Source organism: Vibrio sp. RE88 (assembly GCF_013113835.1).
Taxonomy (GTDB): Bacteria; Pseudomonadota; Gammaproteobacteria; order Enterobacterales; family Vibrionaceae; genus Vibrio.
Genome location: NZ_VTYQ01000014.1, coordinates 1 through 87433 on the forward strand (window position 1 = coordinate 1; position 87433 = coordinate 87433).

At 46.6% G+C, this 87433-nt stretch carries 73 protein-coding genes and 8 tRNA genes; 31 read left to right on the top strand and 50 right to left on the bottom strand.

All coding sequences use genetic code 11. From position 1 onward, the window contains the following. Positions 1 to 257: 257 nt before the first annotated feature. From F0265_RS22330 to F0265_RS22340, 3 genes are all read right to left on the bottom strand, one after another. Positions 258 to 1514, bottom strand: coding sequence for a DUF3391 domain-containing protein (locus F0265_RS22330; RefSeq protein ID WP_171750401.1), 1257 nt, complete (start codon positions 1512 to 1514; stop codon positions 258 to 260). Positions 1515 to 1632: 118 nt separating this feature from the next. Further along, the gene (locus tag F0265_RS22335; RefSeq protein WP_171750402.1) at positions 1633 to 2040 is read right to left on the bottom strand and encodes a VOC family protein; all 408 of its coding nucleotides are present in this window, start codon (positions 2038 to 2040) and stop codon (positions 1633 to 1635) included. 260 nt (positions 2041 to 2300) lie between these two features. Beyond that, positions 2301 to 2385: transfer RNA gene (locus F0265_RS22340), tRNA-Leu, on the bottom strand. 192 nt (positions 2386 to 2577) lie between these two features. Here F0265_RS22340 and F0265_RS22345 point away from each other — a divergent pair. Then, a complete protein-coding gene (locus F0265_RS22345; protein WP_021458471.1) occupies positions 2578 to 3054 on the top strand; it encodes an RDD family protein in 477 nt (158 codons plus the stop codon). A 45-nt stretch (positions 3055 to 3099) separates the two neighbouring features. Here F0265_RS22345 and luxS read toward each other — a convergent pair whose 3' ends face one another. From luxS to F0265_RS22475, 26 genes are all read right to left on the bottom strand, one after another. Next, a complete protein-coding gene (gene luxS / locus F0265_RS22350; RefSeq protein WP_006957088.1) occupies positions 3100 to 3618 on the bottom strand; it encodes an S-ribosylhomocysteine lyase in 519 nt (172 codons plus the stop codon). A 24-nt stretch (positions 3619 to 3642) separates the two neighbouring features. After that, on the bottom strand, positions 3643 to 4239 hold the full coding sequence (locus F0265_RS22355; protein ID WP_301338248.1) for a hypothetical protein: 597 nt from the start codon (positions 4237 to 4239) through the stop codon (positions 3643 to 3645). 9 nt (positions 4240 to 4248) lie between these two features. Then, positions 4249 to 5817, bottom strand: coding sequence for a glutamate--cysteine ligase (gene gshA, locus F0265_RS22360; protein WP_171750403.1), 1569 nt, complete (start codon positions 5815 to 5817; stop codon positions 4249 to 4251). A gap of 107 nt (positions 5818 to 5924) precedes the next feature. Then, positions 5925 to 8783, bottom strand: a complete 2859-nt coding sequence (locus tag F0265_RS22365; protein ID WP_171750404.1) for a pitrilysin family protein — start codon at positions 8781 to 8783, stop codon at positions 5925 to 5927. Positions 8784 to 8791: 8 nt separating this feature from the next. Then, the gene (locus F0265_RS22370) at positions 8792 to 9253 is read right to left on the bottom strand and encodes a YqaA family protein (protein WP_019278134.1); all 462 of its coding nucleotides are present in this window, start codon (positions 9251 to 9253) and stop codon (positions 8792 to 8794) included. Then, complete coding sequence (locus F0265_RS22375; protein WP_171750405.1) at positions 9247 to 10197, bottom strand: NADP-dependent oxidoreductase; 951 nt, start codon at positions 10195 to 10197, stop codon at positions 9247 to 9249. Before F0265_RS22375 ends, F0265_RS22370 begins: the two co-directional genes overlap by 7 nt. A gap of 112 nt (positions 10198 to 10309) precedes the next feature. Then, positions 10310 to 11440, bottom strand: a complete 1131-nt coding sequence (locus F0265_RS22380) for a sodium ion-translocating decarboxylase subunit beta (protein WP_006957074.1) — start codon at positions 11438 to 11440, stop codon at positions 10310 to 10312. Positions 11441 to 11449: 9 nt separating this feature from the next. Continuing rightward, on the bottom strand, positions 11450 to 13234 hold the full coding sequence (oadA, locus tag F0265_RS22385) for a sodium-extruding oxaloacetate decarboxylase subunit alpha (protein WP_171750406.1): 1785 nt from the start codon (positions 13232 to 13234) through the stop codon (positions 11450 to 11452). Between the two features lie 31 nt (positions 13235 to 13265). Beyond that, a complete protein-coding gene (locus F0265_RS22390) occupies positions 13266 to 13523 on the bottom strand; it encodes an oxaloacetate decarboxylase subunit gamma (RefSeq protein WP_019278131.1) in 258 nt (85 codons plus the stop codon). Positions 13524 to 13966: 443 nt separating this feature from the next. Next, positions 13967 to 14043, bottom strand: a tRNA-Arg gene (locus F0265_RS22395). Positions 14044 to 14092: 49 nt separating this feature from the next. After that, positions 14093 to 14169: transfer RNA gene (locus tag F0265_RS22400), tRNA-Arg, on the bottom strand. A gap of 41 nt (positions 14170 to 14210) precedes the next feature. Then, positions 14211 to 14287 (bottom strand) — tRNA-Arg (locus F0265_RS22405). Between the two features lie 83 nt (positions 14288 to 14370). Beyond that, positions 14371 to 14463 (bottom strand) — tRNA-Ser (locus tag F0265_RS22410). A gap of 24 nt (positions 14464 to 14487) precedes the next feature. After that, a tRNA-Arg gene (locus F0265_RS22415) sits at positions 14488 to 14564 on the bottom strand. Between the two features lie 42 nt (positions 14565 to 14606). Beyond that, a tRNA-Ser gene (locus F0265_RS22420) sits at positions 14607 to 14699 on the bottom strand. Between the two features lie 183 nt (positions 14700 to 14882). Continuing rightward, a complete protein-coding gene (gene csrA, locus F0265_RS22425) occupies positions 14883 to 15080 on the bottom strand; it encodes a carbon storage regulator CsrA (RefSeq protein ID WP_006963114.1) in 198 nt (65 codons plus the stop codon). A 92-nt stretch (positions 15081 to 15172) separates the two neighbouring features. Beyond that, positions 15173 to 16360: an aspartate kinase gene (locus F0265_RS22430; RefSeq protein WP_171750407.1), complete on the bottom strand. Its 1188-nt coding sequence runs from the start codon at positions 16358 to 16360 to the stop codon at positions 15173 to 15175. A 194-nt stretch (positions 16361 to 16554) separates the two neighbouring features. After that, a complete protein-coding gene (alaS, locus tag F0265_RS22435) occupies positions 16555 to 19137 on the bottom strand; it encodes an alanine--tRNA ligase (RefSeq protein ID WP_171750408.1) in 2583 nt (860 codons plus the stop codon). Positions 19138 to 19278: 141 nt separating this feature from the next. Then, on the bottom strand, positions 19279 to 19743 hold the full coding sequence (recX, locus tag F0265_RS22440) for a recombination regulator RecX (protein ID WP_171750409.1): 465 nt from the start codon (positions 19741 to 19743) through the stop codon (positions 19279 to 19281). A gap of 81 nt (positions 19744 to 19824) precedes the next feature. Then, positions 19825 to 20871 carry a recombinase RecA gene (gene recA, locus F0265_RS22445; protein WP_031343405.1) on the bottom strand — a complete coding sequence of 349 codons (1047 nt, stop codon included), beginning with the start codon at positions 20869 to 20871 and terminating at the stop codon, positions 19825 to 19827. Positions 20872 to 21051: 180 nt separating this feature from the next. After that, positions 21052 to 21543, bottom strand: coding sequence for a CinA family protein (locus F0265_RS22450; protein WP_171750410.1), 492 nt, complete (start codon positions 21541 to 21543; stop codon positions 21052 to 21054). 77 nt (positions 21544 to 21620) lie between these two features. After that, the gene (locus F0265_RS22455; protein ID WP_171750411.1) at positions 21621 to 22685 is read right to left on the bottom strand and encodes a toxic anion resistance protein; all 1065 of its coding nucleotides are present in this window, start codon (positions 22683 to 22685) and stop codon (positions 21621 to 21623) included. A gap of 9 nt (positions 22686 to 22694) precedes the next feature. After that, a complete protein-coding gene (locus tag F0265_RS22460) occupies positions 22695 to 23405 on the bottom strand; it encodes a phospholipase D-like domain-containing protein (RefSeq protein ID WP_021458704.1) in 711 nt (236 codons plus the stop codon). Beyond that, positions 23395 to 28260, bottom strand: coding sequence for a DNA repair ATPase (locus tag F0265_RS22465; RefSeq protein ID WP_171750412.1), 4866 nt, complete (start codon positions 28258 to 28260; stop codon positions 23395 to 23397). The genes F0265_RS22460 and F0265_RS22465 overlap by 11 nt, the downstream gene beginning before the upstream one ends. A 59-nt stretch (positions 28261 to 28319) precedes the next feature. Next, the gene (locus tag F0265_RS22470; RefSeq protein WP_171750413.1) at positions 28320 to 30407 is read right to left on the bottom strand and encodes a peptidase; all 2088 of its coding nucleotides are present in this window, start codon (positions 30405 to 30407) and stop codon (positions 28320 to 28322) included. A 28-nt stretch (positions 30408 to 30435) separates the two neighbouring features. Continuing rightward, a complete protein-coding gene (locus F0265_RS22475) occupies positions 30436 to 31050 on the bottom strand; it encodes a DUF1449 domain-containing protein (RefSeq protein WP_171750414.1) in 615 nt (204 codons plus the stop codon). Positions 31051 to 31371: 321 nt separating this feature from the next. On the opposite strand from F0265_RS22475, the gene mutS reads away from it, so the two are divergent. Further along, positions 31372 to 33936, top strand: a complete 2565-nt coding sequence (gene mutS, locus F0265_RS22480) for a DNA mismatch repair protein MutS (RefSeq protein ID WP_171750415.1) — start codon at positions 31372 to 31374, stop codon at positions 33934 to 33936. 52 nt (positions 33937 to 33988) lie between these two features. Here mutS and lptG read toward each other — a convergent pair whose 3' ends face one another. Continuing rightward, positions 33989 to 35059, bottom strand: coding sequence for an LPS export ABC transporter permease LptG (gene lptG / locus F0265_RS22485; protein WP_006963120.1), 1071 nt, complete (start codon positions 35057 to 35059; stop codon positions 33989 to 33991). Between the two features lie 3 nt (positions 35060 to 35062). After that, positions 35063 to 36166: an LPS export ABC transporter permease LptF gene (gene lptF / locus F0265_RS22490; RefSeq protein ID WP_043006736.1), complete on the bottom strand. Its 1104-nt coding sequence runs from the start codon at positions 36164 to 36166 to the stop codon at positions 35063 to 35065. Positions 36167 to 36357: 191 nt separating this feature from the next. On the opposite strand from lptF, the gene pepA reads away from it, so the two are divergent. The 3 genes from pepA to F0265_RS22505 all read left to right on the top strand — a co-directional run bounded on the left by pepA (position 36358) and on the right by F0265_RS22505 (position 41338). Then, positions 36358 to 37866 carry a leucyl aminopeptidase gene (pepA, locus tag F0265_RS22495; RefSeq protein WP_171750416.1) on the top strand — a complete coding sequence of 503 codons (1509 nt, stop codon included), beginning with the start codon at positions 36358 to 36360 and terminating at the stop codon, positions 37864 to 37866. A 52-nt stretch (positions 37867 to 37918) separates the two neighbouring features. Next, entirely contained in the window at positions 37919 to 38368 is a 450-nt protein-coding gene (locus tag F0265_RS22500) for a DNA polymerase III subunit chi (protein WP_171750417.1), read from the top strand. 96 nt (positions 38369 to 38464) lie between these two features. Then, positions 38465 to 41338: a valine--tRNA ligase gene (locus F0265_RS22505; protein ID WP_171750418.1), complete on the top strand. Its 2874-nt coding sequence runs from the start codon at positions 38465 to 38467 to the stop codon at positions 41336 to 41338. 61 nt (positions 41339 to 41399) lie between these two features. On the opposite strand, the gene F0265_RS22510 is transcribed toward F0265_RS22505, so the two are convergent. Together F0265_RS22510 and F0265_RS22515 are read right to left on the bottom strand one after the other, a co-directional pair. Next, positions 41400 to 42392 (bottom strand): M48 family metallopeptidase, encoded by a 993-nt coding sequence (locus F0265_RS22510; protein ID WP_171750419.1) that lies wholly within the window; start codon positions 42390 to 42392, stop codon positions 41400 to 41402. Continuing rightward, positions 42392 to 43567: a YjgN family protein gene (locus F0265_RS22515; protein ID WP_171750420.1), complete on the bottom strand. Its 1176-nt coding sequence runs from the start codon at positions 43565 to 43567 to the stop codon at positions 42392 to 42394. Before F0265_RS22515 ends, F0265_RS22510 begins: the two co-directional genes overlap by 1 nt. Positions 43568 to 43865: 298 nt before the next feature. On the opposite strand from F0265_RS22515, the gene F0265_RS22520 reads away from it, so the two are divergent. Then, positions 43866 to 44603 carry a transporter substrate-binding domain-containing protein gene (locus tag F0265_RS22520; protein WP_171750421.1) on the top strand — a complete coding sequence of 246 codons (738 nt, stop codon included), beginning with the start codon at positions 43866 to 43868 and terminating at the stop codon, positions 44601 to 44603. On the opposite strand, the gene F0265_RS22525 is transcribed toward F0265_RS22520, so the two are convergent. Together F0265_RS22525 and F0265_RS22530 are read right to left on the bottom strand one after the other, a co-directional pair. Further along, on the bottom strand, positions 44600 to 45562 hold the full coding sequence (locus F0265_RS22525) for a D-2-hydroxyacid dehydrogenase (protein ID WP_171750422.1): 963 nt from the start codon (positions 45560 to 45562) through the stop codon (positions 44600 to 44602). The two genes, F0265_RS22520 and F0265_RS22525, sit on opposite strands and share 4 nt — an antisense overlap. 29 nt (positions 45563 to 45591) lie before the next feature. Then, the gene (locus tag F0265_RS22530; RefSeq protein WP_019277973.1) at positions 45592 to 46329 is read right to left on the bottom strand and encodes a pseudouridine synthase; all 738 of its coding nucleotides are present in this window, start codon (positions 46327 to 46329) and stop codon (positions 45592 to 45594) included. A 187-nt stretch (positions 46330 to 46516) separates the two neighbouring features. On the opposite strand from F0265_RS22530, the gene F0265_RS22535 reads away from it, so the two are divergent. Then, complete coding sequence (locus F0265_RS22535) at positions 46517 to 47788, top strand: divalent metal cation transporter (protein ID WP_064488730.1); 1272 nt, start codon at positions 46517 to 46519, stop codon at positions 47786 to 47788. A gap of 62 nt (positions 47789 to 47850) precedes the next feature. Here the strand turns inward: F0265_RS22535 and rapA are convergent, their stop codons facing one another. Then, complete coding sequence (rapA, locus tag F0265_RS22540; protein ID WP_171750423.1) at positions 47851 to 50760, bottom strand: RNA polymerase-associated protein RapA; 2910 nt, start codon at positions 50758 to 50760, stop codon at positions 47851 to 47853. A 473-nt stretch (positions 50761 to 51233) separates the two neighbouring features. On the opposite strand from rapA, the gene F0265_RS22545 reads away from it, so the two are divergent. The 5 genes from F0265_RS22545 (at position 51234) to F0265_RS22565 (ending at position 55903) form a co-directional block, all read left to right on the top strand. Then, complete coding sequence (locus F0265_RS22545) at positions 51234 to 52610, top strand: PhoH family protein (protein WP_171750424.1); 1377 nt, start codon at positions 51234 to 51236, stop codon at positions 52608 to 52610. Between the two features lie 118 nt (positions 52611 to 52728). Further along, positions 52729 to 53733 (top strand): ornithine carbamoyltransferase, encoded by a 1005-nt coding sequence (locus F0265_RS22550; protein WP_171750425.1) that lies wholly within the window; start codon positions 52729 to 52731, stop codon positions 53731 to 53733. Between the two features lie 247 nt (positions 53734 to 53980). Further along, positions 53981 to 54910, top strand: coding sequence for an aspartate carbamoyltransferase (gene pyrB / locus F0265_RS22555; protein WP_029236336.1), 930 nt, complete (start codon positions 53981 to 53983; stop codon positions 54908 to 54910). A gap of 14 nt (positions 54911 to 54924) precedes the next feature. After that, positions 54925 to 55386: an aspartate carbamoyltransferase regulatory subunit gene (pyrI, locus tag F0265_RS22560; RefSeq protein ID WP_006963135.1), complete on the top strand. Its 462-nt coding sequence runs from the start codon at positions 54925 to 54927 to the stop codon at positions 55384 to 55386. 127 nt (positions 55387 to 55513) lie between these two features. Then, positions 55514 to 55903, top strand: coding sequence for a RidA family protein (locus F0265_RS22565; protein ID WP_004747250.1), 390 nt, complete (start codon positions 55514 to 55516; stop codon positions 55901 to 55903). A 56-nt stretch (positions 55904 to 55959) separates the two neighbouring features. Here the strand turns inward: F0265_RS22565 and F0265_RS22570 are convergent, their stop codons facing one another. Continuing rightward, on the bottom strand, positions 55960 to 56151 hold the full coding sequence (locus F0265_RS22570; protein ID WP_171750426.1) for a hypothetical protein: 192 nt from the start codon (positions 56149 to 56151) through the stop codon (positions 55960 to 55962). Between the two features lie 100 nt (positions 56152 to 56251). Continuing rightward, positions 56252 to 57184: a malate dehydrogenase gene (gene mdh, locus F0265_RS22575; protein WP_019274196.1), complete on the bottom strand. Its 933-nt coding sequence runs from the start codon at positions 57182 to 57184 to the stop codon at positions 56252 to 56254. 330 nt (positions 57185 to 57514) lie between these two features. On the opposite strand from mdh, the gene argR reads away from it, so the two are divergent. The 5 genes from argR to F0265_RS22600 all read left to right on the top strand — a co-directional run bounded on the left by argR (position 57515) and on the right by F0265_RS22600 (position 63206). After that, positions 57515 to 57985 carry a transcriptional regulator ArgR gene (gene argR / locus F0265_RS22580; protein ID WP_006963138.1) on the top strand — a complete coding sequence of 157 codons (471 nt, stop codon included), beginning with the start codon at positions 57515 to 57517 and terminating at the stop codon, positions 57983 to 57985. Positions 57986 to 58320: 335 nt separating this feature from the next. Continuing rightward, positions 58321 to 59289, top strand: coding sequence for a TAXI family TRAP transporter solute-binding subunit (locus tag F0265_RS22585; RefSeq protein ID WP_006963140.1), 969 nt, complete (start codon positions 58321 to 58323; stop codon positions 59287 to 59289). Positions 59290 to 59517: 228 nt separating this feature from the next. Continuing rightward, the gene (locus F0265_RS22590; protein ID WP_171750427.1) at positions 59518 to 62097 is read left to right on the top strand and encodes a TRAP transporter permease; all 2580 of its coding nucleotides are present in this window, start codon (positions 59518 to 59520) and stop codon (positions 62095 to 62097) included. 134 nt (positions 62098 to 62231) lie between these two features. Beyond that, positions 62232 to 62669: a universal stress protein gene (locus tag F0265_RS22595; protein WP_006963142.1), complete on the top strand. Its 438-nt coding sequence runs from the start codon at positions 62232 to 62234 to the stop codon at positions 62667 to 62669. 144 nt (positions 62670 to 62813) lie between these two features. Then, the gene (locus F0265_RS22600) at positions 62814 to 63206 is read left to right on the top strand and encodes a DUF2061 domain-containing protein (protein WP_171750428.1); all 393 of its coding nucleotides are present in this window, start codon (positions 62814 to 62816) and stop codon (positions 63204 to 63206) included. A 6-nt stretch (positions 63207 to 63212) separates the two neighbouring features. Here F0265_RS22600 and F0265_RS22605 read toward each other — a convergent pair whose 3' ends face one another. Both F0265_RS22605 and rraB read right to left on the bottom strand, forming a co-directional pair. Further along, positions 63213 to 64013 carry a hypothetical protein gene (locus tag F0265_RS22605; RefSeq protein ID WP_171750429.1) on the bottom strand — a complete coding sequence of 267 codons (801 nt, stop codon included), beginning with the start codon at positions 64011 to 64013 and terminating at the stop codon, positions 63213 to 63215. A 134-nt stretch (positions 64014 to 64147) separates the two neighbouring features. Beyond that, positions 64148 to 64561, bottom strand: coding sequence for a ribonuclease E inhibitor RraB (gene rraB / locus F0265_RS22610; protein ID WP_006963145.1), 414 nt, complete (start codon positions 64559 to 64561; stop codon positions 64148 to 64150). 565 nt (positions 64562 to 65126) lie between these two features. Here rraB and arcA point away from each other — a divergent pair. Continuing rightward, positions 65127 to 66356, top strand: a complete 1230-nt coding sequence (gene arcA / locus F0265_RS22615; protein ID WP_171750430.1) for an arginine deiminase — start codon at positions 65127 to 65129, stop codon at positions 66354 to 66356. A 131-nt stretch (positions 66357 to 66487) separates the two neighbouring features. Here arcA and F0265_RS22620 read toward each other — a convergent pair whose 3' ends face one another. The 8 genes from F0265_RS22620 to mlaF form a co-directional block, all read right to left on the bottom strand. After that, positions 66488 to 67228 (bottom strand): 1-acylglycerol-3-phosphate O-acyltransferase, encoded by a 741-nt coding sequence (locus tag F0265_RS22620; protein WP_171750431.1) that lies wholly within the window; start codon positions 67226 to 67228, stop codon positions 66488 to 66490. 112 nt (positions 67229 to 67340) lie between these two features. Beyond that, the gene (gene murA / locus F0265_RS22625; protein WP_095562139.1) at positions 67341 to 68606 is read right to left on the bottom strand and encodes a UDP-N-acetylglucosamine 1-carboxyvinyltransferase; all 1266 of its coding nucleotides are present in this window, start codon (positions 68604 to 68606) and stop codon (positions 67341 to 67343) included. Positions 68607 to 68615: 9 nt separating this feature from the next. Further along, on the bottom strand, positions 68616 to 68870 hold the full coding sequence (gene ibaG, locus F0265_RS22630) for a BolA family iron metabolism protein IbaG (protein ID WP_006963149.1): 255 nt from the start codon (positions 68868 to 68870) through the stop codon (positions 68616 to 68618). A 13-nt stretch (positions 68871 to 68883) separates the two neighbouring features. Beyond that, a complete protein-coding gene (locus F0265_RS22635) occupies positions 68884 to 69192 on the bottom strand; it encodes an STAS domain-containing protein (RefSeq protein ID WP_171750432.1) in 309 nt (102 codons plus the stop codon). Continuing rightward, positions 69189 to 69830, bottom strand: coding sequence for a phospholipid-binding protein MlaC (locus tag F0265_RS22640; protein WP_171750433.1), 642 nt, complete (start codon positions 69828 to 69830; stop codon positions 69189 to 69191). The genes F0265_RS22635 and F0265_RS22640 overlap by 4 nt, the downstream gene beginning before the upstream one ends. Positions 69831 to 69832: 2 nt before the next feature. Continuing rightward, positions 69833 to 70324, bottom strand: coding sequence for an outer membrane lipid asymmetry maintenance protein MlaD (gene mlaD, locus F0265_RS22645; protein WP_171750434.1), 492 nt, complete (start codon positions 70322 to 70324; stop codon positions 69833 to 69835). A 2-nt stretch (positions 70325 to 70326) separates the two neighbouring features. After that, entirely contained in the window at positions 70327 to 71118 is a 792-nt protein-coding gene (gene mlaE, locus F0265_RS22650) for a lipid asymmetry maintenance ABC transporter permease subunit MlaE (RefSeq protein ID WP_006963153.1), read from the bottom strand. Then, a complete protein-coding gene (gene mlaF, locus F0265_RS22655; protein ID WP_171750435.1) occupies positions 71118 to 71912 on the bottom strand; it encodes a phospholipid ABC transporter ATP-binding protein MlaF in 795 nt (264 codons plus the stop codon). The genes mlaE and mlaF overlap by 1 nt, the downstream gene beginning before the upstream one ends. Before the next feature lie 235 nt (positions 71913 to 72147). Between mlaF and F0265_RS22660 the strand changes: the two genes are divergently transcribed. The 12 genes from F0265_RS22660 (at position 72148) to mgtE (ending at position 81324) form a co-directional block, all read left to right on the top strand. Continuing rightward, complete coding sequence (locus tag F0265_RS22660) at positions 72148 to 73119, top strand: calcium/sodium antiporter (protein ID WP_065740784.1); 972 nt, start codon at positions 72148 to 72150, stop codon at positions 73117 to 73119. 27 nt (positions 73120 to 73146) lie between these two features. Further along, entirely contained in the window at positions 73147 to 74112 is a 966-nt protein-coding gene (locus tag F0265_RS22665; protein ID WP_171750436.1) for a KpsF/GutQ family sugar-phosphate isomerase, read from the top strand. Then, the gene (gene kdsC / locus F0265_RS22670; protein WP_021456662.1) at positions 74112 to 74669 is read left to right on the top strand and encodes a 3-deoxy-manno-octulosonate-8-phosphatase KdsC; all 558 of its coding nucleotides are present in this window, start codon (positions 74112 to 74114) and stop codon (positions 74667 to 74669) included. Before F0265_RS22665 ends, kdsC begins: the two co-directional genes overlap by 1 nt. Beyond that, positions 74666 to 75229 carry an LPS export ABC transporter periplasmic protein LptC gene (gene lptC, locus F0265_RS22675; protein WP_019274207.1) on the top strand — a complete coding sequence of 188 codons (564 nt, stop codon included), beginning with the start codon at positions 74666 to 74668 and terminating at the stop codon, positions 75227 to 75229. Before kdsC ends, lptC begins: the two co-directional genes overlap by 4 nt. Further along, on the top strand, positions 75210 to 75707 hold the full coding sequence (gene lptA, locus F0265_RS22680) for a lipopolysaccharide transport periplasmic protein LptA (RefSeq protein ID WP_065740786.1): 498 nt from the start codon (positions 75210 to 75212) through the stop codon (positions 75705 to 75707). The genes lptC and lptA overlap by 20 nt, the downstream gene beginning before the upstream one ends. 2 nt (positions 75708 to 75709) lie before the next feature. After that, a complete protein-coding gene (gene lptB, locus F0265_RS22685; RefSeq protein WP_006963168.1) occupies positions 75710 to 76435 on the top strand; it encodes an LPS export ABC transporter ATP-binding protein in 726 nt (241 codons plus the stop codon). Positions 76436 to 76486: 51 nt separating this feature from the next. Beyond that, positions 76487 to 77947 carry an RNA polymerase factor sigma-54 gene (locus F0265_RS22690; protein ID WP_171750437.1) on the top strand — a complete coding sequence of 487 codons (1461 nt, stop codon included), beginning with the start codon at positions 76487 to 76489 and terminating at the stop codon, positions 77945 to 77947. Between the two features lie 25 nt (positions 77948 to 77972). After that, the gene (gene hpf / locus F0265_RS22695; protein WP_006963171.1) at positions 77973 to 78260 is read left to right on the top strand and encodes a ribosome hibernation promoting factor; all 288 of its coding nucleotides are present in this window, start codon (positions 77973 to 77975) and stop codon (positions 78258 to 78260) included. A 5-nt stretch (positions 78261 to 78265) separates the two neighbouring features. Then, on the top strand, positions 78266 to 78712 hold the full coding sequence (ptsN, locus tag F0265_RS22700; protein ID WP_006963172.1) for a PTS IIA-like nitrogen regulatory protein PtsN: 447 nt from the start codon (positions 78266 to 78268) through the stop codon (positions 78710 to 78712). After that, positions 78712 to 79575, top strand: coding sequence for an RNase adapter RapZ (gene rapZ, locus F0265_RS22705; RefSeq protein ID WP_171750438.1), 864 nt, complete (start codon positions 78712 to 78714; stop codon positions 79573 to 79575). Before ptsN ends, rapZ begins: the two co-directional genes overlap by 1 nt. A gap of 3 nt (positions 79576 to 79578) precedes the next feature. Next, a complete protein-coding gene (locus F0265_RS22710) occupies positions 79579 to 79857 on the top strand; it encodes an HPr family phosphocarrier protein (RefSeq protein WP_065740790.1) in 279 nt (92 codons plus the stop codon). A gap of 111 nt (positions 79858 to 79968) precedes the next feature. Continuing rightward, positions 79969 to 81324: a magnesium transporter gene (gene mgtE / locus F0265_RS22715; RefSeq protein WP_171750439.1), complete on the top strand. Its 1356-nt coding sequence runs from the start codon at positions 79969 to 79971 to the stop codon at positions 81322 to 81324. A 63-nt stretch (positions 81325 to 81387) separates the two neighbouring features. Here mgtE and metH read toward each other — a convergent pair whose 3' ends face one another. Then, positions 81388 to 85065, bottom strand: coding sequence for a methionine synthase (gene metH, locus F0265_RS22720; protein WP_171750440.1), 3678 nt, complete (start codon positions 85063 to 85065; stop codon positions 81388 to 81390). 169 nt (positions 85066 to 85234) lie between these two features. Here metH and F0265_RS22725 point away from each other — a divergent pair, with 169 nt between their 5' ends. Beyond that, complete coding sequence (locus F0265_RS22725) at positions 85235 to 86551, top strand: sodium:proton antiporter (protein WP_216607962.1); 1317 nt, start codon at positions 85235 to 85237, stop codon at positions 86549 to 86551. Between the two features lie 788 nt (positions 86552 to 87339). Here the strand turns inward: F0265_RS22725 and F0265_RS22730 are convergent. Then, positions 87340 to 87416 (bottom strand) — tRNA-Asp (locus F0265_RS22730). Between the last annotated feature and the right edge of the window lie 17 nt (positions 87417 to 87433).

Sequence of the window (87433 nt, forward strand, 5' to 3'; positions counted from 1 at the left end):
CGAGATAATTTGAAGAGTCAAACACTTTTTCAAACTTATTTTCTCAGAAGCTTTTCACCTCTCCAACACTGCTGAAGCCTTGTGGCGTCTGCCGTGTCAGTGGATGCGCATTATAGATAGGAGAGCAAAGAAGGCAAGCACAAAAATCGTTTTTTAGATAAAAAAGCGCTTGAATGACTATTAATCATTCAAGCACTTATTTAGTACCACTTTATCATCATCTTATTAGCAATCTACTCACAGAAGACTGTGGATAACTAGTCGTCACTATCGAAGAAATAAGAAATTCTTGAGCGAGGATTTAAATACTCGCGAACTTTATCTGGCAGTTTATTTGGCAAAATGGCATTTACTATCTTTATTTCTTTCTCTGCCAAATCGATGATAGGGGCTTGTGTTCTCGGAACCGAGGGATCATAGATAAGGACGTTGGGGAAAAGAATGTTACGTGCATTCACCGATATCACTAACCCCACCATATCATTGGACAACTGTACGACCGTTCCCGGAGGGTAAATGCCCATGAACTTAATTAGGATATTTAGGTTTTCATTGTTGTATAGGTGCTTACAGTTCTTATATAGATGAGAAAGCGCCACATAAGGTATCTTTTGCTCTGAAGGAACGTTGCTGTGGCACAGATTATCGTAAGCATTAGCTACCGAGATAATTTGTGTTAGCTCATCAATTTGCTCCCCTTTCAAACCTTCTGGGTAACCAGAGCCATCATTCAATTCATGGTGCTGGGCGATAACCGTTCTCGCGCTTTCTGGAAAACTCTCCATATTACTCGCGATATCCAAACCGTATTTAGTATGCAGTTTAAGATAGTTCTTTTCCGGCTCACTTAAAGGGGTCTGCTTACGTACAATTGCAGAAGGCACTTTGACTTTTCCCATATCGTGAAAGAGAGCGGCAAAAGCGACTTCTTTGATCTGCTGCGCTTCAAGCTTCTTAGCTTGGGCTATCATCATCGCGACGACAGACACATTGAGGCAGTGAAAATAAATATCTTCAAATTCACTTTTACCGTTCATCAAGTGCAAAGTGACATGGTCATCACTAAGCAGCTTATCAACGATATCATCAACCAACTGCGCAGCTTCATCCACGGCCTGTTCTGGTCGATTGCGAATTTTATTCATGACCGCCCGCATTCTCGATAGTGAGCGTTCAAACTCTTTTTCGCAATTGATCACCCGACGACGATACGCACTGAGCTTTTCAATCCGATCTTGTTTCTCTTTCCATAGTTTCTGAGCTTCAAGGTCGATCTCCTCTGCGGAGGTATCATCCTTTTTCTCAGTCTCTGTCGAAGGGGGAAGAGGTTGAGTATCACTTTGATTCGGATTCATAAAGACATGCTTAATGCCTAAGTGACGAATCAGACGGATCTGTTCCTCGTCTTTAATCTTAAAGCTATTAAACAAAAACGGGTGCTCATTCCATTTGACCGGGAGTCGGATATGCAACCCTGGCTGAAGTCTGTCTACTGTAATTTTGATGCTAGCCACGATTTATATACAACTTAATCTTTATTAACCAATTTATAATTTTAGATGATTCAAAACCTGAATTCATCACTCATAAGCGTTAGCGAGGTACACGTGTGATCCGCTTAAACTTTGCATATTATTTAACCAGATCGCAATGCAGCATCCAACGAATACCAAACTGGTCTTCAATTTTGCCAAAACGCCCTCCCCAAAAGGTATCAGCTAAAGGCATCATGATATGACCACCGTGTGACAACTTGTCGAATACTCTGGCTTGCTCATTAAGATCGTCCAATACCAAAGACAATGCCATATGATTACCAGAACGCTCTTTTGCCACTAAACCATCTGAGAGCATCAACTTCATACCAAACGCTTCACATTCTGCATGCATAATCCAATCAGGATCGGCGCCCTCTATTTGTTGCGGTGCATCCTTAAAATACTGCTTGGTGACAACAACCCCGCCAAAAGCTTTGCAATAAAACTCTAGGGCTTCATCACAACGTCCAGCGAAAAATAAATAGGGGGTGAGTTGATACATTGATTCGGCTCCTTTCAGATAATGTTCCTCTCTAAAAGATAGACAACAATTGCTTAACTAACAGAAAAAATTAAAGATTTTTGAAATTTATGAGTACAACTGGAAGCACTAACAAAATAAATGAGACGGTAGAAATGCACGAACACAAGAAGAGGACGCTATGAGACAACTTGGCCCCACTGCTTTGTTACTGGAATAGAAATCCTATACACCAGAAACAACAAAGCCCCGACTTTCGTCGAGGCTTTGTTGTTTAAATATGGTACCGGTGGGCGGACTTGAACCGCCACGCCCGAAGGCAACGGATTTTGAATCCGTCGTGTATACCAATTTCACCACACCGGCATCTTTGGGCTCTTGCCCTTTGATGACTGGCATTATACGTAAGCAAAGTATTCGTGCAAGTGCAAAAGACTGAATTGATTGCCGTTTGCTGATAAAATCGCCACAAATTATTAAGCTGTGCGCAAAGTCTCTTTTCAGACTCACAGTGAAGCTATATTCTGACGCCTTCTAAAGTTTGGGTAAGTAATAATTATGTCGACAACGGATACCCTGCCACCAGCAGGATTGATGCGCCGCCTTGGTGCGTTGTTTTATGATGGCCTGATCGTGATTGCGATTGAAATGATGGCTGCTGGCATCGTGATTGCAGTTTTGCATGCGCTGGTTGCGATGGGTGGATTTAATGTTGCTCCGTATGCAGACGTCAGCGACTTTCTCACCAATCACCCAATATGGGGACCAGTTTATACTTTGTATCTCGCCGTTGTTTGGATCTACTTCTTTGTATTCTTCTGGACTCGTGCAGGGCAAACTCTTGGTATGAGAGCATGGAAAATACAGGTTCGCAATTCTGATGGTAGCGCGATTTCTGTGACTCAAGCATTAATCCGCATCGCCACATCAGGTTTTGGGTTAGCCAATCTCACTGTTCCTATTGATCCGAAAAAACGCGGCTTCCATGATATTTGGGCTAAGACACAAGTCGTTGTCTTACCTAAAGTTCAATAAGAAAGAGGAAGGCATTGCCTTCCTCTTTTTCTATCTACCCTTGATTTAATCGACTTTCAGCTCTTTAAGCATCGACTCAGGTAAAGCTAACTCGTCATTGAGGTTAACTTTGATGCCTGCATCAATGATGGCTTGGGCAATCTGCTTAGCTTCCTCAAGAGAGTGCATCGCAGCGGTGCCACATTGATACTCGTTTAATTCAGGGATCTTGTTTTGGCTTTCAACTTTTAGCACATCTTGCATCGATGACAACCAAGACTGAGCGACCTGCTCTTCTGTTGGTGTACCAATCAGGCTCATGTAAAAACCTGTACGGCAGCCCATTGGCGAAATATCGATAATTTCTACGCTATCACCGTTTAAGTGACTGCGCATGAAACCTGCGTACAAATGCTCCAGTGTGTGAATGCCTTTCTCAGAAAGAATGTCTTTGTTTGGTGCAGTAAAACGCAGGTCAAACACAGTAATGGTATCACCTTTCGGCGTAGTCATTGTCTTAGCCACTCTCACCGCTGGCGCATTCATACGTGTGTGATCCACAGTAAAGCTATCTAATAATGGCATTGTCCTTTTCTCCTTCATTCCGGGCTAGAACAGCCAGCTCCGGTTGCTTTCCAGTTCTTGCTGGCACTGCTTGAGTTGCCAACCATAATCCTTTGCCTGCTGCTCAACTTTACGAGCAACTTTTATCAATGAAGGTTTGGATTGATAAGATTTACGCTTATAACCGCCACGTCCTTCATGATAGGCCAAATACTGATTGTAAGGATCCCATTTAGAGATCCCTAATTGCTTCTGGGTTTCACTGGTGTACCAGCCAATAAACATCAGTGAATCATCAAAGTTGGTTCTCGAACCACCATGACTTGTCGCTTTTTGAAAATCTTCCCATGCTGGATCTTGTGCCTGAGCGTATCCGTAAGCGCTACTGACTCTTCCCCAAGGAATGACTCCCAACAGGTAATCTTTCGGTGGGCGAGCGTCATGACGAAAGCTACTTTCCTGCTTTACAAACGCCATCGCAACCTGAATAGGTGTTCCCCACTCTTCCTGCATATCTGCCGCATCATCATACCAATCTTGATGCTCACGGAAGATCTCACACAAATTACTTTGATTCTTAGGTGGCGCCGTCGTACAGCCACCTAAAACCATCATACTAATTAGCAGTAAAGTCCTTTTCAATGCTTTTTCCTATGACTTTAAATAAGCAAAATAGTCATCTAGGAATTCATCAAAACTGAGCGTATCAGCTTGCTCGGTGTTCACTTGTGCAGCACGGGAACGTTCAACTTCTTGCTCCATCACTTGAGCACTGTACACTTGGAACGCATGATTCAAATGCTTTTCGCGGTACTGTAGGCCGAATTCACAGCCAACTTTGCCCAGTCCACCCAAGCGCTTAGTATCTTCCAGAAGCTGGCCAGAAATTGTCAGCTCAGGGTTATTTATCCAAGTCATCAACTTATGGCAAACCGACTGATAGGCTTCACCGCCAACAGCGGCATCCATCTTCTCTGCAATCAGAGTAATCTCATCGAATACACGTTGTGCCCAATCTTGTAGAGACAAGATTTCGCCTTTACAACCAATCTGCAGTTCTAGCCCTGGCTTGCGCCCAGACTCAATCACTTTATTCCAATTTTCACGCCAGCAAGCTTGCTCACAGAAATCCATCGGCTCTGATTCAGTGATCGCCGCCCAAGTCAGGAATAGGTCTAAGAAGCGAATCTGGTCTTCGTCGATTCCAATCGGGCTATATGGGTTAACATCTAATGCTCGCACTTCGATGTATTCAACACCACCACGCGATAAAGCTTCGGATGGTTTCTCACCACCTTTCGCTACGCGTTTAGGGCGAATTGGTGCGTACAGTTCATTTTCAATCTGCAGTACATTACTGTTTAGCTGGCGATATTCACCGTCAACCTTAACCCCAATTTCAGCAAACTCAGCAGACGGGGTACGAATTGCTGCATTAAGGCCATCCAAGTACTCTTCCAAACTGTTGAAGCCAATTTTCAACACACTCTGAGCACTATTGGTGTAGCCCAAGTCACTCATACGTAATGAGGTCGCATGAGGAAGGTATAAGGTCTCACCGATATTTTCGAAAGGCAGCTTAGTATCTCTTCCTTGGATAAAGGAAGAACACAGCGCTGGCGAAGCACCAAAGAAATAAGGGATCAGCCAACCAAAACGGTAGTAGTTACGGATAAGGCCGAAGTATGCTTCAGACTTAGTCGTCTGGCGCTCTTGCTCAGATTGCTGACCGTGCAGCGCATCCCAGAACGACTCTGGAAAAGAGAAATTGAAGTGCACACCAGAGATGATTTGCATCAGGCTACCGTAACGGCGCTTCAAACCTTCTCGATAGAGGGTTTTCATTTTGCCTGAGTTGGAGCTTCCGTATTGTGCAAGATTGATGTCATCTTCTTGGCCGACATAACATGGCATGGAAAGCGGCCACATTTTCTCTTCACCCAATTTAGTTTGAGTAAAGTGATGAATGTCCTCTAACTGCGCAGTGAGAGTTTTGATGTCATTGGATACAGGCGTGATGAACTCCAGCAGCGACTCCGAAAAGTCTGTCGTAATCCAGTCATTCGCGTAAGCAGAGCCTAGCTCTTGTGGGTGAGGAGTCGTAGCCAGCCTGCCATCCTTTTTATAGCGCAGAGTTTCTCGCTCCACACCACGACCAAAGGATTGAAATACGTCAGGGGTTTGTGCAACTCGCTCCAGTCGCGCAGCAAAATCAGTCAAAATGAAGGTTCGCTTATAGTCCTGGCCCAATTACTTCTGGACCGTTTGAATTATCAGAGGGCAGGAACTTATCCAAACCCTCTCTCATGCTCTAATTTATGTGTACTCTAGCGGACGATTTCAAGCTCTTCTACTGGGATTTGCAAACTTTCTAGCTGAGGTTTCAGCGATTTTGCATCTCCAACCACAATGATCTGATATGCATCAGGGGTAAACCACTTGGCTGCCATCTGATTCAAGGTATCTTTACTCACGGTATCGACAATCTCATTGCGCTGCTTGAGGTAGTCTTCGTCCAGACTGTAAGCCAGAATACTACTTAACAGCTGTGCTTTCTGTGAAGGTGTTTCATACTTCAGAGCATCTTGTTGACCGACTGCTAAGCGTAAAAATTTCATTTCCTCATCCGTCATGCCATTTTCACTATACTTGCTCAGCTCTTTTTCTATCTCTTTGATAGAAGCAACCGTTGAGTCAGCTCGAACTTGAGCAGAGAATACAATCGCGCCAACTTCTCGGTTCGCCGCGAAGTAGCCACTTGCTCCGTAGGTGTAACCTTTATCTTCGCGCAAATTCTGATTTATTCGGCTATTGAAGTTACCTGCTAAGTTAAAATTCGCTAATTGCGTTAAATAAACTTCGCCCGTCGCATCAAAAGGCAGCCCCTGACGTACAAAACGAACAATGCTTTGTGGTGAGCTTGGCTTGTCAATCAAGTAAATTTTCTGCAGGCCTTTTTCATTTACGAGTTGAGGTCGCAATAGAGGCGCCTCCTGACCTTGCCAGTTTTCCAAAAAGGCCAATTCATTCTTCACTTGGCGTTTGGTTATATCGCCGACCACGACAATCTGAGCGCCATGGGGGGTGTAATGTTGACGATAAAATGCTTTAACGTCATCCAAAGTTAATGTTTCAACAGACTCTTTCGTTCCATCGCTAGGGCGTTGGTAGATAGAGCCAGAGAACAGTACTTGTCTAGTGGCTTGAGACGCTAACCAACTTGGTTTCTGATGCTGGTAAACAATACCTTCTAGCATCTGTTGCTTATTACGTTCAAAGTCGGATTCATTAAACGCAGGTTTAAATAACACCTCTTCAACAATAGCCAAGGTTTGAGGTAAGTTTTTCTCAAGACTAGAAACGGAAATGCTGGTCGTGTAGTTCGCGGCACTGATAGATACAGTACTACCCAGTTTATCGAGCCTAGCCTGCAGCTGTTCAACCGTTGAATCTAACGTCCCTTCTTCCATCATAGCTGCTGTTAGGTTCGCTAGCCCTTCTTTACCTTGTTGAACATAACGCTCACCAGCTGGGAAGCGGATTTCCAGTTGAACTGTAGGTGTTTCGCTACTTTGGGTACCCAATAGCTCAGCGCCATTATCGAAGTATAGTTTGTACAGCTTAGGCATTTGCGCCTTCACGGCTTCAGCCACTTCAGGCATCACTGAACGATCAAAGTTATCAACTGGACGACGATAAGCGAGATCTTGATCTTTGATCTTCTTATGCTCAGGTAGCGTTCTTTCTGGTGTAATGAAAGTCGCGGGTTTAACAACGTAATCAAGCTTGCCTTTAGGTACCACACTCAACGTCACTTTGTGATGGCCGTTAACGAAGTCTTCATAAGCTTTCATAACAGACTCTGGCGAAACCGCACGTATTTGCTCTAGCTGAGTTTGCAGTCGATCAGGCTGTCCAAAGAAAGTCTGATTAGCAGCGAGCTGAGACACTTTACCTCTCACGCTTTGCAGCGCAAATACGGCACTAGCTTCCGCCATGCCAGTGATTTGATCTAGGCGAGCCTGATCTACCCCTTGGTCTTCAAACTTCTGCAACGTCTGCATCAGCTCTTCATAAAGCGGTTTCAGTTTGCCTTTCTCTCCTGATGGGGCCATCGCATACACATAGAAGTTACATGACAGCTCAGAACATTCCTGGAAAGCACCTGCATCGACGGCTTTTTGAGTTTTGACCAACTCTTGATAAAGCAGGCTATTGGCACCTTTTCCTAGCACGTTGGCTAATGCGTTCAGAGACGCTTCTGTCTTCTCACCGCGGTAAGTTGTTGGCCACCCCAGCAAAACCATAGGTTGCTGAATACGGTCTTCCAAGGTGATGTATTTATCTTCCTTCAGCACCGCTGGCTGTTTTGGTGCCTGCTTAACCTCTGGGCCTTTCGGAATGGAACCAAAGTATTTGTTCACCCACTGCAGCGTTTGTTCGACATCGATATCACCACCAATCGTCAGTACGGCATTGTTTGGCCCGTACCAGCGTAAGAAGAACGCTTTGAGGTCGTTGACATCAACACGGTCTAAATCTTCCACATAACCAATTGTCTGCCAAGAATACGGGTGACCTTCTGGGTAGAGCGCTTCGCCCATCCTTTCCCACATCAGGCCATATGGTCGGTTATCAAAGTTTTGTGCACGTTCGTTTTTCACCGTATCACGCTGGATCTCAAACTTGCGCTGTGAAACGGCGTCAAGCAGGAAGCCCATTCGATCCGATTCCAGCCACAGCATTTTTTCCAGCTGATTTGAAGGCACGGTTTCAAAATAGTTGGTTCTGTCGCGGTTCGTGGTCCCGTTAAGGGTTCCTCCCGCTTCGGTAATGATCTTGAAATGCTCCTGATCACCGACATGCTCGCTGCCTTGGAACATCATATGCTCAAAGAAATGGGCAAAGCCTGATTTACCAATTTCTTCACGTGCTGAACCCACATGGTAGGTCACATCCACGTGAACCAAAGGATCAGAATCATCGGGAGAAAGAATAACCGTCAGGCCATTATCAAGCTGATACTTAGAGTAAGGGATCATCGCCTTACCCGGTTCAGATTTCACTTCCTCAATCAAAGAGACACCTTGAGGAAGCGAAGATAAATGAGAATCAGAAGAGAGTGGATTGTTTGCACAACCATAAAGAGCAACGAGAGAAAATGCACCTAGCCAGATTTTTCTCATGACATCTCCTAGAAAAAACCATAATAAAGGGCTGCTAACAGGCTGTATCGCAATGCTTTACCAATCATGATCAGCCACAAACAGGGCCAGAAGCGCATGCGTAACCAACCTGCAGCCAAACAAAGCGGGTCACCAATCACGGGCAACCAACTAAATAAAAGGGACCAATAGCCGTATTTGCTCAACCACTGTAGTGCTTTATGACCATGTTTTTCATTTTGAGTTCGATTTGGCAGCCATAAACCCAGCCAGTAGTTAGTTAAACCACCAAGGGTATTACCCACAGTAGCCACAGCGATGATAGAAAGGGTAGAAAATTGATTGAGGCTCAGAGTAGCGATCAGTCCAGCTTCTGAGCCCCCGGGTAGTAGCGTTGCACTCAGGAAACCAGAAAGAAATAAAACCCAGAGTGCAGAATCAGAAAACCACAGAGCGATACTTTCAAACGCGGCGTTAAACGCCTCTAGCATTGCATATCAAGCAAGATCTTGCCTCGCGTATGCCCTGTTTCAATTTGTTTATGCGCGTCCATCACCTGATCCATAGGGTAGATATGCTGGATCTCAGTTTTCAGCAGCCCAACGCTGACCATATAAATCAACGCATCTAGCTGCTCAGGGTTCGGATCAACCAGCATGCCGGTCGCCTCAAAACCAAGCAATTTGGCTTTTTCACAGATCAGCTCTGCTGTAATCGTCGGCACTGTAACCACTTTAGCACCATCTTTCAGACACTTGAGCGCATCCAGTGCAGCATCACCACCCACTAAATCAATCAGTACGTCTGCTTCCTCAACACGTTCGGAAACAGGAGAGAATTGGTAGTTTACGGCGTGAGCACCTAACGTCGCCATGTAATCAAGGTTTGCTTCACTACAAGTCGTGAACACTTCGGCTTTAGCAGCCACAGCAACCTGAATAGCAATATGACCAACGCCGCCGGCACCAGCGAGAATCAGCACTCTTTGACCTTCCTGAACACTGGCTTTATCCAAAGCCTGAACCGCAGTTTGCCCAGCCAAAGGTAGCACCGCCGCGGCTTCTAGAGTAATGGATTCAGGTACTAAGCTAAGTTCGGCTTCCGGTACACATACGTACTGACTGTAACCACCGCCTTGGAGTGGGAAGCCAATAAAGCCAGCCACTTTGTCACCCGCAACAAATCGCTTTGCTTGCTCTCCACATGCCACCACTTCACCAGAAATATCGTACCCCGGCACCCAAGGTAGATTATCTTTGTTCTGTGAAGCCGCCCAGCCGAGACCCGCGCGCGTTTTAACATCGATAGGGTTAACGCCTGCAAAGGCCACTTTCACTAACACCTCACCTTGTTGAGGTTCTGGTACCGCATTAGTTTGAACGGCTAAAACGTCAGGATCACCAAATTGAGTTATCGCGATTTGTTTATTTTCCATTTCATCATTTCCCTATCGATACGAAAAAGGGATGCGAAAGCATCCCTTTGAATATATACCATTTATTGCCAGCAAGTTAACTGCCTATTCTCAAATTGACTAATAACTTACGTTAATTCACCAATGCTAAGAGAATGCCCGCAGCGACGGCAGAGCCCAAAACGCCAGCAACGTTAGGCCCCATTGCATGCATTAAGAGGAAGTTTTGCGGATTCGCATCCAAGCCAACCTTGTTCACCACACGCGCCGCCATGGGTACCGCAGATACACCGGCTGCACCGATCAGTGGGTTGATATCTTCTTTAGAGAACTTATTGAGTAGCTTAGCCATTAAGACACCGCCCGCCGTACCAATACTGAAAGCAACGGCACCTAAGGCAAGAATGCCCAAGGTCTCAACATTGAGGAACTCTTCTGCCTGAAGCTTGGAGCCAACGCCTAAACCAAGGAAGATGGTGACAATATTGATCAGCTCGTTCTGCGCTGTTTTCGACAACCTATCCACCACACCAGCTTCGCGCATCAAGTTACCGAGACAGAACATACCAACCAGCGGGGTTGCGGAAGGTAGGAACAAGATCGTCATCAACAACACGGCAAGTGGGAAGAGAATTTTTTCAGCTTTGCCGACATGGCGCAGCTGAGCCATCTTCACCTTACGTTCCTCAGGTGTTGTCAGCGCTTTCATGATTGGTGGCTGAATGATAGGCACCAGTGCCATATAGCTGTACGCCGCTACTGCAATCGCACCAAGAAGATCCGGTGACAACTTACTTGCTAAGAAAATAGCGGTTGGGCCATCAGCACCACCAATGATGGCAATCGAAGCCGCATCAGGCATGCTGAATTCCATACCCGGCACGTAGTTGAGCAGAATCGCGCCAAACAGCGTCGCGAAGATACCGAATTGCGCAGCCGCCCCTAACCACAAGGTTTTCGGGTTAGCAATCAAAGCGCCAAAGTCGGTCATAGCCCCTACGCCCATAAAGATCAGTAACGGGAAGATCCCCGACTCAATCCCCACATAGTAGACGTAGTAAAGCAAACCACCTTCATCGGTAAAACCCGCATTAGGTATATTGGCCAAGATGGCACCAAAGCCAATTGGCAATAAAAGTAAGGGCTCAAAGCCTTTACGAATGGCCAAAAACAACAGGATACAACCAACCAGAATCATACATATCTGGCCAAACTCGAAGTTAGCAATCCCTGTTTCTGACCATAAGGTCATTAATCCGTCCATGATACTCCCTTACGCCAGACTCAATAGCGGTGCGCCGACCGTCACTGAATCACCTTCCTTAACGTGAAGGTCTTGAACGATACCGCCACGGGCTGCACGAACTTCAGTTTCCATCTTCATCGCTTCGAGGATCAGAAGTACTTCACCTTCTTCCACTTGAGCTCCACTTTGAACATTCACTTTGAAAATGTTCCCTGCCAATGGCGCAGGTACCATCTCTGAATTACCTGACTGAGCAGCAGGAGCTGGCGAAGCCTGTTGAGGCGTTGAGTTAGCCGGAGCAACCGATGTCAATTGACCTTGCGGGCCCACTTCTACGTCGTAAACCTGCCCATCGACTTTCACACTGTAAGTCTCAATCCCACCCTGAGCAGCTTGAGGAGCAGGTGCTGCCACTGGCTCTTCTTTACCAGGAGCAGGCTCGAAAGCATCAGGATTATGGCGATTCTTAAGGAACTTCAGACCAACTTGAGGGAATAGTGCGTAGGTTAAGACATCATCAACCGTATCTTCAGCCAATGAAATACCATCTTGTTTCGCTTTAGCAAGCAAATCTTCAGTAAGGGTATCCAACTCAGCTTCCAGCAGATCCGCTGGGCGACAAGTAATGGCTTCAGCACCAGACAGTACTTTTGCTTGTAGTTCCGCACTTACTTCTGCCGGAGCTGCGCCGTATTCGCCTTTTAGGACACCCGCCGTCTCTTTGGTGATGCTCTTGTAACGCTCACCCGTTAGCACGTTAATCACGGCTTGCGTGCCGACAATCTGCGAAGTAGGTGTAACCAGAGGAATGAAGCCCAAATCTTCGCGCACGCGCGGGATCTCGTCCAATACCTCATCAATACGATCTGCAGCACCTTGTTCTTTAAGCTGGCTTTCCATATTAGTCAGCATGCCGCCTGGCACCTGGGCGATAAGAATGCGCGAATCGACCCCTTTCAGCTGACCTTCAAATTTCGCATATTTTTTACGAACTTCGCGGAAGTAAGCGGCTATTGGTTCAATCTGGTCCAACTTAAGGTTGGTATCACGCTCAGTGCCTTGGAGCATCGCAACCACAGTTTCCGTCGGAGTGTGACCGTATGTACAGCTCATTGAGGAGATCGCAGTATCAAGAATATCGACCCCCGCTTCGACTGCTTTGACTGCTGTCGCAGTAGATAAGCCAGTCGTTGCGTGACAATGAAGAGCTAAAGGAATATCGGTCGATGACTTGATACGAGTGATCAGCTCTTCCGCTTCATACGGCTTAAGCAAACCTGACATATCTTTAATGCATAAAGAGTGGCAACCAAGATCTTCAAGGCGCTTCGCCAGATCAACCCAAGTATCGGTATTGTGAACCGGGCTGGTAGTATAAGAAAGCGTACCTTGAGCGTGAGCGCCTACATCAACTGCTGCCTTGACCGCTTTCTGGAAATTGCGCACATCGTTCATTGCATCAAAGATGCGGAACACATCCATGCCATTGGCATGCGCACGTTCGACAAATTTTTCAACCACATCATCTGCGTAGTGGCGGTAACCTAGCAGGTTTTGGCCACGAAGTAGCATTTGCATGGGTGTATTGGGCATCGCTTTTTTAAGCGCGCGTAGACGTTCCCAAGGGTCTTCTCCTAGAAAACGGATACACGCATCAAAGGTGGCACCGCCCCAGGTTTCTAAAGACCAGTACCCCACTTTATCGAGCTCCGCTGCGATAGGTAACATATCTTCAAGACGCATACGAGTAGCAAACAGCGACTGATGGGCGTCACGAAGCACCACGTCGGTTAAAGCTAGTGGTTTAGACATGCTCATTAACTCCTTTTAATCCATTTAAATGCTACTTAGCAGTAGAAGTGCGATGTTGATGCACCGCAGCAGAAATCGCTGCAACTACCTTGGGGCTAATAGCAGAAGAGGTTGGTTGAATTTTATTATTTTGTTTCGGTGTAGCGATCGGCTCTGGCACTTCTTCTGGCACCAGCTTAGACATTAGCCGAACGAGATAGACGAGAATAGTTAGGAATATAAATACTACGGCCATCCCTGTAAGCATCAGGGTTGCAGCATCTACTAGCAGGCTTCCAATATTTTCCATTTTAAGCATCCTTTCTTTGTCATCCTGACAAGATATTGGCCATTTAATAATTGGGACTTCGTGTCCTAAATGACCTTTTTGACGTCAGTTCTGTGCTGACGTTTTCTTTCAGGAAAAGTAGTCAAATATCCTGATAAGAGGTCTAGGATTATCTCGATTGGTTAAACTTTGTCAATTTTGTTTAAAGCAGTCTTGATGATATTGCACATTTCTAGGGATGATTGCGTCATACAAATCACATAAATCTGCAATATGAGACGATATAAGGATAAATAACTGCCGATTTTATGACGTTATTAGATAAATCGGATGATTACTGCGATAGGGATAATGTTTCTCAAAAAAGTTCTTATAAAACATTAACTTGTAAAAATAAAGTTAATAAAATGATAATGAAATGTTAATAAAAAAGCCCTGCTATTTCTAGCAGGGCTTCTATATGATGGCGCGCTCGGAAGGATTCGAACCTTCGACCGCCTGGTTCGTAGCCAGGTACTCTATCCAGCTGAGCTACGAGCGCGCAATGTTTGATATTGAATAATCAACATCAGGTCAGTGACCTTAATAAGTGGCGCGTCCTGGAGGATTCGAACCTCCGACCGCCTGGTTCGTAGCCAGGTACTCTATCCAGCTGAGCTAAGGACGCACGGGGTGTTCAACAAGTTTTAAACTTACTAAACGAAATAGTGGCGCGCTCGGAAGGATTCGAACCTTCGACCGCCTGGTTCGTAGCCAGGTACTCTATCCAGCTGAGCTACGAGCGCGCAATGTTCTCTCAAAAGAGAGTTGTGAAGTATATCACACTAATTTTTCTTTAAAACAAAAAAATTGACCATAGGCCAATTAATGGCGGTGAGGGAGGGATTCGAACCCTCGATGCGGCTACAAACCGCATACTCCCTTAGCAGGGGAGCGCCTTCAGCCTCTCGGCCACCTCACCGTTTTATTCCCTGGTAAGGAAATATGGCGCGCTCGGAAGGATTCGAACCTTCGACCGCCTGGTTCGTAGCCAGGTACTCTATCCAGCTGAGCTACGAGCGCGCAATGCTTGTTTTAAAGCAGCTCCGAAGAGCAATGCAAGAATGGCGGTGAGGGAGGGATTCGAACCCTCGATGCGGCTACAAACCGCATACTCCCTTAGCAGGGGAGCGCCTTCAGCCTCTCGGCCACCTCACCGTCTTGCGGAGGCACATATTACGATTTACCGAAAATATGTCAAACATTTTCTTGGCAAAATCAGCAAAAAGTTGGCCAACCGTTGGCTATTTAATCAAAGCGATGCTAATTCGCTCTTTTTGCTATAAATATGCCTATCAACAATACAAAAAAGGCTGACATAATGTCAGCCTTCTCGTGTAATTAGTAGTTGCCTGATGCAGTGTTACCATTACCTTTTTCTGCCTGAATGCGCATGTAGATTTCTTCACGGTGAACAGACACTTCTTTCGGCGCATTAACACCGATACGTACTTGGTTACCTTTCACGCCCAGCACTGTGACTGTGACTTCATCACCGATCATTAGAGTTTCGCCAACGCGGCGAGTTAAAATTAGCATTCTGTGCTCCTTGAGTAATCTCTGATTTTTCTTGCTACGAGGCTATTATCCAACAAAAGTTATATTTTCGTAAACTCTATTCTCGAGCCTAATTAACCTAAAAAGGCATGTTTTTGCTGGCAGTCGAGCGCCTCTGCAGAAGTAATGTAAGCATCATGCAGTATGTTTGCCGCTTTGTCGACGTATTCTGGAGACAACACCAACATCAACGACTGTGAATTCACTGCATAATGCATCACATCTATCCCCTGTTCAGACAACAAGGCATAAGACTGTTCAACCAATCCTGCGACCTGAAGACCTACTGCTGTGAGCAGGCTAACCTCTTCACTATTACGGATTTTGTCACCGAACACCAGTTCCAGCTTGGCATAAGCATCGTGTTTTATCACCGCACCTACCCATTCTGTATGGTCGATCACATTCCAAATCGTGACACCCAGCATCTGACACTGTTTCTCTAAGCCGCAGAATGCATCACGGTCAACCTTCAGCATTGTCAGTTCACGCTGGATTGCGACCCCACAGATCGCCTTTTGGCATTCACTGCCCTTGACCAAACTGCCTGTATTGCTATCAAACGTGGAGAGAACACGCAGTGGCACATTATGTCGCCAAGCGTACTGAACCGAAGGAAGGTGGAGCACTTTCGCTCCTTTACGTGCCATTTCCTCCATGGAAGGAAAATCAATCACATCCAGCTTCTTGGCACTAGGAACTGTACGAGGATCGCAAGTATAGATACCATCGACGTCAGTAAAAATTTGGCACTCTTCTGCTTGCAGAGAGCCAGCCAAAGTGACCGCACTGGTATCTGACCCCCCTCGGCCTAACGTGGTGATGTCCCCATTCTCACTCATACCCTGAAAACCCGCGACAATGACAATGTTATCTTGCGCCAGCCATGATTCAATAGTTGAGGTATCAATGTGTTTAATCGTCGCGTCATTGTGTTGATTGTCCGTCACAATTTTCGCTTGTGCTCCGGTAAGTGAGCGTGCGGCATAACCTAGTTTATTCAGAGTCATTGCCAGCAGTGCCATCGACACCTGCTCACCAGCAGAGAGCAAAACATCAAGTTCTCGGGCAGTTGGCACGCTGTCTACCTGCTTTGCCAAATCCAGTAGTCGGTTTGTCTCTCCAGACATAGCAGACACAACGACTACAACTTGATTACCATCATTTTTCGCCTTAATGATGTGCTCAGCGACTTTGTGGATCCTTTCAATTGAACCCACAGAGGTTCCGCCAAACTTTTGCACGATAAGGGGCTTTTTCACCAGTCTTCACCTTCCCAAGACCAAAGTCTCATTAGGCCACATTCAATCAATTGAATATTGTTTGCAGCATTAATAACAAAAACCAAGCTGCTTAATCAGCACAGAGTAACTGAGCTATTAAACCACTTGGTTAGTAGAAAAAAATTACGCCCAATCAAACAATTGATTGAGCGTATTTATATACAAATCAGATTTTACAGGCGCTCTTCAAGCCATGGCTGAACAGACTTAATTGCGTCAGGAAGCGCTTCAACGTCTGTGCCACCAGCCTGAGCCATGTCAGGTCGACCACCACCTTTACCGCCGACTTGCTCAGCAACCATTTTCACTAAGTCGCCCGCTTTAACTTTGCCGATAAGATCTTTTGTGACACCCGCAATCAAACCAATCTTCTCACCATTGACGTTCGCCAACATGACGACACCACTGCCCATTTGGTTCTTGATGTCATCAACCATAGTACGCAGGTTCTTAGGATCAGCATCTTGCATCGCAGCGATAAGGACTTTAATGCCGTTGATTTCTTGAGCTTTACCCATGATGTTTGCACTTTCCGCAGCCGCCATCTTGTCTTTCAGCTTTTGGATCTCTTTCTCAAGAGCTTTCGCTTTAGATGCAGACTCTGCAAGCTTCTCTTCGTACTTAGCTTGTTGCTGCTCGATTGCGTCTAGCGCAGCTTCGCCAGTGACGGCTTCAATACGGCGAATACCTGCGGCGATACCACCTTCAGATGTGATCTTGAATAGACCGATGTCGCCGGTGTTCTCTGCATGGATGCCACCACAAAGCTCGGTTGAGAACTCACCCATAGACAGTACGCGAACTTCATCGTCGTACTTCTCACCGAACAGTGCCATTGCACCTTTCTGCTTGGCAGATTCGATGTCCATGATGTTGGTTTCAATGTTGTGGTTGCGACGCACTTGTGCGTTAACCAGACGCTCAACTTCTTTCAATTCAGCTGGTGTTACCGCTTCTAGATGAGAGAAGTCAAAACGTAAGTTTTCAGGCTTAACAAGCGAGCCTTTCTGCGTTACGTGCTCACCTAGCACCTTACGCAATGCAGCGTGCAATAGGTGCGTAGCAGAGTGGTTTAGTGAAATAGCCGCGCGACGCTCAGCATCCACGACAGCTTCTACATCATCACCTTTCGCTAAAACGCCTTCGGCAAGAACACCATGATGTGCGATGGCGTTACCAAGCTTCTGGGTATCTTGTACGTTGAACACTCCAGATTCAGTCTTCAGTACACCGGCATCCCCACATTGACCACCTGACTCGGCATAGAATGGCGTTTCACCTAGGATAAGAATGGCTTGATCGCCTGCTGATAAAGACTCCGCTGCTTCACCTTCAACGAAGATTTCTACAACTTTACTCTTACCTTCAGTAGCTGTGTAGCCACAGAACTCAGAATCTACATCAGACTTGATGGTCGCGTTGTAGTCAGTGCCGAACTGGCCTGCTTCACGAGCGCGTTGACGCTGCGCTTCCATCGCCTTCTCGAAACCCGCCTCATCGATAGTGAACTCACGCTCACGAGCCACATCGTTAGTAAGGTCTGCTGGGAAACCGTAAGTATCGTACAGCTTGAAGACGGTTTCGCCATCTAGCACTTTACCGTCTAGATTATCGAGAGCTTCAGACAGAATTGTCATACCACGTTCAAGCGTACGTCCGAAGTTCTCTTCTTCGATACGTAGTACTTTTTCAACAACCGCTTGTTGCTTTTTAAGCTCTTCGCCTGCAGTGCCCATCACTTCAGCAAGCACACCAACCAGTTTATGGAAGAATACGCCTTTCGCACCTAGTTTGTTACCGTGACGAACTGCACGACGAATAATACGACGTAGTACGTAGCCACGACCTTCGTTCGAAGGCATAACGCCGTCAACGATAAGGAATGAACAGGAACGGATGTGGTCAGCGATAACGCGTAGCGATTGATTTGATAGGTCTTCGTAACCGATGGTTTCTGCCGCAGCTTTGATTAGCTTTTGGAATACATCGATTTCGTAGTTTGAGTGAACACCTTGCATGATTGCAGAGATACGCTCAATACCCATACCTGTATCAACAGCAGGCTTAGGAAGCGGTTCCATTGTGCCGTCAGCATGGCGGTTGAACTGCATGAATACGTTGTTCCAGATCTCAATGAAGCGGTCACCGTCTTCTTCAGGTGTGCCCGGACGGCCGCCCCAAATGTGTTCACCGTGATCATAGAAAATCTCAGTACATGGACCACAAGGACCTGTGTCACCCATTGTCCAGAAGTTGTCAGACTCGAACTTCTTGCCGCCTTCTTTATCACCGATGCGGACAATTTTGTCTGCTGGAATGCCGACTTTTTTGTTCCAGATATCGAATGCTTCGTCATCTGTCTCGTAAACCGTGACCAGTAGGCGATCTTTTGGCAGTTTCAGTGTTTCTGTTAGAAATTCCCAAGCGAATGCGATTGCATCTTCTTTGAAATAATCACCAAAACTGAAGTTACCCAACATTTCGAAGAACGTATGATGGCGAGCAGTAAAACCAACATTTTCAAGGTCGTTGTGTTTACCACCTGCACGTACACAACGCTGAGCCGTAGTTGCTCGCGTGTAGGCTCGCTTTTCGGCGCCTAAGAAGCAATCTTTGAATTGGTTCATACCTGCGTTAGTAAATAGCAGGGTTGGATCGTTATGTGGAACCAACGATGAACTGTCTACGATTTGGTGTCCTTTGCTTTCAAAGAACTTGAGGAACGAATTACGAACCTCATCAGTGCTCATGTACATGCAGCTCTTCCTGAAAATAGTCGAGTTAGAATTTTGCCGTATTGTAGATCAAGCAATCAGCCACGACTAGCTTTCTTGTAGAAAAGAGCCTTTTCAACGCGATTTTCGCAACAAATCAAAAAATGAGCGCATAAGCACTGTTTATGATCCGTCGTCATTACTCAGGGCATAGCTGATTTGTTCAAAGCTGTAGCCGCGATATTGAAGAAATCTCACCTGTTTTGCATACTCTTTCTGATCTTTCGCTATGACGCCTTTAAACTTTTTTTCGGCAGCCTGTTTCGCCAACTCAAACCAGTCTTGTGGCTCCTCTTCAAATGCCTTTTCGATGACGGATTCACTGACACGTTTCTGATTGAGTTCCTGACGAATACGTCGTTCACCATGCCCTTTGTATACATGCTGTCGGATCTGGCTTTTGGCATAACGAAGGTCGTCTAAGTAGTTGTGATCAAGACAGAAGTTAACCGCTTCTTGAATCGCCTCTTCTTCATAACCTTTCATCGCAAGCTTCTGATAAAGCTCATACTCACCATGATCACGCCGACTAAGCAGTTGAATGGCGGCTTCTTTACTGGATAAGGTGGGAGGTTTGCGTTGAAACATAAACACTCAACATTATTCGGTTACGCTAAATACAACAAAGCCCCGCTATTGCAGGGCTTCAAAACTCTGAGCTATGAGTACTTACAGCTCTTCTTGCTCTGGCATTTCACCTAGCTCAGCGTCGTCTGGCTGGATTTCTGCTGGTGTTAGCAACAACTCACGCAATTTCGTATCGATTTGCTGAGCCGCCGCTGGGTTTTCACGTAGGTACTTGCATGCATTTGCTTTACCTTGGCCAATCTTATCGCCATTGTAGCTATACCAAGCGCCCGCTTTTTCAACCAGCTTATTCTTCACACCTAGGTCAATCAGCTCACCTTCACGGTTAAAGCCAGCGCCATACATGATTTGAGTTTCAGCTTGTTTGAACGGTGCCGCGATCTTGTTCTTAACCACTTTAATGCGAGTTTCGTTACCCACCACTTCATCGCCTTCCTTGATAGAGCCTGTGCGGCGGATATCAAGACGAACTGAAGCGTAGAATTTTAGTGCATTACCACCTGTGGTCGTTTCAGGGTTACCAAACATCACACCGATCTTCATGCGGATCTGGTTGATGAAGATACACATACAGTTTGACTGCTTCAGGTTACCTGTCAGCTTACGCATTGCTTGAGAAAGCATACGCGCCTGAAGACCCATGTGGCTATCGCCCATTTCGCCTTCGATTTCCGCTTTCGGTGTCAATGCAGCCACAGAGTCGACAACCATAACGTCAATCGCGCCAGAGCGCGCCAGAGCGTCACAGATTTCTAACGCTTGCTCACCCGTGTCTGGCTGAGAAACCAACAGTGCATCAATATCTACGCCTAGCTTCTTAGCGTAGACAGGATCAAGAGCGTGTTCTGCATCAATAAAGGCACATGTTTTACCTTCACGTTGTGCTGCAGCAATCAGCTCAAGAGTTAACGTCGTCTTACCTGATGACTCAGGGCCATAAACTTCAACGATACGACCCATTGGCAGACCACCAGCACCCAATGCGATATCAAGAGAAAGTGAACCTGTCGAGATGGTTTCAACATCCATAGCGCGGTTATCACCAAGGCGCATAATAGAGCCTTTACCGAATTGCTTTTCAATCTGACCGAGCGCAGCGGCGAGCGCTTTCTGTTTGTTATCGTCCATCACTTTCTCCGATTTGTTCATCAACGCATTGATGATCTTTGAATTCTTCTCTTCTTCCCCAGAATCCTCTGAGGCAATCAATGAAAATCATTATACTGTTGATTCATACAGTGTCTATAGCTGTGTGAATTTTTTTTAGATTTAGATCATATCTCTTTAATTTTATTCACTTTTAAATTATCAGCCAGAATATGTGCTGCGTTGTTCCAACTCTTCGTACAGTACTTTCATCGCCACTTCAACGGCCTGCTGGCGAACCTCAGCTCGATCACCATCAAAGTGATAAGTGGCGACTTTCAGCCAACTGTTTTCATCGGCCCAAGCAAAACAAACCGTTCCTACTGGCTTTTCAGTGCTGCCACCTCCTGGCCCCGCAATACCACTGATTGAAACACCAATATTGGCACTGGAATGTTCAATCGCACCTCGCACCATTTCAATCACCGTCTCTTCGCTGACAGCGCCATGAGAAACAAGCGTCGGCTCTGCTACTCCTAGCATCTCCATTTTCGCTTCATTACTGTATGTAATAAAAGCGCGGTCAAACCAGGCCGAACTGCCTGCAATATCGGTAATTGCGGCTGATACACCACCACCTGTGCAAGACTCTGCTGTGGTAAGGATTAGTTGTTGAGATTGCAACAAAGCTCCCAGTTGTGCGCTTAATTCCATATCTACTTTCCTGCTCAGTCATTGTGTCGATAGCATATAGAAAAACGACGGCTAAGTTAGCCGTCGTTGTCTGAAAGTTAGTTTTCCAAATATTGTTGCAATGCAGATTTCAGTTCTTGCTCTGCCTGCTCAATCACTCGCTGCGCTTTTTCACGTTGTTCTCGACCTTCTTTCACTCTTGAAAGGGTATTACTCAGAGTTTCAATGGTGAGTTGATTGACGGTTTGTAGCGAATCTAAATCCAGAATTCCGCGCTGATAATTCTCTGCGATTTGTTCTTCCAGCACTTTGAGCTTCTGTGCATTTTGCACGTACTGTTTGTTGGTGTAGTCTTTGACCGCGCGTGTGACTTGCAGGGCCTTTTCCTTTTCATAGTTGGAAATAGCGATCAAGAATTGGCGCTTCCACAACGGAAAGGTGTTATGGACGATATCCTGAATATCCTCCATCAACATTTTGTTGCCCTCTTGAGACAAGCGAATCTGCGGCGCGGTTTGGATTGCAGCTAACCGAGTGAGTTCGAGATTGTGTACGCGTTTCTCTAACCTCGCCACAGCCTGCGTCGCATCTCGGTATTGCTGAGCATCCAACGCGTCTTCACTTCGCTCGGACTTGGCAAGTAATTGCGGTAACACTTCATCATTCAGCTGACTTAGTTTATACCGGCCTGCTGCAATATACTGCTCTAATCCATCCAGTAGCTCTAGATTATGTTGATACAGAGTATCGAGCTGGTTAATGTCATGAGCTAATTTCACTTCCTGCCCTTGCAAGCGCTCAGCCAATTTATCCAGCTGATTTTTCACCGAATCAAAGCTAGTTGAGAATTTCTTGAACGAATCAAACATTTCACCAAACAAAGGTAATCGAGACAGCAAGCTACGCTGACCAAGTTGGTCAAAGGCGCTACTGTCCATTGAAGACACCATGGCTTGAAGAATATCGCCAGCTTCGCCGCTATCTCTGACTCTAACCTGATCTAAAACAGAATCAGAAAACGTGGTAATTTTCTCCAGTGCTTCACTACCAAAAGTAATCGTCGCAACACTATCAAATGGGTCAAAACGCTCGGCAATAGCCACCACTTCTGGGGTCGCTTCTACTTTCATCACCTCTGGTTGGGTTGTAACAAGTTCCGTCATAGGAGCTCCTTAATGTTGTGAAGGCTGATGGCAGGGAAATCGCTGCCACAGTTTTTCAAACTGTCTTGAGAAGGATTGCAGGAAGCGTTTGTCATCAGACAAAGTAATGTCTTCCTGATTGTATTTCGAAGCACTGCGTGTCCAATTGAAGCTACCGTTAATCAGACGCTTCTGATCGAAAATCGCAAACTTATGGTGCATATGATAAGGCGTTGTATCGATTTTAACCGCAATTCCTTGCTTGGCTAAGTACTCAACATCACTTCCTTTGTCATACATTTTGTCATTGTCTGTGATGATTCGAACTTCAACCCCGCGCTGATGAGCTTCAAGGATGTGCTTGGTAAGTTCATCATCGGCAATCGTAAACACGCAAATATCGATGGAATCGCGAGCCAGCTTTAGCTGCTCAATGATGCCAGTCGCGCAGGTTCTTCCCGGCGAAAACCAACTGGTTGCTACTTCACTCGACTGGTTCGCTCTGACGTTATCCAGAACTTTGATGATACGTTCAAGCCAACGTAATACGGCTACTGGGTCAGAACCTTCCTCCAGTACTTGCTTAGTGAGCTTAAAGCTCTGATTACGTAAAAACGCTCGGTCCTCTTCTGACATCACGGCCTCTGCCAGCTCAGCCTGAAGATGGCGTCGCTCATGGTCATCGAGACGATAATCTGTCAAAGATTCTTCCAGCCATTTGGCCCATTGATTACGATTCATTTGTACTCTCCTGCCCAAAACGAGCGACATGCTGATTCAGCATGGCTAATTGTTGGACGACTTGACCAGCTCTGTCTTCAGAGTCTCCCATGAGTTGCTGACGTTGATAGCTCTGTTTGATCTCTTGCCATCTGTCCATCTGCTCTGGAGTCATATTGCCTCTCAGTTCAGCCAGTTTCAGTAAGTTCTCTTCAGTGCCATTAGCAAGGGTCTGAGCTTCCCCCTGATAATGGTCTTGCAGTAAGGTATTTAACTCATCATCAGTCATCACCGACGAGATTTTCTCAACCAGTTTATTCATGTTTCGGTATGATCCCTGCAACTTAAACGCAGGTTCCACACGATACTGATCCGCTGTTGCAGCTGACTGGATATACTGTTGATTCACTTTCAGAACCGTTTGCTGAACCTGCGTTAGCTTTTGAATCGTCGAAACAATTTCATTGGCTTCAGTTGCTGAATAAGAATGGCTCATTTCACTCAAAGCGATGCTCTCGCCCTGTGCCATACGGACAAAGCGATACAAGTCATTCAGATCACGCGTCGCCAGCGGTGCTAGCACAGAATTAGATGTCAGCGAGTTTTCAATAAAGCTCAGCTCAAACGCCTGCTTTTGATCGGATAACATGTCACCGAGGTTGTAGATGTCTGCTCGGTTGGCCAACATATCTGGGATACGGAACGCTTCACCGGTTTCGGTATATGGGTTGCCCGCCATCACCACAGCAAACTTCTTCCCTCTCATATCGTATGTTTTGGTTTTACCTTGCCAGGTACCCTCAATTCGACGAGTGCCGTCACACAAAGAAATGAATTTTTGCAGCAACTCGGGATGGGTATGTTGGATATCATCTAGGTACAGAAGGACGTTGTTACCCATCTCAAACGCCAGATTAATTTTCTCTATCTCCCGAGCCGCGTTCTGATCCGGTGCATCTGCAGGGTCCAAAGAAGTCGCCTGATGACCAATCGAAGGACCATTGATCTTCATAAACACTAAGCCCAACTTATGCGCAACGTATTCAATTAGCGTTGTTTTACCGTAGCCGGGAGGTGAAATCAGCAACAACATCCCCATTAAGTCAGTGCGCTTGCTATCCCCAACCGTCCCCATCTGCTTAGCAAAGTTATCACCGATCAATGGCAAATAACTCTCACTGATCAGTTTATTGCGGACAAATGAAGTAAGTGGGCGAGGTTTAAACTCTTCTAAGCGGAACTGCTCTTTAGCCTCAGAGAGTAGCTCTGTTCTGTGCTCCAAATAGGATTCATATTGAGGCACCAGCTGACTTCGGTGTGATTCGCCGCGCTGGATAAAATCATCCAGTACCACAACCAACTCACCGTTACTGAGACGATCATGTTCCCCGAGCAATCCATTGATGGTGCACTGCAAAGAAAAATCGATACTCTCTAGCGCAAGCGCTGATTGGGTGTTGCACAACGCAATCGCAGCGCTTTCGACCACAAATGCCTGGCCGTACTCTTTCTGAGTAGTGTATGCCTTCAACCACTGCTGGTGATCGTTAAGTTGCTCACTGAATGACTGCGCGGAAGGTGACCAACCTAAGCTTCGGCGGAACTGAAGATAATCTTCGCTTAAGGCAAGCGCATCTTGGCTGACCTGAATCGCGCCCTCTTTTTGTGCCAACAGGTGGATCAAGTAACGGGCACTGTCATCGGCCTCTTGGCCTGAAAAGTCTGACGCTAACTGCTGCTGTAAGTTGTTAAAGGCATCAGAAGCATTCAGGTGTTCACGCAATAATTGAGCGTTAACCGCTTTGAGTCTCATCTCATGCACAGAGCTTTCATCGTGCTCCAGCAACCAGAGTAAAGCATTTGCTCTCGCAGTCTGGCTAAAACGTAGCAAGCCTGCTTTTTGATACATAGGTAACAGCTGCGATAAGATTTTTACCGCGTCGCTGTCGTGAATCCCTTTGACATACCCTTCACGATATCGAGGCGCCGCAAAACGCTGGACTAATTCGGCCAAACGATTCTCAGCCAATGCCTGATACAAGGTATTTAAACTTAAATCCGCTTCATTTTGCTCAGCCGAATAAACCATCAGATAAGCCAAATACTCTGCGCGGTAAACAATGTCACTTTCTGATGCAACTTCCAGTCGTGCCACACCTTGCAACTGCAAGAACTCTTCATTCTCAATCGGTTGATAAAAATCCGTACCCGAAATGTGTGTGCAAAGCTCACCTTGTTGTTCGATCAGACTTAAGTCCAACGTCTGTTGATTCACACTAAAGCGGTGTTTACCTAAGCGCAGAACTTTACCACCTTGCTCAAAAATATCCTGATTGTCGCGCAGTGATCGCAGTGACTGATCTTGCAGGGATTTAAGTTTGGCATCCAAGCTGTCCGCTTTAACACTATCTCCCAGCTGGCGAATCGATTCAGACAATTGGTGCAATTTGAGCACCATAGCGTCGGTGGCAAAATAGCTGTTTAACCCTGCCACATCTTCAAACTTAGCCACGCGTTTATCGATGCTGTTCATCGTCACCGTCGCAGCCTGTAACAAGTTCTGTACTCTGCGTTGCTGCGCCGCGATCAACTGCTGCTTGTGGTTATCCAACGTCGATTGAATTTCATCTCTTTTGGCATAAATCTCAGCGAGAAATTGGTCAAAATCGGCAAAACGAGACTCCAGCTTATCAAGTTGGCTAATCAATTTAGCGAGCTGAGCGTCACAATCATCCGGTGATGTTGCTTGTTCCATCGCGCTACTCACAGACTGGCCAAGCAATTTAAACTGGGCACTGAACTCCGCTTGCGCTTCCTCGCTCTGTAGGCCTTTACTTCGGCTACGCAGCTTAGCGGAAACACTGTTGAGCAGCGAAGAGATCTCCGTGGTGAGATCTAGGATCCGTGTCGCCTGAGTTGGATCATCGGTTTCAATGTCCGTGACTTCTTCGGTGACCAATTGCAGATCACTTCTTAACCCATCTAATTGCTGCTGAAGCTTGGCCATGTGAGACGTCTTTTCTGTCTGCTCTAACTCTGCTTCAATTTGTTTAATGTGCTTTTTGAATGGCTGGTAGGCTTTTTCATCCTGCAGCAATGTCAGTAGCTGCTGGTTCAGTGATTCACGTTGCTGCTGAAGTGTCGTCAACATGCCATCAACACTCACCACATCAACGTAATGCTGCTGACGCAGAGCCATTGTCGCGCCCACCTGGCTTTTTACTTCAGCCAACAAACCTAGCAGCACATTCGCTTGTTCTTTAGGCGCAAGCTTTATCTTGCCAACCAGGTCGGTAATCACCACTTTCTGCTGCTCTAGGCTTTGAGAGGCGTGACTTTGCAATTGCTGAACTTTGGCAAACTCATCAATGATTTTATCTGCGGTCGCCATCAGTTCGTTAATGGCGGTTCCGATACCCAGCGCATAGTCGTGACTCAACCAATGGTAATGATCGAGCGTGCCTTGGCACTGCTTGAGCAACATCTCATAGGCCGCTTGTGTCACATCTTCTGTTTGCGCTAACTGGCACACCGAGAGAACGGATGACAGAGCGCGCACCAGTTCCGCATTACCCAGATTAAACAGTGGACTACTGCCATCGGTTTGGGCGTGAATATTGGCGTAATGCTCCGTAGTTGAGAATGGGGTATCCCACACTCGCAAAGGGTGAATAGTGGAAGCTTCCGCATTTTCAGACAGTTGGAATACCAGCAGCCGCCCATCAGGATATAGGCTAAAACCGTGGCTTTCCAATGGCGCGGCAAACTGTTTCTCTATCATGTTGTAGGTGAAGGCAACATAGTAGCCTTGCAACATATTAAAGAAGAAATACAGGATATCTTCGCCATTTGGCGACACGACTTTCTGGAAAAACTGCAAATGCTGCCAAGGCATATCGAATTGTTTATGCTCACCATTCGCTAGCACGTAGCCGTTTGAATATAAAATACCATGCTCTTCCGGCAAGGCTTTCGCGCTGGCGCTCAGCGCATCCGTTCGGACCACGGATTGAGTGAGAGGGTTATAAACAAAATAGCGATCATTGCGCTCACGATTAGGGCGAATCTTCAATGCGATCAACTCACCGATAAACGCATAATGAATGTGTGCATCCGCCACACTTTGGTGATGATCTTCCACTTCCTCGCGGTAAATGCCTTTGCCATCATCGGTATTGTCTTCGATCTTAATCGTTAGATCGCCGCCAATACATTCAACAAACAACTTGTCAGCAATAGAAACATGAGGGTGGTTGCCCATAACGTGATCATCACGTGTTGTGGCGATCCAATCGAAATCGTGTTGAACAGTCTCAGTGAGAGATGCATGCCCCGCAGAGTCCAAATACTCAATGGAGTTGGCATTGATCTGAAAGCGAAACACTTTGCGATCTTCTACCCGCATACCAATTTGAAACGCTATATAAAGAGTGCTTTCCTGGCGTGAAATCTGAGACAAACGGGCATCACGGTAATAAGTAAATAGCTCAGTGAATTCGTGTTGGAAGCGAGCGTCTTGGAGAAAACTGTTGTCTAGCGAGGTGGGCTCAACACGAAAAGTCCCCTCATTTTCATGCAATTGATAGAGGCCAAACACGTCCTGCAACGCAGGAACGGCCTTCATTCCAACGTGCACTTGATAACCAAACAGCAGTTGCTGATTGACCTGGGCCATGTCGATGGGGATACAACGTGCGTCCGTTTGAACATTCGTCTTACCGACCAGTTTGAGTTCCTGACCGCCGAAGACTTGTTGACGCTGCTGATTAAAAGAGTGTGTGAGCGATTTTAATTGTTGGCCTTGTTGAGACAAACGAGATTTTAGTACCTCGTATGCGCCACCTTCACTCACAGCTTTCTGAGTCGAATCTGACATAGTAATACCTGTTTATCCCGCTTCTTCTGAAGCGGGATTCTGTGAGAGAGTCTGTAACGCTACGCTTTGTTTTCTGGTGAGACGTCCAGCGAATTTTGAATTTTCTTCATTAACTCAGCGGCGCCACCATGCGAATTCAACAAGCTAGCCAAAGCAACGTTACTTAGGTCACTGCTCTTTAGATTGGTATTTTCAAGGACGTCTTTGATGTCCTGAGGCAGGCTGCGATTGCCTTCCATGTAGTCAGAAACCAGCGGGTTAAGCACTTTTGACTCTTCAAATTTGCTGTCCATAGCGGCAGCATCCATGATGGTACGGCGAATCTGCTCCACCCCTTCACCACCAAAGAGTTTGATGTCTGCGTCTGACAGTGCCTGAGCGATGGCCTTGGCATTTTCACCAACCACAGATTTCTGCGCGTCAATGCGTGCCATCTCAAGATCTTTCTCTTGTTGCAACTGCATAACCCACTTGTCGTGCTCACGTGTATGCTCATCGTACTGCTGAGCCGCTTCAAAGCGTGCAGATTGTGCTTCCGCCTCAGCAAGACCTTTGGCACGCATTGCCTGAGCTTCCGCTTCACCGGCACTTTGTAGAGTAAACGCCTCCGCTTCACCCGTTTCACGAATGGCCTGCGCTCGTTCGCGATCGACTTCAACCTGAGCCAACCCAGTCGCGCTAATAAGTTCTTTCTCAGCTTGAGCCATTCGCTCTTTCGCAGCGGCTTCTTTGTCTTTAGCAATGAAACCAGCTTCCGCACGTTTCACAGCAACGATCTGATCCGCTTCCGCTTCACGCGACTTCACAGCCAGCTCATTTTCCGCTTCGCGGGTTTTCACTTTCAGCTCAGCTTCGTTTTCAATCAACAGGCGTTCAGCGCGCTCTTTAGCGGCATCTTTTTCTGCACGAGCGGCAACGAGGAGCTCTAATTGCGCCGCTTCTGCTGCTGCTTCAGCTTCCACCATGGTCACGCGCTTCTTACGGTTAACCTGTTCATTCACTCGTAAGTTCTCTGTTTCTTCTTCTTCACGAGCAATCTTACGTTCGATTTCTACGCGCTGAGAACGAGTTTCCGCGACCGATTTCAGAGACTCCTCAACGGTGGTTTCTTTCTGCATTTCTTTTTCAACAACTTCAGTTGCAGTCCGAACTTTTTCAGTTTCCACTGAGCGAGTGAGTTCTTCTTCTTGAATCGCGACCTGACGCTGGTTAGCTATTCGCGTCATTTCCACTTCCATCTGCACACTTTCGCGTTTTTTCGCGACTTCTTCTTCGGTTTCCAACTTCGCGAGTTCAGTAATGCGTTGGTATTCCTCTTTCTTCTCTGCAGACAGGGCTTCTTCTTGTGCTTTGATGATGTCAACTTCACGCTGAGTGCGTGCTACACTTTCCTGCTCTTGCTTATCAAGCTGAAGGCGATTGGCTTCCGCCTCAACATTTTTCTTTTTGATCGTCGTACGCTCATCCTGACGAATAGCGTTGGTTTCTGTGTTTTTTTGTGCCGTAATCGCCGAGATTTTGCGAATACCTTCTACATCAAGAATGTTGTTCGGGTTATGGGCATCGAGCGCAGTTTGGTCAATCTTGTCGATAACAACGTCGTAGATCTTAAAACCGTCCATCTCACTGCCAATTACTTGAACAACAGCATCACGGAATGCGCGGCGGTTGGTCAGCAATTCTTCAAATTCAAACTGCTTCACTGCCGTTTTGAGAGCTTCAGAGAATTTCGGCTGGAAGTGCTCTTTCAGACGCTCTAAGTTTGACGCCTCATGAGCGGTAAATAGCTTTGCAACACGAACTATGTCTTCTTCTTCGTGGTTTACACCGATGTAGAAATCGACTTTGAGATCCGCTCGAATGTTGTCGCGACAGTGCAACCCTTCGTACTCTTCCCCTTCCTGATCTTTGCGACCGCTACGAGTAACCGAGATCTTCTTACGAGTGATGTCCATGTATTCAAACTGGTTGATCACAGGCCAGACAAATGTCCCCGTCAATGACGCGCGAGTACGTTCTAAGCCATTGACAATCAAGGCATCCCCTTCTCCTCTAACCTTCTTGTATCGTGAAGTAAGAAAGATCAAAATCAGCAGTGCAACACCAACACCCACTGCTATAAAAATCACACTTGGGGAAATTTCCATTAACCAACTCCTGTTGTAAAATTTTTGATTATTTTTTTGCTATTACGTAGCGACGAGATTCGGCCTCTCTGGCCACAATGATCACCTCATCACCGTATTCAATATCAATATCTTGCTCGGTCACTGCATCGAGTAAGTATTCGTTGCCATTCTGTACAACCATGACTTCGCCAATCTCAGAAGTGACTTTGCTGCTATGCACCCTTGCAGCCAAGCCCACATACTCAACCTGAGCAAAGGCTTTTTTCTTATCAAACAGCGGACTTAAGGGGTTCAAGAGCCAAGCTGCAATCATTAAAGCGAAATACGCAGTGAAAGGGACAGAGATGAGATTTGCTGCAATGAGAAGCCCGTCGTTCCACCAGCTTTGGGTCCATTGTGAGGTGTAAAAAGACAAAACCGTCGCAACAAAAAAACTACTACACAGCGCCACCATAAGCGGCACTTTGGACAGCACTGGTGGTAACAAAAGCCCTGAGCCAGGAAGGTTATCGAAATCAAACAGATCAAGCTCTGCCGTGGCACTTTCAACAACGTTGAACACCAGATCAATCAACATCACCACTAAAAACAGCAAAAAGGGCACAAAAAAGATACTGGTGGGAAAAGCCATCAGCTCAGATAGGAAGTCATTCAAAGTCATAGACGTTACTTAGTTTTCAAAGCATCAGGTCGATGCAGAATTTATTTATATAAATACTTATAAATAATTTAGAGACACATTCAGAATACTTAACCAACAGAGTGAATAAAAACTATTTGCATCATTATATGACTAACTTCATAAAAACCATTTAAATCATAAACTTTTCATACAATCACTTTTCACTGTTCGCTTCAGCTAAGCCAATTTGAAGAAGCGACTCACTGCTAACACTTACTCTATAAAATGAGCGAATCTCTTTCCGCTGGCAGAGGATTCACGTATCCTAAGCCGCAATAAAATCAGACGAAGAAGTTACCCGTGAAAGCTGAACAAAAACACACTCCCATGATGCAGCAGTACCTCAAATTGAAGGCTGAAAATCCGGATATATTGCTGTTCTATCGAATGGGAGATTTCTATGAGCTTTTTTATGACGATGCCAAGCGTGCATCTCAGTTACTTGATATCTCGCTGACCAAACGTGGAGCCTCCGCTGGAGAACCCATTCCTATGGCTGGTGTTCCGTTTCATGCGGTAGAAGGGTATCTGGCTAAGCTCGTTCAGCTCGGTGAATCAGTGGCTATCTGTGAGCAGATTGGCGACCCAGCCACCAGTAAAGGACCGGTGGAACGCCAAGTCGTTCGTATTGTGACGCCGGGTACAGTCACTGACGAAGCACTGCTCTCGGAACGGATTGATAACCTCATCGCGGCGATTTATCACCACGATGGTAAATTTGGTTACGCCACACTGGATGTGACCTCTGGCCGCTTCCAACTGATGGAACCGGAAACCGAAGAAGCGATGGCGGCAGAACTGCAACGTACCGCCCCTCGTGAACTGCTCTTTCCAGAAGACTTCGAACCAGTAGAATTGATGGCTGCACGTAACGGTAATCGTCGTCGCCCGGTGTGGGAGTTCGAACTGGATACCGCTAAACAGCAGTTAAACCAGCAGTTTGGTACTCGTGATTTGGTTGGTTTCGGCGTGGAACAGGAACATCTAGGGCTATGCGCCGCTGGCTGTCTGATCCAGTACGTGAAAGACACACAGCGTACCGCTCTGCCTCATATCCGCTCCCTAACTTATGATCGTCAGGATCATTCCGTCATTCTCGACGCGGCCACTCGTCGCAATCTGGAGATCACTCAGAACTTAGCGGGCGGGACTGACAATACACTCGCCGAGGTCATTGATCATACTGCGACGCCTATGGGTAGCCGAATGTTGAAACGTTGGCTTCATCAGCCAATGCGTGACATCAGTACGCTCAACCATCGCCTAGACGCGATCAGTGAACTGAAAGAACTGACTCTGTTTACTGACTTACACCCAACTCTCAAACAAATTGGCGACATCGAGCGTATCTTGGCGCGTCTTGCTTTGCGCAGCGCCCGCCCTCGTGACATGGCGCGCTTACGCCATGCTATGCAGCAATTGCCTGAATTGGCAGAGACAATGGGCACACTTGCTCACCCTTACCTCACCAAGCTAGGGCAATATGCGGCGCCACAAGAAGCCGTTTGTGAGCTGCTTGAACGTGCCATTAAAGAGAACCCACCGGTGGTGATCCGAGACGGTGGCGTGATTGCTGAAGGGTACAATGCCGAGCTCGACGAATGGCGAAAACTCGCCGATGGTGCGACTGAGTATCTGGAAAAAATGGAACAGGATGAACGTGAACGCCATGGCATCGATACGCTCAAAGTCGGCTACAACAATGTTCACGGATTCTTCATCCAAGTCAGCCGCGGACAAAGCCACCTAGTACCTCCGCACTATGTGCGCCGTCAAACGTTGAAAAATGCAGAGCGCTACATCATTCCTGAGCTGAAAGAGCACGAAGATAAGGTTCTTAATTCCAAATCTAAGGCACTGGCGCTTGAGAAACAGTTATGGGAAGAACTATTTGATCTTTTAATGCCTCACTTAGAAAAGCTGCAGAATTTGGCCTCCGCTATTTCCCAAATAGATGTGCTGCAAAACCTTGCAGAGCGGGCGGACAGCTTAGATTACTGCAGACCTGTGATGAGTCAAGAGCCTGGTATTCACATCCAGTCAGGGCGCCACCCTGTCGTTGAGCAAGTGATGGATGAACCTTTTATTGCCAATCCGATAGAGCTCAATCCACAGCGTAAGATGCTGATCATCACCGGCCCGAACATGGGCGGTAAATCAACCTACATGCGCCAGACTGCCCTGATTGCGCTAATGGCCCATATCGGTTCTTACGTACCGGCTGAATCGGCTCAAATTGGTTCGATCGATCGCATCTTTACCCGTATTGGGGCATCCGATGATCTTGCCTCTGGCCGTTCTACTTTCATGGTAGAGATGACTGAAACGGCTAACATCCTCCACAATGCGACGACCAATAGTCTAGTACTGATGGATGAAATCGGTCGAGGCACCAGTACTTACGATGGTCTTTCTCTCGCTTGGGCGAGTGCCGAATGGTTGGCAAAAGAGCTTGGTTCAATGACCTTGTTTGCCACCCACTACTTTGAGCTGACCGAGCTGCCAAACCAGATTCCTCATTTAGCGAACGTCCACCTAGATGCGGTGGAACATGGCGATACCATAGCCTTCATGCACGCCGTTCAAGAAGGTGCAGCGAGCAAATCGTACGGCCTTGCTGTGGCAGGGCTGGCTGGTGTGCCAAAGAGTGTCATTAAAAATGCCCGAGCAAAACTGACTCAGCTTGAGCAACTCAGTCAAGGAGAAAGCAGCTGCGTCACCAGCAGTGCGGTCGATATTGCTAATCAACTGAGCCTGATTCCAGAGCCAAGCGAAGTGGAAGAAGCTCTTTCTGGCATCGACCCTGATGATTTAACGCCACGTCAGGCACTGGAAGAGTTGTACCGATTGAAAAAGTTGCTGTGATAAACAGTAAAACGGCTGCCGATGGCAGCCGTTTTTATTTCAGAAGTCGTGTTTAGAGCTTTCTTCGCAAGAGAGCTAGCGCCACTGTCAGGAAGACAATACTTGGCATCACAGCACCAAAAACTGGTGGGATACTGTAAACCAGACTGAGTGGACCAAAGAACTCACTAGAGATATAGAAGGTAAAACCCGCCACTACACCAGATAGGATACGTGCCCCCATGGTAACACTACGTAGCGGTCCAAAGATAAACGACAGCGCCATCAACATCATAACGGCAATGGAAAACGGTTGAGTCACTTTGCGCCACAGAGCCAGCTCATAACGCGAAGCATCCTGCTCTGAAGCTTTCAAATACGTCACGTAATCATAAAGACCACTGAGTGATAACTCTTCGGGTTTCACTGTCACGACAGCGAGCTTGTCAGGCGCTAAAGAGGTCGTCCAACGATACTCAGGCAAACTGGTTTTGGTGATTTCCACTTCATCCGCCATTTCAGTCAACTGCACATCTTTCATCACCCAAGTGTTGTCAGATAAGTAATCCACTTCGGCTGCATGCACCACACTTTCCAACTGTTTGTCGTCGTTGTAGCGCCACATGCTCAAACCGTATAGCTTATCGTCTTCAACTTTACCGATAAAGATAAAATCGTTGGCATCCCGGGCCCACACTCCAGTCCGCACTGACATAATGGCACCACCAGATGTGGTAAACGCACGCAGATCGCGCGCCATTTTCTGTGCCTGAGGTGCGCCCCATTGACCAAGCAAAGTCACAAGAACCATCAGAGGCACTGCCGTTTTCAAGACCGACAGGCCGATATCCAGCTTGGAATAGCCAGCAGCCTGCATCACCACCAACTCGGAACTTGACGCCAGCATACCTAGTCCAATCAAAGCACCTAGCAAAGCCGCCATTGGGAAGAACATTTCGATATCACGCGGAATACTTAGTAACACGTAAAACAAGGCTTGCAGCAAGTCATAACTGCCCTGCCCCACTTTACGTAGCTGTTCAACGTATTTGATGATGGCAGACAGGCCAACAAAGGTCGCCAATACGAGCGACGTCGTGGCGATAATGGTTCTGCCAATATAAAGATCGAGAATTTTAAACACGGCTTATGCTGCCTTCTTTCTTTGTCTTAGTTTGTCTTTAAAGCGTCGCATTGGAATACTGTCCATCGAATTGATCCCTATTGCGGTCAGCAGCAAGGCCGCGTTAATCGGCCACATACCGATAAACGATGGGATAGAACCATCTTCTAGCGCCGACTTAGTGGCACTGATCGAAAGGAAGTACGCCAAATAGATGAGAATCGCTGGGCCCATTTTAGCGAAGCGTCCCTGACGCGGGTTAACCGCTGACAACGGGACGACCAGCATAGTCAGAAGCGGAATACAGACAACCAGAGAGATGCGCCATTGCAATTCGGCCTGAGCGCGCGGATCTGGGTTAGACACCAACTGCATCGTCGGGATAGCTTCCCAGTCACGCCCTTTCGGCTTCACATCTCGCTGGCCAATCAAGCCTTCATACTGGTCAAAGTCGGTCACCATGTAATCAACGCGCGTTGGTACACCTTCATAACGTGTACCGTCGTACATGCGAATAACCTGACGTCCATCACTCAGTTCTTTCACCTCACCAGATTGCGAGAAGGACACACTTGGCAGAATTGAATCACGTGGGCGCATCTGAGCCACAAACACATGTTTGAGCTGCTTGCCTTCAATATCATCGATAAAGACCACAGAAGATCCGTCCGGCGTGCCTTGGAACTGACCTTTCTGCAATAGGTCAACACTGTTCTCCGCTTCGACTTCTTCCTGAAGTTGAATCAGCTTTTCCTGACTCATCGGAGAAAATACAAACGCATTGGCTGCAGCAATCACACCAGTAATCACCGCAAGATAGAGTGCGGCGCGAATAAGAAACTTATTTCCTATTCCAGTCGCATTCATAACGGTTATTTCACTTTCTGCATACAGTCGGCCAAAAGTGAGCAAAATACCGAGAAAAAGACTCAATGGCAGCATTAACAGCCCCATTGACGGCATACTCAAACTCACATAGTGCATAACCAGACCGGCGGGAATATCCCCGTCCGAAGCATCCGCTAAAACTTTGATCAATTTTTGGCTTAAAAACACTAAAAACAGGATAAAAAATATCGCTAACTGGCTCTTGAGTGTCTCGCGGATCAAATATCTAACAATAATCACGCTGAAATTACCTATACAAAACTTGTTTTTTTAATTGAATCACTATAATTTCCCGTTGAACCTTTTATTTTTAAATTTTTTGGCTAACTGTTAACGCGCTTATTTAAAAGTAGTTCCGATTAAGGAATCAACAAGTAAGACGCCATTATCTAACATTTAGTTCTATTTGTCTTCAGGATGTAGGAGTACGCATGGAGTTCAGTGTAAAGAGTGGTAGCCCGGAAAAGCAACGTAGTGCATGTATCGTTGTGGGTGTATTCGAACCACGTCGCCTTTCTCCAGTTGCTGAACAGCTCGATAAAATCAGCGACGGCTATATCAGTTCACTACTTCGCCGTGGTGATCTGGAAGGTAAACCAGGGCAGATGCTACTGCTGCATCAAGTACCAGGTGTTTTGTCTGAGCGCGTTTTGCTTGTCGGTTGTGGCAAGGAACGTGAGCTAGGCGAACGTCAGTACAAAGAAATTATTCAGAAAACCATCAATACCTTGAACGAGACAGGTTCAATGGAAGCGGTATGCTTCCTAACAGAGCTGCACGTGAAAGGTCGTGACACATACTGGAAAGTGCGTCAGGCAGTCGAAGCAACCAAAGATGGCTTGTACACTTTCGATCAGTTTAAGAGCGTTAAGCCGGAAACGCGTCGCCCGCTACGTAAGCTGGTATTTAACGTACCAACACGTCGTGAGCTAAACCTAGGTGAAAAAGCAATCACACACGGTCTGGCGATCTCTTCTGGTGTTAAAGCATCGAAAGATCTTGGCAACATGCCGCCAAACATCGCCAACCCTGCTTACCTTGCTTCTCAGGCGCGTCGTCTGGCTGATGACTACGACACCATCACAACCAAGATTATTGGTGAGCAAGAGATGGAAAAACTAGGGATGACTTCATACCTAGCGGTAGGCCGCGGCTCTAAGAATGAATCTATGATGTCTATCATGGAGTACAAGGGCAACCCAGATCTAGAAGCGAAGCCAATCGTGCTGGTTGGTAAAGGTCTGACTTTTGATTCAGGCGGCATCTCACTTAAGCCGGGTGAAGGCATGGATGAGATGAAGTACGACATGTGTGGTGCGGCATCTGTTTTCGGTACCATGAAGTCTCTGGCGAAACTGAACCTACCAATCAACGTCATTGGTGTTCTTGCTGGCTGTGAAAACATGCCGGGCAGTAATGCTTACCGTCCAGGTGACATTCTGACAACAATGTCAGGTCAAACTGTTGAGGTACTGAATACCGACGCTGAAGGCCGTTTGGTTCTTTGTGATGCGCTGACTTACGTTGAGCGCTTCGAACCAGATTGTGTGGTAGACGTAGCAACGCTAACAGGTGCTTGTGTGATTGCACTGGGTCACCACATTAGCGGTGTTATCTCTAACCACAACCCACTGTCTCATGAACTGGTTAATGCTTCTGAGCAAGCCAGTGACCGCGCATGGCGTCTACCAATGGCAGACGAATACTATGAGCAACTGAAGAGCCCGTTTGCTGACATGGCAAACATCGGTGGTCGCCCTGGCGGTACGATTACAGCGGGTTGCTTCCTGTCTAAGTTTGCTAAGAAATACAACTGGGCACACGTCGACATCGCAGGTACTGCGTGGAAGTCTGGCGCAGCAAAAGGCTCAACAGGCCGTCCGGTCTCAATGCTTGTCCAGTTCTTACTGAACCGCAGTGGCCAAGAGACAGAAGAGTAATTTCTGAACAAATTCTAAAGGGCCGAAAGGCCCTTTTTTATTCGGAATGATTATGCCAAACGCGACGTTTTACATCATTAAGCCCGATTCACCGCAAGCCAACCGACAAGGCTTTGAACAATATGTTTTGTTTCTGGCTGGTCACTTTGCCAAACAAGGCGCTAAGGTGTATCTCCATTGCCATGATAAGCAGCATGCTGAGCAGTTAGCGGAATGTTTCTGGCAAGTGGATGCTGAGCAATATCTGGCTCATAACCTCACTGGTGAAGGGCCTAAATATGGCACAGGCATTGAAATCGGATACCAAGGCATTAAGCCCTCATGGAACCGTCAACTGGTAATAAATTTGGCGGAAAATGAGACAACCTTTGCGAACAAGTTTGCAGAGGTGGTAGACTTCGTCCCTTGCGAAGAAAAAGCCAAGCAACTGGCGCGAGAACGATATAAAATCTATCGCCAAGCGGGTTATCAGCTACAAACGATCGACATCGCACACAACTAATGGTCAATCCTTATAGCTAAGCTCTCCTTCTAGAGAGTTCACTTATAAAGATTGACTTAGAATTAAACCAGACCTATCTGCAGAATATCTATAGCTATGGAAAAGACATACAACCCAACTTCAATTGAACAAGCTTTATACCAAGCTTGGGAAGAGAAAGGCTACTTTAAGCCACACGGTGACACGACGAAAGAATCATACAGCATCATGATCCCGCCACCGAACGTCACTGGTAGCCTACACATGGGCCACGCGTTCCAAGATACAATCATGGATACTCTGATCCGTGCTGAACGTATGAAGGGCAAAAACACCCTTTGGCAGGTAGGTACTGACCACGCTGGTATCGCTACTCAGATGGTTGTTGAGCGTAAAATCGCAGCAGAAGAAGGCAAAACCAAACATGACTACGGTCGTGATGCCTTCATCGACAAGATCTGGGATTGGAAGAACGAATCGGGTGGCACAATCACTAAGCAGCTTCGTCGCCTAGGTGCATCGGTAGATTGGGACCGCGAGCGTTTCACAATGGATGATGGACTATCTAACGCGGTTCAAGAAGTCTTCGTTCGCCTGTATGAAGAAGACCTGATCTACCGTGGTAAGCGTCTAGTAAACTGGGATCCGAAACTGCACACTGCAATTTCTGATCTTGAAGTTGAAAACAAAGATAAAAAAGGCCACATGTGGCACTTCCGCTACCCGCTAGCGGATGGCGTGAAGACAGCAGAAGGTAAAGACTACATTGTTGTTGCGACGACTCGTCCTGAAACCATGCTTGGTGATACGGGTGTTGCTGTAAACCCTGAAGATCCACGTTACAAAGATCTGATCGGCAAAGAAATTCTTCTTCCTGTCGTTGAGCGTCGTATCCCTATTGTGGGTGACGAGCACGCTAATATGGAGAAAGGTACTGGTTGTGTGAAGATCACTCCTGCGCACGATTTCAATGACTACGAAGTGGGTAAGCGCCACCAGCTACCAATGATCAACATCCTAACTTTCAACGCAGACATCCGTGACGCGGCTGAAGTCTTCACCACTAACGGTGAAGCAAGTGATGTGTACTCAACTGAGCTACCAGCGAAATACCACGGCATGGAGCGCTTTGCTGCGCGTAAAGCGATCGTTGCAGAATTTGAAGAGCTAGGCCTTCTAGACGAAATCAAAGATCACGACCTGACTGTTCCTTACGGCGACCGTGGCGGTGTGGTTATCGAACCAATGCTAACTGACCAATGGTACGTACGTGCAGCACCTCTTGCAGAGCCTGCTGTTAAAGCGGTTGAAGATGGCGAAATCCAGTTCGTTCCTAAACAGTACGAAAACATGTACTTCTCTTGGATGCGTGACATTCAAGACTGGTGTATCTCTCGTCAGCTTTGGTGGGGTCACCGTATCCCGGCTTGGTACGACAACGACGGCAACGTTTATGTAGGTCGTACTGAAGAAGAAGTACGTGCAAACAACAACCTTGCACCTGTCGTAGTTCTTCGCCAAGACGACGACGTACTCGATACCTGGTTCTCTTCTGCGCTATGGACTTTCGGTACTCAAGGCTGGCCTGAGCAAACTGAAGACCTGAAGACATTCCACCCTTCAGACGTACTAGTAACGGGCTTCGACATCATCTTCTTCTGGGTTGCGCGTATGATCATGATGACCATGCACTTCAACAAAGATGAAAACGGTAAGTCACAAGTACCATTTAAGACAGTTTACGTAACGGGCCTAATCCGTGACGAAAACGGCGACAAGATGTCTAAGTCTAAGGGTAACGTACTTGACCCTATCGACATGATCGATGGTATCGACCTTGAATCCCTAGTAGAGAAACGTTGTGGCAACATGATGCAGCCTCAGCTAGCGAAGAAGATCGAGAAGAACACGCGTAAGACATTCGAGAATGGTATCGAACCATACGGTACTGACGCACTGCGTTTCACACTGGCTGCTATGGCTTCTACTGGCCGTGACATCAACTGGGATATGAAGCGTCTTGAAGGTTACCGTAACTTCTGTAACAAGCTATGGAACGCAAGCCGTTACGTACTGATGAATACAGAAGAGCACGATTGTGGTATGTCACTGTCTGCTGAAGAACGCGCGAACCTAGAGTTCTCTCTAGCGGACAAATGGATTGAATCTCAGTTTGAGCTGGCTGCGAAAGAGTTTAACGCTCACCTAGACAACTTCCGTCTAGACATGGCAGCAAACACGCTTTACGAATTCATCTGGAACCAATTCTGTGACTGGTACCTAGAGCTGACTAAGCCAGTTCTTTGGAAAGGCACTGAAGCTCAGCAAGTTGCGACTCGCCACATGCTGATCACGGTACTTGAGAAAACGCTTCGTCTAGCTCATCCAGTGCTTCCTTACATCACTGAATCTATCTGGCAGAGCGTGAAGCCTCTAGTAGACGGTGTTGAGGGCGACACTATCATGACTCAAGCGCTGCCTCAGTTTAACCAAGAGAACTTCAATGCAGAAATCGTAGAAGATATCGAATGGGTTAAGACCTTCATCACCGCGATCCGTAACCTACGTGCCGAGTACGATATTGCACCAAGCAAAGGTCTATCGGTAATGGTTAAGGTTGCTGATGAGAAAGATGCTGCGCGTATCGAAGCAAACAAGACAGTACTCAGCTCACTGGCTAAACTAGATGAAATCAAAGTACTGGCTGAAGGTGAAGAGACCCCAGCTTGTGCAACTAAACTGGTTGAGAAATCTGAGCTGATGATCCCAATGGCGGGTCTGATCGACAAAGATGCAGAGCTTGCTCGTCTTGATGGCGAAATCAAGAAAACGCACGGCGAAATCAAACGTATCGAAGGTAAACTAGGTAACGAAGGTTTCGTTGCTAAAGCGCCTGAAGCGGTTGTTGCGAAAGAACGTGAAAAGCTAGAAGGTTACCAAGAAACCTTAATCAAGCTTGAAGAGCAGAAGACAACCATCGCGGCACTGTAAACCAGTACCATAGATAGAGAAAAGGCAGCGAATTCGCTGCCTTTTTTATCTCTGTGATTCGTTATTCGCGCGCGGCCTGAATGCGCAGCTCAAAATCAGGGTGACTGCTCATCCATTCTGGCATTTCCAACATTTCTTGTTGTCTGAACAACTCAAACATCTCTGCCATCGCTTCACTACTGCCGTATATATCCACCATTGCTTGTCGAGCGTAAGCGTCAGCTTCCAGTTCAGCGTCACGAGAGTGACCATTGGAAAGGAAGAAAACCCCTAGCCCAGCCAAGTTATCCACCACTCCCGAGCTTTCACCGGTTAACACTGCAACCCCAACTGAAAGTAAACTCGAATGGACTAACCTTTTGATCATATGGCGATGATGAACATGACCTAGCTCGTGAAGGATAATGCTATCGAGTTGTTGTTCATTCTCAGCCAGAGTAACCAAGTCGTCGAGTAATACGATTTTCCCACCCGGCAATGCAAATGCATTGGCGCCAAGCTCTGAGGAGCGAAACACCACCTCAATGGGATAAGGTAACGCTTCCAACTGTGTGACATGCAGAGCCACACGTTGGCTGATCGCTTGCTGCTCTTGCGGGCTCAACTCGCTCTCTTGCCAGCTGTTATCAAAGCTTTCGAGCACTTTATCGCCCAGCGCCACAGCAACGTAATCAGGGATAGCATTAGCGACCTTCTCACTGGTCCATGGCAAGACATAAAAGTAACTGCCTAATACCACTCCGATACACACTACCGCTGACAACAACCAGGCTAACCAGTTGGCTTCCATCTTATCAATGGTACTGCTTCTGCGATTTTGCTCCAGCCAGTGGCTTACTTCTGCCGTTCTTTCAACCACAAATACCCAGCCATCGGGGAACTTAAAACGCACGGGCAGATTACCAACAGGGACACTGATATCGGCGTATTGCTGATCACAACTGATGATTTTCCCGTCAACACGTAAACTTAATGCATTGGCTTGAGTGACATCCAACTTGGCAGGATGACGCTCCGAGCTGCGTGGCGGAAACGCCACCCCGTCAAATAGCATTAGCTAATTCCGATACCTAGATCAAAGGCCTGCGCCACTTCATCCGATACTGCAGATTTGACATTTGAATCTTGGTCTGTCGCCTTCAGCACACTCATATCGCCAAACACCACGGTGTTATCAGCAACATAGCGGGACGTTCTTACCATAACCCAAGGTCTAGCAATACTTAGCGTCACCACCTGTAGTAAGAAGTTAGAGACAACCAACCAAGTGTACCCTCTCGCAGTCAGTGATGACTTAAAGGTGTATCGCTCGTCTGACTCTTGCTCCAACTTCGCTTGTAGCTGATCAAAGATGTAATTACGTAATCGTGTTGTGGTGTACGCTGTCAGGCCGATAGTCAGAGTGATGATCGCTAGGTAGGCTACAATAAACACCGTAACCTGAGATACACCCATCAACGAGCTGAAGTCTCCATTCTGAAGCGCGGTAAAATCGAAACCGCTGAATACTGTCAGAGACATTGCAATCATGAGAACAATCGACGCAACAATACCCAAGCCTATCGCTTTTAGATAGGTTTTGAGGAAGAAGCCCGTTTCCAGTTCAGCACTGAACTTCCAATCTCCGTATCGATAGCCATTAGAAAAATACTTATGCGCGCCAGCCACAACCCATGCATACAACACAGCCATGAACACAAAAGACGCAATACCTAATACCGTTGCGGCTACTCCAGACACACTGGCGACAGCCACGACCACACCAATATAAATAGCCATCGCTAGCAAAGCGCCTAAACCTCGGCCCATAAGTGCCATATAGGCGTCTTTCAATGAAGAGTCAAAAGAGAAATGAACATTGCGGTAACTCGTCATTGCAGCATCAAAGCGGGCATTGCTCCATAACAACCAAGGTAAAGCAATGTAGAAAACCAGTAATAGAGCGGCACTCACTGCTGGGAAAAAGCCGTTCGCCACGGCCCAAACCAATAGCACCGCTACAGCGACTAAACGTCCTTTGAGGATTTGCATCGGCTCAGCATGGTACTCAAAGTTATCATTATCGATATAGGTATTACCGTAGAAATAACGTTTGGTTCTGACCTTTGCCCAAGCTGAATAGATACCAAAAGTGATGATGGTCAGCAGAACATTGACTATCCAAATGCCAAAGAATTCGCCTCCCTTTCCCTTAAACTCAACGGGATTTGTTATATGTTTTTGTTCCATTTATTACATTTCCTGACGTAGTTGACTAAAACACAAGGCAAATAATTTCTTACATTTCATTCCCAGCGTCTATGTCTTAATAACAAGAAAATGCAACCAGTTGATGTACATCACAAATAATATGGAGTATTAACACAATAATTTTACATATAGTGGACGTTAAAAACATTTGCCCGTGAAATATCAAACGCTTATTGCTTGATTTTGACCTTGTTTCCGTACGTTTTTGACCGTTAGTGATCCAATCGAGCGTGTCTCTTCTAGAATTACTTAAGAGGACACCAAATAAGGAACCCTGATGTTGAAGAAATCCTTGTTAGTTATTCCCTTGCTTCATTGCTTGTTTACCTTGTCAGCCTACGCTGAGAACACACACCAAACTGTCAAGATCACAGCCGGAGGTTGGCCACCGTTTATCGGTCAGAACCTTGAGGGCTATGGTGTCGTCGCACAAACCATCAAACAGGTTTTTGCATTGCAAGGTTATGAGGTGGCTTTCACTTTCTATCCTTGGGCCAGAGCTTATGAGAAAGCTCAAAGTGGCGAATATGATGCCACTGCGGTGTGGATGTTTGATGAAGAGCGGACGCAGCATTTCTATTACAGTGAGCCAGTGTCACAAGAGCAATTTGTCTTCTTTCACCACAAAGACTTAGCGTTTGATTGGTCTGATATAGATGACCTCAAAGGCTATAAGATGGGTGGAGGGCTAGGTTACAGCTATGGGGAAGATTTGGATGCCTTAATCGATGCCAAAGAGGTCAGCATAAGCCGGGTCAACAGCCCCAGTCAGAACCTGCTGCGCCTTAACCACAAACGCATCCAAGTCTATCCGGAAGAACGCCAAATCGGCATGTATCATCTCAGCCAGCAACCAGAAGAGATTCAGAATAATATTACCTATCACCCGAAACCCTTTCTCAATAACGACGGTTTCGTGATGTTCTCGAAACAAAGCCCAAGAGGAAAAGAACTGTTAGAGATCTTTAACCAAGGGCTTATTAAGTGGCACCAACAGCAATCTAAAGGCCACTAAACGACACGGTTTTGTTCCCGCCCTTGATGAAAGGCAGTAATGTTATCCATCAGGATGTTCGCTAAATTCTGAATCGATGAGTCACTGCCCCACGCAACGTGTGGAGTCAGGAGCAAATTAGGCAAACTCATGTTAGCGAGCAGCGGATTGCTGTCGTCCGCTGGCTCTTGGCTAAATACATCGACACCAGCACCAGCAATCGTGCCTCGTTTTAAGGCCTCAACCAGAGCCGATTCATCAACCAACCCACCTCGACCAGTATTGATCAGCACACTACCCGGCTTCATTTGAGCCAACTCATGACGCCCAATCAAATGATGAGTCCGTTCATTCAACGGACAATGTAGCGTCAAGACATCAGCCATCATCAACGCCTGCTCAAATGGCAGGTAACCTTTTCGGCAATGATTCGCGCCTTTGTGTTCGGCATAAATGACCTGCATACCAATCGCCTTCGCCAGCGCGGCAGTAGCCTGACCTAAAGCTCCTGAACCAACAACGCCCAACGTCGAGCCTGCTACGTCACCAATTGGATGAGTAAAGAAGCAAAACTGTTTATTGCGCTGCCATTCCCCTTTGGCAATATCATTGTGGTAACCCATCAAATTGCGCTTAAGCGCGAATATCATCCCAATCACGTGTTCAGGCACCGATTGAGTGGCATAGCCCTGCACGTTCGTGACAGCGATGCTGTGCTCGCGGCAGTAATCAATGTCGATATTGTTGAAGCCAGTAGCCGAGACAGCGATCAGTTTGAGATCCGGTAGTTGGCGCAACACCGCCGCATCTAATACGACTTTATTCGTGATCACGATTTGAGCGTTTTTCAGCCGTTCTACCACCAACTCAGGGCTGGTGAAATCATATTCAATCCATTGGTGATCAAAAGGAAGGTGAGGTAATTCGATATGAGTTGGGATCGTCGCACGATCCAAGAACACAACATTAGGCAGCGACATGGTTTCTCCTTTCGCTGCCTAGAGTGAAATCATGGACGCGGCAGCGTTTTATAGTCCGGCAATTCTCGCACAGGATCGAAATAGTTAAAGATCAACGCCTCCGCTTCAGGATAGAAATCACAAGGAACAAAAATACTGCGTAGACGTTCATCTTGAGGATGGTAAAAACTCAATTCAGCCGCATGCAGTTCAAGACGGTTGGAGAATTCAAAGGCTTCTCCCTGTGAATAGAACTCATCTCCGACAATCGGATGTCCTAAAGCCTGCATATGCACACGCAGCTGATGTGAACGCCCAGTTATAGGCAGTAACCTGACGATGGTGGTCTGCTCTTCCCGCTTCGCCACCTCAAATAAGGTTTTTGATGGCTTACCCTGTTCAAAACAGACTTTCTGCTTCGGCCGATTTGGCCAATCACAAATCAGTGGAAGATCCACTTCTCCCTCTTGTTGTTCAACGTGTCCCCATACACGAGCATAGTAGACCTTATGCGTGAGGCGAAACTGAAACTGCTTTTTTAACGCCGATTCTGTGGGTTTGTTCTTGGCAAACAGCATCAAACCTGAAGTTGACATGTCAAGACGATGAACCGGTTGGATGTCAGGATAGATGTCTTTCAAGCGGCTCCACATGCTGTCGTAATGCTCTTCAGCCCTGCCCGGCACAGACAAAAGACCCGATGGCTTATTCACCACAAGGATGCCTTCGTCTTCAAATACTCGTTCAATCCATGGCTCGGTGGGTGGGTGGTATTGCTGCATAGCCATAAAACATCTCAATCAGATTTATAACTCAGCCAGTATATCAGAGTCATGCCTGTGACGGCGTTTCCACATCCTAGTATGTTTTAGCTTTTTTCATGTAAATTATATTTAACGCCTTGATTGCATATGATATTCATACCCGCCATTGACAAAGCACAATCACTAACGACAAAAACATCAAGGAACACAAATGGAAACGATCTCCGCTTCAGAGAGCCAACCCAAATACTCTCTGTCACAACTCGTCCGTTCGCTAGGCCCAGGGATCATGATGGCCGCCGCCGCGGTAGGAGGATCACATCTGGTCGCTTCAACAAAAGCCGGGGCGATTTACGGTTGGCAGCTAGCCGCACTCATTTTGTTAGTTAACTTTTTTAAGTACCCATTTTTCCGTGCCAGTATTCAATACACCATGGGCACCGGAGAAAGCTTGGTCGAAGGTTATGCCAAGCTTGGCCGACCTTACCTATGGCTGTTTGTCGCACTGAGCGTTATTTCCGGCATCGTCAATACAGCCGCCTTACTGCTCTTCAGTGCTAGCTTGCTGGGTTACTTCATTCCCTTCGACCTCTCGACCACAAGCTTGTGCTTAATCATCTTAGCCACCTGTTTAACGATTCTGTTTGCTGGTCACTACAAAGCCCTCGACTCCTTATCGAAAATCATTATGGCGGTACTGACCATTGCAACCCTGACTGCGGTCGCTATCGCGGTGGGTAACCCTGTCGATGCGGCTCCTGCTTTTGAAGCGCCCTCTCCTTGGTCAATTGCCGCCATCGGCTTTATTGTCGTAACCATGGGCTGGATGCCAGCACCGATTGAAATTTCCAGCCTGACATCAATGTGGCTTAAAAGTCAGCAACGCCACCAAAAGGTAACGGCTCGTTCCGCTTTGTTTGATTTCAATGTGGGCTACATCGGTACGGCGATTCTGGCGATTGTCTTCCTTGCACTGGGTACTTTGGTCTTACACGGCAGCAATATTGAATTATCTCAATCGGGTGTAGGCTTTTCGCATCAGCTGGTTGGGCTCTACGCGTCAACCATTGGCGAATGGTCACGTTACCTAATTGCAGCCGTTGCGTTCTTCTGTATTTTTGGCAGTACGATTACGGTGATTGATGGCTACGCTCGAGTGATTTCAGAATCTCAACGCCTACTGCGTAAGCAAAAAGAGATGAAGCCTAAAGTGACTCAGGGTTGGATGTTACTTATCTCCGCTGCGGCACTATCGATCATCGTATTCTGGGCAGCGGCACTACTGCCGATGCTTGATTTTGCGATGATTTTGGCCTTTATGACCACTCCATTTTTTGCGCTGCTTAACTATATTCTGGTTTCAAAATCTCAGTTGCCAGAACCTTTGGCGCTCAGCAATAAACTGAAATGGCTTTCTATCACTGGCCTTGTCTACCTGTTTGGTTTCTTGGCGGTATTTGTGTGGTGGAAGTGGCTGATGTAGTCAAATAGCGACCAACAAAAAAGGCCTTCAGATGAAGGCCTTTTACCGCAAGTTGCGTAAAATCAGTTGTGAGATACAACAATCATACGCAGCGAGTCCAGTTGATACTGAGCTTGAGCAATGTAGCCATTCAGATCTTTAATTTGCGCTTCAATCGCTGCTAGTTCTTCATCACGGATGTTTGGGTTAACCGCTTTCAATGCTTGCAGTCGTTCCAGCTCCGCATTCAAGCTCGCCTGCATTTCCTGTTGCGCCTCTGCACGTACGGCTTCGACTTTTTCGACAATCAACGCTTCACCAGCGGTAATCATCTGATGAACCTGAGCCTGAACTGACGACACTAGTTTGGTCGCCATATGACGACCTACTGGGCTAAGTTGGCGGTTAAAACTTTCAAACTCAACCTGCTGAGATAAGTCACTGCCTTTGCCATCCAACATCAAACGGATTGGTGTTGTCGGCAGGAAGCGGCTGATACCACTGCGCTTTGGCGCCTGAGCATCAACTTTATATACCAATTCAAGCAGCATAGTGCCTACTGGTAACGCTTTGTTCTTTAGTAAAGATACTGCCGTTGCACCGACGCCTTCACTCATCAATAAGTCGATACCACCCTGAATCATCGGGTGCTCCCAACTGATGAAGTTCATGTCTTCACGAGACAACGCCGTTTCACGATCAAAAGTGATCGTCGCACCTTCATAAGGCAGGCCAGGGTAACTTGGCACCATCATGTGTTCAGATGGCGTCACAACCAAGGCATTTTCCCCTTTGTCGTCCTGATTAAGACCAATGGTATCAAACAGACTCAACGCAAAGGTCACCAGATTGGTATCACCATCGGTGGCTGCAATCTTATCGACGATCTGCTGCGCTTTTTCGCCACCATTGGAATGCATTTCCAGTAAGCGGTCACGCCCTTGCTCAAGTTGAGACTTAAGCTCTTTATTCATCGCAGCTGATTCGCTGATCACATCATCGAGTTCGGTAACGTCACCTGAAGCCAGCATTTCAATCAAACGATCAGAGAACTTGTCATACACCGCGCGACCTGTCGGGCAAGTTTCAGCAAATACATTCAGGCCTTCATCGAACCAACGCGCCAGAATCGCCTGTGAAGTTTGCTCCAGATAAGGAACGTGAATATCAATATCACGACTCTGACCAATACGGTCCAGACGACCAATACGCTGCTCAAGTAAGTCGGGATTAAATGGCAGATCGAACATCACCAGTTGGTTTGCGAACTGGAAGTTACGGCCTTCTGAGCCAATTTCACTACAGATAAGGACCTGAGCGCCGCCCTCTTCCTGCGCAAAGTAAGCAGCCGCTTTATCACGCTCCAGAATCGACATACCTTCGTGGAACACGGTGGCACGGATACCTTCACGTTCACGCAGCGCCTGCTCCAGCTGCAACGCTGTGCTCGCACGAGAAGCAATAACCAAAATCTTGTCACTGCGCTTTTGTTTGATCTTCTCAATCAGCCAATTGACACGTGAGTCAAACTGCCACCAGCTAGCATCATCGCCTTCAAACTCTTGGAAGATTTCTTCTGGGTAAAGATTTTTCAGCGCACGTGCTTCAGGGCTGATTTTGCCACCGATCATGCCCGAGACACGCATAGACGTTGTGTACTGTTGAGGAATCGGCATTGGCAGTAGGTTCACGTTACGCACCGGGAAGCCTTTGATCGCTGCTCGGGTGTTACGGAACAGCACGCGTCCGGTACCATGGCGGTCCATCAGGTTGTCGATCAGCTCCTGGCGAGCTGCGGCTTTGGCTTCTTCTTCGCTGTCACTTTCAATAATGCGGAACAGAGGCTCAACATCCTGCTCGGACAATAATTCGGTAATCTGATTTTTAGCATCATTCTCAAGCTGTTGACCAGAGAACAACGCGCTCACTGAATCCGCTACTGGCGCGTATTGCTCTTCTTCTTCAACAAATGCTTGGTAGTCGTAAAAGCGATCTGAATCTAGCAAACGCAGGCGGGCAAAGTGACTCTCACGTCCCAATTGCTCTGGGGTTGCGGTCAGAAGAAGTACGCCCGGCGTGCGCTCTGCCAGCCCTTCAATCACCTGGTACTCACGGCTTGGCTGCTCTGGGCTCCATTCTAGGTGGTGCGCCTCATCGACAACCAACAAATCCCACTCACCTTCGAGCGCTTGCTCAAAACGCTTACGGCTCTTGCGTAAGAAATCCAGTGAACACAGTACGTATTGCTGGGTATCAAACGGGTTATCTGAATCGGCAAACGCCTCAATACAGCGCTCTTCATCAAAAATCGAGAAGTGCAGATTGAAGCGGCGCATCATTTCCACCAACCATTGATGCTGCAACGTTTCCGGTACCACAATCAGAATACGTTCCGCTCGGCCTGCCAGCACCTGCTGGTGGATGATCATCCCAGCTTCAATGGTTTTACCTAGGCCGACTTCATCGGCTAATAAAACGCGAGGCGCATGACGACGACCAACTTCATGAGCAATGTAGAGCTGGTGAGGAATCAGACCAGCACGCATGCCACACAGACCACGCATCGGGCTTTTATGCTGCTCATATTGGTTCATCAATGCACGATAACGGAGCACAAAATTATCCATGCGATCAATCTGACCAGCGAACAATTTATCTTGCGGCTTGTTAAAACGGATTTGGTTGCTGAGCATGATTTCGCGCAGCATCACCTCTCGCTCTCCGCTGTCTTCGCGGGTACCGATATAGGCAAACAGACCTTGGTCCTCGACCACTTGCTCAATCTTAAGTGACCAGCCTTGCTGACTGTCAACGACATCACCAGCGTTAAAGGTTACTCGGGTAACTGGCGCATCATTACGAGCGTATACTCGGTTCTCTTCTGAAGCTGCAAACATAAGTGTCACAGTACGAGCATCCAATGCTACTACAGTCCCTAAACCTAAATCGCTTTCCGTATCGCTGATCCAGCGCTGGCCCAAAGCAAATGTCATGAATCGACTACCTCATCTGTTTAATTCAAAAATGGGTCTATTTATCTTAGTTGTTCTTGCGTGACTTGAAAGGCAACTGACGGGGAAGTGAATGGTCAGCAGTCACGCCAAAAAGGTCGCTCATATTACTCGAAGCTGTGATATTGGTCACGCACAAACACCTCAAAAAACAACAAATTTTTCTCTATCTTTTGCATGACATCAAAGTGTAAGAAAAGAGTGGCAAATCTAAAAAAGAGAGTTGGAAATCTGACTTATACTCACAAATGAGAATGCAGGCGATGGTGTCAATTTTTCGACTGGCACGAGAGATGCATTATTTCGGATGACGATCAACACGGGTTTGTAGCATATCAGCTAACCGACAGCGATCTCTGAGCGACTTAGCGACATGCTGCAAGCAACCGCAGGTAGGCCATCATCACAAGCGATTGTGAATGGCAAACAAGCCGCATCACGGCAAGGAGACGCTTATGGGTGACACGGATCGGAAACTTTTTGTCCTAGACACCAACATCCTTCTTCATGAACCTTTAGCCATCTATTCCTTTCAAGAACACGACGTGGTCATTCCAATGACCGTCCTCGAAGAGCTCGACCGAATCAAAGACAGTAAACGCGACGTTGCCCGCGATGCCCGAGTGGCCATCCGTGCAATGGAAGCTATGTTCAAAGACGCCACACCAGATGAAATCTCTGAAGGCATTCCCATCAACCGCGATAAAGAAGACACCGGCCATATCTCTATTCTCGCCGATTTTGAGCTGCAAGAAACCGTTAAGGCATTTGCAGACAAAGCTGGCGATAATCGCATTCTTAATGCGGTGCTTTATCTGCAAAATAAACGTGCACCACGTGAAGTGGTTCTGATCACCAAAGACATTAATATGCGCTTGCGCGCCAAAGGCGCTGGCGTTCGCTTCGTTGAAGACTACCGTACTGACCAATTGATTGATGACGTTCAGTACCTGACTAAAGGCTTCCAACAAATCGAAGGCGACTTCTGGAGTAATATCGAAGAAGTCGAGAGTAAGAACCTTGGCGGTCACACCTTCCACACCCTAGACCGAGAGCCTTTTGAACCAACGTACATCAATCAGTATGTCATTGATGAAGAAAGTGACTTTGCAGGACGGGTGGAAGAAATAAACCCTGAAAAGGTGACACTCAAAGATCTCAGCCGCGAGCGCATGATGCATCGCCGAGCGTGGGACATCACACCAAAGAACATTTATCAGGGCATGGCGTTAGATGCCTTACTCGACCCTGATATCGATTTGGTGATTCTCACCGGGGCAGCGGGCAGTGGTAAAACGCTACTTGCGATGGCGTCCGCTTTGGAGCAAACCATTGAACACGGTATGTTTGACAAGATCATCGTTACACGTAACACGCCAGATATCGGCGAATCGATTGGCTTCTTGCCCGGCAGTGAGGAGGAAAAAATGCTGCCTTGGTTAGCGGCGGTAACGGACACACTGGAAGCGCTGCATAAGCACGACCACTGTACGGAAGGCTCACTGAAGTACATCTGCGACAAAGCCAATATACAGTTTAAGTCGATCAACTTTATGCGTGGCCGCTCAATCCAAAACGCGTTTGTCTTACTGGATGAGTGTCAGAACCTGACTGCTTCGCAAATCAAAACCATCATCACACGCTGTGGTGAAGGTACTAAGATAGTCTGCTCGGGTAACCTGGCGCAGATTGACTCCCACTACCTCACCCCTGTTACCTCAGGATTGACCTACATGGTTGAACGCTTCAAAAACTTCGAAGGCAGCGCTAATGTCCACCTAAATGGTGTCGTTCGCAGTCGTCTGGCTGAGTTTGCAGAAGAGAATTTATAGTCACAAAAAGCGGGATATTATTTATATCCCGCTATAATTTTAAAATAATTATTCACAAACATCACATAACTATGTTTAACTAGTCCTATTAAAATAATGAGCAATGAAGGACTGAAGCATGGCTTTCAATCTACGTAACCGAAATTTCCTTAAGCTTCTCGATTTCACCCCAAAAGAGATCCAGTTTTTACTCGATCTATCTGCAGATCTTAAGAAGGCAAAATACGCGGGCACAGAACAGAAAAAGCTCGTTGGTAAAAACATCGCCCTGATCTTTGAAAAAGCCTCTACTCGCACCCGATGCGCGTTTGAAGTAGCAGCCTTCGACCAAGGCGCACAGGTGTCTTACATCGGTCCATCCGGTTCACAGATCGGTCATAAAGAGTCGATGAAGGACACTGCGCGTGTATTGGGCAGAATGTATGACGGCATTGAATATCGAGGGTTCGGCCAAGATATCGTCGAAGAGCTGGGGCAATACGCTGGTGTACCCGTGTGGAACGGTTTGACCGACGAGTTTCACCCCACTCAAATACTGGCCGATTTTCTCACCATGCTTGAACATGGCCGCGGTAAGCAGCTCCATGAAATCAAGTTTGCTTACTTAGGCGATGCACGCAACAACATGGGTAACTCTCTATTAGTGGGGGCTGCCAAAATGGGCATGGATATACGTCTCGTCGCCCCTAAAGCTTTCTGGCCAGAAGAAGAACTGGTGGCAAACTGCCAACTGATTGCTCTGCAAACCGGGGCAAAAATCACGTTGACTGAAAACGTTGATGAAGGCGTTAAAGATTGCGACTTCCTTTATACTGACGTGTGGGTTTCAATGGGCGAAGCTCCAGAGGCTTGGGATGAGCGAGTTGCTCAAATGAAGCCTTATCAAGTCAATATGGACACCCTAGATAAAACCGGTAACCCGCAAGTCAAGTTCATGCATTGCTTACCGGCATTTCATAATGATGAAACCACCATAGGCAAGGAAATCGCCGCCAAATACGGTATGAATGGGCTGGAAGTTACTGAAGAAGTGTTCGAGTCTGACCACTCAATTGTGTTTGATGAAGCAGAGAACCGCATGCACACGATTAAAGCTGTGATGGTCGCAACACTCGGTTCATAACACCAACAAAAATTGCACCATAAAGCTTCGATGTAATCGCTTGCGTTAACAAATCTTCAGCGTATAATGCTCGGCAATTTGTCTGGAGGTAGTGACCAAATGCCACGTAAAACGTGTTCTACAAAACGATTTACATTAGGTAAGCCAAAACGCTTACTGGCTGGTCTTTTTACTATTTCCACCGATTTTTAAAGCCTCCCTATTGGGAGGCTTTTTTATTGCCTAAATTGCAGATGGGACGATGATTATGACGAACACGCTTTATAACAAGCACATTATCTCAATTCCTGAGCTTTCTCGTGAAGAGCTGGAACTGATTGTCAAAACCGCAGGTCAACTCAAAGCAGAGCCTAATCCTGAGCTGATCAAGAATAAGGTGATTGCCAGCTGCTTCTTTGAACCTTCTACCCGTACTCGTCTGTCTTTTGAAACCGCTATCCAGCGTGTCGGTGGCAGCGTAATTGGTTTTGATAATGGCGGTAACACTTCGCTCGCCAAGAAAGGAGAAACCTTATCGGATTCGGTTCAGGTCATCTCTTCTTATGTCGATGCCTTTGTCATGCGTCATCCACAGGAAGGCGCTGCACGATTAGCTTCTGAATTCTCCAATGGTGTACCTGTCATCAACGCGGGTGACGGAGCGAACCAACACCCAACTCAAACTCTGCTCGATCTGTTCTCAATTGCCGAAACGCAAGGCCGCCTCGATAACCTCAACGTTGCCTTTGTCGGCGACCTGAAATACGGCCGTACTGTTCACTCCCTAACGCAGGCCCTAGCGAAGTTTAACAATGTTCGTTTCTACTTCATCGCTCCAGAGGCACTGGCGATGCCAGATTACATTTGCGAAGAGCTGGATGAAGCTGGTATTGAATACAGCATGCACACGGACATGGAAACCGTCATCCCTGAGCTGGACGTGCTGTATATGACTCGAGTTCAGAAAGAGCGCTTTGATGAGTCGGAATACGCGCACATCAAATCCGCCTACATCCTTACTGCAGCGCTGCTGGAAGGTGCACGCGACAACCTAAAAGTACTACACCCGCTGCCTCGCGTGGATGAAATCACTGTTGACGTCGATAAAACGCCACACGCCTATTACTTTGAGCAGGCTGAAAATGGCGTCTATGCGCGTGAAGCCCTACTTGCTCTCGTTTTAAACCAATCACTGTAATCTGGAGAATCATCATGGCTAAAGAAACTCAATTGCAGGTTGAAGCAATCAAAAACGGCACCGTTATTGACCACATCCCAGCTCAGATTGGTATTAAAGTTCTCAAGCTCTTTTCAATGGATAAGTCAGAGCAGCGCGTGACTGTCGGCCTCAATTTGCCGTCTTCGGCACTCGGCCACAAAGACCTGCTTAAGATTGAAAATGTCTTTATCAGTGAAGAGCAAGCAAGCAAGCTCGCCTTGTACGCACCGCATGCCACGGTTAACCAAATTGAAAACTACGAGGTTGTGAAGAAGCTGGCACTCGATTTACCGGAACAGATCAATAACGTCTTTGAATGCCCTAACAGTAACTGCATTACCCACGATGAACCGGTAGAAACCAGCTTTAAAGTGTTCGAGAAGAAAGATAACGTGCGCTTAAAATGTAAGTATTGTGAGAAGGTCTTCTCACGAGAAATCGTCACTGAACGTTAATCGTCGCTTAATCACCAATTATCCATCCCTGCTCTCTGATAGCAGGGATTTTTCTTTACGCCGCCCAGCTTTCGCGGCACACTGACTTCCCTTAATTACGTTAACCCTCAACAGATGGAACATAATAATGACTAAAGTACTTCATACAGAATCCGCTCCTGCTGCTATTGGCCCATATGTACAAGGTGTAGACCTAGGTAACATGGTACTGACTTCAGGTCAGATCCCAGTAAACCCTGCAACAGGTGAAGTATCAGCAGACATCGCTGAGCAAGCTCGCCAGTCTCTGGATAACGTAAAAGCGGTGGTTGAAGCATCAGGCTTGTCTGTTACTGACATCGTTAAAATGACGGTTTTCGTCAAAGACCTCAATGACTTCGGCACAGTTAACGAAGTGTACGGTAAATTCTTCGATGAGCACAACGTAGCAAACTACCCTGCACGTTCATGTGTGGAAGTGGCTCGTCTACCTAAAGATGTGGGTATCGAAATTGAAGCCATTGCTGTTCGTAAGTAATGAGCAAATACCATAAAAAAAGCGAGCATTGAGCTCGCTTTTTTTATGGTCAAGAATCAATAGTACTTGTCACAACCTATATGCAGTTGTGGGTCATCCATTAATTCGCTGATGTCTGCGGCAAACTGCTGGTGGGACTCTCGCTCCTCTATAAGAATCGCATGGCTCTTCTCATCAACGGCCAAGACTCTTCCAACGCCTTGTTTGCATTCCACCAGCATGCCTTTTTCGATCTGCGTGATATCCATATTCTACCCTCCTTACCACATTATAAGTTTACATCCTGAAGGGTAAAAAGGATCAAAAAAGCCGACTCGAGAGTCGGCTTCAATAAAACGTGTATCTGGCTTACTTAACGAAATCCACACCCGTTTGGATGTCGCCGTTTAGTGTTTCTAACATGCCATCAAGTGCTGATTTTTCGAATGCACTCAGTTCACCGTAGCTTAGGATCTCTTCAACGCCGTCTTTACCCAGCTTCACTGGTTGTGCAAAGAACGGTGCGTGCTCGCCATCACCTTCTACGTAAGCGTACTCAACCACATCTTCACCTTGAAGTGCTTTCACTAGAGCAAGACCGAATCGGCACGCCGCCTGACCCATAGACAGAGTTGCGCTACCGCCACCCGCTTTGGCTTCTACGACTTCAGTACCCGCATTCTGGATACGCTTAGTCAGCGCTTCTACTTCTTCTGCTGTGAACTCAACACCTTCAACCTGAGAAAGCAGAGGAAGAATCGTTACACCTGAGTGACCACCGATAACTGGTACACGTACTTCACCTGGATCTTTATCTTTTAGATCCGCAACGAAAGTTTCAGAACGGATAACATCCAGAGTTGTCACACCGAACAGACGACGCTTATCGTAAACGCCCGCTTTCTTAAGAACTTCTGCCGCGATTGGCACGGTAGTGTTGACTGGGTTGGTGATGATACCGATCATCGCTTTAGGACAAACGTGAGCGATTTTCTCAGCAAGAGACTTAACGATACCTGCGTTGACGTTAAATAGGTCCGCACGATCCATACCTGGCTTACGTGCAACACCCGCAGAAATCAGAACAACATCTGCACCTTCAAGTGCTGGCGTTGGGTCTTCGCCGGCGTAACCTTTGATTGATACAGGCGTTGGGATGTGGCTTAGATCAGCAGCAACACCCGGAGTAACCGGAGCGATGTCGTAAAGTGCTAAATCTGAACCAGCAGGAAGGCGGTTTTTTAGTAAAAGGGCTAGGGCTTGACCGATGCCTCCAGCGGCACCAATAACGGCTACTTTCATCGTAGTTCTCCTTGAGATGAATCTCTTTATAAGTCTTGGGGTGATTTGAAATCAACGCTGTCCAAAGCTATAGCAATCACATACTGATTACAATCAATTAACGTCAGCTTTGCGACCTTGCGCAACTCAGTAACAACGTGCTACACACAAGTGTTTATTATCCTTACATTTACCTTTATTGACAAAGGGTTAAGTAATTAAAAATTGCAATCTTACATCCCTGTTTACAGTGACACGTTAGACAGATTTTAGGGATAGCATTGGCACAATGTGCATAGCTATGCGAGAATATTCACTTGATTTTTATAAAACTACGGTTGAGAGAGAACCATGCGTCATTCAGAAAAACAAGATAACCTCGTCCGTGCCTTCAAAGCGCTATTGAAAGAGGAACGTTTTGGCTCCCAGGGGGATATTGTTGAGGCTCTGAAAAATGAAGGCTTCGAAAACATCAACCAGTCTAAAGTTTCCCGTATGTTGACCAAATTCGGCGCAGTGCGTACTCGCAACGCCAAAATGGAGATGGTTTACTGCTTACCTGCGGAATTGGGTGTGCCAACAGTGTCCAGTTCTTTGCGCGAACTGGTACTGGATATTGACCGCAACAATGCTTTAGTGGTAATCCATACGGGTCCAGGCGCCGCTCAGCTTATCGCTCGCCTGCTGGACTCGTTAGGTAAAGCAGAAGGTATTTTAGGCGTGGTGGCTGGTGACGATACCATTTTCATCACTCCGACACTGAATATGACCACGGAACAATTGTTCAATTCAGTCTGCGAACTATTTGAATATACTGGATAAGTTTCAGATATAAGTCATTATTATTGAGTCACTTGAGAACATTATTCTTGTGACTCAAATCACATCTTAGATAAATCTCTTCTTCTAAATACACACTAAGCTAAGCCCTTGATTCACCAATGGTTTAACCTGCTAAGTCAGGTTAAATTTTCGCGCAAAAACCAGCCAATTTCGCTACATTTTTTAACAATCGTGTAATTATGTGCCAATTTTTTGGTATTATTCAGCCACTTTTTCAACATACGGATTGAAAAAGATGCCGTTTCCATAATAGGAAACTCCCGTAGCGACTACACTTGCTATGGGGTTAATAATGAATAAAGGAAGGGAAATTCATGGCATTGAACAAACTTATTAAAGTTGGTGCTATTGCAGCTGCTGTAATGGGTGCTGGCGCGGTTAACGCTCAAGAGTTCATCACTATTGGTACTGGTTCTGTAACTGGTGTTTACTACCCAACTGGTGGTGCAATTTGTAAGCTGGTTAACAAAGGCCGTAAAGATCACAACATTCGTTGTTCTGTAGAATCGACAGGTGGTTCGATCTACAACGTCAACACTATCCGTGCGGGCGAACTGGACTTCGGTATCGTTCAGTCTGACTGGCAGTACCATGGTTACAACGGTACAAGTAAGTTTGCGGAACAAGGCCCGTACAAAGAGCTACGTGCAATGTTCTCTCTACACACAGAACCATTCAACATCATCGCTCGTTCTGACTCGGGTATCGAAAACGTTGCTGACCTGAAAGGCAAGCGCGTAAACATCGGTAACCCAGGTTCTGGTGACCGTGCGACTATGGGTGTAGTAATGGAAGCAATGGGCTGGACTAACGACAGCTTCAAACTTGCTTCTGAGCTAAAAGGTTCTGAGCGTTCACAAGCCTTGTGTGACAACAAAATCGACGCGTTCGTTTATGTTGTTGGCCATCCAAACGGATCAATCAAAGAAGCAACCACTTCATGTGATGCGAAGCTAGTTTCAGCGACTGGCGCGAAAATCGATGAAATCGTTGCAGACAACCCATACTACGCATTCAGTACAGTTCCAGCGGGCATGTACCGTGGTACAGATAAAGACGTAAACAGCTTTGGTGTTGCCGCTACTATGGTAACGACTACTAACGTTTCTGACGAAGTGGCTTACAACGTTGCAAAATCTGTATTCGAGAACTTCGATACCTTTAAGCGTCTGCACCCTGCGTTTGCAAACCTTAAGAAAGAAGACATGGTGAAAGCTGGTCTTTCTATCCCTCTACACCCAGGTGCTGAGAAATACTACAAAGAAGTAGGTCTACTTAAGTAACCTCTCTTTGTTCACCAAGGAGGTTACAGCCTCTTTGGTGCACCAAGCTCTAAGGTATTGAGCAATATCATATTATTTGGAGTTTCACATTTTTGAAACTCCTCTTTATTTCTATCTACCAAAAACTTACAACTGAGCAATATTTCATCTTTTCACTAAACTGAAAGATGCAAAATCAGGTTCTGACAATCATAAAAAGACAGGCCATTTATAATAAGGATTAAGTTCATGTCGAAGACAACATCTCCGTCTCAAGACGTGCAAGAAATGGTAGCTCAAGCCGATACAGGTGCCCGTGCCCCACTGGGGATTCCTGGCCGCATCCTATGGTTTGTGCCGCTATGTTGGTCATTATTCCAACTTTGGTACGCATCCCCTCTGCCGTTCATATTTAATTTTGGCGTACTCAACGACACTGAAGCACGTTCGATACATTTGATGTTTGCCGTGTTCCTAGCGTTTACCGCTTACCCCGCTCTGAAAACCTCTCCTCGTGACCGAATTCCTGCTCTGGATTGGCTACTTGCGTTAGCTGGCAGTTTCTCCGCAGCGTATATCTATATTTTCTACACCGAGCTGGCTGGCCGCTCAGGGGCTCCAACAACATTTGATATTGTTGTTGCAGTCATGGGTATGGTGCTGCTACTTGAAGCAACACGCCGTGCACTGGGTCCACCACTGATGGTTGTTGCAGCCGTCTTCTTATTGTACACCTTTGGCGGCCCGTACATGCCAGATGTTATCGCTCACAAAGGGGCAAGCCTTAACAAGGCTATGTCTCACCTGTGGCTAACAACAGAAGGTGTATTTGGTGTTGCTTTGGGCGTATCAACGTCATTCGTATTCCTATTCGTACTGTTCGGCGCCATGCTAGAACGTGCGGGTGCGGGTGCGTACTTCATTAAAGTCGCTTTCTCTCTACTTGGCCATATGAAAGGCGGCCCAGCAAAAGCGGCCGTTGTGGCATCAGGTTTGTCTGGTCTGGTTTCTGGTTCTTCCATTGCCAACGTAGTAACGACTGGTACCTTCACTATCCCGTTAATGAAACGTGTTGGTTTCCCGGGAACGAAAGCAGGTGCAGTAGAAGTTGCCGCTTCAACCAACGGTCAGCTAACGCCACCTATCATGGGCGCAGCTGCATTCTTGATGGTTGAATATGTCGGTATCTCATATGTAGAGGTGATTAAGGCCGCGATTCTTCCAGCTCTAATCTCATACATCGCTCTGATCTACATTGTTCATCTAGAAGCGTGTAAAGCGGGCATGACTGGCCTTCCGCGTCGTCACAATCCGACGCTAATCGCGAGCTTGCTGTCATTTACTGGCACCATCCTCGGCTTGTGTGTCATCAGTGCAGTGGTGTACTACGGTATCGGGTGGACAAAAGACGTCTTCGGTGACGCAGCAACACCAATCGTCACCGTTGCGCTCCTCCTTTCTTACGTCGGCTTGGTCAATGTCTCAGCCAAATATGCCAAAGAAGGGGCGATTGAAATTGATGCTGAATTGACTGAAGTGCCGGATCCAGGTCCAACAATTAAATCGGGCTTGCACTACCTGCTACCAATTGTGGTACTGGTATGGTGTTTAACGGTAGAGCGTTTCTCGCCAGGTTTGTCTGCGTTTTGGGCAACGGTATTCATGATCTTTATCCTGATTACTCAACGTCCTCTAATGGCCGTAATGTCAAAGCAAGGTTCTATTGCTGAGCAAACCAAAGAAGGCTTTATTGATTTGCTAGAGAGCCTAGTCTCGGGTGCACGTAACATGATCGGTATCGGTGTGGCCACTGCAGCAGCTGGTACGGTTGTTGGTGTTGTCACACTTACGGGTATCGGTCTCGTGATGACGGATTTCGTCGAGTTTATCTCGGGCGGTAACATTATCCTGATGCTACTGTTCACCGCAGTGATCAGTCTAATCTTGGGTATGGGTCTACCGACGACTGCAAACTACATCGTAGTTTCTACGTTGATGGCACCTGTTATCGTGACTCTGGGTGCACAAAGCGGCTTGATCATCCCTCTAATCGCCGTTCACTTGTTTGTGTTCTACTTCGGTATTCTGGCGGATGATACACCTCCGGTTGGTTTGGCGGCCTTCGCAGCAGCGGCTATCGCTAAATCGGATCCGATTCGAACAGGTATCCAGGGCTTTACCTACGATATTCGTACCGCCATCTTGCCATTTATGTTCATCTTCAACACCCAGCTTCTTTTGATGGGTATTGATAGTTGGTGGCATTTGTTGCTCACGATCATATCTTCCGTCATCGCAATGCTGATATTCTCTGCAGCAACACAAGGCTGGTGGTTTACGAAGAACAAGTGGTGGGAAACCGTTCTGCTCTTGGCTCTGACGTTTACTTTCTTCCGCCCTGGTTTCTGGTGGGATCAAATTTACCCAGCCAAAGTACTTCACCCAGGTACAGAGATCGCGCAAATCACTGAACAGCTACCAGTTGGTCAAGAGATTGAGCTTCTTGTTGCCGGTGAGAACCTTGAAGGTGATTTCATTTCGAAGACCGTACGACTGCCATTCGAGGACAGTGCGAAGTCCGGTGAAGATCGTATCTCATCTATGGGTCTGATGCTGAATAACAGCAATGGTCGCATGTTGGTGGACATGGTCGAGTTCGGTAGCCCAGCAGAAGCAGCTGGCGTTGATTTCGACTGGGAAATTCGCTCTGTCGTGGTAGATGCAGATCGACCAATGAAAGAGTGGGTCTTCGTTCCTGCACTGCTACTGCTCATCGGTCTAGGCATGAACCAGAGAAGACGAGCTCGTAAGGATGAACTGAGCGCGTAACTTAGTTAGCCTCGCTCCACAGAAGGAAGTGAGGCTACACTTATACTAAACCACTTAATTTCAGTGGATTTGGTATCAACTAAGGATACATATCTCAGCCATTTCCATGGTTGAGACTGAATAGAGAGCTATCGATGTATAAGCAAATTCTTGTTCCTGTCGATCTGAACGACAAAGGCTTTTCTGATAAAGCACTTGAACTGGCTGTCTGGCACGCCAAGCACTCCAATGCTCAAGTTCATCTTCTGAACGTATTACCAGGTATTCACATGTCAATGGTTGCGACCTACTTTCCAAAGGATGCCGCAGCGAAAATGAAAAATGACGTTGAGAATCAGCTGAAACAGTTCGCTGTCCAGCACATTCCTGAAGAAGTCGTCTATAAAGCGCACGTAGCTGAAGGCAAGGCGTACGCTACTATTCTCGACTACGCAGAAAAGCTCGGTGCTGACCTGATTGTGATGCCAAGCCATAAGCGTTCTAAACTGGATAAAGTGGTATTAGGCTCCGTCGCCAGTAAAGTGGTTCAGAACTCACCAATCAATGTCTTAGTGGTAAAACCGCAAGGCTAAGTGGACCGAATAAAGACAAAAGGCGCTCAACTGAGCGCCTTTTTTAATAGTTATTAACGATTGATATTATAGTTTTAATCGAATTTAACTAATGATAATGATTATCAATAATGATCCTATCAACACTAAAGACTGGATCACATCATGAAAAAGACACTCACCTTTGCTGCTATTCACTTCACAATCGCGTTCACTGTCGCGTATCTATTAACGGGTGATATCTTGATCGGCAGTCTGATTGCCATGATCGAACCTATGGTAAACACCGTTGCGTTTTATTTTCATGAACGAGTGTGGCAAGCCTCACCCCAGCTGAAAAAACGTGAGAACGCTACCGCGTTGAAAACCACCAGCTTTGCCGTTGTACACTTTAGTGTGGCGTTCAGTGTGGCTTATCTTTTGACTGGTAGCTGGCTAGTCGGTGGAATTATGGCTGCGATTGAACCAAGTATTAATACTCTCGCCTATTACTTCCATGAACGAGTGTGGCAGCGCAAACAACGCCCGCTATTTTCACAGCAAGCCGCTCATGTTTGAAAACAGCTACACCGGGAAATGGGTCACACAGAGATCTTCACTCAATCCGATGTTAAATTTCTGCGTTTGACCATCCAACATCACTTCTAGCTGATACAGATCGTTAGGATCAGGCTGGCTGGCATCGAAATAGATTGGCGCTTCGACCTGAAACAGAGCGCTCGCATGATCATTTCGAACATCGATAGGCAGGTGATACGTCATTCCATTGAACTTAACCGACGCAGATATCAGCCCCGGTGAATAGGTTTTGTAATGCAGATCGACCATAAACTCACAGCCACCGCCGTGGTGCCAGATCTGCTCAGTGACAACATGATCTAAACGCACATGACGGATAAACTGCAGGTAAGGCTCTTTCCAGATACCCACTCGTGAATCAAACCTTTGGTGAGGTTGTTCACCTAAAGGACAAATATCCAGTCTGTCCTCTTCAAATAAAAGCTCTTCTTCCTCTTCAAGAAATAGGATCTCAAAACGATTTCGACCTAATTGCATGTATGGGCGAATGTCCTTTTTGTATTCCGCCTGTGAGCCATCACAATCAAACAACGCGATACCATTAAGTCGCACTTCAGCATGGTAATCTACACCACCGAGCACCAAGTCAACGGCTGGAAATGCCAGCATCGCCTCGTCCACTTCAATATCGTGCATCAAGTGCCACTCTTGCTCCGCAATCTCTTGTTCGGACAATGCATCAGGTAGCCGCGCACTCAACGCTGCAGGAAAAGTAATATCATCCTGAGGAACAGAAAGGTCAGTAAGCGGAGAGATCTGCCATAAGCCTGCGAGTGATAGCTGCATGTTTCCCTTAATAAAATTGCGCTAGATCAAGTTTGGGTGATTATAAAGAATCGTCTGAATGAAAGATACTTATCCCTCGACGAATTACAGCGACAAAAAAAACCAGCCATTAGGCTGGTTTCTTCAACAACTCGTTACTCTTCGTCGTCATCTTCTTCTGGGTACAGCGCATCTTCGCCTTCGTAGTAGGTACCCCATCCGTCGTAGATGATGTCGTATTTCTCTGCAAGGTGAATCAGCTTCTCTACTTGAGCATCAATCGCTTCTGCATCAAGGGCAGATTCCATTGTAGCGTCACAACACAGCAGTTTGTTGCCATCTTCATCTTCTGTTTCTTCAGCTTCCAATACTTCAAAGCCCATTTTAAACGCTTCAACAACGGCTTTTTCCAGCGTATCGAAATCTTCTGCAAACAAGTGATGTTCAATTTCATACAAGGCATCTGGATCACTGCCATCTTCACGTAAGGCTTGGATGATCTCGCGAGTCTCTTCCTTTTGAATCTCAATTAATTCTTCAACTGATAGATATTCGTCTTCATGAGACATAAGTCGGCTCCAGATAGTGACAACATTGATCGATTTTTACCGCAACGGAATATCGCATGGATCCAGTGAAATTACTACCCGCAATCCATTCGGATCGTCATCTTTATTGAGGTCATGATTAATGATCTCATCGGATCCAGCTCACAACATCGGAAACTTAACATTTTTTTATCATCATTGTGATTCAGAATTATCTGTGGTCGTCGATCACAGTTTCCCGCCCTTAGTTATGCGTTTTTATTTTTCATTGCTGCATATCTTAGGAAAAATGAGATCTGCATAGAAATATACCTTTCTGTCACCAGTTGGCAAAGTTGTGAATAGCTATGCTGAATTCAATTTTAATTTGTCAAAATTTCTCCAATGGCGTGACGAATAGAGTCGCAAAGTCAGCGCACATATTTCACGGCTACATTTTCAGATAAAAAAGTTACCTTTGGTAAATTTTACAAAACTTAAAACCATTAAAATAACAAAAACCAGTTTTTGAAGCCAACATTACCGCTTGCATCTTGATAACAACCTTGTCATAAATACGCACTGGATATTATTGTAAGGATGCAAAATGAGTAAGTTGTACGTAGGCTCAGAAGTAGGCCAGTTAAGACGTGTATTGTTAGCCCGACCAGAGCGAGCGTTAACCCACCTCACCCCTTCAAACTGCCATGAGCTACTGTTTGACGATGTTCTTGCTGTGGAAGCCGCAGGTGAAGAACATGATCAGTTTGCACAAACTCTGACGAAGCAAGGGGTTGAAGTATTACTGCTTCACGATCTCCTAGTAGAAACTTTGGCAGTAAAAGAAGCCAAAGAGTGGTTACTGGATACTCAGATCTCTGACTTCCGCTACGGTCCGACGTTTGCTCGCGATCTACGCCATTACTTGTCGGATATGGATAATGAGCACTTAGCAACGATCTTGCTCGGTGGCTTGGCTTATTCAGAGCTGCCAATTCAGTCTTCGTCAATGCTACCTAAGATGCATCGTCCGCTGGACTTTGTTATCGAGCCACTACCAAACCATCTCTTCACTCGTGACACTTCATGTTGGGTTTATGGCGGTGTATCTCTTAACCCGATGATGAAACCAGCCCGTCAACGTGAGACGAACCATCTAAGAGCGATTTATCGCTGGCACCCAGTCTTCGCCGGGCAAGATTTCATCAAATACTTTGGTGATGAAGATCTGCATTACGACAACGCCAATATTGAAGGCGGTGACGTACTGGTTATCGGTAAAGGTGCGGTGTTGGTCGGTATGTCTGAACGTACGACGGCACAAGGTGTTGAGAACTTAGCGGCAAACCTATTTAAGAACGGTCAAGCCAAAGAAGTGATTGCCATCGATTTGCCAAAACACCGTTCTTGCATGCATTTAGATACGGTCATGACCCATATGGATATTGACACTTTCTCCGTTTACCCAGAGATCATGCGTAAAGACCTTGATACTTGGCGTCTGACTCCTAAAGGAGACAGCGAAGACGGTGAAATGAAAGTCGAGCAAGTTCCAAGCTACACTCACGCGATTGAAGAAGCGCTTGGTGTCGATTACCTCAAGATCATCACAACAGGTGGTGACAACTATGAAGCGGAACGTGAGCAGTGGAATGACGCGAACAACGTTCTCACTGTGAAGCCAGGCGTAGTAATTGGCTATGAACGCAACGTCTACACTAACGAGAAGTACGACAAAGCTGGTATCGAGGTTCTGACCATTCCAGGTAATGAACTGGGTCGCGGCCGCGGTGGCGCTCGTTGTATGAGCTGCCCAATTGAGCGTGACGATATCTAGCGATAAGCAACAAATACAGAGAGGGTTGGCGTGAAAGCGCCAACCCTTTTTTTTAGATAATGATTATCACCAGAGACAAAAAAGCCCCAGTCTATACTGAGGCCATATTTCGTTATTTCATTTACTAGAAGTTAAGCTTTTACGCCCGCTTGCTGATTGAGCATTGCTACTTCTTTATCCAGAGATTCGAGCTTATCTTTCATCTGTTCACGACATAAATTTGCCAGCTCGCGGATATTTTCCTTACCGTATTGTTCGGTACTGATAGGTGGCAGCATTTCGACAATCACATGGCCGTTATTCCAGCGGTTGATCTTAAGCCCACTGGTAGAGCTGCAGACAATAGGAACGATAGGCAATTTAGCGCCAATCGCAGCGTGGAACGCGCCCGTCTTAAACGGCAATAAGCCACGGCCACGTGAACGGGTTCCTTCTGGGAACATCCACACAGAAACGTCACTTTGATTCATGCTGTCAACCACCTGATCAATCGTCCCTTTCGCTTTAGAACGGTTAGCACGATCAATCAGAATGTTGCCCGTCAGCCAGTAAAGCTGACCAAACAGCGGCATCCACGCCAAGCTCTTTTTGCCTACCGTGACAACTTTTGGCGTCACAGCAGATGAAACGGTAAACAAATCCCAGTTGTTCTGGTGGTTAGCAATATAAATGTGCTGGCCACGTATGTATGCGTCCTCTGGTAAACGCAGTTCTAATGTGATGCCAAATACGCGTGACATCTTGCCAAACAGGCGACCAAAGGTAAAAACGTGTTTTGGGTTACGCGGACTCAGTAAACAATAGCCGCACCCAAACACAAACATCACAATTGCAAAAATCGCGACAGCTAATACACGTAGTAGTGCAATCATTGGTTGTTCTCCAAGAACAAAACAGTCAATAACATATGCCCCAGACTCTAACTGATCTAGCGCTCATAAAAAAGCCGAAACTCTCGTTTCGGCTTACAAATGTTAGCTGAGGTTAGTGAGAGTCCCGAAAGCGCTCTATATTGGCCCCGAGAGCCGACAATTTGTCTTCAATTTTATCGTAGCCACGATCGATGTGGTAAATACGATCAACAATTGTCTCACCATTCGCAATACAGCCGGCGATAACTAAACTCGCTGAAGCGCGTAAATCCGTCGCCATTACCTGAGCTCCGCTGAGTTCTTCTACGTCACCACAAATCACTGTGTTGCCTTCGATTTCAGCTTTAGCGCCCATACGCATTAATTCAGGCACGTGCATAAAACGGTTTTCAAAAATGGTTTCGGTGATCACACCACCCCCTTTCGCCATCAGATTAAGCAGAGTGAACTGAGCCTGCATATCTGTCGGGAAACCTGGGTGTGGCGCGGTACGCACTGTCACCGCTTTCAGCTCGCGATCTGTCATGTCGACAGAAATCCAGTCTTCGCCCGTCTCAACTTTCGCACCGGCTTCTTCCAGCTTAGCCAACACAGCTTCAAGGAGTTGAGCCTTGGTATTGCGACACACAACTTTACCGCCAGAAACGGCAGCAGCAACAAGGAAAGTCCCTGTCTCAATACGGTCAGCAACGACAGCATGTTGACCACCGCCAAGACGCTCTACACCTTCAATAATGATGGTGTCAGTACCTGCACCTGAGATTTTAGCACCAAGCGTGTTCAGGAATTCAGCCGTATCAACAATTTCCGGTTCACGCGCGGCGTTATCCAGTACTGTCTTACCTTCAGCCAGAGTCGCAGCACACATAATCGTAATCGTTGCGCCTACACTGACCTTATCCATCACAATGTGCGCACCTTTCAGACGGCCATCGACGTTAGCTTTAACGTAGCCATCTTCCAGTGTAATTGTTGCACCTAACTGTTCTAGGCCGTGGATGTGCAGATCCACAGGACGTGCACCGATGGCACAACCGCCAGGTAAAGAGACTTGACCTTGACCAAAACGCGCCACCAATGGACCTAATGCCCAGATAGATGCACGCATGGTTTTAACTAAATCATAAGGAGCGCAATATTCATTAATACTGCTCGGGTCAACGTGTACAGAACCATTACGTTCTACTTTGGCACCTAGACGCTTGAGCAATTCCATCGTCGTGTCGATATCACGCAGATGCGGCACGTTGGCTACTTCAACGGGCTCTTCCGCTAAAATAGATGCGAAAAGAATTGGCAATGCTGCGTTTTTCGCACCAGAGATTGTGACTTCACCAACCAGAGGTTGCTTTGACCCTTTTACTCGAAACTTATCCATCATTAACCCTTACAGTGACATCAACTTCTTATCACGCGCCCACTCTTCTGGAGAGTAAGCTTTAATGGACACAGCATGGATGTCATTTCTTTGGATATATTCCATCAATGGAGCGTAAATCAGTTGTTGCTTCTTAACGCGGCTCATTCCTTCGAAACTAGCATCAACAGCGACCACTTCATAATGGCTGCCTTCACCTTTAACGTGTAGCTCTTCCAGGTTAAGTGCTTCTTCTAAAATCTGTTGTACTTTTGCGCTATCCACAATTCACCCCTGTTTAATTCTTTAAATGCCCGTCGATAAACTCTTCGACATTACTCAACTGAAATAAAGTTAGCAGTTGTTTTGGCACGAAGCTGAGCATTATATGACAGTTTTGCTTTTTTGCATGCTCTAATAGATGAATTAGCATAACCATACCCGCTGAATCGACTCTTTCGACCTGTTCTAGGCTGATTTCTATCGTCGAGCGGGTCACCTTCCAGTTACATAATGAGCGCCATAAGGCGGGTACCGACTCTCTATCCAGCGCGCCAGTAATTTGGTAGTGGCCATCAGACACACTTAGCCATTGTTTGGCACTCATTTCTCTTTACCTTCAAAACGAATTGGCTGTGCAGCGAGGTCTTCCAAATCTTTCGCTACCGCAAGAATACCTTCCTGACGTAACTTGCCACTCCATTCAGACTGTTTGCTTGATAACAGGCTGATGCCCTCTGCAATCATATCAAACGCCTTCCACTCACCACTCTTTTTGTCCTTACGAAGTTTGAACTCAAGTTTGATGTTTGGACGTGGGGTATCAATGATTTCAACTTTAACGCCGGTGATGCTCTTTTTAGGACTGATGTTCGGTTCTGGACCAAATTCAATTTCCTGATTGGTGTATTGAGTCAACACTTGAGCATACGAACTAACAAGGTACGCACGAAACGCTTGAATGAAGGTACCAACATCCTCTCGCTTTGCCCCTTTCAGGTTAGGGCCTAATAGCTTAAGTGCCGCATACTTTTCATTGACGTATGGCATCAGCTCTTCTTCGACAATCACTTTGAGATAGTCTGGGTCCTGATGCACTTTATCTTGCTCAGCTTTCAGTCTGGCAAATGCCTGCTCAGACACCTGCTTCATCATCTGGTATGGCTGGGTTTTATCTATTTGAGCCGCAGAAGCGGTAAACGACAGAGCAAATGTCACCAAAGTGAGTACTAACTTTTTCAACATGATTATTCCTCTTCTTTAGCCGAATCAGAACCGCCAACGCTGTACAGCACCTGGCCGATCAAATCTTCCAATACGAGAGCGGATTTAGTGTCTTCAATATAATCACCCTCCACCAGCATTTGCTCGTCATCAAAAACAAAGCCCGGAGTTAAACCAATGTACTGCTCGCCAATAAGGCCAGAAGTTAAGATCTTAACGCTGGAGGTTTCTGGAAATTGGTTGTACTGACTGCCAATCGCCATTGTCACGACAGGTAGCAAGTTTTCAGTGTCTAAACCAATATCCGTCACTCGCCCAACAACGACACCGCCTACTTTCACTGGCGAGCGGACTTTAAGACTGCCGATGTTGTCGAACTCTGCTTTCAGTGAGTAAGTATCATTTGAGCCAATGCCCTTTACGTCAGCGACTTGAAAAATCATCACCAGAATTGCGCAAATTCCAGTAAGGACAAAACTGCCGACCCATAATTCAATTTTTCTTGTTTGTTGCATACTTAGTTCCCAAACATCAATGCAGTCAGTACAAAGTCTAAACCAAGTACCGCCAATGAAGAGTGTACGACCGTGCGTGTCGTTGCTCGGCTGATGCCTTCCGAGGTCGGAATCGCATCATAGCCGTTAAACAGCGCTATCCAAGTTACGGTAATGGCAAACACCAAACTCTTAATCATGCTGTTACCAATATCTTGGCCCAATTCAACCGAAGCTTGCATCGCGGACCAGAAGCTACCATGGTCAATGCCTTTCCAATCCACACCGACCAACTGGCCACCCCAAATACCAACCGCCATAAAAATCATGGCCAGCATTGGCATGGAAATCACGCCAGCCCAGAAACGTGGCGCGATGACTCGTTTTAGTGGGTCAACTGCCATCATTTCCATACTGGATAGCTGCTCTGTCGCTTTCATCAGACCAATTTCCGCCGTCAACGCAGAGCCCGCGCGACCAGCAAACAACAATGCTGTCACCACAGGCCCCAATTCACGTAAGAGTGATAGGGCGACCATCTGGCCTAATGCGCCTTCCGCCCCGAAGTCGACCAGAATGACATAACCTTGCAGGCTCAATACCATGCCGATAAATAAGCCGGACAGCACAATAATGATCAGAGACTGGACACCAACGCTGTAGAGTTGCTTCACCAGCAAAGGTAAGTTTTGGATTGGACGAGGACGAGAAGCCAGCGCACCAAATAGCATTAAGCTGGCACGGCCAAACGACTCGCAGACACCCATCGCTCGGCGCCCTGTCGATGCGACAAAATTCGCGAAGTCAGACAACATCAGAATAGCTCCTTCGCAATAGGTTGAGCAGGATAACGAAATGGTACTGGGCCATCCGCATCTCCTTTAAGAAATTGTTGGACCTGAGGGTCAGGATTATCACGCAGCTCTTGTGGCGATCCTTTGGCTATGATTTTACCGTTAGCCAGAATATAGACCCAATCGGCAATACTCATCACTTCAGGCACATCATGAGAGACCACAATTGAGGTGACATCGAGAGCTTGGTTCAGATTGCGTATCAGCTCCACCAACACCCCCATGGTAATCGGATCCTGCCCCACAAAAGGTTCGTCGTACATAATGAGTTCAGGGTCAAGCGCGATGGCACGTGCCAGTGCAGCTCGGCGAGCCATGCCACCCGACAATTCACTTGGCATCAACTGCGATGCCCCACGAAGCCCCACCGCCTCTAATTTAAGTAACACTAAGGTTCGGATAAGCTCTTCGTTTAAGTCGGTATGTTCACGAAGTGGGAAAGCGACGTTGTCAAAAACGTTAAGATCGGTAAAAAGCGCTCCAGACTGGAACAACATACTCATCTTTTTACGCTCTTTATAGAGCTGCCTGCGGCTGAGTGACGGAATATTCTTACCGTCAAACAACACTTCTCCCTGCTCAGGGTAAAGCTGACCACCAATCAGGCGCAATAAAGTCGTCTTACCTATGCCCGAAGGTCCCATAATGGCGGTGATCTTACCTTTCGGCACATGCAAGCTAACATCGTCGAAGATCTTTCTTTCTCCACGAGAAAACGTCAGATTGTTAACGGTTACGAGATCGGATGAGGACATGGTAAACCCTGCCATAGCTTATTGAATGGGCAATCATAAGCACATTGTGTAAAAATTAAAAGCACTGTTCAATTAATTATGATTGACATTTTTATAAATGAAGTCGGTTTCATTCTAAAAATCTATTACGTCCGTCAATTTAAATGGTTAACAATTAATTGCTTCCCTTTTAGCACCTAAACCGTCAAAATTAACGGTTAAATTTATCACGTTGTACACTGAATTAAGGATCATCATGTTTGAAGCCATAGCGTTTCTCGTCGTTGGATTAATCTTTCTGGTTTGGAGCGCAGACAAGCTCGTGTTTGGTGCTGCTGCCCTAGCCCGAAATGTCGGTATTTCTCCATTGGTGATCGGTATGACCATCCTAGCGATGGGTTCTTCGGCACCAGAAATGATGGTGTCAGCGACTGCGGCACTGGACGGTAAAACGGATACCGCTGTCGGTAACGTTCTAGGTTCTAATATCGCTAACATTGCCTTGATCCTAGGTATTACCGCGATGATAAAGCCACTTTCTATTAGTTCTGCGGTTTTACGCCGTGAACTGCCGTTGATGATCGGTGTCACTATCCTTGCCGGTGTTTTGCTTTGGGATAGCCACTTAGGCTTTTATGAAGGCGTTCTGCTGTTCGTCCTGTTTGCAGCCTTTATCCTTGCTATGCTGAGAATCAGCAAAAAAGAGAAAAACAGCGGCAGCCCTGATCCGTTATTAGAAGAACAAGAGTCAGAAGTACCGGAAGGCGTCAGTAATGGTAAAGCGGCGATGTGGGTTGTGATTGGCTTGATTATCCTACCTATCGCGGCAGATACACTGGTTAATAACGCTGTTTACATCGCCCAGTACTTCGGTATGAGCGATCTGGTTATCGGCTTAACCATTATTGCAGTTGGCACCAGCCTACCTGAACTTGCCGCTTCGCTCGCTGGCGTAATGAAAGGCGAAGACGACATGGCAGTCGGAAACATCATTGGTTCTAACGTTTTCAACATTCTTGCCGTGATGGGGATTCCTGGCATCCTTAACCCTTCCATTCTCAGCGAATATGCCATGGGGCGTGATTTCTGGATCATGTTAGGTGTGTCGTTGCTGTTGGTTGCAATGGCATTAGGTAAATCTCGCAGTATCAACCGAATAGAAGGTGCTGTATTATTCTGCTGCTTTATTGCTTATCAGGGATACCTAATCCTGAACATGACAGCTTAAATTTAGTTTTGCCTGCCGGAGAGTGACATGTTTGATTTTCGCTCGGCTGCTCTTGATGTATTAAAAACAGAAATCGAAGCCCTTGAGCAGCTTGATCAGTATATTAACGACGATTTTGTCCAAGCCTGTGAATTGATCCTTGCCAATAAAGAAGGCAAGGTTGCCGTCATGGGGATGGGCAAGTCAGGACATATCGGAAACAAGATTGCGGCAAGTCTAGCCAGCACGGGCACCTCAGCGTTTTTCGTTCATCCCGGTGAAGCCGCTCACGGTGACCTAGGGATGATCGAACCTGGCGACATCGTCCTTGCGATTTCCAACTCTGGCGAGTCTTCAGAGATTTTGGGGCTATTCCCTGTCCTTAAACGACTCAATATCAAGATCATCAGTATGACAGGTAAGCCTGAATCTAATATGGCGAAGCTGTCCGACTTTCACTTACAAATCACAGTGCCAAAAGAAGCTTGCCCACTGGGTTTAGCGCCAACGGCCAGTACCACCGCGACGTTAGCCATGGGTGACGCATTGGCGGTCGCCTTACTGCAAGCTCGTGGCTTCACAGCTGAAGATTTTGCGCTCTCTCACCCCGGTGGCGCATTGGGCAGAAAATTGCTGCTTAAGCTATCAGACATCATGCACACGGGTGAACAGCTTCCTCTGGTAACACCGGATACTGTGGTACGAGAAGCATTGCTGGAAATTAGCCAGAAAGGCTTAGGCATGACTGCCGTCGTTGATGGCCACCAGCACCTAGTCGGTATTTTCACTGACGGCGACCTGCGCCGTATCCTAGACAAACGAATTGACATTCACAGTGCTTTAATTGGCGAAGTCATGACAACCAATCCAACGACCGCCAGCCCTAATATTCTTGCAGCTGAAGGTCTCAACCTTATGCAGCAGAAAAGCATTAATGGCCTCATTCTATGCCTAGGCGGCAAGGTTGTCGGTGCGTTAAATATGCACGATTTGTTAAAAGCGGGAGTGATGTGATGTCAAAATTGATTGAAACCCTGTATAAACCCGTGGAACAAAACACGCTTAACATTGCCAAAGAGATTAAACTGTTAATATGTGACGTCGATGGCGTCTTCTCTGACGGCCTGATTTATATGGGCAATGATGGCGAAGAGCTGAAAACATTCCATACACGAGATGGATACGGCGTAAAATCTTTGATGAATGCGGGCATTGAAATCGCTATCATCACGGGTCGACAATCACGCATTGTTGAGAATCGCATGAAAGCTCTGGGAATCTCGCTGATTTACCAAGGGCAAGACGATAAAGTAAAAGCTTATCAGGACATTTGCAGCAAATTGAATATTGCGCCAGAACAAACCGGTTATATCGGTGATGATCTTATCGACTGGCCTGTCATGGAAAAAGTAGCTTTAAAAGTCTGCGTCGCTGACGGGCATCCACTACTGGCTCAACGCGCAAATTACGTCACTTCAATACGTGGCGGGCACGGTGCAGTCAGGGAAGTGTGTGACCTCATTTTACAAGCGCGCAATGAACTTGATGTCCACAAAGGTCTAAGTATATGAGTTTATCCCGTATCGGTTACCTGATACTGGCATTTGTTATTTGTTGGTCTGCTTATTACCTGTTTGATAAAGGCAAGACATTCGACATTCAGGTAGAACCGGATACCGAATTACCTATGTTTAGCGGTGAAGATTTAGTGAATACCTCTTACAACGAAGAAGGGATTCGCAGCTATGTCATTACATCCGTTAAACTCGATCACTACGCAAAAAGCGGTGATACTTTTTTTGATCAACCGGTCTTAAAAGTTTACAAAGAAGGCACAACCCAAGAATGGGAGGTCACTGCTGACCGAGGTATTCTCGGGCAGGACCATGTGCTGACATTATACGACAACGTCTTGGCGAAAAACTTATTGCCAGATTCTGGCTTTGATACCATGTCTACGGATGTGCTTGGCATCCAGTTGGACAATCGTGATTTTTGGGCAGACAACCAAGTCACCTTGGTTGGCCCTCAGTTTGAAACAGTAGGTCAGGCGATGAAAGGCAACTTTGCTGAAAACAACGCCATCCTATACAAACATGTACAAGGTAGATATGAAACTCTCACACCTTAGTCTAATTTCTTGTTTGCTGATTTCTGGACAAGCACTGGCGCTGTCTACCGATCAGGATCAACCTGTTTACATTGATTCAGACAGCCAGCAGCTTGATATGCAGAGCAACAAAGTGACCTTCTTAGGTGACGTAAAGCTCAAGCAAGGCAGTATCAATATTAACGCCGATAAAGTCATTGTAACCCGTGATCCAAAAGACGGCTCCATTCAGGAGATCGAAGGATACGGCGATTTGGCGACCTTCTCTCAGCTCACCGATGACGGTAAAACCCTCTATGGTGAAGCGAAAGAGCTGTACTACGTCATGGTTGATGACCAACTCACCATGATAGATGAAGCCATGCTGTCACAAGATGACAGTGTCATTCGCGGCACCAAAATCCGTTATAAAATCTCTTCTCAGAAGCTGATTGCTGACGGTAAAGAAAAAGGCGACCGCGTTTCCACGGTGCTCCAGCCACAAACAGTACAAGAATAATTATGGCAAATCTCAAAGCAGAGCATTTAGCGAAAACTTACGGTAACCGTAAAGTGGTGACCGATGTTAGCTTGGAAGTCACTTCTGGGCAGATCGTCGGTTTACTTGGCCCTAACGGTGCAGGTAAAACTACGTCGTTTTACATGATTGTCGGCTTAGTCGCTCGCGATGAAGGCTCGATTACGATTGACGGGCAGGATATCAGCATCCTGCCGATGCATAGCCGCTCTCGTATGGGGATTGGCTATCTACCCCAGGAAGCGTCGATCTTCCGCAAGCTATCTGTAGAACACAACATTATGGCTGTTCTGGAGACTCGTGAAGAACTGACTCGTGAACAGCGCCAAGATAAGTTGGAAGACTTATTGGAAGAATTCCACATTCAGCACATTCGCCACAGTGCAGGTATGGCACTATCAGGGGGTGAGCGTCGTCGTGTAGAGATCGCCCGAGCTTTGGCTGCCAATCCTCAATTTATCTTGCTGGATGAACCGTTCGCTGGTGTTGACCCGATTTCGGTCATTGATATCAAAAAGATCATAGAACATCTGCGTGATCGTGGGCTGGGTGTTTTGATCACAGACCACAACGTACGTGAAACATTAGACGTATGTGAAAAAGCCTACATTGTGAGTCAAGGGCACTTGATCGCCGAAGGTACGCCAGAGCAAGTACTCAACAACGAACAAGTAAAACAAGTTTATCTCGGCGAACAATTCCGTCTATGATTAAAGTGAAGAACGGTAAGATTCTATAGCATCTAAGGCAAGTAATACTGAATGAAACCCTCATTACAACTCAAGCTAGGACAGCAGTTAGCGATGACCCCACAGCTTCAGCAAGCAATTCGCTTGTTGCAGTTGTCAACGTTAGATCTTCAACAGGAAATTCAGGAAGCCTTGGATTCTAACCCTCTGCTAGAAGTCGAAGAAGGCAGCGAAGAAACCTCAAATGTTGAAGAAAAAGCAGCGAGTGAGGAAAAAGAGCAGAACGCTGAAATCGCTGAGCCAGAAGTCAAAGACAGCTCAGAACTGATCGAGAAATCTGAAATCAGCAACGAACTTGAGATTGATACCACTTGGGAAGATGTCTACAGCGCCAACACAGGCAGTACGGGTATTGCGTTAGATGATGATGCGCCCGTCTACCAAGGTGAAACCACACAATCCCTAAATGACTACCTGACATGGCAGTTAGACCTGACTCCTTTTAGCGAAACAGATCGCACCATCGCTATGGCCATCATTGATGCTGTAGACGACTATGGTTACCTGACCATTTCTACTGAAGATATTCTTGAAAGCTTTGATAATGAAGAAATAGAACTCGAAGAAATCGAAGCCGTACGCAAGCGCGTTCAGCAATTTGACCCACTGGGTGTCGCATCAAATAACTTGCAAGACTGCTTGCTGCTCCAATTGGCCACCTTCCCAGAAGATACGCCGTGGCTGAGAGAAGCCAAGTTAGTACTGACTGACTACATCGACCAACTGGGCAATCGCGACTATAAGCTGATCATCAAAGAAGCAAAGCTTAAAGAAGCAGAGCTCAAAGAAGCTCTCAAGCTCATTCAGCAGCTCGACCCTCGACCTGGAAGCCGAATTGCTGCAGAGCACGCAGAATATGTCATACCTGATGTTTCTGTATTCAAAGATCATGGTAAGTGGGTAGTCACTATCAACCCAGACTCAGTACCACGTCTTAAGGTCAATCAACAATACGCAGCGCTTGGCAAAGGCAACAGTTCAGATAGTCAATACATTCGCTCAAACTTGCAGGAAGCAAAATGGCTTATTAAGAGCCTAGAAAGTAGAAATGAGACGCTACTCAAAGTTGCTAAGTGTATTGTTGAACATCAACGTGATTTCTTCGAGTATGGTGAAGAAGCGATGAAGCCGATGGTTCTCAATGACGTCGCCTTAGATGTCGATATGCACGAATCCACGATTTCACGCGTCACAACCCAAAAATACATGCATACCCCTCGTGGTATTTTCGAACTGAAGTATTTCTTCTCCAGCCATGTAAGTACCGACAATGGTGGAGAATGTTCATCAACTGCAATCCGAGCATTGATTAAAAAGCTCGTTGCTGCTGAAAACAGTGCTAAACCACTGAGTGACAGCAAAATTGCAGCTCTACTCGCTGACCAAGGGATTCAGGTCGCTAGACGAACAATAGCTAAGTACCGAGAATCACTAGGCATTGCCCCTTCGAGTCAGCGCAAACGCCTGCTTTAGGCATCTAAACCGAGAAGGAAAGTCTATGCAAATCAATATTAATGGCCACCACGTTGATCTCACCGATTCAATGCAAGACTACGTAAACGAAAAGTTTCAAAAGCTTGAGCGTTTCTTTGACCACATAAATAACGTTCATGTTGTTTTAAAAGTTGAAAAACTCCGTCAAATCGCTGAAGCTACCCTTCACGTCAATCAGGGCGAAATCCATGCATCTGCCGACGAAGAAAGTATGTATGCCGCTATCGACTCTCTTGTTGATAAACTGGTCAGACAGCTCAACAAGCATAAAGAAAAACTAAACACGCACTAAACATCATGCAATTAAGCGAAATCCTTTCATTGGACTGCACCAAAAGTGCAGTCCAATGCACTAGCAAAAAACGCGCTCTGGAAATGATCAGTGAGATCGTCGCCGAGCAGACTGGTCAAAACTCCACTGAACTTTTTGAGTGTATGCTCAGCCGCGAAAAAATGGGCAGTACTGGCATCGGAAATGGAATAGCCATTCCCCATGCTCGTATGCAATCCAGCGACAAAGCCGTTGCCGTCCTCATACAATGTGAATCTCCTGTCGAGTTTGACTCGATAGATAATCGTCCTGTCGATCTCCTTTTTGCTCTTCTTGTGCCTGATGCGCAATGTAAAGAGCACCTTAAAACGCTTTCCAGCATGGCAGAACGACTAAACAACAAACAAGTCCTCAAACAACTACGTAAAGCGCAATCTGATGAGGAGCTTTACGACATCATGGTGAATCAGTAATGCGCCTTATCGTCGTCAGTGGTCAATCAGGTGCAGGCAAAAGCGTCGCACTACGCGTGCTTGAAGACCTTGGCTACTACTGCGTCGATAATCTTCCGGTGGATTTACTCGATAACTTCGTCAAATCGGTCAAATCAAGTAAGCAAAATGTGGCGGTCAGTATTGATATCCGCAATCTGCCTACCGAACCGAATCTCGTGACCGATGTCCTGACGAAGCTAAAGAAATCTTCCGACGTTAGTGTTCTGTTTCTGGACGCCAAGAAAGACACATTACTCAAACGCTACAGCGAAACGAGGCGCATACACCCTCTTTCACTCAGTCTCGAAAACACCTCTCTTGAACAAGCCATTGAAAAAGAACGCTGTATTCTTTCTCCGTTGAAAGAGCACGCTGATCTGATCATCGATAGCAGCAACCAATCACTGCATGACTTAAGTGAGACCGTTCGCATGCGTGTTGAAGGTCGAGAGCGCAAGGACTTAGTGATGGTGTTTCAGTCGTTTGGCTTTAAGTATGGCCTGCCAAGTGACGCTGACTATGTGTTTGATGTACGCTTCCTGCCGAATCCACATTGGGAACCCGCATTACGCCCAATGACAGGGCTCGATACACCGATCAAATCTTTTCTGGAAAGCCATCAAGATGTATTGGATCTTAAACAGCAGATCCAGAAATTCATCGAAAACTGGCTACCATTACTAGAAAAAAACAACCGCAGCTACCTAACGGTCGCAATAGGTTGTACTGGCGGCAAGCACCGTTCAGTTTATCTTACCCAACAAATTGGCGACTACTTCGCTCAAATGGGCCATCAGGTTCAGATTCGCCACGCGACACTCGAGAAAAAACATAAGGAATAACGTATGCAGCAACAGAGTCGAACCGTCCTCATCCAAAACCGATTGGGCCTTCATGCTCGTGCTGCCGTTAAACTTGTCGAACTCGCTCAGTCTTTTGATGCGATTCTCACTATCCAAAACCATGAAGGTAAAGAAGCGACCGCAGACAGTGTCATGGGACTACTCATGCTTGAGTCTGCTCAGGGGGAGCATGTCACTATTAGTGCTGAGGGTAGTGATGCGAGCCCAGCTCTGGAAGCCGTCTGTCACCTCATTGAAGATAAATTCGAAGAGGCGGACTAATTTTTCCTCCCATATAAGAAAAATCATTACCTTCATATTAACTTATTAAATAAACACTAAAATTAAGTTACTATTCAACGCATTGTAAGTATTTAGAGTCAGGAGGAAGAAATGGCAGAGCAAATTGAATTCGACCAAGCTCACCAAGCCCTCCAAGAAGTGACCGAGGCTCTAGAAAGTGGCCGCTTTGTCCATGTCCGTCGCCAATTACAGGACATGGAGCCAGAAGACATTGCCCATCTGTTAGAAGCCTCACCACGAAAGAGCCGTGAAGTCCTTTGGCAACTCACCGACCCGGAAGATTACGGTGAGATCCTCGACGAGCTGAATGAAGACGTCAAAGATGCTCTGGTTTCTAAAATGGAACCCGAGATGCTGGCCGAAGCTACAGAAGGTATGGACACCGATGACGTTGCTTACGTCTTACGTAGTCTGCCAGATGATGTCTCACGTGAAGTTCTGTCCCAAATGGACACCGCCGATCGCTTGCGAGTGGAGACCGCGCTTTCTTACCCCGAGGATACCGCTGGCGGACTGATGAACACCGACGTAATCACCATTCGTGGTGATGTCGATGTCGATGTCGTCTTGCGTTATTTGCGTATGAAAGGTGAGCTTCCTGAAGCTACCGACGCACTGTATGTGATAGATGAAAACAGCCAGCTGATTGGCCAGTTACCGATCACGACCCTAATTACCACCCAACCTGATATCAAAGTTACTGAAGTGATGGAAGATGCAGATGAAGCCATCGAAGTCACTATGAGCGACTCCGATATTGCTAGTCTGTTTGAACGTCGTAACTGGGTATCCGCTCCCGTAATCGACGAGAATCAACACCTCGTAGGCCGCATTACCATTGATGACGTGGTGGATGTAATTCGTGAAGATGCCGAACACTCCATGATGAGTATGGCGGGCATGGACGATGATGAAGATACCTTCGCGCCAGTGGTTAAATCGGCCCGTAAGCGCAGTATCTGGTTAGGTGCGAACGTATTGGCAGCACTTGCTGCGGCATCGGTCTCAAACATGTTTGAAGCCACCTTAGATCAAATGGCAGCGATTGCTGTCTTGATGACTATCGTTCCATCCATGGGCGGAGTTGCGGGTAACCAAACCGTCGCTCTGGTCATCCGAGGCCTCGCATTGGGTCATATCGGTGATGCCAACAAACGTGAACTGCTAATGAAAGAAGCAGCAATCGGCCTGTTGAACGGTATCATGTGGGCACTGATCATTGGTGGTATCGTCATAGCCTGGAAAGGTAACTGGATGCTCGGCGGCATTATTTCCGCAGCCATGTTAACCAACCTTTTGGTCGCTGGAATTGCAGGGGTAACTATCCCGATCTTATTGAAGAAAATGAACATCGACCCCGCGCTAGCCGGAGGGATGGCATTAACCACCGTCACTGATGTGATTGGCCTATCAGTGTTCCTTGGTCTTGCTACCATCATGATCTGACAGATAATCATCAATAAAAAAGCACAGCTTTTGCTGTGCTTTTTTGATCCAACTTGCAGAGAATTAGTTAATGTTTGGCCCTAACCACTTTTCAGCTTCTAACATATCCCAACCTTTACGATCAGCGTAACTTTCGACCTGATCCTGCTGGATCTGCGCGATCGCAAAGTAGCGCGAATCTGGGTGAGAGAAATACCATCCTGATACAGACGCTCCTGGCCACATTGCATAGCTGCTGGTCAAAGACATCTCAATCGTCTCTTCCACTTTGAGCAACTCCCAAAGTGGGCCTTTCTCAGTATGCTCTGGACAGGCTGGATAACCTGGAGCTGGGCGAATACCTTGATACTTTTCACGAATCAGATCATCGTTAGAGAGATCTTCATCCGCCGAATAGCCCCAAATTTCCTTACGCACTTTTTCATGCAGGTATTCAGCAAAAGCCTCAGCCAATCGATCCGCCACAGCTTGAATCATAATCGCGTTGTAATCATCTCCCGCTGCTTTGTATTCATCAGCGAGTTCACGTTCTCCAATACCACCGGTTACCGCAAATGCGCCAATCCAGTCCTTCTTACCTGACGATTTTGGTGCGATGTAATCAGAGAGACAGTAATTGTAGCCTTTAGGCTTCTCAGTCTGCTGACGCAGGTTATGCAATACTTTAGCCACTTCAGTACGCGATTCATCGGTGTACACTTCGATATCATCTCCAACACTTGCTGCTGGGAATAGCGCACACATGCCACGTGCTTTAAGCAAACCTTCTCGCTCGACCCTATCAAGCAACTCATTTGCATCAGCAAACAGTCTCTTTGCTTCTTCTCCGACTTCTTCGTGCTCAAGAATCGCAGGGTACTTACCAACTAAAGACCAAGTCATAAAAAATGGAGTCCAGTCGATATATTCACGTAATGTTGCTACATCAAAGTCATCGAAAACATGCACACCCGGTTTAGCTGGCTCTGGTGGGGTATAAGCTTCCCAATCAATCGCGACCTTATTTGCCCGAGCTTGTTCTAAGGTGACAGGTTTCGTGCGCGGTTTCTTGCGATTATGCTGGTCACGTACACGTACGTAATCGGCATCAAGTTTTTCAACGAATGCAGGACGACGCTCGTCAGACAGCAATGAAGTACACACCCCAACGGCTCTTGAAGCATTGTTGACGTAAACCACTGGGTGCTTGTAGTTTTGCTCAATCTTAACCGCAGTGTGTGCTTTCGACGTTGTCGCGCCACCGATCAGTAATGGCAGATCGAAATCAAGACGCTCCATCTCTTTCGCCACATGCACCATTTCATCCAACGATGGGGTAATTAAGCCGGAAAGCCCGATGATATCGACGTTCTCTTCTTTCGCGACTTTAAGGATCTGCTCACATGGCACCATCACGCCAAGGTCAATGATCTCGTAGTTATTACATTGAAGTACAACACCAACGATATTCTTACCAATATCGTGAACATCCCCTTTCACTGTTGCCAGTAGTATCTTACCGTTTGAAGAACCCGCTTGTTTTTCCTTGTTAATGAACGGCTCTAAATGCGCTACGGCCTGCTTCATTACACGTGCCGACTTAACCACCTGAGGAAGGAACATCTTACCTTCACCAAACAAGTCACCGACCACGTTCATACCATCCATTAGCGGCCCTTCAATCACCTCCAATGGTTTACTGGCGTTAACACGTGCCTCTTCGGTATCTTCAACGATAAACTCGGTGATCCCCTTAACTAATGCATGCTCTAATCGCTTCTCTACTGACCAAGTACGCCATTCTAGCGCAGAGGCATCTTCTTCCTTACCGACACCTTTACCTGCGTACTCAGCCGCAATATCAAGCAAGCGCTCAGTACTATCATCACGACGGTTTAGTACCACATCTTCTACGGCTTCACGCAATTTATCAGGGACGTTGTCGTAAATCTCCAACTGACCTGCATTCACGATCCCCATATCCATACCATTTTTGAAACAGTGATAAAGGAATACTGCGTGAATCGCTTCACGTACGTAGTTATTGCCACGGAACGAGAACGAAACGTTCGACACTCCGCCAGAGATCATCGCGTGCGGCAAATCTCGTTTAATGTCAGCAACTGCTCCGATAAAATCGACCGCATAATTGTTGTGCTCTTCAATACCTGTCGCCACTGCAAAGATATTTGGGTCAAAGATAATGTCTTCTGGTGGGAAGCCGACTTCATCAACCAGAATACGGTAGGCGTTAGTACAGATTTCAAGCTTACGTTCTCGTGTTTCCGCCTGCCCTATTTCATCAAAAGCCATTACGATGACAGCAGCACCATAGCGGCGAATTAGCTTAGCCTGCTCAACAAACTTCTCTTTGCCTTCTTTGAGCGAGATAGAGTTAACAATGCCTTTACCCTGAATGCATTTTAGCCCGGCTTCAATGACTTCCCACTTGGAAGAGTCAACCATGATAGGCACTTTAGAAATTTCTGGCTCAGACGCACACAGATTGAGGAAGCGCACCATGCATGCTTCGGCGTCCAACATGCCCTCATCCATATTGATATCGATGATCTGAGCGCCATTTTCCACCTGCTGGCGAGCAACTTCTAACGCTTCATCGTAAAGCTCTTCTTTAATCAATCGCTTGAAGCGAGCAGAGCCAGTCACGTTAGTTCGCTCACCAACGTTGACGAACAAGGTGTCTTTTTCAATAGCTAGCGGTTCAAGACCAGACAAGCGACACGCCACATGTAAGTCTGGTAGTTGGCGAGGAGTCACGCCTTCAACGGCCTCTGCCATCTGGCGAATATGCTCTGGTGTGGTACCACAACACCCACCGATTAGGTTCAGAAAGCCACTTTCCGCCCATTCTTTAACGTGCGTAGCCATATCTTCAGGAGAAAGGTCATATTCACCAAATGCATTCGGTAAGCCCGCATTCGGGTGCGCTGATACAAAGCTTTCCGAAATACGTGACATTTCTTCAACGTATGGACGGAGCTCGTCCGGGCCTAAAGCACAGTTCAAACCAAATGACAGCGGCTGAACGTGACGCAAAGAATTGTAAAACGCTTCCGTGGTTTGGCCGGAAAGCGTTCGTCCTGAAGCATCAGTGATCGTTCCCGAAATCATGATCGGTAATTTAACACCCATCTCTTCGAAAACACTGTCGACAGCAAAGGCACAAGCCTTCGCATTCAAGGTATCAAAAATCGTTTCAATTAGAATGAGGTCTGAGCCACCTTTAATTAAGGCGCGCGTCGATTCGGAATACGCAGCAACCAACTCATCAAACGTGACATTACGATAGCCGGGATCATTCACATCAGGCGAAATCGAACAAGTACGGTTAGTTGGACCGAGCACACCCGCCACATAGCGTGGTTTATCTGGTGTTTTTGCCGTCCACTCATCTGCCACTTCGCGAGCGAGCCTAGCGGCTTCACAGTTGATTTCTTCGCTCAAGCTTTCCATATCGTAGTCAGCCATTGCGATGGTCGTTGCGTTAAACGTGTTGGTCTCAAGAATATCCGCGCCAGCTTCTAAATACTCAGCATGAATATCTTTAATCAATTTGGGCTGTGTCAGAACCAGAAGGTCATTATTGCCTTTAAGGTCACAATGCCAATCGGCGAAACGTTCACCTCGATAGTCGGGTTCTTCCAGTTTATAGCCCTGGATCATAGTCCCCATACCGCCATCTATCAGTAAGATGCGTTTTCTTAGTTGAGCTTCTATCTGTTGCCTTACATTACTTCCCACAGTACAGCCTCATTCCTTTAGTTATCGTTCCATCCTATCACACATTAAAAAGGAGTCTAGACGTCTAAATGACTAAATTAATCACCTCTGCATGACAAAAAAGTGTTTGCTATTTAATCACGTCAGGAACAAAATTCTCATTCATAATTTGTTACATGCTGAGAATCCAATGTCGGTCTACTACACTCTCTGTTTTCTATCTGCAGCGGCAATGTTAATTGCTTTTGTAAACAGCAAGATAGGAAAAATGCAAACTACAATTGCCATCACTGCTGGTTCCATGGTTCTATCCCTTCTTATCCTTATCGCAGGTCAAAATAACTGGTTTCATTTAACAGAAATTGCTTCGAAGACAATGTCGAGCATTAACTTCGAAGATTTTCTGCTAAAGGGGATATTGGGCTTTCTCTTATTTGCAGGTGGTCTTGGGATTAAACTGCCTCACCTCAAAGACCAAAAATGGGAAATTACAGTGCTCGCACTGGGAGCGACACTATTCTCTACCTTCTTTATTGGTTTCGCGCTTTACGGATTCTGCCATCTGATAGGTGTGCAATTCGACTTAGTGTACTGCTTATTGTTTGGTGCATTAATCTCGCCAACCGACCCGATTGCAGTATTGGCTATCGTAAAAAAACTGGATGCACCGGAACGTATCTCAACCCAAATCGAAGGTGAGTCCTTGTTTAATGACGGTTTTGGTCTCGTCATTTTTGTCACCCTGTTTACGATCGCTTTTGGCACCGAAGCGCCAACGGTTGGCAGCGTGACAATGCTGTTCATTCAAGAAGCCATTGGCGGTATCGTTTATGGTTTCGCACTTGGTCTGCTGTTCCACTATCTCATCAGTGCAACTGATGACCACTCTATGGAGTTGCTACTGACCATAGGTATACCGACTGCCGGCTATGCGTTTGCGGAAGTTCTGCATGTTTCAGGACCATTAGCCATGGTGGTATCCGGTATTATGATCGGTAACTGGACACGATTTATTGGCTTTTCTAAAGAAAGTGAAGATCACCTCGATCACTTCTGGGAACTAGTCGATGAGTTCCTCAATGGGGTCTTGTTCCTCCTAATCGGCATGTCGATGTTACTATTTGAATTCCATAAGGAAGACTGGATTCTAATGGCGTTTTCGGTGCCATTGGTACTAGCTGCCCGCTATCTAAGCGTGTTCTGTTCGTACATTGGGTTTAAACGTCATCGCAAGTACAACCCTTGGTCAGTGAAAATCCTAACTTGGGGCGGGTTACGTGGTGGTCTAGCACTAGCGATGGCGCTCTCCATACCTTCAGGGATTTGGGTTATCCAAGATAAGCTAATCGACGTGAAAGAAATCATTCTGGTCATGACTTATTCTGTCGTGGTGTTCTCCATCCTTGTTCAAGGCTCGACGATTACCCCTATGATAGAAAAAGCAAAGCAGGCAGAAAAAGAAATGCAGCTTGAGCCGGAAACAGCGGAGTCATCAGAGAAAGAATAACCCGTATCGAATTAATTATTTCAAAGCCGCTCTCTATGAGCGGTTTTTTGTTATCCGCAATAAGCAATGAGCACTTAGAAATGGACGCTTACCCAATTGCAAGATAGAGAATCAACAGTATGGGAAGCAATCATTACCAGATTGCCCCTTGGCTATTAGGGAAAGGTTACGGTGATAGTTAACCGGAATAGTTCCTGAGAAACTCACCATTAAAAGTTGCTATACTGGTCGTACTCACTCTAGGTACAAATAGTCTAAATCTACTTACCAGTAAATATGTGTTTGTAACGTATCGCATAGCTAACCATACCGTTGCCTGTACTTAGGTTGTCTAGTTAATCAGCATACATTCAGAGTAGATATCAAAAGACCAATCTTTACGTCACTCGTTCTCTAATAGAAACTGTCCACGTATCAACTGCAAAGCCTAGGATTTTAGATAATTGTTGTGGCGCTATGTCTGTAGTAGGCAGTGAGTATGGACTTATTAGCCAAAGAGCAAAATAACTTAGCGTATACAAGATGACCTCAGCATTGCTGCTGAGGTCTAGAATAAGTGCGGGTTGCTGAGTTTGTACTCAAGAGAGATTCATTCCCTTCAAAGAAACACCATGGTCCCTAAACGATAAAACCCAAATCCGAAGACTGGATTTCTCAATAAGTCTCTGACAGCGGGAAGGCCTAGTTCAGGTTTACGCTCAAGCAGAACTCGTATGTCACAGCCAAAAAAATAATACTGCAGGTACGAAAAAGCCCTAACATCGCTGTTAGGGCTTTCTCTGAATAAGTGGCGGAGCGGACGGGACTCGAACCCGCGACCCCCGGCGTGACAGGCCGGTATTCTAACCAACTGAACTACCGCTCCGCACTGGTTAGACTTAA

Bases quoted from the DNA above. Each gene is read 5' to 3' on its own strand.
- csrA (WP_006963114.1), bottom strand. From the start codon at position 15,080: ATGCTAATTTTAACTCGCCGCGTTGGCGAAACTCTAATGATCGGTGAT.
- F0265_RS22530 (WP_019277973.1), bottom strand. From the start codon at position 46,329: ATGGCTATGCAGCAATACCACCCACCCACCGAGCCATGGATTGAACGA.
- F0265_RS22590 (WP_171750427.1), top strand. From the start codon at position 59,518: ATGTCGAAGACAACATCTCCGTCTCAAGACGTGCAAGAAATGGTAGCT.
- pyrB (WP_029236336.1), top strand. From the start codon at position 53,981: ATGACGAACACGCTTTATAACAAGCACATTATCTCAATTCCTGAGCTT.
- F0265_RS22375 (WP_171750405.1), bottom strand. From the start codon at position 10,197: ATGGAAAATAAACAAATCGCGATAACTCAATTTGGTGATCCTGACGTT.
- murA (WP_095562139.1), bottom strand. From the start codon at position 68,606: ATGGATAAGTTTCGAGTAAAAGGGTCAAAGCAACCTCTGGTTGGTGAA.
- pepA (WP_171750416.1), top strand. From the start codon at position 36,358: ATGGAGTTCAGTGTAAAGAGTGGTAGCCCGGAAAAGCAACGTAGTGCA.
- F0265_RS22510 (WP_171750419.1), bottom strand. From the start codon at position 42,392: ATGCTATTTGACGGGGTGGCGTTTCCGCCACGCAGCTCGGAGCGTCAT.
- F0265_RS22465 (WP_171750412.1), bottom strand. From the start codon at position 28,260: ATGTCAGATTCGACTCAGAAAGCTGTGAGTGAAGGTGGCGCATACGAG.
- F0265_RS22460 (WP_021458704.1), bottom strand. From the start codon at position 23,405: ATGAATCGTAATCAATGGGCCAAATGGCTGGAAGAATCTTTGACAGAT.
- F0265_RS22450 (WP_171750410.1), bottom strand. From the start codon at position 21,543: ATGGAATTAAGCGCACAACTGGGAGCTTTGTTGCAATCTCAACAACTA.
- oadA (WP_171750406.1), bottom strand. From the start codon at position 13,234: ATGTCTAAACCACTAGCTTTAACCGACGTGGTGCTTCGTGACGCCCAT.
- F0265_RS22710 (WP_065740790.1), top strand. From the start codon at position 79,579: ATGCAGCAACAGAGTCGAACCGTCCTCATCCAAAACCGATTGGGCCTT.
- F0265_RS22515 (WP_171750420.1), bottom strand. From the start codon at position 43,567: ATGGAACAAAAACATATAACAAATCCCGTTGAGTTTAAGGGAAAGGGA.
- arcA (WP_171750430.1), top strand. From the start codon at position 65,127: ATGAGTAAGTTGTACGTAGGCTCAGAAGTAGGCCAGTTAAGACGTGTA.
- argR (WP_006963138.1), top strand. From the start codon at position 57,515: ATGCGTCATTCAGAAAAACAAGATAACCTCGTCCGTGCCTTCAAAGCG.
- alaS (WP_171750408.1), bottom strand. From the start codon at position 19,137: ATGTACATGAGCACTGATGAGGTTCGTAATTCGTTCCTCAAGTTCTTT.
- F0265_RS22525 (WP_171750422.1), bottom strand. From the start codon at position 45,562: ATGTCGCTGCCTAATGTTGTGTTCTTGGATCGTGCGACGATCCCAACT.
- F0265_RS22535 (WP_064488730.1), top strand. From the start codon at position 46,517: ATGGAAACGATCTCCGCTTCAGAGAGCCAACCCAAATACTCTCTGTCA.
- F0265_RS22345 (WP_021458471.1), top strand. From the start codon at position 2,578: ATGTCGACAACGGATACCCTGCCACCAGCAGGATTGATGCGCCGCCTT.
- mlaF (WP_171750435.1), bottom strand. From the start codon at position 71,912: ATGTCCTCATCCGATCTCGTAACCGTTAACAATCTGACGTTTTCTCGT.
- F0265_RS22665 (WP_171750436.1), top strand. From the start codon at position 73,147: ATGTTTGATTTTCGCTCGGCTGCTCTTGATGTATTAAAAACAGAAATC.
- F0265_RS22470 (WP_171750413.1), bottom strand. From the start codon at position 30,407: ATGGAAATTTCCCCAAGTGTGATTTTTATAGCAGTGGGTGTTGGTGTT.
- F0265_RS22520 (WP_171750421.1), top strand. From the start codon at position 43,866: ATGTTGAAGAAATCCTTGTTAGTTATTCCCTTGCTTCATTGCTTGTTT.
- rapZ (WP_171750438.1), top strand. From the start codon at position 78,712: ATGCGCCTTATCGTCGTCAGTGGTCAATCAGGTGCAGGCAAAAGCGTC.
- rapA (WP_171750423.1), bottom strand. From the start codon at position 50,760: ATGACATTTGCTTTGGGCCAGCGCTGGATCAGCGATACGGAAAGCGAT.
- mlaE (WP_006963153.1), bottom strand. From the start codon at position 71,118: ATGTTGTCTGACTTCGCGAATTTTGTCGCATCGACAGGGCGCCGAGCG.
- rraB (WP_006963145.1), bottom strand. From the start codon at position 64,561: ATGTCTCATGAAGACGAATATCTATCAGTTGAAGAATTAATTGAGATT.
- F0265_RS22380 (WP_006957074.1), bottom strand. From the start codon at position 11,440: ATGGACGGATTAATGACCTTATGGTCAGAAACAGGGATTGCTAACTTC.
- F0265_RS22595 (WP_006963142.1), top strand. From the start codon at position 62,232: ATGTATAAGCAAATTCTTGTTCCTGTCGATCTGAACGACAAAGGCTTT.
- F0265_RS22640 (WP_171750433.1), bottom strand. From the start codon at position 69,830: ATGTTGAAAAAGTTAGTACTCACTTTGGTGACATTTGCTCTGTCGTTT.
- ptsN (WP_006963172.1), top strand. From the start codon at position 78,266: ATGCAATTAAGCGAAATCCTTTCATTGGACTGCACCAAAAGTGCAGTC.
- F0265_RS22390 (WP_019278131.1), bottom strand. From the start codon at position 13,523: ATGGAAAATATTGGAAGCCTGCTAGTAGATGCTGCAACCCTGATGCTT.
- F0265_RS22365 (WP_171750404.1), bottom strand. From the start codon at position 8,783: ATGAGAAAAATCTGGCTAGGTGCATTTTCTCTCGTTGCTCTTTATGGT.
- hpf (WP_006963171.1), top strand. From the start codon at position 77,973: ATGCAAATCAATATTAATGGCCACCACGTTGATCTCACCGATTCAATG.
- F0265_RS22370 (WP_019278134.1), bottom strand. From the start codon at position 9,253: ATGCTAGAGGCGTTTAACGCCGCGTTTGAAAGTATCGCTCTGTGGTTT.
- F0265_RS22455 (WP_171750411.1), bottom strand. From the start codon at position 22,685: ATGACGGAACTTGTTACAACCCAACCAGAGGTGATGAAAGTAGAAGCG.
- mgtE (WP_171750439.1), top strand. From the start codon at position 79,969: ATGGCAGAGCAAATTGAATTCGACCAAGCTCACCAAGCCCTCCAAGAA.
- lptA (WP_065740786.1), top strand. From the start codon at position 75,210: ATGAAACTCTCACACCTTAGTCTAATTTCTTGTTTGCTGATTTCTGGA.
- F0265_RS22585 (WP_006963140.1), top strand. From the start codon at position 58,321: ATGGCATTGAACAAACTTATTAAAGTTGGTGCTATTGCAGCTGCTGTA.
- F0265_RS22505 (WP_171750418.1), top strand. From the start codon at position 38,465: ATGGAAAAGACATACAACCCAACTTCAATTGAACAAGCTTTATACCAA.
- F0265_RS22500 (WP_171750417.1), top strand. From the start codon at position 37,919: ATGCCAAACGCGACGTTTTACATCATTAAGCCCGATTCACCGCAAGCC.
- recX (WP_171750409.1), bottom strand. From the start codon at position 19,743: ATGTTTCAACGCAAACCTCCCACCTTATCCAGTAAAGAAGCCGCCATT.
- recA (WP_031343405.1), bottom strand. From the start codon at position 20,871: ATGGACGATAACAAACAGAAAGCGCTCGCCGCTGCGCTCGGTCAGATT.
- F0265_RS22660 (WP_065740784.1), top strand. From the start codon at position 72,148: ATGTTTGAAGCCATAGCGTTTCTCGTCGTTGGATTAATCTTTCTGGTT.
- mdh (WP_019274196.1), bottom strand. From the start codon at position 57,184: ATGAAAGTAGCCGTTATTGGTGCCGCTGGAGGCATCGGTCAAGCCCTA.
- F0265_RS22570 (WP_171750426.1), bottom strand. From the start codon at position 56,151: ATGGATATCACGCAGATCGAAAAAGGCATGCTGGTGGAATGCAAACAA.
- kdsC (WP_021456662.1), top strand. From the start codon at position 74,112: ATGTCAAAATTGATTGAAACCCTGTATAAACCCGTGGAACAAAACACG.
- F0265_RS22620 (WP_171750431.1), bottom strand. From the start codon at position 67,228: ATGATTGCACTACTACGTGTATTAGCTGTCGCGATTTTTGCAATTGTG.
- luxS (WP_006957088.1), bottom strand. From the start codon at position 3,618: ATGCCATTATTAGATAGCTTTACTGTGGATCACACACGTATGAATGCG.
- mlaD (WP_171750434.1), bottom strand. From the start codon at position 70,324: ATGCAACAAACAAGAAAAATTGAATTATGGGTCGGCAGTTTTGTCCTT.
- F0265_RS22690 (WP_171750437.1), top strand. From the start codon at position 76,487: ATGAAACCCTCATTACAACTCAAGCTAGGACAGCAGTTAGCGATGACC.
- F0265_RS22605 (WP_171750429.1), bottom strand. From the start codon at position 64,013: ATGCAGCTATCACTCGCAGGCTTATGGCAGATCTCTCCGCTTACTGAC.
- F0265_RS22635 (WP_171750432.1), bottom strand. From the start codon at position 69,192: ATGAGTGCCAAACAATGGCTAAGTGTGTCTGATGGCCACTACCAAATT.
- F0265_RS22550 (WP_171750425.1), top strand. From the start codon at position 52,729: ATGGCTTTCAATCTACGTAACCGAAATTTCCTTAAGCTTCTCGATTTC.
- F0265_RS22475 (WP_171750414.1), bottom strand. From the start codon at position 31,050: ATGACTTTGAATGACTTCCTATCTGAGCTGATGGCTTTTCCCACCAGT.
- F0265_RS22565 (WP_004747250.1), top strand. From the start codon at position 55,514: ATGACTAAAGTACTTCATACAGAATCCGCTCCTGCTGCTATTGGCCCA.
- F0265_RS22335 (WP_171750402.1), bottom strand. From the start codon at position 2,040: ATGTATCAACTCACCCCCTATTTATTTTTCGCTGGACGTTGTGATGAA.
- pyrI (WP_006963135.1), top strand. From the start codon at position 54,925: ATGGCTAAAGAAACTCAATTGCAGGTTGAAGCAATCAAAAACGGCACC.
- F0265_RS22600 (WP_171750428.1), top strand. From the start codon at position 62,814: ATGAAAAAGACACTCACCTTTGCTGCTATTCACTTCACAATCGCGTTC.
- lptB (WP_006963168.1), top strand. From the start codon at position 75,710: ATGGCAAATCTCAAAGCAGAGCATTTAGCGAAAACTTACGGTAACCGT.
- lptC (WP_019274207.1), top strand. From the start codon at position 74,666: ATGAGTTTATCCCGTATCGGTTACCTGATACTGGCATTTGTTATTTGT.
- F0265_RS22725 (WP_216607962.1), top strand. From the start codon at position 85,235: ATGTCGGTCTACTACACTCTCTGTTTTCTATCTGCAGCGGCAATGTTA.
- F0265_RS22545 (WP_171750424.1), top strand. From the start codon at position 51,234: ATGGGTGACACGGATCGGAAACTTTTTGTCCTAGACACCAACATCCTT.